The sequence below is a fragment of the Rhodococcus sp. WWJCD1 genome, from assembly GCF_002258735.1.
Classification (GTDB): domain Bacteria; phylum Actinomycetota; class Actinomycetes; order Mycobacteriales; family Mycobacteriaceae; genus Rhodococcoides.
The window spans coordinates 1-115343 of sequence record NZ_NOXY01000012.1; the positions used below are offsets into that span (position 1 = coordinate 1).

At 64.1% G+C, this 115343-nt stretch carries 107 protein-coding genes (1 of these 107 running past the window's edge); 58 read left to right on the plus strand and 49 right to left on the minus strand.

All coding sequences use genetic code 11. The features are described from left to right. Positions 1 to 7 precede the first annotated feature (7 nt). The 3 genes from CH286_RS07690 (at position 8) to lppU (ending at position 3109) form a co-directional block, all read left to right on the plus strand. Complete coding sequence (locus tag CH286_RS07690; protein ID WP_255182628.1) at positions 8 to 856, plus strand: DUF692 domain-containing protein; 849 nt, start codon at positions 8 to 10, stop codon at positions 854 to 856. A gap of 311 nt (positions 857 to 1167) precedes the next feature. After that, the gene (locus tag CH286_RS07695) at positions 1168 to 2400 is read left to right on the plus strand and encodes a molybdopterin-dependent oxidoreductase (RefSeq protein ID WP_094609075.1); all 1233 of its coding nucleotides are present in this window, start codon (positions 1168 to 1170) and stop codon (positions 2398 to 2400) included. Positions 2401 to 2506: 106 nt separating this feature from the next. Then, positions 2507 to 3109, plus strand: coding sequence for an LppU family putative lipoprotein (gene lppU / locus CH286_RS07700; RefSeq protein WP_441347111.1), 603 nt, complete (start codon positions 2507 to 2509; stop codon positions 3107 to 3109). A gap of 9 nt (positions 3110 to 3118) precedes the next feature. Here the strand turns inward: lppU and CH286_RS07705 are convergent, their stop codons facing one another. The 3 genes from CH286_RS07705 to CH286_RS07715 all read right to left on the minus strand — a co-directional run bounded on the left by CH286_RS07705 (position 3119) and on the right by CH286_RS07715 (position 5419). After that, the gene (locus CH286_RS07705; RefSeq protein WP_094608862.1) at positions 3119 to 3880 is read right to left on the minus strand and encodes a class I SAM-dependent methyltransferase; all 762 of its coding nucleotides are present in this window, start codon (positions 3878 to 3880) and stop codon (positions 3119 to 3121) included. 73 nt (positions 3881 to 3953) lie between these two features. Continuing rightward, positions 3954 to 4400 (minus strand): SRPBCC family protein, encoded by a 447-nt coding sequence (locus CH286_RS07710; RefSeq protein ID WP_032378659.1) that lies wholly within the window; start codon positions 4398 to 4400, stop codon positions 3954 to 3956. A gap of 53 nt (positions 4401 to 4453) precedes the next feature. Continuing rightward, a complete protein-coding gene (locus CH286_RS07715; RefSeq protein ID WP_080737225.1) occupies positions 4454 to 5419 on the minus strand; it encodes a D-2-hydroxyacid dehydrogenase in 966 nt (321 codons plus the stop codon). A 114-nt stretch (positions 5420 to 5533) separates the two neighbouring features. Between CH286_RS07715 and CH286_RS07720 the strand changes: the two genes are divergently transcribed. Both CH286_RS07720 and CH286_RS07725 read left to right on the plus strand, forming a co-directional pair. After that, positions 5534 to 5833 carry a GNAT family N-acetyltransferase gene (locus CH286_RS07720; RefSeq protein WP_255182605.1) on the plus strand — a complete coding sequence of 100 codons (300 nt, stop codon included), beginning with the start codon at positions 5534 to 5536 and terminating at the stop codon, positions 5831 to 5833. Positions 5834 to 5843: 10 nt separating this feature from the next. Further along, on the plus strand, positions 5844 to 6404 hold the full coding sequence (locus CH286_RS07725) for a sugar O-acetyltransferase (protein ID WP_094609077.1): 561 nt from the start codon (positions 5844 to 5846) through the stop codon (positions 6402 to 6404). Here the strand turns inward: CH286_RS07725 and CH286_RS07730 are convergent. Further along, entirely contained in the window at positions 6396 to 7949 is a 1554-nt protein-coding gene (locus tag CH286_RS07730) for an ABC transporter permease (protein WP_255182606.1), read from the minus strand. The two genes, CH286_RS07725 and CH286_RS07730, sit on opposite strands and share 9 nt — an antisense overlap. 26 nt (positions 7950 to 7975) lie before the next feature. Further along, positions 7976 to 8704 carry an ABC transporter ATP-binding protein gene (locus tag CH286_RS07735; protein WP_094609078.1) on the minus strand — a complete coding sequence of 243 codons (729 nt, stop codon included), beginning with the start codon at positions 8702 to 8704 and terminating at the stop codon, positions 7976 to 7978. Between the two features lie 106 nt (positions 8705 to 8810). Between CH286_RS07735 and CH286_RS07740 the strand changes: the two genes are divergently transcribed. After that, the gene (locus CH286_RS07740; protein ID WP_094608865.1) at positions 8811 to 9614 is read left to right on the plus strand and encodes an SDR family oxidoreductase; all 804 of its coding nucleotides are present in this window, start codon (positions 8811 to 8813) and stop codon (positions 9612 to 9614) included. A gap of 32 nt (positions 9615 to 9646) precedes the next feature. Further along, the gene (locus tag CH286_RS07745) at positions 9647 to 11212 is read left to right on the plus strand and encodes a Na+/H+ antiporter (RefSeq protein WP_094609079.1); all 1566 of its coding nucleotides are present in this window, start codon (positions 9647 to 9649) and stop codon (positions 11210 to 11212) included. Here the strand turns inward: CH286_RS07745 and CH286_RS07750 are convergent. Together CH286_RS07750 and CH286_RS07755 are read right to left on the minus strand one after the other, a co-directional pair. Continuing rightward, positions 11209 to 11991 carry a pirin family protein gene (locus CH286_RS07750; RefSeq protein WP_094608866.1) on the minus strand — a complete coding sequence of 261 codons (783 nt, stop codon included), beginning with the start codon at positions 11989 to 11991 and terminating at the stop codon, positions 11209 to 11211. The genes CH286_RS07745 and CH286_RS07750 overlap by 4 nt on opposite strands. Before the next feature lie 33 nt (positions 11992 to 12024). Beyond that, positions 12025 to 12543 (minus strand): VOC family protein, encoded by a 519-nt coding sequence (locus CH286_RS07755; RefSeq protein ID WP_094608867.1) that lies wholly within the window; start codon positions 12541 to 12543, stop codon positions 12025 to 12027. Between the two features lie 85 nt (positions 12544 to 12628). Here CH286_RS07755 and CH286_RS07760 point away from each other — a divergent pair, with 85 nt between their 5' ends. The 5 genes from CH286_RS07760 (at position 12629) to CH286_RS07780 (ending at position 15511) form a co-directional block, all read left to right on the plus strand. Continuing rightward, a complete protein-coding gene (locus tag CH286_RS07760) occupies positions 12629 to 13081 on the plus strand; it encodes a MarR family winged helix-turn-helix transcriptional regulator (RefSeq protein ID WP_094608868.1) in 453 nt (150 codons plus the stop codon). Further along, on the plus strand, positions 13078 to 13800 hold the full coding sequence (locus CH286_RS07765; protein WP_094608869.1) for a pirin family protein: 723 nt from the start codon (positions 13078 to 13080) through the stop codon (positions 13798 to 13800). Before CH286_RS07760 ends, CH286_RS07765 begins: the two co-directional genes overlap by 4 nt. 29 nt (positions 13801 to 13829) lie before the next feature. Next, a complete protein-coding gene (locus CH286_RS07770; RefSeq protein WP_037151983.1) occupies positions 13830 to 14639 on the plus strand; it encodes an alpha/beta fold hydrolase in 810 nt (269 codons plus the stop codon). A 63-nt stretch (positions 14640 to 14702) separates the two neighbouring features. Continuing rightward, on the plus strand, positions 14703 to 15290 hold the full coding sequence (locus tag CH286_RS07775; RefSeq protein WP_037151985.1) for a helix-turn-helix domain-containing protein: 588 nt from the start codon (positions 14703 to 14705) through the stop codon (positions 15288 to 15290). A gap of 8 nt (positions 15291 to 15298) precedes the next feature. Next, positions 15299 to 15511, plus strand: coding sequence for a hypothetical protein (locus CH286_RS07780; protein ID WP_032402785.1), 213 nt, complete (start codon positions 15299 to 15301; stop codon positions 15509 to 15511). Positions 15512 to 15521: 10 nt separating this feature from the next. Here the strand turns inward: CH286_RS07780 and CH286_RS07785 are convergent, their stop codons facing one another. The 3 genes from CH286_RS07785 to CH286_RS07795 all read right to left on the minus strand — a co-directional run bounded on the left by CH286_RS07785 (position 15522) and on the right by CH286_RS07795 (position 18223). Beyond that, on the minus strand, positions 15522 to 16007 hold the full coding sequence (locus tag CH286_RS07785; RefSeq protein ID WP_052058522.1) for a GNAT family N-acetyltransferase: 486 nt from the start codon (positions 16005 to 16007) through the stop codon (positions 15522 to 15524). Continuing rightward, a complete protein-coding gene (locus CH286_RS07790) occupies positions 16007 to 16948 on the minus strand; it encodes a DUF808 domain-containing protein (RefSeq protein WP_032402783.1) in 942 nt (313 codons plus the stop codon). The genes CH286_RS07785 and CH286_RS07790 overlap by 1 nt, the downstream gene beginning before the upstream one ends. Positions 16949 to 17059: 111 nt before the next feature. Further along, complete coding sequence (locus CH286_RS07795; RefSeq protein WP_052058523.1) at positions 17060 to 18223, minus strand: NADH:flavin oxidoreductase/NADH oxidase; 1164 nt, start codon at positions 18221 to 18223, stop codon at positions 17060 to 17062. 174 nt (positions 18224 to 18397) lie between these two features. Here CH286_RS07795 and CH286_RS07800 point away from each other — a divergent pair, with 174 nt between their 5' ends. Together CH286_RS07800 and CH286_RS07805 are read left to right on the plus strand one after the other, a co-directional pair. Further along, the gene (locus CH286_RS07800; RefSeq protein ID WP_094608870.1) at positions 18398 to 18805 is read left to right on the plus strand and encodes a hypothetical protein; all 408 of its coding nucleotides are present in this window, start codon (positions 18398 to 18400) and stop codon (positions 18803 to 18805) included. Continuing rightward, complete coding sequence (locus tag CH286_RS07805; protein ID WP_032402782.1) at positions 18802 to 18999, plus strand: helix-turn-helix transcriptional regulator; 198 nt, start codon at positions 18802 to 18804, stop codon at positions 18997 to 18999. Before CH286_RS07800 ends, CH286_RS07805 begins: the two co-directional genes overlap by 4 nt. Positions 19000 to 19001: 2 nt before the next feature. On the opposite strand, the gene CH286_RS07810 is transcribed toward CH286_RS07805, so the two are convergent. From CH286_RS07810 to CH286_RS07835, 6 genes are all read right to left on the minus strand, one after another. Further along, positions 19002 to 19976, minus strand: a complete 975-nt coding sequence (locus tag CH286_RS07810; protein ID WP_094608871.1) for a glycine betaine ABC transporter substrate-binding protein — start codon at positions 19974 to 19976, stop codon at positions 19002 to 19004. Continuing rightward, positions 19973 to 20710 carry an ABC transporter permease gene (locus tag CH286_RS07815; protein ID WP_037151991.1) on the minus strand — a complete coding sequence of 246 codons (738 nt, stop codon included), beginning with the start codon at positions 20708 to 20710 and terminating at the stop codon, positions 19973 to 19975. The genes CH286_RS07810 and CH286_RS07815 overlap by 4 nt, the downstream gene beginning before the upstream one ends. After that, a complete protein-coding gene (locus CH286_RS07820; protein ID WP_032378675.1) occupies positions 20707 to 21915 on the minus strand; it encodes an ABC transporter ATP-binding protein in 1209 nt (402 codons plus the stop codon). The genes CH286_RS07815 and CH286_RS07820 overlap by 4 nt, the downstream gene beginning before the upstream one ends. Further along, positions 21912 to 22556, minus strand: coding sequence for an ABC transporter permease (locus CH286_RS07825; protein ID WP_032378676.1), 645 nt, complete (start codon positions 22554 to 22556; stop codon positions 21912 to 21914). Before CH286_RS07825 ends, CH286_RS07820 begins: the two co-directional genes overlap by 4 nt. A 183-nt stretch (positions 22557 to 22739) precedes the next feature. Beyond that, complete coding sequence (locus tag CH286_RS07830) at positions 22740 to 23966, minus strand: pyridoxal phosphate-dependent aminotransferase (RefSeq protein ID WP_032378677.1); 1227 nt, start codon at positions 23964 to 23966, stop codon at positions 22740 to 22742. Then, positions 23963 to 24904 carry a DMT family transporter gene (locus tag CH286_RS07835; RefSeq protein WP_094608872.1) on the minus strand — a complete coding sequence of 314 codons (942 nt, stop codon included), beginning with the start codon at positions 24902 to 24904 and terminating at the stop codon, positions 23963 to 23965. Before CH286_RS07835 ends, CH286_RS07830 begins: the two co-directional genes overlap by 4 nt. Here CH286_RS07835 and CH286_RS07840 point away from each other — a divergent pair. Further along, positions 24903 to 26297 carry an aminotransferase-like domain-containing protein gene (locus tag CH286_RS07840; protein WP_037151999.1) on the plus strand — a complete coding sequence of 465 codons (1395 nt, stop codon included), beginning with the start codon at positions 24903 to 24905 and terminating at the stop codon, positions 26295 to 26297. The genes CH286_RS07835 and CH286_RS07840 overlap by 2 nt on opposite strands. Here CH286_RS07840 and CH286_RS07845 read toward each other — a convergent pair. Beyond that, on the minus strand, positions 26290 to 26577 hold the full coding sequence (locus tag CH286_RS07845; RefSeq protein WP_037152001.1) for a PLD nuclease N-terminal domain-containing protein: 288 nt from the start codon (positions 26575 to 26577) through the stop codon (positions 26290 to 26292). The genes CH286_RS07840 and CH286_RS07845 overlap by 8 nt on opposite strands. Positions 26578 to 26739: 162 nt before the next feature. Between CH286_RS07845 and CH286_RS07850 the strand changes: the two genes are divergently transcribed. Then, on the plus strand, positions 26740 to 27363 hold the full coding sequence (locus tag CH286_RS07850; protein ID WP_094608873.1) for a luciferase domain-containing protein: 624 nt from the start codon (positions 26740 to 26742) through the stop codon (positions 27361 to 27363). A gap of 38 nt (positions 27364 to 27401) precedes the next feature. Then, positions 27402 to 27863 (plus strand): DUF6194 family protein, encoded by a 462-nt coding sequence (locus CH286_RS07855; RefSeq protein ID WP_094609080.1) that lies wholly within the window; start codon positions 27402 to 27404, stop codon positions 27861 to 27863. Here the strand turns inward: CH286_RS07855 and CH286_RS07860 are convergent, their stop codons facing one another. Genes CH286_RS07860 through CH286_RS07870 form a run of 3 tightly spaced genes read right to left on the minus strand, consistent with a single transcriptional unit; the run spans position 27864 to position 30099 of the window. Next, positions 27864 to 28775 (minus strand): transketolase family protein, encoded by a 912-nt coding sequence (locus tag CH286_RS07860; protein ID WP_094608874.1) that lies wholly within the window; start codon positions 28773 to 28775, stop codon positions 27864 to 27866. A 1-nt stretch (position 28776) separates the two neighbouring features. Beyond that, the gene (locus CH286_RS07865) at positions 28777 to 29457 is read right to left on the minus strand and encodes a thiamine pyrophosphate-dependent enzyme (protein ID WP_094609081.1); all 681 of its coding nucleotides are present in this window, start codon (positions 29455 to 29457) and stop codon (positions 28777 to 28779) included. A gap of 48 nt (positions 29458 to 29505) precedes the next feature. Then, positions 29506 to 30099, minus strand: a complete 594-nt coding sequence (locus CH286_RS07870; protein ID WP_032402774.1) for a TIGR03086 family metal-binding protein — start codon at positions 30097 to 30099, stop codon at positions 29506 to 29508. 103 nt (positions 30100 to 30202) lie between these two features. Between CH286_RS07870 and CH286_RS07875 the strand changes: the two genes are divergently transcribed. The 8 genes from CH286_RS07875 (at position 30203) to CH286_RS07905 (ending at position 34231) form a co-directional block, all read left to right on the plus strand. Beyond that, complete coding sequence (locus tag CH286_RS07875; RefSeq protein WP_032402773.1) at positions 30203 to 31135, plus strand: helix-turn-helix transcriptional regulator; 933 nt, start codon at positions 30203 to 30205, stop codon at positions 31133 to 31135. 98 nt (positions 31136 to 31233) lie between these two features. Beyond that, positions 31234 to 31374: a hypothetical protein gene (locus CH286_RS27815; RefSeq protein ID WP_165712588.1), complete on the plus strand. Its 141-nt coding sequence runs from the start codon at positions 31234 to 31236 to the stop codon at positions 31372 to 31374. Between the two features lies 1 nt (position 31375). Then, the gene (locus CH286_RS07880) at positions 31376 to 31747 is read left to right on the plus strand and encodes a VOC family protein (RefSeq protein ID WP_094608875.1); all 372 of its coding nucleotides are present in this window, start codon (positions 31376 to 31378) and stop codon (positions 31745 to 31747) included. Positions 31748 to 31768: 21 nt separating this feature from the next. Further along, positions 31769 to 32089, plus strand: coding sequence for a hypothetical protein (locus CH286_RS07885; protein WP_094608876.1), 321 nt, complete (start codon positions 31769 to 31771; stop codon positions 32087 to 32089). Between the two features lies 1 nt (position 32090). Then, positions 32091 to 32600, plus strand: coding sequence for a putative immunity protein (locus CH286_RS07890; protein ID WP_217902910.1), 510 nt, complete (start codon positions 32091 to 32093; stop codon positions 32598 to 32600). A gap of 39 nt (positions 32601 to 32639) precedes the next feature. Further along, positions 32640 to 32975 (plus strand): hypothetical protein, encoded by a 336-nt coding sequence (locus CH286_RS07895; RefSeq protein ID WP_094608877.1) that lies wholly within the window; start codon positions 32640 to 32642, stop codon positions 32973 to 32975. Between the two features lie 17 nt (positions 32976 to 32992). Further along, the gene (locus CH286_RS07900; RefSeq protein ID WP_094608878.1) at positions 32993 to 33466 is read left to right on the plus strand and encodes a GNAT family N-acetyltransferase; all 474 of its coding nucleotides are present in this window, start codon (positions 32993 to 32995) and stop codon (positions 33464 to 33466) included. 9 nt (positions 33467 to 33475) lie between these two features. Continuing rightward, a complete protein-coding gene (locus tag CH286_RS07905) occupies positions 33476 to 34231 on the plus strand; it encodes a class I SAM-dependent methyltransferase (RefSeq protein WP_094608879.1) in 756 nt (251 codons plus the stop codon). Between the two features lie 106 nt (positions 34232 to 34337). Here CH286_RS07905 and CH286_RS07910 read toward each other — a convergent pair whose 3' ends face one another. Continuing rightward, complete coding sequence (locus CH286_RS07910; protein WP_441347107.1) at positions 34338 to 35588, minus strand: KasA/KasB family beta-ketoacyl-ACP synthase; 1251 nt, start codon at positions 35586 to 35588, stop codon at positions 34338 to 34340. Between the two features lie 31 nt (positions 35589 to 35619). Here CH286_RS07910 and CH286_RS07915 point away from each other — a divergent pair, with 31 nt between their 5' ends. From CH286_RS07915 to CH286_RS07930, 4 genes are read left to right on the plus strand one after another with little or no spacing between them, the layout of a single operon-like run. Further along, on the plus strand, positions 35620 to 36186 hold the full coding sequence (locus tag CH286_RS07915; RefSeq protein WP_094608881.1) for a TetR family transcriptional regulator: 567 nt from the start codon (positions 35620 to 35622) through the stop codon (positions 36184 to 36186). 57 nt (positions 36187 to 36243) lie between these two features. Further along, entirely contained in the window at positions 36244 to 36729 is a 486-nt protein-coding gene (locus tag CH286_RS07920) for a MerR family transcriptional regulator (RefSeq protein WP_094608882.1), read from the plus strand. Continuing rightward, positions 36710 to 37702: an aldo/keto reductase gene (locus CH286_RS07925; RefSeq protein WP_094608883.1), complete on the plus strand. Its 993-nt coding sequence runs from the start codon at positions 36710 to 36712 to the stop codon at positions 37700 to 37702. Before CH286_RS07920 ends, CH286_RS07925 begins: the two co-directional genes overlap by 20 nt. Before the next feature lies 1 nt (position 37703). Further along, complete coding sequence (locus tag CH286_RS07930; protein ID WP_176458178.1) at positions 37704 to 38198, plus strand: cysteine hydrolase family protein; 495 nt, start codon at positions 37704 to 37706, stop codon at positions 38196 to 38198. 5 nt (positions 38199 to 38203) lie between these two features. Here the strand turns inward: CH286_RS07930 and CH286_RS07935 are convergent, their stop codons facing one another. From CH286_RS07935 to rpsF, 8 genes are all read right to left on the minus strand, one after another. Further along, on the minus strand, positions 38204 to 38461 hold the full coding sequence (locus tag CH286_RS07935) for a DUF3297 family protein (protein ID WP_032378696.1): 258 nt from the start codon (positions 38459 to 38461) through the stop codon (positions 38204 to 38206). A 495-nt stretch (positions 38462 to 38956) separates the two neighbouring features. Beyond that, a complete protein-coding gene (locus CH286_RS07940) occupies positions 38957 to 43432 on the minus strand; it encodes a hypothetical protein (protein WP_094608885.1) in 4476 nt (1491 codons plus the stop codon). 37 nt (positions 43433 to 43469) lie between these two features. Further along, a complete protein-coding gene (dnaB, locus tag CH286_RS07945) occupies positions 43470 to 45644 on the minus strand; it encodes a replicative DNA helicase (RefSeq protein ID WP_094608886.1) in 2175 nt (724 codons plus the stop codon). A gap of 523 nt (positions 45645 to 46167) precedes the next feature. Further along, positions 46168 to 48447 (minus strand): SulP family inorganic anion transporter, encoded by a 2280-nt coding sequence (locus tag CH286_RS07950; protein ID WP_094608887.1) that lies wholly within the window; start codon positions 48445 to 48447, stop codon positions 46168 to 46170. A gap of 228 nt (positions 48448 to 48675) precedes the next feature. Continuing rightward, positions 48676 to 49131 (minus strand): 50S ribosomal protein L9, encoded by a 456-nt coding sequence (rplI, locus tag CH286_RS07955; protein WP_032378698.1) that lies wholly within the window; start codon positions 49129 to 49131, stop codon positions 48676 to 48678. A gap of 15 nt (positions 49132 to 49146) precedes the next feature. Then, entirely contained in the window at positions 49147 to 49389 is a 243-nt protein-coding gene (gene rpsR / locus CH286_RS07960) for a 30S ribosomal protein S18 (protein WP_008711381.1), read from the minus strand. 42 nt (positions 49390 to 49431) lie between these two features. Continuing rightward, positions 49432 to 49983 carry a single-stranded DNA-binding protein gene (locus CH286_RS07965; RefSeq protein ID WP_032378699.1) on the minus strand — a complete coding sequence of 184 codons (552 nt, stop codon included), beginning with the start codon at positions 49981 to 49983 and terminating at the stop codon, positions 49432 to 49434. A 57-nt stretch (positions 49984 to 50040) separates the two neighbouring features. After that, entirely contained in the window at positions 50041 to 50328 is a 288-nt protein-coding gene (gene rpsF / locus CH286_RS07970; RefSeq protein WP_008711385.1) for a 30S ribosomal protein S6, read from the minus strand. 161 nt (positions 50329 to 50489) lie between these two features. Between rpsF and CH286_RS07975 the strand changes: the two genes are divergently transcribed. From CH286_RS07975 to CH286_RS07990, 3 genes are all read left to right on the plus strand, one after another. Next, entirely contained in the window at positions 50490 to 51893 is a 1404-nt protein-coding gene (locus CH286_RS07975; RefSeq protein ID WP_094608888.1) for a glycosyltransferase 87 family protein, read from the plus strand. Positions 51894 to 51914: 21 nt separating this feature from the next. Next, positions 51915 to 52613: a response regulator transcription factor gene (locus CH286_RS07980; protein ID WP_094608889.1), complete on the plus strand. Its 699-nt coding sequence runs from the start codon at positions 51915 to 51917 to the stop codon at positions 52611 to 52613. Between the two features lie 333 nt (positions 52614 to 52946). After that, positions 52947 to 53312, plus strand: coding sequence for a helix-turn-helix transcriptional regulator (locus CH286_RS07990; protein WP_032402762.1), 366 nt, complete (start codon positions 52947 to 52949; stop codon positions 53310 to 53312). Between the two features lie 33 nt (positions 53313 to 53345). On the opposite strand, the gene CH286_RS07995 is transcribed toward CH286_RS07990, so the two are convergent. Both CH286_RS07995 and CH286_RS08000 read right to left on the minus strand, forming a co-directional pair. Then, positions 53346 to 54443 carry a DUF475 domain-containing protein gene (locus CH286_RS07995; RefSeq protein ID WP_037152033.1) on the minus strand — a complete coding sequence of 366 codons (1098 nt, stop codon included), beginning with the start codon at positions 54441 to 54443 and terminating at the stop codon, positions 53346 to 53348. A 127-nt stretch (positions 54444 to 54570) separates the two neighbouring features. Continuing rightward, positions 54571 to 55146 (minus strand): TerD family protein, encoded by a 576-nt coding sequence (locus CH286_RS08000; protein ID WP_027495074.1) that lies wholly within the window; start codon positions 55144 to 55146, stop codon positions 54571 to 54573. A 220-nt stretch (positions 55147 to 55366) separates the two neighbouring features. Here CH286_RS08000 and CH286_RS08005 point away from each other — a divergent pair, with 220 nt between their 5' ends. From CH286_RS08005 to CH286_RS08045, 9 genes are all read left to right on the plus strand, one after another. Next, positions 55367 to 56452, plus strand: coding sequence for a hypothetical protein (locus CH286_RS08005; protein WP_094609084.1), 1086 nt, complete (start codon positions 55367 to 55369; stop codon positions 56450 to 56452). A gap of 23 nt (positions 56453 to 56475) precedes the next feature. After that, positions 56476 to 57624, plus strand: coding sequence for an HpcH/HpaI aldolase/citrate lyase family protein (locus CH286_RS08010; protein ID WP_032402815.1), 1149 nt, complete (start codon positions 56476 to 56478; stop codon positions 57622 to 57624). After that, on the plus strand, positions 57621 to 59954 hold the full coding sequence (locus CH286_RS08015; protein ID WP_094608891.1) for a phosphoribosyltransferase: 2334 nt from the start codon (positions 57621 to 57623) through the stop codon (positions 59952 to 59954). The genes CH286_RS08010 and CH286_RS08015 overlap by 4 nt, the downstream gene beginning before the upstream one ends. Continuing rightward, positions 59951 to 60754: a hypothetical protein gene (locus CH286_RS08020; RefSeq protein WP_037152035.1), complete on the plus strand. Its 804-nt coding sequence runs from the start codon at positions 59951 to 59953 to the stop codon at positions 60752 to 60754. The genes CH286_RS08015 and CH286_RS08020 overlap by 4 nt, the downstream gene beginning before the upstream one ends. A gap of 39 nt (positions 60755 to 60793) precedes the next feature. After that, the gene (locus tag CH286_RS08025; protein WP_094608892.1) at positions 60794 to 62197 is read left to right on the plus strand and encodes a PPE domain-containing protein; all 1404 of its coding nucleotides are present in this window, start codon (positions 60794 to 60796) and stop codon (positions 62195 to 62197) included. A gap of 17 nt (positions 62198 to 62214) precedes the next feature. Beyond that, the gene (locus CH286_RS08030; RefSeq protein WP_176458180.1) at positions 62215 to 62946 is read left to right on the plus strand and encodes an ESX secretion-associated protein EspG; all 732 of its coding nucleotides are present in this window, start codon (positions 62215 to 62217) and stop codon (positions 62944 to 62946) included. A gap of 84 nt (positions 62947 to 63030) precedes the next feature. Next, positions 63031 to 63630 carry a hypothetical protein gene (locus CH286_RS08035; protein ID WP_094608894.1) on the plus strand — a complete coding sequence of 200 codons (600 nt, stop codon included), beginning with the start codon at positions 63031 to 63033 and terminating at the stop codon, positions 63628 to 63630. Further along, on the plus strand, positions 63630 to 63857 hold the full coding sequence (locus CH286_RS08040) for a helix-turn-helix domain-containing protein (protein ID WP_032378705.1): 228 nt from the start codon (positions 63630 to 63632) through the stop codon (positions 63855 to 63857). The genes CH286_RS08035 and CH286_RS08040 overlap by 1 nt, the downstream gene beginning before the upstream one ends. A gap of 84 nt (positions 63858 to 63941) precedes the next feature. Continuing rightward, the gene (locus CH286_RS08045; protein WP_255182607.1) at positions 63942 to 65183 is read left to right on the plus strand and encodes a TerD family protein; all 1242 of its coding nucleotides are present in this window, start codon (positions 63942 to 63944) and stop codon (positions 65181 to 65183) included. Here CH286_RS08045 and CH286_RS08050 read toward each other — a convergent pair. Then, positions 65158 to 66609 (minus strand): glycosyltransferase family 87 protein, encoded by a 1452-nt coding sequence (locus tag CH286_RS08050; RefSeq protein ID WP_094609085.1) that lies wholly within the window; start codon positions 66607 to 66609, stop codon positions 65158 to 65160. The genes CH286_RS08045 and CH286_RS08050 overlap by 26 nt on opposite strands. Positions 66610 to 66722: 113 nt before the next feature. Continuing rightward, positions 66723 to 68810 carry a transglycosylase domain-containing protein gene (locus CH286_RS08055; protein WP_037152039.1) on the minus strand — a complete coding sequence of 696 codons (2088 nt, stop codon included), beginning with the start codon at positions 68808 to 68810 and terminating at the stop codon, positions 66723 to 66725. On the opposite strand from CH286_RS08055, the gene CH286_RS08060 reads away from it, so the two are divergent. Further along, positions 68761 to 69024 (plus strand): hypothetical protein, encoded by a 264-nt coding sequence (locus CH286_RS08060; RefSeq protein ID WP_165430152.1) that lies wholly within the window; start codon positions 68761 to 68763, stop codon positions 69022 to 69024. The two genes, CH286_RS08055 and CH286_RS08060, sit on opposite strands and share 50 nt — an antisense overlap. 542 nt (positions 69025 to 69566) lie before the next feature. Here CH286_RS08060 and CH286_RS08070 read toward each other — a convergent pair. Continuing rightward, positions 69567 to 69998, minus strand: coding sequence for a DUF5318 domain-containing protein (locus CH286_RS08070; RefSeq protein ID WP_170944655.1), 432 nt, complete (start codon positions 69996 to 69998; stop codon positions 69567 to 69569). 100 nt (positions 69999 to 70098) lie between these two features. Here CH286_RS08070 and CH286_RS08075 point away from each other — a divergent pair, with 100 nt between their 5' ends. The 6 genes from CH286_RS08075 to CH286_RS08100 all read left to right on the plus strand — a co-directional run bounded on the left by CH286_RS08075 (position 70099) and on the right by CH286_RS08100 (position 74957). Next, positions 70099 to 70914 (plus strand): DUF1707 SHOCT-like domain-containing protein, encoded by an 816-nt coding sequence (locus tag CH286_RS08075; protein WP_242640240.1) that lies wholly within the window; start codon positions 70099 to 70101, stop codon positions 70912 to 70914. A gap of 25 nt (positions 70915 to 70939) precedes the next feature. After that, complete coding sequence (locus CH286_RS08080; RefSeq protein WP_094608896.1) at positions 70940 to 71779, plus strand: DUF1707 SHOCT-like domain-containing protein; 840 nt, start codon at positions 70940 to 70942, stop codon at positions 71777 to 71779. A gap of 121 nt (positions 71780 to 71900) precedes the next feature. Continuing rightward, on the plus strand, positions 71901 to 72113 hold the full coding sequence (locus CH286_RS08085; RefSeq protein ID WP_141215812.1) for a hypothetical protein: 213 nt from the start codon (positions 71901 to 71903) through the stop codon (positions 72111 to 72113). 12 nt (positions 72114 to 72125) lie between these two features. Then, on the plus strand, positions 72126 to 73124 hold the full coding sequence (locus tag CH286_RS08090; RefSeq protein ID WP_094608898.1) for an ArsR/SmtB family transcription factor: 999 nt from the start codon (positions 72126 to 72128) through the stop codon (positions 73122 to 73124). A gap of 167 nt (positions 73125 to 73291) precedes the next feature. Further along, on the plus strand, positions 73292 to 73882 hold the full coding sequence (locus tag CH286_RS08095; protein ID WP_094608899.1) for a PadR family transcriptional regulator: 591 nt from the start codon (positions 73292 to 73294) through the stop codon (positions 73880 to 73882). After that, the gene (locus tag CH286_RS08100; RefSeq protein WP_032378712.1) at positions 73875 to 74957 is read left to right on the plus strand and encodes an inositol-3-phosphate synthase; all 1083 of its coding nucleotides are present in this window, start codon (positions 73875 to 73877) and stop codon (positions 74955 to 74957) included. Before CH286_RS08095 ends, CH286_RS08100 begins: the two co-directional genes overlap by 8 nt. A gap of 142 nt (positions 74958 to 75099) precedes the next feature. On the opposite strand, the gene CH286_RS08105 is transcribed toward CH286_RS08100, so the two are convergent. Continuing rightward, the gene (locus tag CH286_RS08105; protein ID WP_032402750.1) at positions 75100 to 75450 is read right to left on the minus strand and encodes a nuclear transport factor 2 family protein; all 351 of its coding nucleotides are present in this window, start codon (positions 75448 to 75450) and stop codon (positions 75100 to 75102) included. A gap of 108 nt (positions 75451 to 75558) precedes the next feature. Between CH286_RS08105 and CH286_RS08110 the strand changes: the two genes are divergently transcribed. Together CH286_RS08110 and CH286_RS08115 are read left to right on the plus strand one after the other, a co-directional pair. Further along, a complete protein-coding gene (locus CH286_RS08110) occupies positions 75559 to 75993 on the plus strand; it encodes an MmcQ/YjbR family DNA-binding protein (RefSeq protein ID WP_032402749.1) in 435 nt (144 codons plus the stop codon). Next, the gene (locus CH286_RS08115) at positions 75984 to 76868 is read left to right on the plus strand and encodes a LysR family transcriptional regulator (protein WP_032402748.1); all 885 of its coding nucleotides are present in this window, start codon (positions 75984 to 75986) and stop codon (positions 76866 to 76868) included. Before CH286_RS08110 ends, CH286_RS08115 begins: the two co-directional genes overlap by 10 nt. On the opposite strand, the gene CH286_RS27820 is transcribed toward CH286_RS08115, so the two are convergent. The 4 genes from CH286_RS27820 to CH286_RS08130 are packed head-to-tail and all read right to left on the minus strand — an operon-like array spanning position 76852 to position 80181. Further along, entirely contained in the window at positions 76852 to 77025 is a 174-nt protein-coding gene (locus tag CH286_RS27820; RefSeq protein WP_165430164.1) for a hypothetical protein, read from the minus strand. The two genes, CH286_RS08115 and CH286_RS27820, sit on opposite strands and share 17 nt — an antisense overlap. Beyond that, a complete protein-coding gene (locus tag CH286_RS08120) occupies positions 77022 to 77843 on the minus strand; it encodes a carbohydrate ABC transporter permease (protein WP_094608900.1) in 822 nt (273 codons plus the stop codon). Before CH286_RS08120 ends, CH286_RS27820 begins: the two co-directional genes overlap by 4 nt. Beyond that, entirely contained in the window at positions 77840 to 78886 is a 1047-nt protein-coding gene (locus CH286_RS08125) for a carbohydrate ABC transporter permease (RefSeq protein ID WP_176458182.1), read from the minus strand. The genes CH286_RS08120 and CH286_RS08125 overlap by 4 nt, the downstream gene beginning before the upstream one ends. Before the next feature lie 14 nt (positions 78887 to 78900). After that, positions 78901 to 80181 (minus strand): ABC transporter substrate-binding protein, encoded by a 1281-nt coding sequence (locus CH286_RS08130; RefSeq protein ID WP_032402747.1) that lies wholly within the window; start codon positions 80179 to 80181, stop codon positions 78901 to 78903. 189 nt (positions 80182 to 80370) lie between these two features. On the opposite strand from CH286_RS08130, the gene CH286_RS08135 reads away from it, so the two are divergent. After that, the gene (locus CH286_RS08135) at positions 80371 to 81189 is read left to right on the plus strand and encodes a DUF2786 domain-containing protein (protein WP_094609087.1); all 819 of its coding nucleotides are present in this window, start codon (positions 80371 to 80373) and stop codon (positions 81187 to 81189) included. Here CH286_RS08135 and CH286_RS08140 read toward each other — a convergent pair whose 3' ends face one another. From CH286_RS08140 to CH286_RS08165, 6 genes are all read right to left on the minus strand, one after another. Beyond that, a complete protein-coding gene (locus tag CH286_RS08140; RefSeq protein WP_094609088.1) occupies positions 81190 to 82002 on the minus strand; it encodes a MerR family transcriptional regulator in 813 nt (270 codons plus the stop codon). 265 nt (positions 82003 to 82267) lie between these two features. Continuing rightward, positions 82268 to 83533 (minus strand): MDR family MFS transporter, encoded by a 1266-nt coding sequence (locus CH286_RS08145; protein ID WP_037152052.1) that lies wholly within the window; start codon positions 83531 to 83533, stop codon positions 82268 to 82270. Between the two features lie 10 nt (positions 83534 to 83543). Beyond that, positions 83544 to 85295 carry an ABC transporter permease subunit gene (locus CH286_RS08150; RefSeq protein WP_217902911.1) on the minus strand — a complete coding sequence of 584 codons (1752 nt, stop codon included), beginning with the start codon at positions 85293 to 85295 and terminating at the stop codon, positions 83544 to 83546. Positions 85296 to 85298: 3 nt separating this feature from the next. Continuing rightward, positions 85299 to 86783, minus strand: a complete 1485-nt coding sequence (locus CH286_RS08155; protein WP_255182608.1) for an ABC transporter substrate-binding protein — start codon at positions 86781 to 86783, stop codon at positions 85299 to 85301. 17 nt (positions 86784 to 86800) lie between these two features. Continuing rightward, entirely contained in the window at positions 86801 to 87556 is a 756-nt protein-coding gene (locus CH286_RS08160; protein WP_094608902.1) for an ABC transporter ATP-binding protein, read from the minus strand. 2 nt (positions 87557 to 87558) lie between these two features. Further along, positions 87559 to 88284 carry an ATP-binding cassette domain-containing protein gene (locus tag CH286_RS08165; RefSeq protein WP_176458183.1) on the minus strand — a complete coding sequence of 242 codons (726 nt, stop codon included), beginning with the start codon at positions 88282 to 88284 and terminating at the stop codon, positions 87559 to 87561. Between the two features lie 98 nt (positions 88285 to 88382). Between CH286_RS08165 and CH286_RS08170 the strand changes: the two genes are divergently transcribed. From CH286_RS08170 to CH286_RS08185, 4 genes are all read left to right on the plus strand, one after another. Further along, complete coding sequence (locus CH286_RS08170; protein ID WP_037152056.1) at positions 88383 to 88892, plus strand: TIGR04338 family metallohydrolase; 510 nt, start codon at positions 88383 to 88385, stop codon at positions 88890 to 88892. Between the two features lie 52 nt (positions 88893 to 88944). Beyond that, a complete protein-coding gene (locus tag CH286_RS08175; RefSeq protein WP_032402743.1) occupies positions 88945 to 89709 on the plus strand; it encodes an LLM class F420-dependent oxidoreductase in 765 nt (254 codons plus the stop codon). Positions 89710 to 89795: 86 nt separating this feature from the next. After that, the gene (locus CH286_RS08180) at positions 89796 to 91604 is read left to right on the plus strand and encodes an ABC transporter substrate-binding protein/permease (protein WP_032402742.1); all 1809 of its coding nucleotides are present in this window, start codon (positions 89796 to 89798) and stop codon (positions 91602 to 91604) included. Between the two features lies 1 nt (position 91605). Then, positions 91606 to 92352: an amino acid ABC transporter ATP-binding protein gene (locus tag CH286_RS08185; protein ID WP_094608904.1), complete on the plus strand. Its 747-nt coding sequence runs from the start codon at positions 91606 to 91608 to the stop codon at positions 92350 to 92352. A 10-nt stretch (positions 92353 to 92362) separates the two neighbouring features. Here the strand turns inward: CH286_RS08185 and CH286_RS08190 are convergent, their stop codons facing one another. Genes CH286_RS08190 through CH286_RS08205 form a run of 4 tightly spaced genes read right to left on the minus strand, consistent with a single transcriptional unit; the run spans position 92363 to position 98947 of the window. After that, positions 92363 to 94009 carry a glycosyltransferase family 39 protein gene (locus CH286_RS08190; protein ID WP_094608905.1) on the minus strand — a complete coding sequence of 549 codons (1647 nt, stop codon included), beginning with the start codon at positions 94007 to 94009 and terminating at the stop codon, positions 92363 to 92365. Then, positions 94006 to 95514 (minus strand): glycosyltransferase, encoded by a 1509-nt coding sequence (locus CH286_RS08195; protein ID WP_094609090.1) that lies wholly within the window; start codon positions 95512 to 95514, stop codon positions 94006 to 94008. The genes CH286_RS08190 and CH286_RS08195 overlap by 4 nt, the downstream gene beginning before the upstream one ends. Beyond that, positions 95511 to 97019 carry a hypothetical protein gene (locus CH286_RS08200; protein ID WP_141215813.1) on the minus strand — a complete coding sequence of 503 codons (1509 nt, stop codon included), beginning with the start codon at positions 97017 to 97019 and terminating at the stop codon, positions 95511 to 95513. The genes CH286_RS08195 and CH286_RS08200 overlap by 4 nt, the downstream gene beginning before the upstream one ends. Then, positions 97016 to 98947: a hypothetical protein gene (locus tag CH286_RS08205; protein WP_141215814.1), complete on the minus strand. Its 1932-nt coding sequence runs from the start codon at positions 98945 to 98947 to the stop codon at positions 97016 to 97018. Before CH286_RS08205 ends, CH286_RS08200 begins: the two co-directional genes overlap by 4 nt. Before the next feature lie 394 nt (positions 98948 to 99341). Here CH286_RS08205 and CH286_RS08210 point away from each other — a divergent pair, with 394 nt between their 5' ends. The 3 genes from CH286_RS08210 to CH286_RS08220 form a co-directional block, all read left to right on the plus strand. Further along, positions 99342 to 100394 (plus strand): beta-mannosidase, encoded by a 1053-nt coding sequence (locus tag CH286_RS08210; RefSeq protein ID WP_441347112.1) that lies wholly within the window; start codon positions 99342 to 99344, stop codon positions 100392 to 100394. A gap of 72 nt (positions 100395 to 100466) precedes the next feature. Continuing rightward, entirely contained in the window at positions 100467 to 102518 is a 2052-nt protein-coding gene (locus tag CH286_RS08215) for a PhoX family protein (protein ID WP_094608908.1), read from the plus strand. 308 nt (positions 102519 to 102826) lie between these two features. After that, a protein-coding gene (locus CH286_RS08220; protein ID WP_094608909.1) for a non-ribosomal peptide synthetase crosses the window boundary here: on the plus strand, positions 102827 to 115343 show its 5' portion. 2132 nt of this gene lie beyond the right edge of the window; 12517 of the gene's 14649 nt are visible here — the first part of the coding sequence; it begins with the start codon at positions 102827 to 102829; its stop codon lies beyond the right edge, outside the window.

Here is a 115343-nt window from a genome sequence, read left to right on the forward strand (position 1 = left end):
GGGGTGGGTGCGGCGGGTGACCACCTACTCACTGCCTGTCGGTCTCGGAATCGGCTGGCGCTCCGAGATTTCGGGGATCGTCTCGCAGTTGCCGGGGCTCGCGTTCTGTGAGGTGATCGCCGAATCGATCGGGGATCAAGCACCGGAGCGCCTCACCTCGTTGGGCGTACCCGTTGTCACTCATGGAATCGGTTTGTCTCTGGGCGGTGCGGAGCCGTTGGAGCACAACCGAATAGCGCACTTGGAGCGGGTCGCCTCGCTGCTCGGGTCGCCTATCGTCAGCGAACACATCGCGTTCGTTCGTGCCGATGGCATCGAGGCCGGGCATTTGCTTCCGATGCCGCGGACCCGCGAGGCCTTGACTGTGCTGACTCGAAACATAGCGCGAACGCAGGACGGACTTTCGGTGCCATTGGCAGTGGAAAACATTGCAGCACTGTTCGATTGGCCCGATGACGAGCTGACCGAGGGCGAGTTCCTCAGCGAGCTGGTAGAGCGTACCGGCGTCGACTTGGTGTTGGACATCGCCAACGTCTACGCGAACGCGCGAAACCGACGCCGTGACCCGTGGACCGAACTGGCCCGGCTGCCTCTGGACCGAATTGCGTACTGCCACATCGCCGGTGGCACGGTACGTGATGGCGTCTACCACGACTCGCACACCGCGGCAGTTCCCGAAGAGGTACTCGAGCTGCTCAGAACGTTCACTGCAGCCGGGCACCGCACACCACTCATGCTCGAGCGCGACGGACACTACCCACCCGAAGTGGAGCTGCTGGACGAACTCGACGCGATCGCCGATTCAGCGGGCCTGGAACGAATCACGCCGGACCGGGTGCTGGGTCCGACGGTGTGAGCGAGGACCTGGCTCGCCGTCAGAAGGAGCTCATCCGTGCGCTCGTGGCGGGAGAGCCGCTGCCCCCGGGGTTCGATTCGGCCACCATCGACACCGCTCGAACAGCTCTCCTGCGCAAGCGGGCAGCCGAGATCGCGGCTCGGTACCCGGCTGTGCCGTCGGCGATGGGGGAGAGGTACGACGAGCTCTTTCACCGATGGGCATCCGGCCGTCCGAAAATATCCACGGCCGCAGATGCACAGGCCTTCTACGAGGCAATGAAACAGGCAGGGAAGCTGGGCACGACACATCCGGGACCGCCAGGGCAGCGAATGCCCTACATGGTCGACGCCCGCAATTCCCTCGTGCGCTTTCGCAGTCCGCTGCGCGGCACGTGGTTGACGTCGCTGTTCGGCGCAGTGCTGCTCGTTGCCCTACCGATCGTCATCGTGACCGGTCTACTGTCGTACATCGCGTACGGGCCCCAGTTCGGCCAGGCCAAGCCGGGTGCCGTCGGGTGGTTGCGGTTGCCGTTCTTCGATTGGCCTACGAACCCTGCCTGGCTCTACCAGCTGACGCAGGGTCTGCACGTTGGATTGGGCCTGATCATCGTGCCTCTCGTCATCGCCAAGCTGTGGTCGGTGATGCCCAAGCTCGTCGAACTGCCGCCGGTTCGTTCGCCTGCGCATGCACTCGAACGCCTGTCCCTGCTGGCGCTCGTCGGCGGTCTGCTGTTCGAGATCGTCACCGGTGTACTCAACATCCAGTACGACTACGTCTTCGGCTTCGACTTCTATGCCGCCCACTACTTCGGCGCTTGGGTGTTCATCGCCGGATTCCTCGTCCATCTCGGGCTCAAGGTGCCGCTGATGTGGCGAACCCTGCGGTCCGAGTCGCTGATGGACGTGCTGCGCGCGCGCAACGAGTCCCCCGACCAGGGCCACACGACAACGATGAACCGCCGCGGCGCAATCGGATTGGTCGCTGCTGGAATGGGTTTCGTCGCTGTGCTCACGGTGGGCCAGACGGTCGGAGGCGTTCTCCGCAAGGCCGCGATTCTGCTGCCGCGCGGGCGCTCCTACGGCGACGGCCCCAACGACTTTCAGATCAATCGGACCGCGGAGGCGGCGGGAATCACCGAGGCACAGACCGGAGCCGACTGGCAGTTGACGATCGCAGGCGCAGCCGACGACGCCGTTCCGGTGGTGCTGTCCCGCGGCAGACTGCTGTCGATGCCGCAGCGCACTGCCGAACTTCCCATCGCCTGCGTCGAAGGATGGTCGACGACTCAGACCTGGACCGGCGTCCCGTTGGCCGAACTCGCCGCCCTCGCGGGTGTGTCCGAACCACGATCGGCCGAGGTGACCTCTCTCGAGCAGAACGGTGCCTTCACTCGCGCAGTGCTGCAGGGAAATCAAGTAGCACATACCGACTCGTTGCTGGCATTGAGAGTCAACGGCGTCGATCTCTCGCTCGATCACGGCTATCCCGCGCGGGTGATCGTGCCTGCACTGCCGGGCGTGCACAACACCAAGTGGGTTTCGTCGATCGTGTTCCGTTCGTGACTTTCAAAATCTCCGTGAATAGTAAAGAATATTTTTTCGGTAGCCCGCGGGGTTGCCGACGAAGGAGCACTCCTTCGCCTGGATGAGTCCAGAAGGTCACGCCACGATGCACGCACTGTCCAGAGGGTTCCTCGCCGCGGGTGCAACACTCACGCTGCTCTTCGCCGCAGGCTGCTCGTCGTCCGACTCGGGCAACGCCGTTGCCGCAGACACCACCACCTCGTCCTCGACGTCGGCCGCTGCCAGCACCACCGACGACGTCACCGGCCAGGAGGGCATCGACGCCGGTGGTTCCACCGATATCGATGTCGAGATCGGTCAATGCGTCGAGCTCGGCGGCACGATGACCGCCGCCACCATCGCCAACGCAGAGTGCGGCAGCATGGAATCGAACTACAAGGTCATTGCGAAGGCCGAGCAGAACGAGCAGTGCCCCACCGATGTCAATCAGACGTACTACGAGACTCTCGACGGCGTGGAGCAGGGCGCTCTGTGCCTCGACGTGGATTGGGTCGTCGACGGATGCATGAGCGTTCCCACTGGCGGTATCGACGAGCCCGCACGTGTCGACTGCAGCGACCCCAGCGCGACCGACGTCGAACAGGTCACCGAAATCAAGACAGGTACCGCCGACCCCAACGACTGCCCGGAGGGCGGGTTCGCTTACGAGGCAAGACAGTTCGTCGTGTGCACCACAACGATCTCCTAGCCCTCTCGGTCACTGCAACTGCGCTGTCATCATCTGGGTGACGTAGTGATAATCCAGGTGTCCGTGCTCGGTGATAGCCGTGTGCACCGCGTTCAACACCTCGTCGCGCCGCGTGTCGTCGAGTACCAGATGACTCGAGTACGTCGCGGCCATCGCACAGAATTCGTCCGCCGTGTAGCGCTGGACCCACCTGTACGTCGAGGACGACCAGGGTCCGAAGCCGTCTGCTCGAGGCACGCTCGACTCCGATTGCGCACCGAGAGACCGCGCCAGCAGCGGTGCCGCTTCCGGTTCGGTTGCGTCGTAGGCAGCTCTCACGGCATCCCACGCTGGCCCGTCGAGGTCGCCCGGCATGTTCCACCACAGCCGCAGCGCGCCGCCCGGTACCAACGCGCGGGCCGCCACCGCTACTCCCTGCTCGTGGTTCACCCAATGCCAAGACTGCGCGGCGACGACCACATCGAACGACCGCGGCTCGACTACGCACTGCTCGAATCGCGACACCTGCACCTCGACGTCGAGGTTCTCGGTACGACGTCGAACGACCTCTGCCATGCCCGAATCCGGTTCCACCGCAACCAGGGATGCGCCGAGCTCGGCCAAGGCAACCGTGGCTTTACCGGTACCGGCTCCGGCCTCGAGTACTCGCAGCCTTCCTCCGGACACGATGTCCACGTACAGCTCGGCGGGGTAACCGGGTCGGGCGCGGTCGTAATCCTCCGCAACTCGGCCGAAGGTCAGTCCACGTTCTGGTCGCACATCCTCTGACATGTTAGCCAGAGTACCGACATACGCCTCGGTAGCCAGTGCTAAGACCGGCACTGGACGCTCTGGACAAGTACGTTTACTGACCGGCCGCTTCCAAGCGGCCCCGGAGAGTCGACTCGGTGTGCCGGATTGCCTGACCCACAACGGGTTCCACGACAGCTCCGAGCACCTTACCGGCTATACCGCCGGGCAGGCTGTAGCGGAAGACGACCACCAGTCGGGTTCGGCCGTCACCGGCGTCCTCGAACGACCACGTGGACGAGTTCGACAGCCCCTCGACCGACTCGAGGGTGAGTCGCTCGTTGTGGACCCACTCTGTCACGTGCACAACAGATTTCAGCGCTTTGGGGCCGATCTGCATCGTCGCGTCGTACGTAGCTCCGAGACCGGATGTGATCTCGCTCGTCGGCTCGAACCGTGTGATGCCGAACATCCACTGCGGCACGTTACGAAAATCGTCGAGGTAGGCGAATGCCGCCTCCCGACTGGTCGACGCGATCGCCGAATGATTGATTACCCGCACTCGTGCACCCTAGTACACGCTACGCACTGTTACACACACTTTGCCGGTTCGACCTATCGCTGGACATATCCCGTCTGCTTGTCCACGACGTTGACCAGCGGCGAAGCGTGCAGATATCGCTCCAGATTCTCCTCGAACAGCTGCCACAACCGCTCGGCGAAGTCGTCGGCATCCCCGGCCAGATGGGCGGTCAGGATCACGTTGTCCATGTTCCACAGCGGGCTCGATGCCGGCAGCGGCTCGACCTCGAACACATCGAGCACTGCCCAGCCGATCGTCCCGGAGGCCAGGGCCGCACACAGAGCCTGTTCGTCGACGACCGGACCGCGGGAAATATTGACCAGACCCGCATCGGGACTCATGGCCGCGAGCACCTCGGTACCGACGAGACCACGGGTTCTCTCGGTCAACGGTGTAGCGAGCACGATGACGGCGTATTCGCCTGCATACGAACGTAATTCTTGGACGTGACGAATTCGCGCGAATTCCGCATCCCCCGGGCGTTCGGATGTCCCCGACGCATCGACGCGCATGCCGAGAGCGCCGAGTACCCGGCCGATTTCACGCCCGATCGAGCCCGGTCCGACGACAAGCGCACGTTTGCCGCGAACTCCGGAGCTGACTCGATGCTCCCAGACTCGCTCACGCTGACGGCGAAGTGCCTGGGGCAGCTTCTTCACCGACGCCAGAATTCCTGCTGCGACATATTCGGCTATCGCATGGTCGAGTATGCCTCCCGAGTTGGTCAGCAGCCACGGCCCTTCGCGCAGACCCGGGTCCAACAGTCGATCGACTCCCGCGCTGGACGCATGAATCCACTGCAGGTTGGCGGCATTCGGCCACACGGCCTGCAGATCGACGGCCTCGAACGTGCGAAACAGCAGCACCTCGGCCCAGGAGACCGTATCGGCCAGCTCATCGATCGCGCAGCGCCGGAACTGGACTCCAGCGATCGACGGAAAGGCCTTCCGGTCCGAATCACTCTCGACCACAAGCACGTTCACCACAGGACTCGCCACCTCCGTACGATGGCACGGTGCTCACCGTAGAACTCGCATCCGCCGCCGACGCAGCAACGATACTCGGCCTCCGGCACGCCGCCGAGGACTGGTTGGCTGCCCGGCGCGCTGAGATTGATCTGGGCCGACCCTGCCATCTGGCCGGAGCAGGGCGAATCCGCAGGCTACGTGCACGGACTGGTGATCGACAGAAGTGAGGCCGGAACAGGACTGGGCACGTCGCTGCTCGAGTGGGCATCGCAGCGGACCCGGCAGGAAGGTAGAGCGCTGCTACGTCTGGATTGCGCCGAGACCAACATCGACCTGCGCAGCTACTACCTACGGCAGGGGTTTCGCTACGTCGGTCGGCGCGATTTCGGCGATGGGAATTCGTGGTTCAGCGTCGCGCTGTTCGAAATGTCGACCGGCTTGTAGCGTGACATACATGGGTGAGAATCGGGATCGGATGCTGCGCGGCGAACTCTACCGAGACAGTGATCCCGACTTGGTGGCGTCTCGAATCTCTTGTGGGAAGCTGCTCGACAGATTCAACGCTACCGAGGCAGACCGGACCGAAGAACGGCGTGAACTGCTCGGCGAGCTGCTCGGATCCATCGGAGCGGATTCGTGGATCATGCCCCGATTCCAATGCGACTACGGCACATACATTTCCATAGGCTCGAACACCTTCCTCAATTACGATGCAATCTTGCTGGACTGCGCACCCGTCACCATCGGTAACGACGTCTCGATCGGCCCGCGCGCCCAACTACTGACAGCTCTGCATCCTATGGAAGATCACGAAGCTCGCCGGACACGTTGGGAGAGCGCCCTTCCCATCACCATCGGTAACAACGTCTGGCTCGGCGGCGGCGTCATCGTGTGCCCGGGAGTCACCATCGGCGAGAACTCGGTGATCGGAGCGGGGAGTGTCGTCACCCGCGACGTACCGTCGCAAACCTTTGCTGCGGGTAACCCGTGTCGGGCAATCCGCGCGCTACCGTGACATCACCGCGTTCAGGACTCTGTCGGAGTCACGAACCAACGCGCCGACTGCCATCCGCGCGCCGCACCACATCCCCAGCCAGCCGATCGCTACGGCCACCGGAATCGACAGATACGCCCACGCTCCAGGAAGGAGCAGCGCGAGCAGCAGTACAGGCACGACCGATACCGCCAGGACCACTATCCCGAGTACGAGGAATCCGAATGCGTTGCCGGTGAACGATCCCCGCGTGTTCATCGAAAACGTTTTCGTAGCTTCGGGCACGGGGTAGGCACCGCGTACGGAGTTCACGGCGGTCAGGCCGGCGCTGACTCCGAGCATCGAGATCGTCAATGCGATCGGGATCTCCAGTCGGTCGAGCCCGAGATCGCCGAACACTCGAACCACCACGACCGGCACGATCGCGAAGGGGGCCGCGATCAGCAACCAGGCGATCTGCCGACCACGGACGTCGTCGGGGAGGGCCTGCGGAATCATGACCAGGTGCCACATCGAGCTACCGTCGAGACCGTACGAATTCGATCCCGCACCCATCGCCATGAAGATCACGACCCAGGCACCCCAGGCGGCAGTGAACGGAATCGAATCGGTCACCAACGGGCCGATACCAGCCAGCACCGCGAAGATCAGAACCGACAGCAGCTGACTTCGACGACGCATGTCACCGCGCCAGAGGGACAGCTCTCGGGTCACCACCGCGCCGACCCTCGTCACCCGCCACCCTGTTGCTCCGTCGCGGCCGTCGGCGATCGTCTGCTTACGGGTCGATCCCGACGACGTCGAGACCCGTCCCTCGAAGTGGCGCAGAACCAGTCGCTGCCATGTCCATACCAGTGCGACGTCCAGCAGCAGCAATCCCACAAGTGCGCCGATCGCCAGCAGCCAATTGCCCTCGAGCACCGCGTCGACGCTGGTAACTCCCCAGCTGAACGGAATCGAATGTGCCAGCGTGAGCGGCCATGTCACCTCACCCGACAGCACTCGATCGAGATTGTGGGTGATGGGGAACTGCAGGAAGTACAGGCCTCCGAAGACGGCTCCGAACGCCAACAGTGCGAACTCACGGCTGCGTCGACTCTTGAGCAGCTGCGACATCGCCAACGTCACCACCCTCGACAGCGTCACGAAGAACACCACCGTTGCGGGCCAGGCCACCAGAGCCAACGGCAGTGCTGCGACCGAGCGGGACACAGCGTAGATCGGAATGGACGCGGCCACGATAATCGTCAGTGGAACCACCATGCCGACCACCGACGTGGTCAGCAGCGCACGGGCCAGTCGCGCGGGGTCGACGGACAACAGCTGGAAGTGGCGGGGCTGGATGTTGTCGTCGGAGATGCCCGACAACACCGGGAAGAGCACCCAACTCAAGCCCGTCAGGGTCAGTCCGAGGCTTGCGGTGCCGCCCACCAGTACCTGCGACGCGTCGGTTCGAGCCGCCATCACGCATGCGAGAACCGCGAGGGCCAGCCCCAGCAATCCGAACACGGTCTTGACCACCGCTTGTCCGCCCTTGAACTGCCTGCGGTAGAGCGTGATTCGCATCTGCAGGACAGTGCGGCCGACCGACATCACGAGCGCATCCAGGACAGTCCGTCCGGGTTCTGATCGCGGGTGCCGACGAGGCGAACGAAGGCATCGTCCAGGGTCCCGCCGCCGCGGACCTCGTCGACGGTTCCGGCCGCCACCACTCGGCCTCCGGTGATGACGCCGACGTGTGTGCACAGCTGCTCGACGAGGGCCATGACGTGGCTCGACAGAATCACCGACCCGCCGGAGCGGACGAACTGGACGAGGATGGTTCGAATCGTGGTAGAGGAGATGGGGTCCACAGCTTCGAAAGGCTCGTCCAACACCAGCAATCGGGGCCCGTGCAGCAACGCGGAGGCCAGCCCGATCTTCTTGGTCATTCCCGCGGAGTAGTCGGCGATGACGGTTCCTCCGGCGTCGGTCAGGTCCAATGCGTTCAGCAGCTCGTCTCGACGCTGCGCAATGACGTCTTCCGGCATCGCGCGCAGTCGACCGATGTAGGTCAGGAGCTCGTGGCCGGTGAACTGGGAGGGCAAGGTCAGTCCGTCGGGCAGCACGCCGAGCAGTTCTTTCGCCGCGATCGGATCGGCCCAGACGTCTCGTCCGAATACCAGACTCCGCCCGTACTGCGGCCTCAGCAGCCCCACTGCCATGGACAGCGATGTCGTCTTGCCTGCACCGTTGGGTCCGACCAACCCGAACATCGAACCGGGCGGAACCATCAGCGACAGGTCGTCGACCGCAACCTTGGGGCCGAAGGCCATGCACATGTGCTCGAGCAGCAGGGCGGGAGGATTCGTTTGCACAGGTAACAGACTAACCGGTACGACTACGATCGTCACCCGGTTCGAATGGACCACCCCGTAGCCTGTGAGCATGAATCGCACGGCAGTGGTCACCGGAGCGTCCTCGGGCATCGGACGCGCAGTCGCACAGTTGCTCGTCACTCGGGGATATCGAGTGATCGGCACCTCCCGAAACCCGGATTCGATGACCGACGCGCAACGGGCGGCGGGCGTCGAATATCGAGCCCTCGACCTGACCGACAGCGCGTCGATCGGCACGTTCGTCGCGGAGCTGGGCGCCGTCGACGTTCTGGTCAACAACGCGGGCGAGAGCCAGTCGGGACCGTTCGAGGAGCTGCCGACCGACGCCATCGAACGACTCTTCCAATTGAACGTCTTCGGCGCAGTGACGCTGTCGCAGAACGTCATTCCCGGTATGCGCGAGCGCGGTTACGGCCGCATCGTGATGGTCGGCTCGATGCTGGCCAGCTTCCCCCTCGCCTATCGCTCGTCCTACGCGTCGACGAAAGCAGCGATCAAAGGCTTCTCCGACGCGGCGCGTCTGGAACTCTCTCCCTTCGGCGTGTGGATGACCACCGTCGAGCCGGGATCGATCAACACCGGAATCAGCGAACGCCGTACCAAGTACATCGCCGCGGATTCGGTCCACCGAGACGACTTCCACACAGCGATCTCGTCCCTGGATCGCAAGGAGGGAACCGGCATCTCCGCCGAGGACGTCGCCGAGGTGGTACTGAAGGCCATCGAGGCCGACAAGCCGAAACCCTTGTACGCCAGAGGAAGCAACGCACCGGTCGTGTTTCTGGCGCGGCGGTTGCTGCCGGCGACGTTCATGGAGAAGACGATCGCGAAGATGTTCGGGCTGAAGAGATAGTTTGAACCTCTGACCTGGTGGAATACAGCCGGGTGATAGAAACTTTGGGGCTGGTCCTGGCTGCCACGGGTCTGATCGTCGCTGCACAGGTGATCTCGAAGAAGACGACGCTGCCCGCGGCAGCGTTGTTGACCCTGGCCGGCCTGGCCGTCTCGGCATCGGCGTTGCCCGACATCGTCCTCGACCCCGAGGTCGTTCTGACCCTGGTGATACCGCCGCTGCTCTACAGCGCTGCCCTGAACTCGTCACTGATCGCCATCCGCCGAAACGTGTGGACCATCTTGAGTTTGTCGGTCGCCCTCGTGGTGGCGACCGCTGCCCTCGTGGGCGTCGGTCTGTGGTTGCTCGTTCCGGGTATCACGCTTGCCGCTGGTATGGCGCTCGGTGCCGCCGTGGCACCGCCGGACCCGGTGGCCGCCCTTGCGGTCGGTCGACGCGCCGGCATTCCACCGAAGCTGGTGACCCTCATCGAAGGGGAGGGTTTGCTGAACGACGCCACCGCGCTGACGATGCTGACCGTGGCCATCGCCGCGATCTCGAGCCAGGACATGACGTTCGCTCACGCCGGCGGATTGTTCGTGTTGGCGGCCGTCGGCGGCATCGTCGCCGGATTGGTCGTCGCCCTGCTGATTCGACTGGTACAGCGATACGTTCACGATTCTTTGCTGCTCAACATCGTGTCGCTGGCGACGCCGTTCGTTGCGTACCTGGCGGCCGAAGAGGTTCATGCGTCGGGAGTTCTGGCCGTCGTGGTCGCGGCACTGGTGATCGGGCATCACACTCGCCACGCCATCTCCGGAGCCAGCCGCCTGCAGACCAGCGCGGTGTGGCGGCTGATAGATCTGCTGCTCGAGGGCTTCGTGTTTCTGTTGATCGGCGAGCAGTTGCCCACCGTGGTCGGCGGCCTGTCGGCATACTCGGGGACCACCATCGCCCTCGCAGTCACGGTCACGCTCGCCGGAGTCCTGCTGCTGCGGCCGCTGTGGTTGCTGACCACGGGTCTGTCCGCACGCGAGGCGGTGGTGATGAGCTGGGCCGGCACTCGTGGAGTCATCACCGTCGCGGCCGTGTTCACTTTGCCCCTGACGATCGACTCCGGTGAGCCGTTCGAGAGCCGAGACCTGTTGCTGTTCTGCGCATTTCTGGTCGTGCTGGTGACGGTCGTCGGACAGGGCTTGACGTTCGCTCCGCTGGTGCGAAAGCTGAACGTCGTCGCCGACCCCGCAGCAGAGGCACGTCTGCGAAACGAAGCACGTGAGGGATCGGCCAAAGCTGCACTGTCACAGCTGGATCGCATCGCCGACGAGGAAGAACTCGACGACGAGGGGCGGGAGATACTGCGCCACGAGTTGGAACATCGGATCGACCGGTACCACCGCCGACTCGACCATCTCGACGAGTCCGAAGTGGGCGACTCGGTCATCTCGCCGGAGCAGATCGCCGCGATGAGTACCCGCCGACGCATCCTGGCGGTCGAGCGGGAGGAGTTGCTGTGCTGGCGAGATGCCGGCCGGCTACCGGACAACAGCATGCGTAGCCTCGAGCACGAACTCGACCACGAGGAGCACTCGTTCCGTCCGCACCGAGAGACCGACTAGCCGGCGATTGCGGCGTGCATCTCCCAGACGATCACTTCGGCACCGCTGGCGGTGCTCAGTTTCTGGCCGCCTCCTCCGCTGACGCGCACGGCATCGCCCTCGGCCAGTAGTCCGACGCCCTCGAGCATCGCCTCACCCTCCGCCACGAAGATGTGCACAAACGGCGCGTCGGGTATCTCGACGGGAGCTTGCCCGGCCTGCAAGCGCGCCACGTGCATGGCCGCGTACTTGTTCTTGATGCGAATGGCCGCATGATCGGAATGGTCGGGCATGCCGGACGCGACGGGAACCAAACCGCCGCTGAGCAATTCGCCGTCGATCTCGAGCTGTTCGTAACCCGGGGTGATGCCCTGCTCGTCGGGCACGACCCACATCTGGACGAACCGAACAGGATCGCCGTGCTTGCCCGAATACGAGCCGGCGGTATCACCGAGTCGCCACGAATCGTTCTTCTCCGAGTGCAGAATTCCGGTACCCGCACTCATGCGCTGCGCGAGACCAGGGTAGATGACGCCGGAGTGGCCCATCGAATCCTGGTGCACCAGGGACCCTTGCAGAACCCAGGTGACGATCTCCATGTCGCGGTGCGGGTGGGTGTCGAATCCCATGCCCGGGGTAACGATGTCGTCGTTGTTCACCATGAGGACGCCGTGATGGGTGTTGCCGCGATCGAAGTGGTTGCCGAACGAGAAGGAATGCTTGGAGTCCAGCCAGCCGATCTTCGTCTTGAATCGGTCATCGGCGCGGCGGATGTCGAGTGTGGTTGCTGCAGAGGTCATGTCATTGCCTCGAATCTCGAAGTAGGTGGGTTCTCAGAGAACGTGTGAGCCGTACATCTCACCGAGCGGATCGGCGATGAGTTCCAGCCGCGCACCGTCGGGGTCGCGGAAGTACAGCGAGACGTCACTGTGCTCGATCAACTCGATTCCGGCGTCGGTCAGCTTGGTGCGTAGGTGCTCCCAACGGGTGGGCTCGACGCTGATTGCCACGTGGTGCAGTCCACCCAGAACCTCCGCGTACGGACCGACGTCGAGGCCCGGGAAGTCGAAGAAGGCCAACAGGTTGCTGTTGCCGATGTCGAAGAAGAAGTGAGAAGAGCCCGGGTAGTCGCGGTTCTCGATGAGCTCGGTGAGCGGGAACTCGAGCAGATCCTGGTAGAAGCGCACCGTTGCTTCGACGTCGCTGCTGACCAACGCGGTGTGATGGAGTCCGCGGGCAGACGACGCGGGCCGCTCACCGGCCGGCTTCAGGTACTGCCCACGAATACGTTCTCGCTGCTCTTCGTGTTCCTGCGCTCGGCGTGTCTCTTCGGCAGTCAGTTCGTTGGTCATCGCTCCACCCTCCGGTCAAGTAGTTGCTTCGTCAACTACTGAGAACAGTACACCCGTTAGTTGCGTTGTCAACTAGCATGGAGACATGGATTCACCACGGTGGCTCGATACCGACGAACAGCGGGCCTGGCGCGCGTACCTCGACGCGACGCGGCTGCTGCTTCGCGACCTCGACAATCAACTCACACGCGACTCGGGAATCTCGTTCACCGACTTCGAGCTGCTGGTCGTTCTGTCGGAAGCACCCGACCGTCGCCGACGTATGAGCGAACTGGCAGACGCTGTCACCACGACTCGCAGCGGCGTCACCAGGGCCATCAGCCGACTCGTCGACAACGGCTGGGTCATTCGCGTCAAATGCGACGACGACAAGCGAGGAATGTCCGCCGAGCTCACCGAAGCAGGCATGAACACCCTCACCGCCGCCAGCCCGGGCCACGTCGAGACAGTGCGAGAGAACATGTTCGACCTGGTGGACCCGAACGATCTCGCGGCGCTGACCCGAACTTTCACAGCGATGCGGAACCACGCGTCGTGACCGTGACTCACATACCCGGTGAACAACGCCATCACTGGTGGAACGAGTGGCTCGACTCCAAGCAGTCTTTCCCCGCCACCGGCAACTACGACCTCGCGGCCAACGCGCATGGCCTGCTCATGGTGCACAACGAGGACACGGTGTTTCCGGGTGAAGGCTTCGACTCCCATCAGCACGAGAACATGGAGATCGTCACGTGGGTTCTGGAAGGGACGCTGAAACACACCGACTCCGAGGGTAATTCGGGGATCGTCTACCCAGGCTTGCTTCAACGCATGAGTGCCGGCACCGGCATTCGGCACACCGAACGCAACGCGTCGAGCCTGACCAGCCGAGAGAAGTTGCGCGTCGTACAGATGTGGATTCCACCCGACACCGACGGACGGGTGCCCTCGTACGAGGAGCTTGATGTGCGCGACGAGTTGGCATCCGGCGAGCTGGTGCCGGTGGCGTCCGGGATGCCGGGCCGCGGCGGCGTTCGGATCGGTAACCGCTACGCAACGCTGCATGTCGCTCGACTCGAACCCGGGGAGTCCGTCACCGTTCCCGACGCGCCGTTCGGTCACGTCTTCATGGCCGACGGTTCCGTGGCGTTCGAGGAGGTAGGCGACCTCGCCCAAGGTGACGCGGTTCGACTGACCGGTACCGGCGGACACCGCGTGACAGCATCGACTGCGAGCGAGATCCTGATCTGGGAAATGCACGCCGAGTTCGCCTGACCGAGTTCTTCTGACACGGGAGATTCACCATGCCGACAGTGGTCACCGACGACTCCGTCACTCTGAGCTATATCGACGAGGGCACCGGCCCGGTCGTGGTGCTCATCGCCGGCTTCTGTGCGCCCGCGACCACATGGGCGTTGCAGCAGAAGGCGTTGGTGGCGGCCGGGTATCGCGTGCTGGCTCTCGACCGACGCGGCCATGGGGCATCGGAAGCACCGGCCCACGGCGCATCCATGGAGCGGCACGGGCGCGATGTCGCACACTTCCTGGCAGCGTTGGGCGTCGACGAGGCCGTATTGATTGGCGGGTCGATGGGAGCGAGCACCGTCTGGTCCTACATCTCGCAATTCGGCACCGACCACGTACGGGCTGTCGTGTCGGTGGATCAGACACCGAAGATGGTCAACAGCGCAGACTGGCCGAACGGCTTCTACGGACTTACCGAAGAGAATCGAAAGACATTCTTCGACAACGGAATACCCGACACCGGCCATGGCCGGCCCCAATGGAAGTCCATTCCGTCACTGCTGAGGCTCGTTGTCGCACTACGGACGATGCCGAAGATGGCGTCGCCCGACACCCCACCGATGAAGGCGCTGCTCGCCGATCACGCAGCCCAGGATTGGCGCGCAACCATTGCCGGTACCGACAGACCGTTCCTGATGGTCGCCGCGCGCGACAGTCAGTTCTGGCCTGCTGCACACGCTTCCGAGTCGGTGGAGCTGAATCCGCTCGGTCGATCGGTGGTCTTGGAGAACTGCGGTCACGCCGCGAACATGGACCGGCCGAACGAGTTCGATAGCGCGATGCTGGAGTTCCTCGACTCGATCGCGTGAGTTACGAGTGTCCAGATCCGAAAGAACTATTGCGAAATATTTCTTTCGGGCTATGGTTGGTGCATGAGCCCACCACCACCGCCCCGGACGCCGCGGAAGCTGACGGACATGTCCGAGCTGAAAGCACTGACGCATCCCATTCGGCTGCGCCTGCTCTACGCGTTGCGCGCCAACAAGTCGATGACGGCAACCCAGCTCGGCGATCTGGTGGACGAGTCACCCGCCTCGGTCAGCTATCACCTGCGAAAACTCGCCGAGCACGGGTTCGTGAAGGAGGTCGAGAACGGCTCGGACAAGCGCCAGCGTTGGTGGTCGGAGGCCAACGAGGAGGGCTTCAGCTGGTCCGAGAACGACTTCTCCGATTCGCCCGAGTCCCTGTCGGTTGCCAAGGCGTCCAAGGACTCCTGGTTAGCGCACCAGTGGTCTCGCCTTCGTGACTTCGATCGGACGTCCGAGTCCTGGGGTCCGGAATGGGTGTCGGCGGCGTTCAGCTCCGACGACGTACTGCGGCTCACCGCCGAAGAGACGAAACAGATGGGCACGGAGATGCGTGCCGTCATCGACAAATGGCGTCGACACGGCGAGAACGCGACCTCGGGAGAGCGTGAGCACGTCATGGTTCTGATGCACGGATTCCCCACTACACCATAGGAGTTGGCATGTATCCGTTCGATCCGCACACGTACCTCTTCATGGCCAGGCAGGATCGCGATCGACATCTGCTTCTGGCCGAGCGCCGCAGACTCGCTGCTGCGCAGAAGCGCCTCCGCCGAGACGAACTCCGCGTTCAGAGGGCGTGGGACGAGTTGACGGCATCGCTCGCCGATGTCTCCATGTCCGAGCGACGGGTCCTCGAGCTGGCTCGACGATGACGAAAGCCGTTCAGAAGAGCTGCTTTTCGAGCCACACCTCGGCGTAGGGTTCGCTGTTGAATGCTGGGACGTCGACATAGCCGAGCCGCGAGTACAAGCGGCGGGCCTCGACCAGATCGGCTCGGGTATCGAGTCGGATTCTGCTGCGTCCGGACTCTCGAACAAGATTCTCGATGTACCCGATCAATGATGCGCCGACGCCACCCCTCCGGCCGATCGGATCCACAAAGATTCGCGTCAACTCAGCGACGTCGTCGGATATGAAACGTGCTCCACCACAGCCGATGACGGACTGCTCCGCATACGCCACTACGAACGTGCCCGAATCTCCGGCAAGGTCGTCGCTCGGTTCGTCGACCATGACTCGGAGCACTTCCTCCTCGGACGCCTCTCGGCCGTAGAAGCGCCCGACGATATCGACGTTGTAGCGATACAGGATCTCCGACGCCGGTTCCGACGATGGATGAACGACGGCGAACGTAGCCGGTACCGCCACTACTTCGCGGCAGCCCGCTTGACGAGCGCCTTCGAGATTCCCAGCTGTGCAACCACGATGATGCAACCGACGATCGCACCGATGATCGCCGACGCGAGAGTATTGACGATCCACGCCAACACTCCGCCGATGCCGGCGACGCCCCGCACCGCTTCTTCGCCGTGGTGCACGAGCTCGTAGATGGGGTGGAAGCCGAGCTCGTCGATGCCCACGAGCAAGATGTGTCCGCCGACCCACAACATTGCGGCGGTGCCGACGACCGACAGCACCGACATGACCTTGGGCATGCCCTTGACCAGACCCCGGCCGAACTTCTCGACGAACCCGGTGGAACCGTCGGCCAGTTTCAGACCGATGTCGTCCATCTTGACGATCAACGCAACGACGCCGTAGACGACGATCGTGATGACCACGGCGACGACCGCCAGGATGATCAATCGGCTCCAGAAGCCCTCACCGGCAATGGTGTCCAGCGCGATGACCATGATCTCGGCGGACAGGATCAAGTCGGTCCGCACCGCACCGGAGACAACACTGTCCTCGTCGCGCGGCTCGTCCTCGGCGGCGGCGTGATCGTCACCGTGACCGAACAGAGCGCCCCAGATCTTGTGCGCCGCCTCGTAGCTGAGGTAACAACCGCCGAGCATCAGAATCGGCGTCAACAGCCAAGGCAAGAACTGACTCAACAACAGGGCGATCGGCAGAATGATCAGCAGCTTGTTGCGAAGCGAGCCGACAGCGATGCGCTTGATGATGGGGAGTTCACGTTCGGCCGCGAGACCGCGAACGTACTGCGGCGTCACCGCCGCATCGTCGATCACGACACCGGCCGCTTTGGCCGTCGCCTTCCCGGTCGCCGCACCGACGTCGTCGATGGACGCGGCAGCCAGGCGCGCCAGCGCTGCCACGTCGTCGAGCAGAGCTACGAGTCCGCCGGCCATCACAAACCTCCGCGTCGATACGAGAACACCACTGGGCTCCTCATGATGCGAGCCCTTGGAACCCTACCGTCCACAGATGGTCTGTGATCGCCGTCCGGCCTCCCCTGACTGCTACGCGATCTTGCGCTCCTGCTCGACCTCCACGACCTTCGCCGGCGGCAGTCCGATGCTGGGGTCGTGTCCCCGGAAGTTCTTCAGCCACCAGCTCCAGTCCTCGGGCACCAGTGAGAACGGGTCACCGTGGCCCAGCTCGCGCGCTGCCCACACCGGCCAGTGCGGGTTGGCCAGCGCCGGACGACCGAGCAACACGACGTCGATCTTGCCGTCACGGATCACGGCATCCGCGTTTTCGGGCACCCCCAGATTCCAGCTGCAGGTCACGGGGATATCCAGCTCGCGCTTGACACGCGCAGCCCGCTCGACCATGAACCCCATGTCACCGAAAGGCGGGTCCACCATGTCGTCGGTATTGAAGCCCAGGCTCACATCGGCCATGTCCAGGCCGTGTTCCTTCATCCATCCGATGGCGATCATGGATTCGTCGAACTGAACCCCGTCGGGGTGGTGGTCGTCCGAGCCCAACCGCATGGTGAGGGGGTACTTCTCCGGCCACACCTCACGCACCGCGTCGAGCGCCTCCAGGTGGAACCGTGCCCGGTTCTCCAGGCTTCCGCCGTACTGGTCGGTGCGCTGGTTCGCCAGTGGGGAGAAGAAGCTTGCCCCGAGATAGCCATGCGCGTAGTGCATCTCCAGCCATTCGTAGCCGGCTTCCGCAGCACGGACAGCTGCGTCGGCGTAGCTCTGGTGGATCGCCTTGATCTCGGGCACGGTGAGTTCGTGGACGGGGAACGAGTGGTCGCCGCCGTAGGGAATCGCCGACGGTGCAACACACTCCCAGCCGTCGGGATGGTCTGCCGGGAGCTGATGTCCGCCCTGCCACGGTGGGACCTCGCTGCCCTTGCGTCCGGTGTGACCCAGCTGAATGGCCGGGACCGATCCCATGTCCTTGATCATCGCCGTCACGCGTGCGTGACCCTCGATCTGGTCGTCGTCGTAGATCCCGGCGCAGCCAGGAGTCGTGCGACCGTCCGGCGTGATCGCAACTTGTTCCGGAAACACCATCCCGAATCCGCCTGCCGCGCGCGCACCGAGATACATCAGGTGAAAGTCGTTCATCTTCCCGTCGACGGAGCGATACATCGTCATCGGCGACATGGCGATTCGGTTTCGAAGCGTCACGCCTTTGAGCGTGAACGGGCTGAAGAGATCCGGCATGACAGTGGTCCTTTCCTTCGGTACCACTACCTCATCACCTGGCACGTTTCGACTGACTACACCGATGCTGCACGTCGGTGACAGTTTTCTCACCGTCTCGCTTACCTGAGTGTGAGGCCCGATGTATGGTTTCCTATACGTATAGCGAACTATACCTACGATCGGAGCATTCAGGTGACACTCAAATGGATATCGGTCGCCGCTGTCGGCCTCGCCACTGCCTCGGCGACGGCATTACTGGCCTGGCTGGTCTCGCCCGCCGCCCCAGGAGTCGCGGCGGTGGTGTTCGGATTCACCGCGCTACCGTTCGGGGCGATGCTGGGCTGGATACTGATCATTGCACCGGTCACTGCCGACCAGACTTACACTTCGGGTGACAGCATCGAAAGCCATTGGACCACGGCGGCGTCCTGCGGCACCGCCACCGATCTTGTGACCGTCCTCGGCCTGACTCTGGCGGTGGTGGCCATTACCCGCGTCGATCCCCCGGCAACTCTGCTGCTGACGGGTCTGTTGCTGGCTGCGTTCGCATCGTTCACCGGCCGGTATGCGTTCGCGCGCTACCGAGCCCTGTCCGAATGAGGAACGACGTTCGACGGCGTCGCACCGAGAAGGGTTGGTCTCAAAGCGAACTGGCCGAACGGATCGACGTCACCCGCCTGACGATCATCTCCATCGAGAAGGAGCGATTCGACCCGAGCCTGCCCGTCGCCTTTCGCCTCGCCGCGGCTTTCGACTGCACCATCGAGCAGCTCTTCGAGCCGGATCCGAGCTGAGGTCAGTCCACGAGCCCCTCGCTCTGCAGCCACTCGTATGCGACGTCCGACGGATCCTCGCCTTCGATATCGACCCGCCCGTTCAGCTCCTGCATCAGGTCGTCGGTCAAACGCCCCGACACCACCGCCAGCAGATCGGCGATCTCGGGATGCTGCTCCAGCACCGCATTGCGTACCACAGCGGTGCCGCTGTACGGCAGGAAGAATGCGCGATCATCCTGCAGCACGGTCAGATTCAGGTTCTTTATCCGACCGTCGGTGGTATAAACCATACCGAAATTGCAGGGTGAACTGTCTGCGGTCGACGTGTACACGACACCGGCGTCCATGCGGGTGACGTTACTGGACGGCACCCCACCCGGCGCGTTCAGTCCGATCCCGTACGTGTCGAGCATCGGGCCGAAACCGTCCGAACGAGAGAAGAATTCGTCATCGACGCAGAATGTTCGGTCGGCTTCCGGGAGCTTCGCGACATCGGACAGAGTGGCGACGCCGAGTCGCTCGGAGGTGGCGGCAGATGCCGCGAACGCGTACGTGTCGTTGAAGTTGGCCGGAGGTAGCCAGTCGAGGTCGTGCTCACTCTTCTCGATGTCACGAACGCGCTCCCACAACTCCTGCGGATCGCTGATCGTCTCGGTCTGGCTGTGATAATTGACCCAGCCGGTGCCGGTGTACTCCCACAGGATGTCTGCGTCGCCGTTGAGCTGCGCCTGTCTCGACGACGCCGACCCCGGCGCACCGGTCAAGTCGGTCACCTTCGCGCCCGCGGCGGCAAGGTATGTGGCCGTTATCTTCCCGAGGAGCACGCCCTCGGTGAAACTCTTGCTCGTCACCACCAGAGACGCGCCGTCGAGCGGCCTCGCACCGTCCGTAAGCGTGGTGCTCTCGAACGTTCCCGACGAGCTCACCAGACCGCAGCTAGCCAACGAGCCGGCGAGCGCCACAGCTCCAGCGGCGGCGAACAGACGGCGAATCATGCCACTCCTCTTGGGGTCGCGAACAATTCGACCACACGGCCGAGCCAGTCGATGATCAGTGCCAGCAGTGCAACGAGAACGGCACCGGAGATGAGCAACTTCGGCAAGAAGAGCGTTGTGCCCGTCGTGATGAGCGTGCCGAGGCTGGACGCCCCGATGAACGTGCTCAACGTGGCGGTTCCGACCAGGATGACCAGCGCGGTGCGCACGCCGTTGAGGATCACCGGCACCGCCAGGGGAAGTTCCACCTGCACCAGGGTGCGAATCCCGGAGAACCCGATGCCGCGGGCCGCCTCGATCGTTCGCTGATCGACCTGCTGTATCCCGACGATCGTGTTCTGAAGGATCGGCAGAATTGCGTAGACGACCAAACCCACTACAGCGGTTCGGAATCCGGTTCCGAGCCACATCGTCAGCAGCACGATCAGACCGACTGCCGGAGCGGCCTGACCGATGTTGGCGAAGTTGACGGCCACCGGCCGAAGGTTCTTCGCTCTGTCCCGAGTGAGCAAAATGCCCAACGGTATTGCGATGACGACGACGATCACCGTGGCCGTCAACGTCAGAACGATGTGATCGACGATAGTGGTCTTCAGGTTGTCCCAGCCGAGCGATGCTTGTTCGGTGGTGGTCAGTGTCGTCGATCGATACCACAGGATGTAGCCGAGTCCGAGTACCACGATGACGATCGGCTCGAACCATACATCCAACGGGGCACGGCGCAGTCGATTCATGTTGCTGCGCCTTCGGTATGGGCCGAGTACGTGACGTGGCCGTCGCCGGATCGAGCGTCCGAGAGCTGCCCCCGGATGACGGCCATGACGGTGGCAATCGTCAATGCGCCGGTCACGGCACCTCGGCCGTCGGTGACGAGTACGCCGCCCTGACTGGCGGCCAACATCGAATCGAGAGCGTCGTTGAGCGTCGACGACGGTGCGACGGTGGGCAATCGCTCGTCGACGTAGTCGGTGATGCGGTCCTTGGTGGCCACTTCGTCGAGAGACGGCCATGCTCGGGGGCGGCCGTGTTCGTCGATGACGACGATCCAGGTGGCACCCTGCGCCCGTGCGCGCGCGATGACCTCCTGCGAATTGTCGCCGACTTTCGCGGTCACTACCGAATCATGTTCCACGTCTTTGACCCTGGACAGTGTCAGGTGCGCCAGAGTGGCTCCGGAGCCGATGAATTCCTCGACGAACGGACTGGCCGGCTTGGCCAGGATTTCTTCCGGAGTCGCGTACTGCTCGATGTGACCACCCTCGGACAGAATCAATACCTTGTCGCCCAACTTCGTCGCTTCCTCGAAGTCGTGAGTGACGATGACGATCGTCTTCGCGAGCTCGTGCTGGATGGCAATGAGGCTGTCCTGCAGTCGAACCCTGGTGATCGGGTCCACTGCGCCGAAGGGCTCGTCCATCAACAGAACCGGCGGATCGGCAGCGAGCGCTCTCGCTACACCCACACGCTGTTGCTGCCCGCCCGACATGTCCTTGGGTAGGCGATCGCGGAAGTCGGAGACGTCGAGCCCGACCAGATCGAGCAGGTAGTCGGTTCTCTCCTCGATCTTCTTCGCGTCCCAACCCAGGACGCGCGGAATGGCTCCGACGTTCTTGGCGACCGACCAGTGCGGGAAGAGTCCGCCGGACTGGATGACGTACCCGATGGACTGACGAAGCTTGTCCGGATCCTCGCCGGTCACGTCACGGTCACCGATGAAGATACGGCCCTCGGTCGGTTCGATCAGCCGGTTGATCATCTTGAGCGTCGTCGTCTTACCGCAGCCGGACGGTCCCACGAACGCCACGATATGGCCGGCCTCGATCTCGAGGTCGATCTTCTGCACTGCCGGCTTGTTCTGACCCTTGTACTGCTTGACCACACCGTCGAGGCGAATGGAGGCACCGGTGACCGTCGGTCCGCCGGTCGTGTTGTCCGTCATGACAATCCCTTCGAGATGGTGAGGCGCCCGAGGAGGACGAGCAGGGCGTCGAACACCAGGGCGATGACGACGATGAGGACTGTTCCGGTCACTGCCATCTCGACGGAATTGGTCCCGCCCAGTCTCGACAGGCCGTTGAAGATGAGCGAACCGAGGCCGGGTCCGAGCACGTACGCGACGATGGCCGCGACGCCGACAACCATCTGCGTCGAGACGCGAATGCCGGTGAGAATGACCGGCCATGCCATGGGCAGCGAGACGGACACGAGGATGCGGCTGCGCGAGAAACCGATTCCCTTCGCCGACTCGATCACGGTGTCGGGGACGCCGCGCAGTCCGACGATGGCGTTACCGATCACGGGCATGGCCGCGAAGAACGCGAGCATGATGAACGAGGGCACTACCCCGAGGCCGAACGGCACGATGAGCAACGCGAGCAACGCCAAAGACGGAATCGTCAGCGCTACTCGGCTGGTCGTCAGCGTCAACGCCGAGAACAGCGGAAGACGATGGACTGCGATTGCGATGAGCACAGCCACGACCGTGCCCACCAGAACCGTCTGAAACGCCAGCGACGCATGTTGATAGGTCAGAAACGCGAGGGATTCACCCCGCCCCTGCAGATAACCCCATAGATCCACGAATTCCCTCTCGCCCGGCAGATCGGACGACGAGCGTAACCCGCATTTCCCGGGCCGAGTCGGGAAATATCACCGGCCCACCGGGCACCAAAGGCCGTGTAGGACATCGATCAGGGGCTTTATCTGCATGAACGACCCCGTGCACTACCCGGCACGGAATTAAAATCAGCTCGAGCAGAAGTCCTACTGCGAATACGAGCTGAGAAAATTGCCGAGACGTTCGAGCGCAGTGGCGAGATCGTCGACGTTGGGCAGAGTGACGAGTCGGAAGTGATCGGGCACATCCCAATTGAAGGCACGGCCGTGACTGACGAGAATTTTCTCCGACTCGAGGAGGTCGAGTACGAACTTCTCGTCGTCGACGATCCCGAAGCGGTCCGTGTCGAGTTTCGGGAACATGTACAGCGCACCCGCTGCTTGCACGCAGCTGATTCCGTCGATCGAGTTGAGCATGCGATGCGCGAGGTCACGTTGCGCGGTCAGCCGCCCGGCCGGAAGAAGGAGATCTTCGATCGACTGCCTGCCGCCGAGCGCAGTCTGTATTGCGTGCTGTGCCGGTACGTTTGCGCACATCCGCATGTTGGACAACAGGGTGATGCCCTCGATGAAACTCGCCGCACGTCGACGCGGCCCGGTTACCGCCAACCATCCGGCCCGAAATCCACACACCCGGTATGCCTTCGAGAGACCCGAATACGTCAAGCACAGAACATCTTTGCCGGTCAGAGTGGCGAGATTCGTCATCTCTGCACCGTCGTAGACGATCTTCTCGTAAATCTCGTCGGCGAGCAGTATCAGATCGTGCTCACGCGCCAGTTCGACGAACCGCTGGAGTGCCTCGCGCGGATACACCGCCCCCGTCGGGTTGTTCGGGTTGATCACCACGATCGCGCGGGTGCGGGGCGTGATCTTGGCTTCGAGATCCTCGAAGTCCGGGGCCCAGTCCTGACTCTCGTCGGCCAGGTAGTGGACGGGTGTGCCACCGGCGAGCGCCACCGATCCCGTCCACAGCGGGTAATCGGGCGACGGAATCAGAATCTCGTCCTCCGGGTTGCACAGAGCCTGCATCGTCATCGTGATCAGCTCGGAGACCCCGTTGCCGAGGTAGACGTTGCCGACGTCGAGATCCAGATCGGTCAATCCCTTGGTCTGGTAGTACTGCACCACCGCGGTGCGGGCGGAGAACAGGCCTCTGGAATCCGAGTAGCCCTGTGCCGTGGGCAGATTTCGGATCATGGCCATCATGATCTCGTCCGGTGCCTCGAACCCGAAGGGCGCAGGATTGCCGACGTTGAGGCGCAGGATGGTGTGTCCCTGCTCCTCGAGCTCCTCGGTCTTGTCCAGAATGCGTCCACGAATGTCGTAGCGAACATTCTCGAGCTTGCGCGCCTGATCGATCGATTTCGTCATTCCGAAAGTTCCTCCTGTCGAACGGACGGCGACATCCGGGTCCGGACCGCCACTGTTGCACATGCGATGACCGCCGCTCCACCCCCGACCACCGGCCACGTCAACCCCTCGCGCAGGATGATCGCGGCCCAGCAGATGGTGAGCACCGGTTGGATCAGCTGAATCTGGCTCACGCTCGACATGGGGCCGATGGCCAGGCCCCGATACCAGGCGAAGAACCCGAGGTACATGCTCACCACCGCCAGGTAGGCGAACGATGCCCACTCGGGTGCACCTGCTGTCGACGGCTGCTCCCACCACGAGAAAGCGGCCAACGCACCGGTCACCGGAACGCTCACCACCAGAGCCCACGAGACCGTCTGCCAGGCCCCGAGTTCGCGGGCCAGCAAGCCCCCTTCGGCGTAGCCCACCGCCGCTGCGACAACCGCCCCGAGGAGCAACAGGTCCGACCACCCGAGCCCGGCCGGCCGGCCGGCCCGAACGGCCGCAAATCCGATCGCGACGGCAGCGCCCACGGCGGCGACCAGCCAGAACATCGGCCGGACTCGTTGTCGTTCTCGTACCACCGCGACAACGGCGGTGGCCGCCGGGAGCAGTGCGATGACGACGGCGCTGTGACCGGCGGATGCCGTGGTGAGGGCATACGAGGTGAGTACCGGAAAGCCGATGACGACACCGGCCGCGATCACGGCCAGCCGACCCCACTGTCCACCCTGGGGGAGCCGTTGTCTCGTCGCTGCCAGCGCAACTGTCGCCAATGCGGCGGCGAACACGGCGCGCCCGGTACCGACGAAGAGCGGTGACAGGCCTCCGGTGACGGCGATGCGAGTGAGCGGAACGGTGAACGAGAATGCAGTGACGCCTGCCAAGCCCCACAACAATCCGGCGCGCGATAGCGGGCTCGCACCGGAACGAGTAGCGCTACTATGCTGTGTCATGTCCGACGATAGCAGTTCACGGATTGTGGACGCATTGAAGCAGTGGATCGCGACCGCGCCCCCCGAGGCGAAGCTGCCGTCCACCCGCTCCCTGGTGGCCCAGCATTCGGCCAGTCCGGTCACGGTGCAGAAGGCGCTGCGCACCCTCACCGCGCAAGGCGTCATCGAAAGCCGCCCTGGTGTCGGCACATTCGTCAGAACCGTACGTACGGCGCGGCCCAACGACTACGGGTGGCAGACGGCGGCACTGGGAGCGCCGGGCAACCGACTGCAACTTCCGGCCGCCCTACAGTCCACGTCGAGCGATGTGATCGCACTGCATTCGGGCTATCCGGCTCGGGAGCTGTTGCCGGAGAGACTCGTTCACGCTGCATTCACTCGCGCATCCCGCACCGACGCGGTGATAGCTCGGCCCCCGACCGCCGGACTGCCCGAATTGCGGGCGTGGTTCGCAGCGGAGTTGGGGGCCTCCACGCCGCTGGGCGTCACTCCGCCGTCGGCGAGCGATGTCGTCATCATTCCCGGCAGCCAGACCGGCCTCAGTACCGCATTCCGGGCGCTCGTCGGCGCAGGCCGTCCGCTACTGATGGAATCGCCGACGTATTGGGGCGCGATTCTCGCTGCCACCCAGGCGGGCGTTCGCGTGGTACCGGTCCCCAGCGGAGTGCACGGTCCTGACCCCGATGCTCTGGCACAGGCGTTCGCGCGCACCGGCTCTCGGGCGTTCTATGCCCAACCCACGTTTGCCAGCCCGACCGGAGCCCATTGGTCGCCTGCGCTCGGCGAGCAGGTTCTCGACACTGTGCGACGGCACGGCGCATTCCTGATCGAGGACGACTCGGCCCACGATTTCGGCATCACTGCCGAGCCGAATCCATTGGCGGCACGGGACGACGCCGGGCATGTGGTGTACCTACGATCGCTAACCAAGACGGTGTCGCCGTCGGTTCGATTGGCAGGCTTGATCGCTCGCGGCCCCGCACACGAGCGAATCCTCGCAGACACCGGTGCCGAGTCGATGTACGTCAGCGGGATACTGCAAACAGTCGCGCTGGACGTGGTGACGCAACCCGCCTGGCGTACCCATCTCCGGCATCTGCGCACACAATTGGCCTCTCGACGGGACTTGTTGGCGAACAGCCTGATCGAGTTCGCACCTCGCGGCCATCTCGATGCTGTGCCGCGCGGTGGGCTCAATCTGTGGATGCGCCTGCGCGACGACGTCGATCTGGAACAGATTGTGCAGCAATGCAAATCCGCCGGTGTCATCGTCGGGGCCGGAAGCGATTACTTTCCGGCCGAACCCACCGGCAAGTACCTTCGACTCAACTATGCCGGCCCCAACCCCGGCGAGTTCCCCGATGCTGCGCGCACGATCGGTTCCATCATCTGAGGCTGTGGGAAACATCCACGGCGAAGGTCGACTTGCGACCCCACACGAACCAGACCAGGGGACCGAGGAAGGGAAACGCCAGTACGACGAAGATCCACACTGCCCGCCCGGCGACGGTGTAGTTGGGGGAACGCATGATGCTGATGAGCGCGGCGATGAACAAGAACACCGCACCGAACGTCAGCACCAGAGCGATCACCAGGCCCAGGGTTCCCAATCCCACACCGAGCACCTGCTCGGTGGTCGACGGTTGCTGAGAAAGAAATGTTGCGACCTGCATGATGGTCCCTTCGCATTCGATGTTTCGTTGACCTGACCAACGCTACGAGTCGGTATTCGTCTGCACATCGGTCTGTGCGGGTATCTCGCTGTACATCCGACGATGTACGCGGCCCTGACGAACACCAACCAGCTGGATCGACCCAGCAGCTAGATTGACCCGGTGAAGAAGGTCAAGAACGACTACACCGCGTGGATGGAACTGGGGCCGGGAGGACTTCCCGCCAATGTCGGTGGCTGGCTGATCACCACCGCACTGAGACCATTTGCGCGACGCGACGCACTTCGTGTCGACGGTACATCCGGTACCGGTATGCACTGGCAGCTCGAACGTCGCCCTGGACCACGGCCGACGATCGCGCCGTACCCGATTCCCCATCGCCAGCTCAACGATCGGGGTACCAGTGCTCTGATCGCGCGGCTGATTGCTGCCGTCACCGCCGAGGCGTCGTCGGATGGACCGTTTCATCTGGAGCGCAGTCGATTCGAGCGTAGAGGGGAGGCGCTCTATCTATCCGATCTCCGTTCTGCTTCGCCCTGGATCTCCCGAACCAAAGGCGAAATCGTGCACGTACACGAGACCGAAGGTTCGTTGCACGTCGTACTGCAACCGGACGATGCGCAGACCGTCATATCCGCGGGGTGGGGTGAACTGCACCCGCTGGCAGGACGCCCCGTGTTCGGACTACCCGAGACTTACGTCTTCCTGTACGCACCGAGAGATTCCGACGACGCCGATCGAATCGAATCGATCATCCATCGCGCGACAGCGACTTCGACGAGGTGACTCTGGGCAAGAGCGGCCGAACATGTGACCATCGATTCATGACACTCGACGACATCGTCAATCTGGTCGGCAGCTTCGACGGCACGTTGGCGCAGCGGCCTCGGGAGGGTGATGGGACTCCGGAACTCGCATGGGGCGACGTGTTCTTCTACTACTCGCCGGACGGGACTGTTCCGACGTCCACCCAGCCGTTCGCAACCATCGTGACGAAGAACTATCCCGGTGACGAGTTGTCTCGGCTGGACCGGCCCGACGCGTTCCGTGTCAATGTCGTTGCGGGAAAGCCGGAATTCGAGCGACTACTGGGAGTGCACCCACGCGAAGCAGCTCACGCACCCCAGGCCGACACCGACGACACCCTTGCCGCCCACCCTCACTACGGCACTGCGGGCTGGTTGTCGGTGGTCAACCCGTCTTCGCGGACCGAATCCCAGATCGGGGAACTCCTCGAGTCTGCTCACAGCGTCGCCAAGGCCAGGTACGAGCGCCGCCAACACTGATCACTCGAAGAAGTCGTCCATCGACCGGGACAGCCCCTCGATGTCGAGGCTGTTGGCTCGGTCGTGTTGGGCCACCGTTCCGTACTTCCTACGCTCTCCAGGCTCCACACCGATCCCCAGCACTCGATGCCGTATGTCCGCCACCGCTCGATCGATATGCGGCACAGAGGTTCCCGCAAGATAGGGCTCGACGATCATGACGTCCGGCGCTATCAGCGTCTCTCGGAGAGTTGTACCGTCGAACGGCCTTATCGTCGAGGTGTGCAGCACGGTGACGTCACGTCCACGGGCCGCGGCCAGGACCCGGTCCGTCATCGGACCGACCGAGATCACAGTGCCGCAATTACCCTGTTGCAGAACGGCCATCGAACCTCCGGGTCGACCGTACGAATGATCGTTCGAGACACCGTCGAGCCTGATGTAGACGCGATCGTCGGATGCAGCCGCACCGCGCAGCATCCATTCGACCTCGTCGACGTGCCCGGGCACGTGCACCGTCCACCCGTCCAGGGTGTCGAGTAGTGCGACATCGCGTTGGCCGAAGTGCGTCTCACCGCCCTGTGGCCACCCGTAGGAGCCGCCCGAGCTGACCAGGATCGCGCCGACATCCTGATGTCCCAGATCGAGTTTCACATGCTCGAAGGGCCGCTCGATCAGAAACGGTGGGAAAGTGTGCACGATCGGACGCAAGCCCGCGAGCGCCATACCGCCCGCGACACCGATCATCGCCTGCTCTCGAATACCCACGTTGACCACCCGCGATCGGATGTCAGGAGTGAGGTGCGGCTCGAGATAGGCAACACCGACCTCGGCCAACACCAACACGATTCGCTCGTCCTGCGCCAACAGCTCCGGCACCAGACGGTAGAGGTGTTCGCGCTGATCCGCGGTCCTGTTCAGCGTCGACGTCATTTCAGTTCTCCTTCTTCTCCACGTGGGCGACCACCACGTGGGGCCGGTCGCCGTGATCGATGCGAAACGCCTGCTGGAGCGCACTGTGGTCTCGGCCGTCTACGTCGGATGTTGACCACCCCTCGACAGCGAAGCGCGAGGCGATGCCACCTGGCCAACCCAGGCCGGCCGAATCGTTGTCGATCACCACAGTGGTCAGGTTTCCCAGCTGCGATCGCCCGGCGAATTGGATGGCCTCCATGTTGCTGCCCTCGTCGAGCTCGGCGTCACCGATCAGTACGAACACCCGGGCCTCGCTCCGCTGGATCTGCAGCGCCACAGCAGTTCCGGCTGCCAGCGCCAGACCATGACCGAGTGACCCCGATCCGATGTCCACCCCGGGAATCAGCGTGCGGTCCGGATGATTGCCGAGCGGTGAGTGGTAGCTGCCGAACGACGCGAGCTCGGTCGGCGAGAGGAACCCCCGCGCGGCGAGCACCGCGTAATACGCCATCGGGCCGTGTCCCTTGGAGAGGTAGAACCTGTCGCGATCGGGGTCATCCGGTTTGGCCGCGTCGAGACGAAGAATGTCGGAGTACAGCACCCACAGCACGTCCAACGTGGATGTGGAGCTCGCACCGTGCTTTTCGTCGCCGGTCATCAGCGTCATCAGTTTGGGCAACTCGTCGAAGGTCATCTGCATGAGACCCACCCTGCAACCTCGAGTGCACTCGAGGTCAAGGGCATCGTGCTACACCCAACCGTCCGACGACCGGCCCGCGAAGTTCGCCAGGCGTTCCAACGGCCCTGCCTCAGAACGGGGTTCCACGATGGGCCCGAAGGGGACTCCCGGAACCCGACTCTCCGCCGGAAGCAGTGCTCGAAGTTCCACGGCTACCGGATCGATGAGCGCAGGGTCGGCATGGGCCGGTTGCCCCGTCGCAACAGCAAGATCCCATCCGTGCACCAGTAACTCCCGCGAATAGCCCCAGACAGCCGATCGCCCTGGGACTTCACCCCACGGAACGACGACAGGGGCGTCGAGTGCCGCGTCGTCGGCCCAGGCCGCGCGCGCCTGCTCCACCAGAGTGTCGAACGATGCGGCGTCGTGGTCAGGAGAGAACGGCGAAACCGAGTCCGGGCTACCCAGTTCGGCGATCGCGATCAACCTGGCCACCGTCGCGACGAGGTGACCGGCCAGAGTCCGGACATCGAACTCGTCGCATGGGGTGGGAAGGTCCAGTTGGTCGGCGCGCACCCCTGCGAGCAGGCCGCTCACCCAAGCAGCGGAGGTGAAGTACACCTCGCGCGGGTCAGTCTGCTGTGTGGTCTCGATGGTGTCCATTGTTGAGCCTTCCGTTCCGCGGCCGCCTGGTGTGGCCTGCTGAGTAGAAGTAAATCGACTGAACATGACATCTTCTGTCATGTTTCGGTGAGAGACTTTTCGAGTGCGCGCAGACCGGCTGTTGTCCATCGTCATGCTGCTCCAACACCGGGGCAGGCTGAATGCTGCCGACATCGCCGCCCAGCTCGAAGTGTCCACGCGCACCGTATTGCGCGACATAGAAGCGTTGTCCTCTGCGGGCATACCGGTCTACACCGATCGCGGTCGCGGTGGTGGCATCAGTCTGCTGCCTGGCTATCGGACCGAGCTGACCGGTCTGACGGCCGCCGAGGCGACGGCATTGCTCGCTTCCGGCGCGGGACGCGTCGCCACCCCGGCGTTCGCGAGCGCGATGCGCAAGGTTGTCGCCGCGATACCCGACGCCCACCGAGCGGCGGCAAGCACTGCGTCACAACGAATCCTGGTACGGCCCGACGGTTTCGCGTTTCCCCACGAATCCGAGGTCCATCTACCGGAATTGCAGCGAGCCGTCATCGACGGTGTGCGGATACGGATGTCGTACCGCAACCGCGGCGGCGAGTTGTCCGACCGAACCCTGGACCCAGTAGGGCTCGTCTACGCCGGCGAGCATTGGTACCTGCTCGCCGCCCGAGAGGGAAACGAACGTGTCTATCGAGTATCGCGCATCGATACCCTGACCGTCCTCGACGAGGCCGCCCATCGCAGCGCCGCCGTGGATCTGGAGGCGGCATTCACGGCGCATCGGACATCCTTTCGCGCAAGTTTGGCTCACATCGAAGTCACCTGCCTCGTAGAGGGCTCGGCATGGATCTCGTTGACCAAGAACGTCGTTCGAGTGATCAGCGATCAAGTGCAGGACGACGGACGACGCCTCGCAGTCATCGAGTTCTCCGGGCACAATCACGCTGTGGGAGCCCTTTGGCAGTGCGCGCCTGCCGTAACAGTGCTGCAGCCGAGCTCAATTCGAGACGAACTGGCTCAACGCGCGACGGCAACAGCGCAGTTGTATCGCTGAAATTTCGGAGACGAGAGTGTATGACCAAGTCATTACCATTGCGAATAGCCTGGTGCTTTCGTAGGGTGGACGCGACTCCGAACATTCAGGACGGCGCTATGGCTTTCAATCCACCCCGAACCTGGTTCGGTCCGAAACGGTACGGCTGGGGAATCAGCCCGCACACGTGGGAGGGCTGGCTGCTCCTAGCCATCTTCGTGATCGTCGTCGTCACGCTGGGAGCCACCGTATTCTCGTGACATGTCGCGCCCACGCCTCGACGTAGCAGGGATATCCATCGACTGCCCCGAGCCGGGGGAGCTCGCTCGCTTCTACCTCGCGCTTCTGGGCGGAACGTTGTTGTGGCAGAACACGTCGAGCTCGGGGATTCGCACGCAGTCTGGCCTCAACATCGTTGCGCAGAAGGTGGCGAACTACATCCCGCCCACGTGGCCGTCGGCGTCCATCGTGCACTTCGATCTCGCGGCGGGAGTGAGCCTCGGCGAATCCGTCGCTTATGCAGTCGAATGTGGGGCAACAGAAGCAGCGCAGCAGCCCGACCCGCGATGGCGAGTTCTCCTCGACCCCGCCGGCCACCCCTTCTGCATCACCATGGAGGTGTACGACGGTTGACGAGGGCAATAGCCTGAGACGGTGCGCAATCTCGTCATCCTCCTGCTCCTGTTCGGATTCGTCATCGGATTGGTTCCACTGGGCTGGTACCTGATCGATGATTGGACCACCAACCTGGACGACGTCGTCTATCAAGGTTCGTACGAGCCCCTCGAGGGCGTGACGATGAGCCGCAGCTATTCCACCGATTTGGATAGGCGTCTCAACTACGATCCATTGATCCTTCGCTCTGCGTGGCTGTATCTTGTCCCGGTGGCGACCGGAGCTCTCGGCGCGCTGACCGGATTGGTTCTCGGACGATTCGGATTCATGTTGAACCGCAACCGGACCCGCGCGGCCTGAGGTGGGCGAACCCACAGAAGTGGAGCTGAGTCTCGACGACATTCGACGAGTGACGGCCTTCGCAGCGGCCTGTGCCCGACGCGCATTGCCGATCTACGAGCTGGCCCGCCCCAACGATTCGCGTCCAGGCTTGGCAATCGACGGTGCTGAGGCGTTTTTCGAGTCCGGCGAGCGAACTGGAGCGCTACGCAAGCTCGCCTGGGACGCGCACAAGGCCGCCCGCGAGGTGCCGGCATCTGCGGCCACGGACGCCGCACTGTCCGCAATGCACGCCGCCGGTGCCGCATTTCTCCATCCGTTGTACAGCCCCCATCAGGTCAAGCACATTCTCGGTTCTGCCGTGCATCTGATGCTGACGGACTCCAATGCTGTTGCAGAACAGATGGAATGGATCCAAGATCGAGCCAACCCGACCGTGCGTTCGGTCTTGCGCCGCTTTCCAGCACCGGCCACCGGGCGCACGAGTTTCGGCACACTTCTCACTCAACTCGATGCCGAATTGCGACGCTGACGCGTTGTCGGGATCGAACGGCAGTGACAGCATGGAGGCATGAACGATCGTCAACGTCGTTGGACCCGGTACCTGCTCGGCATCTGGCTGGCCTTGCTCGTATTTTCAGCGATCGCCGATATCGTGTCCGAACCGTCGATGTGGAACTGGTCGAAGCTGGTAGTGCTGGCGGTAGCGGCCCGGTGGCTCTGGTACCGGCACGGACGGTCCTGGCTCGCGCCCAACAAGATTGATCCAGAGGCCGTCCCAGCCGAGGATGTCGACGCGGTGGTCGCAGAATCCGGCAGAACCGTCGAAGCCATTCGTTCGCTGCGTGAAATGCATCCCGGTCTCGGTTTGCTCGATGCCAAAAAGCTTGTTCAACCAGAAAATTGACACCTCGAGGAGTCGATATGTCCGGCACACGTGACGTCAGAGATTCCGACGGGCTCTTCGAGGCCGCGAACCTGTTGGTCGATTTCAATCGCGAGTACGACGACCCGGCACCCGAGCCCGAATGGCTTGCGGCCCATTTGAACAGGCTGGTCACATCCGGTGACACCAGCGTGCTGACATTCGGGACCCCCGCGATCGGTGTTGCGGTTCTTCGATTCCGGACCGGAACGTGGAGCGCCGACATCGAGGCCTATCTCGCAGAGTTCTACATTCAGCCAGTCCATCGTGGGAAAGGCTACGGCACAACCTTTCTCGACGACGTCATCGAGCACGCACGCGGCAGGGGCGCCACCTACATGGACCTCAACACCTCGGAAGACGACGAGGCAGCGCGCCACGTCTACGAGAAGCGCGGCTTCGACTGCCACGAAGGACGCGGCGATGGACCCAAGGCTCTCTATTACGAGCTCGAGCTCGAATCGGACGGGTAACGTGACCTCATGGTTAGCCGAGATAACAGCTCGACGTCGTTCGGGACCGCCGCCGAGGTGTACGAATCTGCTCGTCCCGAATACCCGTCGGACGCAGTCGCGTGGATGTTGGAGCCCACCCTCGCGTCCGATCGTCGTCCACGTGTCGCCGACGTCGGTGCCGGCACGGGCAAGCTCACGCGAAGCATCGTTGCCGCTGGCTGCGACGCCTTTGCCGTCGACCCTGATACCGCCATGCTCGACGCTCTGCGGATCGCGGTACCGGGTGTCCCGACCCTGGTCGGTACTGCCGAGTCCCTCCCGATAGACGACGAGAGTCTCGATGGAGTGCTGCTCGGACAGGCCTGGCACTGGGTCGATCCGGTGGCCGCGTCACGCGAGATCGGACGGGTCCTGCGTCCCGGCGGCGCACTGGGTCTGATCTGGAACATTCGCGACGAGTCACAGCCCTGGGTTCGACGCCTCAACTCCGTGGTCTCGCGCGGCGGAGCGATGGCCATGTTCGACGACGGTCCGCCGCCGATAGCGGAGCCCTTCGATCGTCTCGAAGAGCGCCGATGGGCGTGGTCTCGCACGGTGAACCGACCGCTGCTGACCGACCTGGTTCGATCGCGCAGTTTCTACATCACCGCGACGGCCGATGAGCGCAACGGCATAGATCGGAACCTTGCCACCTTGTTCGACGAATTGGGTCTGCAGGGGTCGGCGACGATCGACCTGCCGTATGTGACCAGAGCTTTCCGCTCTACGACGCCGAACCGATGACATCTGAAATCGATTCGTTCGCAGTCGAATCAGGCGATCCGATCGTGGGGATCGGCGCACTACTCGTCTTTGACGTGTGGGTAACGCTGCGGCCCGCGACTCGGAATCAGTAACGCCCGAACGCGAGGGCGACGTTGTGCCCGCCGAATCCGACCGAAGTGCTCAACGCATAGTCGATCTTCTGGCGGCGCCTCGAACGAACGACATCGAGATCGATTGCAGGGTCCTGATTGTCGAGGTTCAGCGTGGGCGGCACCAACGCATCACGGATCGACAGCATGGTGAGAATTGCTTCCAGTGCGCCGACTGCGCCGATGGAATGCCCGAGCGCGGACTTCGGCGCGTATACGGAGGCATTTCCCACGACAGCGGCGATAGCCTTGGCCTCCGACAGGTCACCTATCGGAGTCGCCGTGGCATGCGCGTTGACGTGGTCGACATCTTGCGTGCTCAAACCCGCTGCGTCGATGGCCTTTCTCATCGCCTTGCGAATTCCCCGACCCTCCGGATCCGGTGCCACGATATGGAACCCGTCCGAGGTAATTCCGGCACCGAGGAGGCGGCCGTGAATACGCGCGCCGCGAGCCAGTGCATGCTGCTCCGACTCGACGATCAACAGTGCTCCGGCCTCCCCGAACACGAATCCGTCCCGATCACGATCGAACGGCCTCGACGCGCGAGCCGGTTCGTCGTTGCGCGTGCTCATGGCACGCATCATCGAAAAACTCGCTATCGGTACGGCATCGATATGCCCCTCGACGCCGCCCGCGACGACGACATCTGCTTCGCCGGTTGCAATCAACCGCCACGCATGAGCCAGGGCTTCCGACCCAGAGGAGCACGCCGATACCGGCGTGAACACCCCAGCACGGGCTCCCACCTCGAGTCCGATGTGAGCTGCAGGACCGTTCGGCATGACCATGGGCACCGACATCGGCGACACCTTTCGGTAGCCACCCGTCCTCATTGCGTCGACGGCACCGATCAGAGCGTCGCCGCCGCCCAATCCTGTGCCCACTGCCACGGCGAGACGATCCGTGTCCATATCGTCCAGCCCTGCATCACTCCAGAGTCGCCGTCCGAGCACAACCGCCAGCTGTTCGACGAAAGACAGTCTACGCTGTTCCACACGGGTCAGATGGTCGGATAGTGCCATCCGTAGGACGCCTCCGATGCGAACCGGCAGGTCGTAATCCGAGACAAACGCGCTCTCGAGGGGGCCGATCCCGCTCCGACCGTCGAGCAGTCGCTCCCAGGTGGTGTCGGCGTCGTCCGCCAGTGCCGTCGTCGCAACGTACCCGGTGATGACGGCGTTGCGCGGAGTTTGTGTAGCGATCGGTTCACTCATACTCAACATCAGTACATGTAGCGACCGGTACAGTCAAGTGATGGCCCGTCCTCTCGATCACGACAAACGAGTCGAACTGCTCGGCCGTGTGGTCGAGTACATCGGCACCCATGGACTAGACGACTTGACGCTTCGCCCGCTCGCAGCCGAACTCGGTACCAGTTCCCGAATGCTCATCTACTACTTCGATTCTCGTGAGAACCTGATCGTGCAGGCGCTGACAAGTCAACGGCCGGCATTCGACGAGATGTTCGGCGACGTCCGCGATTCGAAGCAGCTCGAGGAACGATTGCACCAACTGTGGACGGCGATGACCGACGGTACCGATGCGGTCAGCTCACGAATCCTGATGCAGGTCATCGGAATTGCGTCCATCAAATCCGGTGTTCTCGCGGAATTCGCACGTGCCAGCGTGCGCGCACTCACCGACGCCTTGGCCGCCGCGATGGCCCGTTGTGGGATGGAGTCCACAACGGCGATCATCCAGGCAACAAACGTCGGTGCGGGATTCCGAGGGCTACTTCTCGATCGCTTCACCACGGGGGATTCCGAACGCACCGACGCGGCCGCCGCCATGCTCTTTCACGGGCACGCCAGACTGGTGTGAGCCCATGGCCGATTTCGGCTTGCGTTGGAGTGCACTCGAAGACGTAGCGTCTGGCCCATGACCGCAACACCGCATTCACCGGCCACCACCGACACCGAGCCCGTGAGTATCGGGATTGCCGAGATGGCCGAGTCCTCGGGGCTGACGCAGGACACGTTGCGTTGGTACGAGCGGGAGGGCCTGATACCCGAGATCCCACGCACGCCGATGGGTAGGCGCGCGTTCAGCCCGAGACTGGTCGCACTCGTGCAACTTCTGGTTCGTCTTCGGTCGACCGGGATGCCCACGGCCGATATGCGTCGATTCGTGGTTCTGGTGAATCTGGGTGCGTCCACACATCAGGAACGGATCGACATTCTGAGCGCGCACCGGGTCCGGGTCGACGAGAAGCAACGTCGTCTCGCCGAAGCACGGTCTGCGCTGGAAACGAAAATCTCGCACTACGAGGACCTGATCGCAGGGGGTCTCGACTGCGATGGTCTCGCGGTCGTCCACCCATCAACTAACGAGCACAGGAGCATTCATGTCGATTTCCACTCGTAACGTCCCGGCACTCGGACGCAATGTCGGTGCCATCGGCCTCGGCTGCATGGGTATCAGCTGGGCCTACACCGGTGCCGATACCTCCTCGGACACTGCCGGTGCACCCATCCTGGCGCACGCACTCGCGTCGGGTATCGACTTCTTCGACACCAGCGACGCCTACGCTGCCGGACACAACGAGAGGGTCGTCGGCCGCGCTCTGGCCGGGACGAACGCTGTGATCGCCACGAAAGCCGGCCTGATCGGGAACGCCGACGGCGGCGCGCCTGTTCTGACGCGAAACGGTACGCCGAAGCACCTCGCGCAGGCCTGCGACTCGAGCCTGCGGAACCTCGGTGTGGACACCATCGATCTGTACTACCTCCACCGCGTCGACGACCAGGTGCCGATCGAGGACTCCTGGGGAGCACTGTCCCAATTGGTGGCGGCGGGAAAGGTGCGCGCCCTGGGGCTCAGCGAGGTCACCGTCGAGCAGGCACAGGTGGCCCACAGCATTCATCCGGTCGCTGCAGTGCAGTCCGAACTATCCCTGTGGACTCGAAACGCACTGGGGCAGGGCACTACCCACGACGGTGAGCCTGCGGGAAACATCGTCGAGTGGACGGGTGAGAACGACGCGGTGTTCGTGCCGTTCTCGCCTCTGGGTCGAGGGTTCCTCACCGGTTCACTCGACACCTCCGCACTTCCGGCGACCGACATGCGGTTGGCACTTCCCCGATTTTCCAGAGATGCGGCCGAACAGAACCGATCGATCGTCGAGGTGGTGTCGGCTGTTGCATCGAGGCACGACTCCACCCCTGCCGCTGTGGCATTGGCGTGGGTACTCGCCCAGGGCACCCATGTAATTCCCATTCCCGGCACCACCAACATCGAGCATTTCGACGCCAACCTCGCGGCACTGGCGCTTCAGCTCACCGCCGAGGATCTCACCGCGCTCGACGATGCCCCCGCTGCAGTCGGAACACGTTACTGACATGCCGCGAACGGCATTGTTGGAGATCGACTTTCAGCCCTGGATCATCGAGCTCGGACACGATCCCGACGCAACGGCTCGCGCCGAATCGGTCCGTGCAGCCCAGCGCGCTACAGGTGCACTGGTGGTGTGCACTCGCTATCTGAGCCGGGATGCAGCCGATCCGATGCGCTCCGACGCGGACGGTGACGGTGCCCGCTTCCACCCGTCGATGACGCCTCGGCCAGGAGACCTCATCGCCACGAAGTTCGACCGCGACATCTGGTCCAACCCCGATCTGAACGCCCAGCTGAGACTCGTCGGGGTGGAACACGTGGTGATCACCGGATACCTGACGGATTTCGGGGTTCGGATCGCCGCAGAACGCGCATGCTCACTGGGCTATCGAGTGACGGTCCACTCCGCTGCCTGCGCGGGATCGACCGAAGCCGAGCATCAGTCAGCCCTCGAATCGATGGTGGTGGCCGGTGCCACCGTCGACTGGGCCCCGGGCTAAGCCCGCTATTGTGCGTCGCGGAAGTACGGTTCGACAGTGCCCTTGAGCTTGACGAGCATGGGATTTCCGTAGCGATCCTTGGCGGTAGGGACTTCTACACGCACCCAACCCTCGGTCACGTTGTATTCGCGAACACTGGTCTTCTCGACGCCATTGAAGCGAATACCCACGTCCCGGCGAAGAACCTCTTCGTTGTAGAAGGGGCTCCGCGGATCGATCGCGAGGTGATTCGGTGGAACGTCTGTGTTCTGATCCTCGGGCATGATTACTTTCGTCGATTGCTGCGTTAAGTGCTTGGGCTGATTCTCGAAGAGAATACTTGACCCGGCAGACTCGGGGAGCCTTGGTAGCTGTAACCGTCCCGACCGATACGTGCCGAATAGCGCTGGACCACCGCCGTTGGCCCTGGTTCCGCGCCATGTCCACGAATCTGGACAGCATCGCCAGCTTCGACTCAGCGCTCCGACTGCACCGGATCGATTGCCGAAGCGCGGATCTCGGAGCGTGTACCGAGGGGTGACCCACGGTAGCGCAGACAGCCCTGGCCTCCGGCTAGTCATCTATCGAAGTCAACATGGCGTGAGCCTTAACGTGGTCGACATGCCAAGCGCTCAAACCCGTTGTGCCGATGGCGTTTCTATCGTCTTCCGAATTCCTGCCCCTCTGGATCGGAGGCCACGATACGAAGCACGTCCCAGGCAATGCCCGCGCCCAGCAGCCGGCTGTGAATATGCGCACCGTTAGCAGTGGCGTGCTGTTTAGTTGCGCACCGCTCCGTCAATTGCTCTATCGACTCCGTAAACACCGAGTTCGAGCATGCGATCAAGGATATCCAGCAGCGCCTCGATGCGCCGTGGGTCGCGAGTCTGTGCCAACCCACGGATCACAAGCTCCGAGATGTAATGAGCATCCCCGGCAGCACCGGTCGCGAGGTCAGCGACGTCTTCGCCGTGGATATTCAGAAATTGATGTGCAGCGAGGTCGACGAGGTCATCGACCTTGTCCGGCGCTTCCTGCAGCGTGATGAGCAACTGTGGGGTTGCGTGTACGTAACTTGGTGAGGCGATCAAGTCAGACAGGAATTCGGCGTAAGGGCGCAGATCGTTTCCACGCAGATGACCGGCGAGACTGCCAACGCTGTTACGGACGTCATCGTCCTCGTCATGCATCAGGTGGCGCAGGGTGGACAACACGAGTTCCGAATCGGCGGATTGATCAATCCTTGCCGCACAGACCTCAGCCAGGCCGCCCCGAACTTCCACATCGCCGGCCAGAGCTTGCTCCATCAGGGCTGCACGCCCCCATTGCATCGCGGCGAATGCCGCCATACGTCCCGCTGCCCTTCGGACCTCGGTATCTGTTGAGCTGAGCATGCGATCGATGATTGGATCGATCAATTCTGGATTGGCATTTCCGATGTACATCATCAGATCGTCCATTTTGTCTGAGGCAAGCAGCAGATCGTCAGCGTCAATGAGGCGTTCGAAGGCTGTGTAGGCCGCTGGCCGTGCGTGCCGTAGGCAGGCAGCGATGGTGTGGGCGACGCATGCGCGAACACTCAGTACCGAATCGTTCGCCAGTTGCGTGAGGTGCGGAGCCACGAGTTTCGTGCGCGTGCCGTCAGGGTCGTGGACCAGGAGGTCGCCGAGCGACTCGGCCAGGCTTCCTCGTGACGTGTTGTAACCGTTCTGGAACAAGTCACGCCCGGGTTGATGGTCGTCTTGGCGTACGAAGACGGGCGAGTTGTTGACGGGGTCAGGAGCGTGCAGCGCCCGATCGAGGACCATCTCAACGATGTCAAGGGGTGTCTCGTCGTAGACGTGGCGGACCGCCCAACCAAGCCAACGGTCGCAGTCGTTGAAACCGAGGCTCATGACATGTCGAATCGCGTCGAATACGGCATGACGTGCCTCCCCTGGAATAGAGGCTTCTCCGAAGCCCCACAGGATCGCGCTGGGGTAGGCCTTATTCGTCTCGGGCGTCAACTGCATGGCCAATTCAGCGAACCGAAGCGGATCTTCAGCCGTTCGTGCCTTCAGCTGCTGCGACAACTCGTGAGCACCGCCTACCTCGCTGCCGACCTGACGGTCGTCGTTGTCGTGCTTCGCCATGGCCTGCAGCCACTGTGCATTGCTCATCTTGCCTGTGGCTGGACCACCGATCGGAGAACCGACCGTGTAAGTGATGATGCCGGTCGGTGGCTCGGGCAAATCGCGGCCGAACTTGCGCTGGTACTCCTGCAGCCGTCGAAGCCCAAACGGTGTTAACCGTCCGGGGTCGAGCGCTGTGAGGAATTCGAAGGCGGTGTCTCCGAACCACTGGAGCCTGTGGTGGAGGTCGGAAGATTGGTATGTCGCGGGAAGGTCGCGGAAGTACTCCTCAAGTTGCAAGTGGACCTCATCGCTGATGTGCGGCGCGATGGCCTCGACTACCTCGCGCGAAAGCCAGTGGACATTGGATAGGTAGCCCGCTTGCAGGCGGTTGCCCCCTTGGAGAATCAGGTCGGCTGCCCACCGGGCAAAGGTCACGGCCCCGGCAATGAGGGCGCGATACAACAACGACTGCGCCGCGTCGTATTCGCTAGCAGCCAGGCGCTGCAGCATCGATTTGACGGTATGCGGCGACCTTTGCGCCCACACTCCGAGGGCGTTGGCCGAGCCGTTGTACAACGCGTCATCGACTTTGCGATACCCCCGCTCCGTTGGGAATCTCAAGCAGAAGTGCCGGTCACGAAGAAGATCCTGCTCGTGGCGGTCGTAGGATGTCGCCTTCATGACCTCCAACAGGTGTGGCACGAACGCCTCGGCGAATGCTTGCGGCTCTGCTTTGCACGCTGCCTCGATCATCTGATTGACGCCGTACTGACGAATGCCAAGAAGGGCTACTTTGCCGTCGCCGCCGAGCGTCAGAGCTGAAGGACTGTCCACGAAGCAGGCCTTGAGCATCTCGATTGCCCAGAGTGGCTTGTGTTCCACAAGCTCATGTGCCGAGAACCAGAAGTTCTGAGCGGCTGGATTGATTCTGCCGGCACGGACTGCGTCTAGCAACAATTCGAACAGTTGCCGGTGATGGTGCAGCTCGGTGCGCTGAGTCACCGAAAGTAGCCACGCCACGTAGTCGGGTGACTGGTTGCGTTCCTTCAGAAGCTCAGTCACCTCGTCGCCATGCTCGGTGCCGGCGTTGCCCAACCAATGGACACCTCTGGCGCATAGTGCTGCGTTGTCGCTGTCGAGCCACTTTTCGATGTGCCCCTGGGCGTAGAAGGGGCCGAACCAAGTAGGCCGCGCGAGCTGAAGCAACAACCGTTTCGTGAGCGTCGATTCCCTGCCAGCAAGGCGCAGCACAAGATCAACATCCTCGGGCGTCGGAGAGCCGACGTTCGCGAAGACGGCCGCGACCGTCTCCTTGATGTGGAAGCGAACATGCGCGCTGAGCAGGACCGCCTCGACCTCAGTCCGGAACCGATCGGGATCTCGCTCACGGAGAAGCTCGAGGACCTGCCGCACCTGCGCGCGTCGGAACAGTTCTTGCTCCTGGGCGCACAGGAAATCGACCATCGACTGCTGCCGTGACAGCCATTGGCGGGCGAATGTGAAATCGAAGAGCGTCTCGTGAAAGAAAGAAACCCGGCCATCTTCGATCGCGATGACCTGTTCGGAGGCGAGGACTCGGGCGTGTTTGATGAAGTCGCCAGGATCGAGGATTTCGACGGGGACGGACAACGCCTGGTTGTCGCTTGCGGTGTTGGCGATCCGAGCCAGCACGTCGTTATACAACGTTCCGGGCCTTCGCTGCTCAGAAGCCTGTTCTTTGCGCTGCCAGAATGCTTCGAAGAGCGATCCTCTGGAGGTGAAGTTCAGGGCAGCTGGCTGGTCGGCGATCGTCTCGAGCAGGACGAGGTTGAGCGGCGACCTGAGGAGTGCACGTTGAGTCGCGGTGAGTAAGTCGGGATCGAGACCCATGACTGAGACAGCGTCCGCCGCCGCTTCGTCTGACAGCGGCTCGACGGTCAGGCGCTCGACTTCGCTCCGCGCGACGAGTTTGCGGATGCGGTGGTCGTTCTCCACGTCGAACAGTCGGCACGCCAAGATGACGCGCACCCCGTCAATAGTCGTTGCTTCTTGAATGAGATCGGCAATGACGTCGAAACGCTCCGACAGGCGCCCTGACGCTAGCGATACGGCGTCGAGTTGGTCGATTATCAGGAAGGCGTCACGCCCGTCTGCTGCTTGCCGCAGCGCCGCGACCGGCGAGGTCGAGAGGCCAAGATGACTGCCCAGTTCCACTGTCGAACCGAAGGCACCACGGCGGTCGAGCCGGAACGCCAATACCTCGGCGTCCTGCGTCTCGAACTCCCGGGCAGCCTGGTAAAGCACACAACTCTTTCCACCACCGCCCGCCCCAACTACAAGTGCGACGCGGGTCGTAGACATCAGGTCGACGAGATTGCGAGCTTCGTGCCTCTCGATCGGCGGCGAAAGCAGTTCACGCTCGATCGTGCCCCGCCAGCTCCGGGTTGCTGCCAACACCTGCTCATGGGATGTTTGCCGTGCGATGGAATCGCGAGGTGTGATGCCGTCGCGAGCAAGCGCGTCGAGCAGTCCGCGACGGGTCATTCGCGTACGCAGATTGTCGAGCAACACGGCACCAATAGCAACCGCCGTTAAATTGCCCGTCGCACCTTCCAAGCTCATTTCGGCGAGCGTGGCGTTGGTTTTGATCAGCTGCTCTTCGACTTCGATCTCGATCCACAGCCCCCGCAGGGTTTGCCAAGCCCTGTCAACGCTTCCGAAGACATTCGCCGCGGTCAGCTCATCGAAGGTTGGTCTCATCTCGCGCGTGAGTTGATGCGCGACGAACTGCGTAACGTCAGCCGATTGCCGCGACAGGCCTGCCATGACGCGAAGTGCCCCGCTTGGCGTCATCGAGCTGAAGTGGAACTCACGCCCATCGGCAACATGACGAGCAGCCGCCGCCAAAACTCCCCGACCCCTAAGGGCTGCGACGGTCCAGTGATCGGTGATGTTGTTCTGGCGCTTCACCTGGGTCACCGAGATATTGCCGTGCTCGTTGACGTAGGTGAACTCCGAGCCGTCAGCCAATTTCGGGTCGATCTCTTCCAGCGTGAGACTGCGGCGCTCGTCTTGGATGCAGAACAAAGCATGACGGATGGCCCAGGCCAACTCGTACTTATTACCTAGCTTGTCCGCGACACCACCAGTCGAGCCCGCCATTCGAGGCGTTGCCGGATTCCGTGGCGCGGGCAAGTGACTAGCCCCGCGCCATATCCACGAATCTTGACAGGTGAAGCTGGTGTGCGACAGTGATTGTCGCGGTCGGACCGTTACGGTGCTTGCCGAGAATCAAGTCGGCCTCACCGCCGCGTGGGTCGTCGCGCTCGATCGCGTCCGGGCGGTGCAGCAGAATCACCATGTCGGCGTCCTGCTCCAGTGAGCCGGACTCGCGAAGGTCGGACACCATCGGCTTCTTGTCGGTTCGCTGCTCCGGGCCACGGTTGAGCTGGCAGACGGCGACCACCGGGCATTCGAGTTCCTTTGCCAACAGCTTGAGCTGACGCGAGAAGTCCGAGACCTCCTGCTGACGGGATTCGACCTTCTTGCCCGACGACATCAGCTGAAGGTAGTCCACCACAATGAGTTTGAGGCCGTTGCGCTGCTTGAGGCGACGGGCCTTGGCGCGGATCTCCATCATCGTCAGGTTCGGAGAATCGTCGACGAACAGCGGTGCTTCGCTGATCTCACTCATGCGCCGGGCCAGCTTGGTCCAGTCGTCGTCGGTCATCTTTCCCGAACGCATGTCACCGAGCTTGATCTTCGCCTCGGCGGACAACAGTCGCATGACGATCTCGGTACGACTCATCTCCAGAGAGAAAATGACGCTGGGCATGCCGTGCTTGATCGAGCACGAACGCATGAAATCCATTGACAGCGTTGAATTGTGGGCCGGAATCATCGACTCGCTGGCGAGATACAGATGATCTGCGTTGTCGACCTCCACACAGCGAACCGGAACGGAGTCGACTCGGCGAACGTCGACGATGAACCGCGAACCCGATCGCACAATGGATCCCGCAGCGCGACGTTCCTTGTGCAGCAACTGTTTACGCGCCACACCAAATACAACCTCGTCCGTCACGACCGACGAGCCTGTCCACACGAGACCGAGCCCCACGACCAACTCGTCCAGGCCGCCGAAAGGAGCCACATCGATGGAGCCATCCGATGCGACCGAACCCGCAGTGTCGAGAATGCCAGCAAGCAACTCTCGTCGTTGTCGCTCCGAGGCCCGCAGGTAGAGATGCGGGACTGTATCGAACTCCGCCTCCACTCGCGCTGCGATATCGGCGTCCGCTGCCGGCACCCCACCACCGAGCGCCACGCCCGCAACATAGGGCGGAACGGGGAGGTCGGCATCCGGTAGCTGGATGGCCGCAGAGTTCCGAACGGAATGGTCGCCTGTCGCCAGAATGTGCTCGGTAGTGCGTACGCCAGGGACACCCTCACTCTCGGTCAACCACTGGTGCTCCGCGTCGGCGACGATGACTGTGCCGTCGGAGAATTCGACTTCGTAGCACGGTCGATCGAGCATGACGTCCGTGGCCGCCACGACACGCGTCGGCATGCCATGGGCGTCGATGAGGCGGTCACCCACGGCCACCTCGCCCATGGTGGTCCAGCCGTCGGGCGTCGGAAGCGGCGTGTCGAGAGCGAGCGCCTTACCCACGCCAGGCCTCGCCGCCACGATGATCATCTGACCAGGGTGCAGGCCGTTGGTGATTTCGTCGAGTTCGGCGAATCCTGTTGGTACACCGAGGGATATACCGCCACGGCTGGCGATGGAGTCGATTTCGTCCATCGTGGGCTGAAGCAGCTCTTCGAGGGGCAGGAAGTCCTCGGAGGTGCGGCGTTCGGTGACCTCGTACACCTCGGCCTGCGCGCGGTCGACGACCTCGGCCACGTCCTGGCCATCGGCTCCGGCGTAGCCGAACTGCACGATGCGGGTGCCGGCCTGCACGAGGCGGCGCAGAATCGACTTCTCGGCGACGATCTCGGCGTAGTACCCGGCGTTGGCCGCCGTCGGCGTCGTCTGGGTCAGCGTGATCAGGTACGGCGGACCGCCGATGCGCTTGAGCTCCCCGCGTCGATCCAGCTCGGCCGAGACGGTCACCGGGTCGGCGGGCTCGCCGCGGCTGTAGAGATCGAGAATCGCGTCGTAGACGTTCTGGTGGGCCGGCCGATAGAAATCACCCGGCCGAAGCACCTCGAGCACATCGGCAATGGCGTCCTTGCTCAGCAACATCCCGCCCAGGACGGACTGCTCGGCGGCCATGTCCTGCGGGGGTTGGCGACCGAAATCCTCACCGGGGCCCTCGCTGGAGGAGGAGCCGGAGTAGTCGGACTGTCCTCGATCGTCCACAACTGCCACGCGAACCGGCCGTCCTCTCCCCAATAGTCGTCAACACCACCGAATACCACCCGGCCGTGCGCTCCAGCAAGTTCTACCCCCGGGCACCGACAGGTACTGATCGACACCGGATTCACGCCGTCTCGTCGCCTTTGCGCGGCATCGAGAGAGACGCTGCACGGACGTTAAGCGCTATCGGCAGTAGTCACAACACAGCCTGTGCATGAAGCTGTGGACGAAATGTGGATGAGCTCGAACAACGGTGTTGACCACCTGGGGATAACCTGGGTATAACTTTCACAGTTTCGACGGTTCAGCCTGGTCGAAGGGTGTACATAAAGTTTTCTTCCTGTGCATTGATTCTGGATCGGCGTGTCGTCCGAATTGACAGCTCGGGCGTGTTGAGTAAATGCCAGGTGAACCCCAGGGTGAACTAGGTCACATGGGCTGGGAATGATCACAGAAACAAACCATCAGCCCGTTTCAGCAGAAGGGGCCCGATTCCAGGCTTGGAATCGGGCCCCTCTTCGCCGCTGATCAGATGTCAGACATGGCTCTTCTGTGGGCAGTCGGCCGGATCCAGCACCGTGACCTCCTTGGTGCCGATTCGGAGCACCCGGGCGGTCGGAATGTCGAAGAACAGTCCGGTGATGTGCAGGCGTCCCTCGGCGTTGGCGCGGCCGACCACGCGGTGACGAGTGAGCGTCTGCAACTGCACGGCCACGTTCACCATGGCGAGTTGATCCGCTTCGCCGAAACCGAGCTCTGCGGCCTGACGACCCACCACGTGCCCGCTGCGGTACGCGTCCAAGCTCGCCACCGCGTGACCCAGCCATTCCGCCACGGACTCGTCGGCGGCATTCTCCGGCCCACTCAGCACCGCTTTCATGGCACCGCAGCCCGAGTGTCCACACACCACCACCGACGAGGTGCCCAGCTGATCCACACCGAACGCCAGCGCGGCCTCCACCGAGCAATCCTGACCCTTCGCGGGAACGAGGTTGCCCATGTTCCGGACCGTGAACAGATCACCCGGCCCGCTACTGGTGATCGTGTTCGGCATGACGCGCGAATCCACACAGCAGAGAAAGAGCGTGTCCGGATCCTGGCTGTCGGTCAACCCCTCGAGGTGGGGACGGATGTTGGGTGCATGGGTGCGGTGGTATTCGGCCACTCCGCTCATCACAGCCCGTAGCGCTACAGGCGAATCCTCCTGCGCATCATCGCTCTTGAGCTGCCAGGCGCGCCACGGAGCCAACGAACTGCGTACCGTCGCGGACCCACGCTTGGGTGGACCCTCGGCGGCGGCAGCCATCGACGCCGTACCCACTTCCTCGACTTTCGCTGTGCCACCGCCGAGTTCGTGCTGACGCACCCACTCGTTCAACGCGTCGTGGACGGCGTGGTCCAGGAAGTCGACACCCAAGCGCACGGTGACGTCTGTTCCCGCAGGGACGGTGGACAGCACGTGCGTCAGTCTCGGGAGCGCGAGAAAGCTCAACGAACCCTCGATGGTGACGCGCCAGGTACCGTCGACCGTTTCCTCCGCGCGGACGTTGGCCCACACCACACGACGCAGCACCAGAATGATCGACAGAGCCAATCCGATGAGCACGCCTTCGAGCAGATTCAGTGCCACCACTCCGACGACCGTCACCGCATAGACTGCGATGTCACCGGTCTTGTTCGCAATCTTGATGTCCGCCAACTTGATCAGCTGCACACCGATCATCACCAACAGACCCGCGAGTGCAGCGAACGGGACCAGCTCGACGATCGAGATGAACAGCACCGAGAAGATCAAGATCCACACGCCGTGCAGAATCGCCGACGCTCGAGACTTGGCACCGACCTTGACGTTCGTGGCACTGCGCACGATGACGCCGGTGATCGGCAGACCGCCGATGGCACCCGAGGCCATGTTGCCCGCGCCCTGTGCCATCAATTCTCGGTCGAAGTTGGTGCGCTCACCACTGTGCATCTTGTCGACGGCAACCGCGGAGAGCAGGCTCTCGACGCTGGCGATCAGCGCAATGGTGATGACGCCGGTGACAAACGCGCTCCACTGCCCGTCGGGCATGATCGGGAAGCTCAGCGATTCGATCAGGTTGCCCGGCAATTCGATTCGCTCGACGTCCAGGGAGAAGAAGATCGAGACCGCAGTGGCAGTGACCACTGCGACCAGTGCGGCGGGAACCTTGGCGACCTTCGCCAACACGCTGGACAGCTCGGCCAACCGCGGCCAGGCGAACATGAGCACGACAACGATTCCACCGACGATGATCGACGGCCATTGACCGTTCGCGACGGACGTGGGAATTGCGAGGATATTCTGCACGGCCGAGCTCTCGGACTCACCGCCGAGGAGGACGTGAATCTGCTGCAGCGCAATGGTTATGCCGATTCCGGCGAGCATGGCATGAACCACCACCGGCGAGATCGCCAGAGCGCTACGCGCAATTCGGCTCATTCCCAACAGGATCTGCACAGCACCGGCAAGAACCGTGATAGCGCACGTTATGCCCCAGCCGAATTGGTTGACCAACTCGGCAACCACCACCGTCAGACCCGCGGCGGGACCGCTGACCTGCAATGGTGATCCACCGAGGATGCCCGCGAGAATGCCGCCGACCACTGCGGCGATGAGACCGGCCATGATCGGGGCGCCGGAGGCGACGGCGATACCGATCGAAAGTGGCACTGCCACAAGGAAAACGACCAAGGAGGCCGGGAGATCGTACTTCATTATCGACCCGATCCGAGACGGTGGCTCGGATCGGGTCTTCGGGCTGGGTTCTGAGTCGTGCTCTGCTGTCGTTGTCACGGCAGGTCCTCCGGGCGTCTAGGCGTCAGGTCGGTCGATCGTGTTCCGGCGTCGAATGTCGCCCCCACGTAAAGGCTACGCAAACCTTGGCTAAAGATGTCATCGAGAGAGATGCTTCACAAATTGGAACCCATTGCGACAGTTGATCTTTGTGAGAAGACACGAAAAAGCCCCGCGAACCGTGGTTCGCGGGGCTTTTCTGCAGCCGTACTGGGCCGAAAGCCGAAATCAGCTTCCGACGACCTCCAGCTTGAACTTGGCGGTCACGTCGGGGTGCAGGTTCACGACGATGTCGTGCTTGCCCGTGCTCTTGACGTGTGCCTTCGGCAGATCGATGCTGCGCTTGTCGACAACCGGGCCACCGGCAGCCTTGAGCGCGGAAGCGACGTCCGACGCGGTGACCGAGCCGAACAGCTTGCCCGAGTCGCCCGCGGTCTTGACGGACAGCGTGACGGCCTCGAGGCCTTCGATGGCCTGCTTGAGCTCGTTGGCATGCTCGAGTCCGCGGACGGCACGAGCTTCCTGAGCGCGGCGAATGCCGTCGACCTGCTTCTGAGCTCCACGGGTGGCCTGAATGGCCAGTCCGCGGGGCAGCAGGAAGTTACGACCGTAGCCGTCCTTGACCTCTACGGTGTCGCCAGGCGCACCGAGGTTGTCCACATCAGCGGTGAGGATCAGTTTCATACCAATCGCCCCTTTCTATCGAGCCGTCGCGGCGTAAGGCAGCAGTGCTACCTCACGCGAGTTCTTCACGGCAACGGCCACGTCACGCTGATGCTGGACGCAGTTGCCGGTGACACGGCGAGCACGGATCTTTCCGCGATCGCTGACGTACTTACGCAGCAACGTCGTGTCCTTGTAATCGATCGACGCGTTCTTCTCCTTGCAGAAGGAACACGCTTTCTTCTTGAGCACCTTGTCGCGCAATGGCGGTTTGGGCATGGGTCTTTCTCCGTTACATCTGGTTGTTCTCGATCGAAGGATCTAGAACGGTGGCTCTTCGTCTCCGCCACGTCCGCCGAAGGAGCCCGATGCCGCTGGAGCACTGCCCCAGGGATCGTCTCCGCCGGAACCGGAATTGGACGAGGAGTTCGAGCGGCCGCCGCTCGATCCGCCGGAGGAACCGGAGCCGGAGCCGGAGTTGAAGCCGCCTCCGCCGCCACCTCCACCGCGGTTGGCCTTGTTGACCTTTGCGGTGGCGTAGCGGAGTGAAGGTCCGATCTCGTCGACTTCGAGCTCGACGACTGTCCGCTTCTCACCCTCACGCGTTTCGTACGAACGCTGCCGCAACCGTCCGCTCACGATCACTCGCGAGCCTCGGGTCAAGCTCTCGGCAACGTTTTCCGCTGCCTCGCGCCAGATGTTGCAGCGCATGAAGAGCGCGTCGCCGTCTTTCCATTCGTTCGTCTGACGATCGAATGTGCGCGGCGTGGATGCAACCGTGAAGTTGGCAACCGCCGCACCGGCGGGGGTGAATCGAAGTTCTGGATCAGCCGTCAAGTTTCCGATGACGGTGATGACGGTCTCGCCTGCCATGGTTCCTCTTTCAGTAGTAAGCGTTGTAGATGCCAGCCTAGAGGCGGGCAACGACAATTACTTGCCCTGTCGCAGGACCTTCGTACGCAACACGGACTCGTTGAGTCCGAGCTGACGATCCAGCTCGCTGACGGTGGCAGGCTCGGCGTTGAGGTTCACAACGGCGTAGATGCCCTCGGCGTGCTTGAGGATTTCGTAGGCCAGACGACGCTTGCCCCACACATCGACCTTGTCGACGGTGCCGCCATCCTTGCGAACGACGTTGAGGAACGTATCGAGCGACGGAGCGACAGTGCGCTCGTCCAGATTGGGGTCGAGAATGACCATCAATTCGTAATGACGCATAAGACCTCATCACCTCCTGTGGACTAGTGAAAACGGCCACGGACTATCCGTGGCAGGAGGGTCGTTGCGTCAGCAACCCCTCGAAGATACACGACAGGGCGCTGACCTGCTAATTCCTGCTGGGCGTACGGGCCGACGTTCGGGCGTCATAGTCTTGCGTCATGCGATCCGGGGTCCGCGCCAATCCGATGACGGTCGTCGTGGTCGTCACGATGGCTGCACTCGGACTGATTCTCGGATATCTCAACAAGGCCCGCTGCGCGGTCGCGCCGTTCGACGCATCGGGTCGCAGCACGATGTTCGACGCGATCAAGGATTCCTCGGTCTGCTACTCGGACATTCAGTTTCTCTGGCTCGGTCGCGATATCGACAACCACATCTTCCCGTACATCCACGGGGCCATCACCAGCGACGGAATCCTCACCGGAGGAACGGTGGAGTACCCCGTTCTCAGCGGCCTGCTGATGTGGCTGGGTGCCATTCCCGCGCATACCGACGCGCAGTTTCTGCTGACGTCGGCCTTGATTCTCGCGCCCTTCGGTCTGGTCACCGCGTGGATGCTCGGCAGGATGGCCGGCTGGTCGGCACTGCTGTGGTCGATCGGCCCGCCGCTGGTGATGTACGCCTTCCACAACTGGGAACTGCCCGTCGTCGCCGCCGCCGTCGGCGCGGTCTTCGTCATGACGTTGCCGATGCCACTGCGACGGCGAGCTGTTCTCGCGTCGGTGCTGTTGGCTATCGGCTTCTGCCTCAAGCTCTATCCCGGTGCATTCGTGCTGCCACTGATTGCGTACGTGGTCACCAGGGGAGTCGATGGGCGCGAGTCCGCCGACACAGTCAAAGGCCGCTGGGACATCCGCGGCGGTCTGACGGTCGCCGGCGCCGCGATCGGCACCGTGATCGCAGTGAATCTGCCGTTCGCAGTGTTGGGCTACGAGGGGTGGCGCGCGTCGTTCACGTTCCAGTCGCTCCGGCAGGCGGACCTGACGACCAACTCCATCTGGTACTGGGGATTGCGCCACTTCTACATCAGCGACCAGATGACTCCCGATGCCTACGCCGAGGCCGAGGCGTCTTTCCAGGACGTGGTGGACGTCGCGTCGCCGCTACTGGTGTTCGTCGCCTTCGCTCTCGCGCTGTGGCTGGGCTGGCGTCGCGCAAAGGTGGACGGTACCTATCCGTGGGTCGCGGTCAGTGGATCGATGCTGTGCGGATTCATGCTGCTGCACAAGGTGCACTCGCCGCAGTACACGCTGTGGCTGCTGCCGTTCCTGGTTCTGCTTCGGGTTCCGTGGGGACTCGTCGGCGCGTATCTGCTCGTCGATCTGTCGATGGGAATCGGCGTCTTCAAGTATTTCGCTGCGCTCGCCTCGGGTGCCGACGCCGAGAACGAGGAGTTTTTCGTCCTCGTCGGGGTATGGGGCCGAGCACTGCTGTTGGTGGTGTTCTTCGTGCTGTTCATCCGGGCTCGGATGCGCGTCCCTTTCCCGGGCGAAACCGACCAGCCGTCTGTAATATCCCCCCGACCAGCAACGATATCGCTGACGACATCACCGGGGCAGTAGTACCTAGGGCGGGGCGGGGACATGACACAGGTGTCGAATTCTCAGGGGGACGCGAGCGAGCAGGGGGCCGACGTACGACGCGTCGGTCTGGTCGAGGACCACGAATCGGTGGCTCTCGGCCTTCAGGCGATGCTTGCGGACGAACCCGACCTCGAATTGGTGTCCATCGCCGCCACCGTGGGCGAACTGCTCGAACAGCGGCAGACACTCGATCTGGTGGTTCTCGACCTTCGGCTGGGTGACGGTTCGTCCCCTCGCTCGAACGTGGAGCAACTGCACGCCGCCGGTGCCCGCGTACTGGTCTACACCGGTGCCGAGAACGCATTTCTGGTGCGCTCGGCTGCCCGCGCCGGCGTACTGGGTGTGGTGCGAAAGTCGGCGCCCGCGGCCGCGATCGTCTCGGCGATCAGGCGCGCCGCGAGCGGCGGTCAGGTGGTCACGACGGATTGGGCCGCCGCAATCGACGGTGATCCGCAGCTACCCGATGTCGGTCTCAGTCCCCGCCAGCGCGAGGTACTCGCGCTGTATGCGTCGGGGGAGAAGGCGGCCCGAGTAGCCAGTCTCGCCGGACTGTCCGAGCAGACGGTCAACGACTACCTCGTCCGCATTCGGAACAAGTACGCCGAGGCCGGGCGTCCGGCACCGACCAAAACCGACCTGTACAAGCGAGCGGTCGAAGACGGTTGGTTGCCGATGCCCGAATTACCTTCACGGGATTGATGCCGGCTGTGGTTCATCCCACAATTTCGGAGCGGGTGAGCATCGCCGTTTCCACTGCCCTTCGGGGTGCGGAGGGAGGAGTGGTGACCGCTCGAATCCTGCCTCCCGGGCGCGGGAGGATCGCGTCCATACTGGTCAGCGACTCGCGAAAGGGTGCGCGAATCGAGATCGACGCCGATGGACGCGAGTCTGTCGTACTGCCGTGAGACGCTGCCGCGACGGTTGACCTTTCAATGCCCCTGAAAATCAGGGCAGAAAACCTGAGCATTACCTGTGAGAATCGTCCACATTGGTTTAGTCGGTCTCAACCACTTCGGCGTCCGGGAGATTTTGATGTCTGCACTGCTCGAACCCTTGCCCTCCACGAACGACTCGGCAGTCCCGACGACGCGAGGTACACGGGGTCCCATCAGCCTGGTTCCGCCGGCGATGCAGATACACCCCGTCCCGGTGCCTGCGAGCCCGTTCCCGCCGCGGCCCGACCTCACCGGCCGTGAGATCGAGGTGCTTCTCTGCTGGATCCGACACGACTCGAAGACCGAGGTTGCGAAAGCTCTGTTTCTCTCGCTCGGCACCGTCAACACCCACCTCACCCGCATCCGGGCCAAGTACACCTCGGTCGGACGACCGGCCCCGACCAAGGCAGGCCTGGTGGCACGGGCCCTCCAGGACGGACTGGTGGATATCTCGGAGCTGTGACCCGGCGTATCCGGACCACAGCGGACCCGCAGATCAGACGCTGACCGAGGTCTCCACGCCTTCCTTCTCGAGGCGCTTGTTGCGTCGGATACTGCTCAGCAGAGCAGCTCCGATGAACAAGATGCCGACGAAGCCGGTGATCAGCTCGTTGATGTGTATGCCGATGGACACCAGCAGAATGACCGACAACGCGCCGATCGCCCAGTGTGCGCCGTGCTCCAGGTACACGTAGTCGGACAACGTGCCCTTGCGCACGAGGAACACCGTGATCGAGCGGACGAACATCGCGCCGATGAAGCCGAGGCCGAGCGCAATGATGATCGGGTCCGCAGTGATGGCGAAGGCACCGATGACGCCGTCGAACGAGAACGAGGCGTCGAGCACTTCGAGGTAAAGGAACAGGAAGAAGCCGGCCTTACCCGTCGCCTTTGCCAGTTCGCTGGGTCCACCCGACGACTCTTCGCCCTCTTCTTCGACGTGGAACAGCTCGCCGAGACCGTTCACCGCGATGTATGTGATCATGCCGAGCACGCCGGAGACCATGACTGTGGAGATCTTGTCGTCGTCGGCGAGGAATTCAGCGCTCAGGACCAATAGCAGGCCCGCGACGACAACAGAGAGCTGATCGAGGCGACCGATTCGGGCGAGCGGCTTCTCCAACCAGCTCAGCCAGGTGATCTCGCGATCCTCGAAAATGAAGCCGAGGAAGAGCATCAGCAGGAACATTCCGCCGAACGCTGCGATCTGCGGGTGCGCGTCGGTGAGCAACGTTTCGTAGCTGGGTCGGCCGTCGTCGAAGTACGCCGCGTCGTTCGGCGGCGGGTTCAGCGCGAGGTCGATCGCGGCCACCGGACCGAGACCGGAGGCAGCCCAGACGATGACCAACGGGAAGAGCAGCCGCATACCGAACACGGCGATGACGATGCCGATGGTGAGGAAGATCTTCTGCCAGAACTCACTCATCCGTCGCAGCACGGTGGCGTTGATGACGGCGTTGTCGAAGGACAGGGACACCTCGAGCACGCCGAGAATGAGGACGAGGATCATCGCCTCGATCCCGCCGTAGAGGAAAGCCACGATGACGGAGACGATGGTGACCGCGATCGACCATCCGAAGATCTTCACAACCACAGGCGTGGCCCTTCTGGCTAGGAGCGGAGCCGGCAGGAGCGACCGGTCGGGGCAGACAAATACGGAAAAACCCCCGCCCATCATGAACGATGAAGCGGGGGTATCCCCAATCTTGGGAGAGTCTTGACTAGACGTTTACTCCGAAGTCACGGGCGATGCCTGCGAGGCCGGATGCGTAGCCCTGACCGACTGCGCGGAACTTCCACTCCGCGCCGTTGCGGTACAGCTCACCGAAGACCATGGCGGTCTCGGTGGAGGCATCCTCGCTGAGGTCGTAGCGAGCGAGCTCGGAGTTGTCGGCCTGGTTGATGACGCGGATGAAAGCGTTGCGCACCTGACCGAACGACTGCGAGCGCGCGTCCGCATCGTAGATCGACACGGGAAAGGTGATGGTCTCGATCTCCGGCGGCACAGCGGCGAGATCGACCTTGATCTGCTCGTCGTCTCCGTCGCCCTCACCCGTGGTGTTGTCTCCGGTGTGTTCGATGGAGCCGTCGGGAGACTTCAAGTTGTTGAAGAACACGAAGTGTCCGTCGCTGAGGGCCTTCTTCGTCGAGTTCAGCGCGATGGCGCTGGCATCGAGATCGAAGTCGGTACCGGTCGTCGTGCGGATGTCCCACCCGAGTCCGACCACGACTGCCGTGAGGTTCGGAGCTGCTTTGGTGAGCGAGACATTGCCACCCTTGCTGAGGCTGACGCCCATGGAGAGGTCCTTTCGCAAATGGTTTCCCGTTACGGGTACAACCGTAGTGGGAATGTCCGGTTCTTGGACGTACTCCGCCAACGACTGCGACATCGCCAGGGTTCCCGTCAGTACTATCGAGCAGGTGACAAGTCGCTGGCCTGGGGTGTTCCGCAGAGGAGCAGAATCCGACGCCTCCGCGCGCCGATCCCAGGACAACGCCGTCGCCGCCTTCCTCGATATGGACAAGCGTCAGTCCATTGCGTCGGCAGGCGTCGAGGCCTCCACCGCCTTGCGCCCCGAGGACAGACTCGCAGCCCGATGGGCCGACACCGAGAAGCAGTGCTTCGACGCCGGGGCCGCCTACCTCACCGCAACCGATCAATTCGACGGAATCACCACGGCTGCTGCCAGATCGGCCTTCGACAACGCGACCCGACTACTGCACGATGCCAGCGCGGCGGTCGACCGGTTCTACGACGCCCATCGCGGCACCCTCGAGCAGGCCTCCGCTCAGTTTGCGGCCACGCCGCGCCTGGTGCACGACGCACTGACCGAGGCCGATGTCGCCCGCGCCACCGTCGACGAGCAGTACGCCGGGTACCCGTCACTGCGTCTGGCTTGGCGCGAACTCGATTCGGCAACAACGCAATTGCAGAGCAATCAGCGCGATCCTCTGCGCGCACGCGAGCACGCTGCCCAGGTGCGCGAACGAGCCGCAGCTCTACGCGCGGCAGTGGAGTCGGCCCCCGGACGACTTCAGGAGGCCAGGACCGCACTGTCCTCGGTACGCACTCGAATCGAAGCCGTCCGAACGCGATCGGAGGGCATCGCCCCGGCCTTCTCGAGCCTGCTTCGCGAGTTCAATGCCAAGAGCTCGGCTGATCTTTCGCGCAACGAACGGTCGAGTGCGCGACACATCGAGCAGGCTGACGAGGATCTGCGCGCGGCGCGTTCGGCGCTCGACGCAGGCAATCCCGAGCAGTCGCTGGATCTGGTGACCCAGGCGCGCCAACACCTGAGCGATGCCGAACATCTGGTCGACGCGGTGACCGACCGAGTTCGTCTGCTGCGCGCGGTGAAGGCCGACCCGAAAGAGACCGAGAACAAAGTGCGGTTCAAACTTCGTGACGCTCAACAACTCGCGATCAATCGTGGCCTGGTTGCCGAATGGGGCTCGGTGTTGGATGCTCAGCTCGCCCGGATCGACAGGGCGAGCACAGCGCTGACGGGTACCCATCCCGACTACTGGTCATATCTGCAGGATCTGGATACCATTTCGGACTTCATCGCAGGCGTGATCGAACGCATGCGCAGCTCGCACTGATCACATTCACACGAAGGACAGTGGTGCAACACTTTCGCCATCTCGACGCAGACACCCGTGCACGAGTGTTCTTCCGGCAGCCGGAAGACATCGAGACGAGCGACGGAAACGACGTCGTGGCAACAGCTCTCGGAGCCACGCTGTACATCCCGGCAACACGCCCCGACCTGACCGCGACGGTGAACAAACGCACCGACGAGGGCGTGCGGTCCATCGTCATCGATCTCGAAGACGCTGTCGCGGATCATGATCTGGAAGAAGCTTTGGCCAACGCCATCCGAACTCTGAACGAACTCTCGGGGTCGAGTTCGCTCGTGTTCGTCCGGGCGCGCACTCCCGAGCACATCCGAACCATCTGCGCCGGCCTCACCCAGGGCGCGGGCGGGCTCGCCGGATTCGTCGTGCCGAAGTTCACTGCCGCACGCGGAGCCGAGTTCCTCGACGAGATCGTCGCGGCCTCGCGGTTGCACGGCACCCGCCTGTTCGCGATGCCCGTCCTCGAATCGCCGGAGGTGGTACACCGCGAGACCAGAGACGCAGAACTCGTTGCCATCCGTGAGCTACTCGGGACCTACCGCGAGACGGTGCTGGCCGTGCGCATCGGAGCCACCGACATGTGCGGCACCTTCGGCATCCGACGCGACCGCGACCTGACGATCTACGACGTCCGCGTCGTCGCCGACGTCATCAGTGCGATCGTCAACCACCTGGGCCGCTACGACGGGTCCGGCTACGTCATCACCGGCCCGGTGTGGGAGTACTTCGCAGACCACGAACGCATGTTCCGTCCGTTGCTACGTCAGACGCCCTTCGTCGACCAGGACGCCGTCCGCTTCCGCCAGCAACTGGTCAGCAGCGACCTCGACGCGCTCCTGCGCGAGGTTGCTCTCGACCGGGCCAACGGCATCCAGGGCAAGACCGTCATTCATCCGTCGCACGTCCCCGCCGTTCATGCGTTGTCCGCGGTGACGCACGAGGAGTACCACGATGCACTCGACATCCTCTCGTCCGACCAGGGTGGCGTGCAGGCGTCCGGCTACCGGAACAAGATGAACGAACTGGGCCCACACCGCAATTGGGCGAAGCAAACTGTACTGCGCGCCAAGGCGTTCGGTGTCACCAACGAAGGAATCACGTTCGTGGACCTACTGACCGCGCTGGCACAACGATGAACCAGAATCCGGCCGACGGCATCGCCCTGACCGATACCGGCTCGTCGTCGTCCTGGGCTGCCACACAGTTGGTTCGACCCGGTCTGCGGCGCAACCCACGACGTGCCCACTTGCTGGTCTCGACCGTGCTCGGCAAGCACATCCCCGTCGATCCCGACGTCGTCGTCTCGGCCGGCGAGGAACTGGCGGCTCTCGTCGCCGCTGCCGCGGACGGGTCCGATGTCGATGTGCTCGGGTTCGCCGAAACTGCAACGGGATTGGGGCACACCGTCGCAACTGCCCTGGGCGCACGCTGCTACCTGCATTCGACTCGGCGCTCTGTTCCCGGGATGACCGTGCACGGTGAGTTCGAGGAGGGGCATTCGCACGCCACCGACCACCTGCTGATGCCGACGTCGCCCGATCTTCTCGACGGCGAGCTGCCGTTGATTCTGGTGGACGACGAGATCTCGACCGGAGCGACGGCGCTGGATGCGTTGCGGCAGATTCATTCCTCGGCCGGACGCAGGCACTACGTCATCGCATCCCTGGTCGACATGCGTACCGCCGAGCATCTCGCTGCAGCCTCGGCGGTGGCTACCGAGCTCGGCATCCGGATCGACAACGTGAGCCTCGCTCAGGGATCGGTGGAGCTCGCCCCTGGATTGGTGGAGACGGTGCTTGCCCTCCCCGATCCAGTATTCAATCCCGTTGCTGCACAGCCCGGTTCGGTCCACCGGGTGGACGCGCAGTGGCCGGCGACACTTCCCGACGGCGGACGGCACGGGTTTCTGCGATCCGACGCGGCTGGTTTCGACATCGCGATCGACGCACTTGCGGCCACCGTCGATGCTGCGTTGGCCGACTCGACGGCGGTGGTGGTGATCGGCCACGAGGAGCTGATGTACCTGCCTCTACGGCTGGCGGCCACCCTTCAGAAACGGGGACACACCGCGCTGTTCCAGACCACCACCCGATCGCCTGCATACGTGGTGGACGTACCCGGCTACCCACTGCGGCGCGGCTTCGAGTTCACCGCCCCCGAGGACGAATCGGCTCTGCGTTACCTCTACAACGCATCTGCACCGCACGACGCGACGTTGATACTGGTTGCCGACGCCCCCGCAGACACGGATGCCCTGGCGGCCGCGGCCGAGACTCTGGCCGCGTCGGGCGCCGACGTCGTACTCGTCGTCCTCACGGGTGCAGACCCGATGGCGCTCGAGGTCGCTCGGCGGGCCCGACCGCTTCGAGGACCCGAATTCGGTTCGTACGCAGCAGAAGAAGTCACCTGGCTGCTCAAGGACCTCTCGTCGGTCTCGTTGGAAGCCGAAGTCAACGAGCGCGAGAAGGCGATTCAGGCCGGCACGGCACATTACGCAGAGTCGCTCCCGGTCGAATACCAGCCGGATCTCGCCTACCGTGAACTGTTCGAGAAGGTGTTGCAGGAGAGCGCATCACGACTGGCCATCGCGGTCGGTACCGTCACCGAGGTCGTCCTGGCCGAGCGCGGCCACGACATTGCCCTCGCATCACTCGCTCGCGCGGGCACACCCGTCGGAATCCTGATGCGTCGCTGGGCATTCGCTGCTCACGGCATCGAGATTCCGCACTACGCCGTCTCGATCGTGCGCGATCGAGGTATCGACGCCGTGGCGCTGCGATACCTCGCCGACCACCACGACTCGCGCTCGGTGGTGTTCGTCGACGGCTGGACGGGCAAGGGTGCGATCGCCCGCGAGCTCACCGCCGCACTCCGCGACTTTCCCGGAGCCGAGTTCGACGACGACCTTGCCGTGCTCGCCGATCCGGGCAACTGTGCACGCACCTACGGCACCCGCGACGACTTCCTCATCGCCTCGGCCTGCTTGAACTCGACTGTCTCGGGGCTGGTTTCACGGACCGTGCTCAACGACGAACTGATTCGGCCCGGCGACTTCCATGGAGCGAAGTACTACGCCGATCTAGCGCCCGACGACGTCTCACGCCACTTGCTCGACACCGTCGCTGCGCGTTTCGACGACGTCCGGGACGAGGTCGATGCCTCGGTGGCAACAGTGCTCGGCTCCGACCGAACACCCAACTGGTCCGGCTGGGCGTCGGTGGAAAAAGTACGTGCGGAGTACGGGATCTCACACGTCAATTTCGTCAAACCCGGCGTCGGCGAAACCACCAGGGTGCTGCTGCGCCGCGTTCCATGGCGAGTGCTGGTGCGCGACGCCGATGCGCCGGAGCACGAACACATCCGGATGCTCGCTGCGGCCCGGGGAGTCCCAGTGGACGTCGTCCCCGACCTCGCCTATTCGTGCATGGGACTGATCAAGAACGTCTCCACCGAGGACGCGTCGTGAGTGCTCTGGTTGCCGTGGACCTCGACCGCACGATGATCTTCTCCGAGGGGGCACTCGGGGTTCCACTGGACGACGCTTTCGAATGCGTAGAGGTGTACGAGGGAAAACCGTTGTCGTACATGAGCGCTCGGTCCATCTCACTGCTGCGCGAGTTGAGCGAGAGTGTTGTGGTCGTGCCGACCACGACTCGCACCATCGAGCAGTTCCGCCGGATCGCACTCCCGGGAGCCCCGTGGAGGTACGCCATCACCAGCAACGGCGGCAACATTCTCGCCGACGGCGAGCCGGACATGCACTGGCGCAACGGGTTCGAGTTGGATCTGGTCGGAATCGGTGCCGAGTTGAGATCGCGGGTGTCCGAGGATTGGGTACTGAAGTACCGCGAGGCAGATGGCCTGTTCTGCTATCTCGTCGTAGACACGACGGCTGTACCGGAGGACTTCGTCGCAGAGTGGTCGCAGTGGTGCGCCGCGCGGGACTGGAACGTCTCGCAGCAGGGGCGCAAGATCTACACGATGCCCAACGCGGTGTGCAAGAGCTCCGCGGTGGCCGAGGTTCGTTCCAGGCTGATTCAGGACGGCACCCTCGACGCCGATGCTCGAGTCTTCGCCGCCGGTGACGGCGCACTCGACGCCGAGATGCTCATCGCTGCCGACGCCGCGATCCGTCCGCGGCACGGCGAACTGGAGCTGCTCGGTTTCACCCGCCCCGGGCTGACGGTCACCGATTCTTCCGGCGTCCGGGCCAGCGAGGAGATTCTCGAGTGGCTACGGAACCGAACTGCCGTGCGCCGCGTCTAACTGGTCGTCGGGGGGACAGACGTAGGGCAAGGGGTGGGTATGGCGGATCCGTATGCAGAACTCCAACAGCAGGTGCAGGCCATCATCGATCATGGGCCTGCTGCCGGCTTCGGTCCTGAGGCCGTCAATTCGCTCATCGAGAACACGTTCTCGAAGAAGAACGGTTCTTACGGATACGCGGGCGAGTACGAACCGAACGAGGTCGTGGTCACCGAGCCGTTCGACGTGATGAAGCACGCGGAGATCGTGCAGAAGGTCAACACGCTCGCCGCGGAGTCGATATCGACGTCGTCGCAGAACTGGAACGACCTGGCCGCCGCGGCCACCGAAGGATCCGACAGCTTCCGGAACGGGATCGAAGGCGCGATGAGTTCCGGCTGGTCGGGGCCCACCTCCGCGGCCGTGCGGGGTGGGATCGGCGACTACACGTCCTCGGCCACAGCACTGTCCACCGCCATGACCATGATCAGCAACAAACTGCTGGAGGCACACGCAGGATTCACCCAGACCAGGGCTGCCGTACCTCCGATCGTCGACATCGGCGTCGGCGCGAGCATGCTCGAGTCGTCGTTTCCGAGCGGACTGCCGTTCGCCGATTCCATCAAGGAAATAGCGCGCCTGCACGACGAGCAAGAAGAGCAGGCACGCCAGGTCATGCGGTCGGTCTACGTGCCGGGGGTCCTGCAATCCGACGCCCAGGTTCCGGTGCTACCTGCGGCACACGACCCCGTCGCCGACGGTGGCGGTGGCGGTTCGACCGCAGGCTGGGGACTCGGCGGGAGCGGCGGCGGATCCACCTCGGGTGTCGGTACGGGATCCGCGGGTACAGCCGACCCGGCTGCAGCTCGGACACAACCTGGTGGCGCGGACCCTGCCGATGCCGGGCAACCAGGGATGGGATCGGGCCAGCCCGGATCCGGGCAAGCGGGATCGCTGCCGCCGGCCGACAGTGCCGGCGAGACGCGTGCCGCATCTGCTTCCGGACCCGGGTCTGCCGGCGGCGCAGGTTCTGCCGGCGGCACCGGCTCTGGGGGTGGCGCTGGTTCGGGGGCCAGCGCTGGTTCCGGCAGCGGCTACGGCGGCTCTGGTTACAGCGGCTCTGGTTACAGCGGCGGCTCGGGTTATGCCGGTGGATCGGGTGGCGGTTCTAGCTCGGGATACGGCGGCTCCGGTTATGGCGGCTCCGTTCTCGGCTCGCCGATCGGCGGCACCGGGACCACCGGCGGCGGACCGGGCGGTAGCGGATCGGGCAGCGCAGCAGCGGCCGGACGTGCAGGGGCGCACGGCACACCGGGAATGGGCGGCATGGGGGCAGGAGGCGCGAGAGGAGCCGGCGACAACGACACCGATCATGCGACTCCCGGCTACCTGGTCGACGTCGGCAACGGTAGTGAACTGATCGGTGAGCTGCCTCTGGTCGCACCACCGGTACTCGGCGGCTGAGGATGACGAGCTGGACCATGAACGGCATCGATTTCATGATGCTCTGCAGTCGATTCGGACGAGACCGACTGCCGTACCCCCTGGCTGTCACCGTCGACGTCGACACCGAGGACCGGTACCAACTTCTGCGGCGGGAGGCCTCGGCGAGAATCGATGCCGTTCTGGACGACAACCTCGGGGCGGCTCTTCGCACCCTCGTCGACCCGGTTGTTCGCATCGAATGTCGCGGTGACACACGCGATCCTCGCTACGGAACCATCCGTGCCCACGCGGCGGTGCGCCACGATGTTGCCGCGGTGCTCACCCAGCAGCCGGGACCCGACGCCACTTCGGGCGGTGCCGTCACGATCTCGTTGACCAGCCCTGCCCAGGCACCTGCCCGTGTTCTCGCATCCTTTCCAGCCAATGCGGCGGGCCGACGACCGACCACGCGACTCGAACGATCCACCGCCACAGCAACAACGACTGGGAGGCATCTGTCCACCGCGACCCGAGGGGCCACCGCGGACGAGCAGTTCCGGACCTTCTTCCACCGCCCTCGGTCCGCGGCCGGTGAAGTCATCGTCGCGCGCGGTAGGACGTACGACAACCGACGCGACACCGACGCAGTCGCGTTCTTCTGGATGGACTTCGAGCGGGACGGCCGATACATCGTCTACTCCGAGGACACCATCGACATCCTGCCGGCCGATACCGCCGGCATGGCCTCGGAGATCGGTCACCACATGGCGGTCGCGCTGCGGCGGTAATGCCGGCCACCCCTTGACACCCTATCGATAAGCGATAGATTATCGATATTCGTTGTTATCGACTATCGATATGGAGGCGGCGAGATGGCATACGGACTCGGCTCGGCACGAACCAACAAATGGACGATGGTGTTCTACGCGGCGGTGGCCGTGGGATGGTCCGGATGGAAGGTATGGAAATACCACTCCGCGGACTACGTCCTCGCGAGGTTGGAACTGCGGCCCGGCACTGCGCCCGCCGAACTGTTCGGTGGCCAGTTACAGCCGGGCAACGCGATCGAGCTCAGCGTGCCGAGATCCGACATCGTCCGACTGCTGGGATTCATCGACGTCATGCGGTACGGGTCGATCGTCATCGGAATGGTGATCATTCTGGTGGGCCTGCTGTTCGTCTACCGCTTCTGCGATCGCGTGATAGTCGGTGACCCGTTCACCAACGCCACCCGCACCGATGTGGCTGTGATCGGTGTCTGCATCGCCGTGTATCCCGCAATCACCGGATTCATGAACCTGCTGAGCACCAACTCGGTAATCGGAGCACTGGAGCTCTCCGACATCGTGAACTCGTCGATCTCGGCCGTCGGCCTGTACACAGCCGTCGTTGTCGCCGTGTTCCTGCAGTTCGTCTATGCCACGATCACCCAGGGCACCAAGCTCGCTCGCGATGCCGAAGGCCTGGTCTGATGGCGGAGGAGTTCGTCGACCATCTGGTCGTCTGCCATCTGGGCGAGATCCTCGACGCCCGCGGCATGACGCTCGCCGAGCTCTCGCGTCTGGCCGGAGTCAGCGTCGTCAATCTCTCGGTGCTCAAGAACGACCGAGCCAAGGCCATCCGATTCTCGACCCTCACCGCGGTGTGCCGGGTGCTCGGCTGCACACCGGGCGACCTGTTCACCCTGCGCCAGATCTGACGCCCGCTCGGCCACAGCAGTCGGACAAATCGAACAAGTACATTGGATGACGGTAACCAGCACTTCGAGAGAGAGTCCATCACATTGTCTGCTCCGGCCGGTCAACCGTTGTCCAAGGGTCAGAACGGCCCCCTCACCGTCGGTGACGTCGTCGTCTCCATCGCGTTGGCCGTGCCCGCGGACCTGTCTGCACTACTGGTCACCGACGCCGGGAAGGTTCGGACGGACGCAGACTTCGTGTTCTTCAACCAGCCCACCGGCCCCGGCGTACGCCTCGAGCCCGGCCAGGGCGGTCCGGCCCGGCTGGCAGTCTCGCTCGCCGCAGTTCCCACAGACATCGAACAGATCCGCGCGGTCATCACCCTCGACGACGCGTCGAGCAACTTCGGTCGATCCACCGCTCCCGTCGCGCGGGTCAGCGACACGGCCGGAAACGTGTTGTACGAGTACACCATCGACGGGTTGAGCTCGGAGTCGATCGTGATCGCACTCGAGATCTACCGTCGCCAGGGCAGCTGGAAGGTGCGAGCCGTCGGGCAGGGTTACGCGGGCGGATTCGCCGCATTGGTGACCGACCACGGTGTGTCCGTCGACGACGCCCCTGCTCCGGCACCGACGCCTCCTCCCGCTCCTGCCACTCCACCGCCTCCCGCAACTCCACCGCCTCCCGCTGCCCCGCCGGCACCTCCCGCCGCACCGGTTCGCACCGAGGCACCGGAAGTCAGCCTCACCAAGGCCAAGCCCGTCAGCCTCACCAAGGGCCAGAAGGTCACTCTCCGCAAAGACGGCGGCGTCGCCTTGACGGTCATTCGCATGGGCCTGGGCTGGGATCCGGTCACCACTCCCAAGAAGGGCGGCCTCTTCGGCGGCGGCGGCCGCGCCGCGAACATCGACCTGGACGCGTCCGCGATCATGCTCGCGGACCGCAACGTCAACGACGTCGTCTACTACGGCCAGCTCAAAGCCAAGGACGGCTCGATCGTGCACCAGGGCGACAACCTCACCGGTGAGGGCGAGGGGGACGACGAGGTGATCGTGGTCGACCTGACGAAAGTGCCCCAGCACGTCACCGGCATCGTCTTCACCGTCACGTCGTACCGCGGTCAGACGTTCGAGCAGGTAGCCAACGCATTCTGCCGCCTGGTGGACAACACGACCAACACCGAGCTGGCGCGGTTCACCCTGCAGGGCGGCATGCCGTTCACCGGCTTGGTGATGGCCAAGGTGTATCGCCAGGGCAGTGAATGGAAACTACAGGCCATCGGTGACGGCATTCAGGCCAAGCACGCCGGTGAAGCCGTCAAACAGCTCGGCCGCTATATGTGACCTTGCGGGCAGTAGTCGTCCGATCTGCAGCGCCGTCGAGAACGCCACCGAGCGGGTCGACGGTGCTGCCGTTTCGAATGAGGTCTTCGGACGGCCGGTAGATCTGTCGAATGATCAACGCGCACAACCCGATCACGGCGACATCGCGCACCACGACAGCTGCGGTGAACCACTGTTCGGGCACGCCCTTGTTCTCCACGCCCAGGTAGTAGTACATCCGCGGAAACCAGACGAACGCGTCGATTGTCATCCACACCAACAGTATTCGGCGATGCGGTAGTGCCAGTACGGCCAGTGGAACCAGCCACAGCGAATACTGCGGGCTCCACACCTTGTTGGTGAGCAGGAAGCCGGCCACCACCAGGAACACCAACTGCGCGAGCCGCGGCCGCACCGGGGCCGTAGTACCGATGTAGGCGATCACCGCACACACGATGGCGAACAACACCAGCGTCACGGCATTGAGGATCAAGGGCTTGGCGCCTGCGTACAGCGGACCGTCGAAACCGGGCCAGCCGGTGAACGAGGTGACCACGTTGTACAGCGAATCCGGATCGGCCCCGCGCTCGGAGTTGAGCCGGAAGAACTCGTACCATCCCGACGGATACAGCAGTGCGAGAGGAAGATTGACGGCGAGCCAGGCTCCGATCGCGGCGCCGGCGGTCAGGCCCCACTCGCGCATCCGTCCGGTGCGCCAGCACAGCACCAACAGCGGACCGAGGAACAACAGGGGATAGAGCTTGGTGGCACCGCCGAGTCCGATCAGCACACCGGCGAGAACCGGCCGCTTCTTGGCCCATGCCAACAGACCGGTGAGCGCGAAAGCCGCTGCCAGAGCGTCGAAATTGGTGAAGCCGTGCACGATCACCAGCGGCGACGCAGCCACCAGGGCCGCGTCCCAGATTCGCCGTCCGGCGGCTATTGCCGTGGCCCATACGGTCACCAGCCAGGCGACGGCCAGCCCCAGGGCAACCACGTTGAAATACACGACGACGGGCAGGGCCTGGGGAAGGAAACTCAGCGAGTTCCACACCTTCCCGACGACCATCGAGCCGTACTGGTACAGCCCCGCGAGCACCGGGTACTCCATGTACCGAACCTGGGTCGAGCCGTCGGCCTTGGTTTCTTCCCAGGACTTCTTGTACGGGAACGCACCCTGGTCGAGTCGCTCGGCACCGTAGAGCGGCACGGTGTCCGAGTAGCACATCGCCACGTACTGCCGGCTGCCACTCCAATCCAGTCCGAGCTCACCGCCCGGGCCCACCGGAGCCTGCTGAATGCACGCGGCTTTCGCGAACCAACCGAAGCACAGAAAGACCACCGCCAGCAGCAGGATCACCCGCAATGCGGTGAACCACCGTTGCCGTCCGATCACCGCGTGTCGTCCGACCGGACCGCCGATGACCGAGGACAGTTCCCCGGTCATCGGATCGGTCCGACTGGGTAGATCTCGGCCCGCTGCGCTCGCCGAGTCGAGGCGACCGGGGCTCGCCAATGCTCGACCCTTGCGGTCGGGTTCGGTCGTCACCGGTGGGGTCGCTACTGCCCGGGTGTAGCCGGTTCGGGCGCTGCCGGTGCTGGTGCCGGCTCAGCCGGTGCCAATCCGGGCAGCGGGATCGTCACGCCGGGCAGAATTTCGACCTGCCGTGGAGTGATGACGACCGGCGGGGAGATTTCCGTAGGAATCGGCAATGTCACCTGCGGCGGAGCGGACGGTGCCGCCGTGGTGGTCGGAGCGGGTGCCGAGTACTGCGGGACGCCTGCCTGACCGGCGATGGCCTCGGGCGTCGGGAACGTCTCGTTCGAGGTGCCCTCCAGCGTCCCGTCCATCGTCGCCTTCCAGATGTCCGACGGTATGCCCGATCCGTAGATCGGACCGCCGTAACTGTTCTCGAGCGGCAGGCCCTGTTCGGTACCGACCCACACCGCCGTCGACAGCGACGGGGTGTAGCCGACCATCCACGCGTCCTTGTTCTGACCGGTGTCGCCGAGCTGCGCGGTACCGGTCTTGGCTGCCGACTGACGACCGCCTGCGAGGTTGTGGCCGTTGGAGTATCCGGCGATCGGACGCATCGCCGAGGTCACGTTGTCAGCGACCGCCGCCGAGACCACCTGCTGGCCCGCCTCGGGTGCGCGGTCGAGCAACACCGTGCCGTCGGCCGTGACGACCTTCTGTACGAAGTGCGGGGTGTGGTACACCCCGGACGCCGCGAGTGTCGCATAGGCCGAGGCCATATCGAGGACCCGAGATTGGTACTGGCCGAGCACGATTCCGTAGTTCGGGCCCGCGTTGTCGGGCTCGGTCAACGTGGGGCCGACGCCCTCGATCTCCTGCGGGATACCGAGTTTGTGAGCCATGTCCGCGATGGCCTGCGGGCCGTTGTCCATGCCGAGCATCATGCGGTAGAAGCTCGTGTTGAGCGACCGCTTGAGGGCCTCGGCGATGGTGCAGGTTCCGCAGGATTCGCCCTCGACGTTGCTGATCTGGATGCCGTTGACGTCGAGCGAGGAGCTGTCGTACATCTTCGACAGCGGAATGCCCTGGTCCAGGGCAGCGGCGAGGCCGAACACCTTGAACGAGGAGCCGGTCTGCAGGCCCGATTGCGCGAAGTCGAATCCGCGCCCGTCCGCGCCGCCGTAGTACGAACGGACCGCGCCGCTGCGCGGATCGATCGACACCGACGCCGTCCGCAATTCCGACGGCTCGCCTTCGAGGTTGTTGTCCACGGCCTCGACCGCAGCTGCCTGCGCCTTCGGATCGATCGTCGTGGTGATCTGCAGACCCTCGGTGTTGAGGTCCTGCTCACTGACCCCGGCAGCGGACAACTCGCGCAGCACCTGGGCCTTGATCAGTCCGTTGGGACCCGCATCGTCCGCATCGCCGGAGTCCACCTGGGAGCTGGGGATCCACGGCGGATACTGCATCGCGGCGCGCTGGGTCGCGTCGAGCTGGCCCTGCGACACCATGCCGTCGAGCACGTAGTTCCAGCGCGCCTGAGCACCCGTGGGGTTGAACTCGGGATCCAGACCCGAGGGCTGCTGGATCGTCGCCGCCAGCACGGCACCTTCTTCGACCGAGAGCTGATCGACGGACTTACCGAAATACGCCGTCGACGCGGCTGCGATGCCGTACGCGCCACGACCGAAGTAGATGGTGTTCAGATAGGCCGCGAGAATGTCGTCCTTGGACCACTGCCGTGCCATCTTGGAGGAGATGACCAGCTCGCGCATCTTGCGCGTCAGCGTCCGATCGTTACCGACCAAGGCGTTCTTCACGTACTGCTGGGTGATCGTGGAACCGCCGCCTGCGCTGTCGCGTCCGAGCACGTTGTCCCGCAGAGCTCGGCCGAATCCGGTCACCGAGAATCCGGGGTTGGAGTAGAAATCGCGGTCCTCGGCCGAGAGCACGGCGTTGCGTACGTGCTCCGGGATCTGGTCGATCGTCACATCGGTCCGGTTGCCCTCGGGGGGCACCACCTTGCCGATCACGCTCGTGCCGTCGGACGCAAAGACAGTGGCGACCTGGTTGGTTCTGAGGTCACCGGGACGCGGGACGTCGACCAGCGTGTACGCCACCATGAACGCCAAAATCGGCACTATCAGACCCAAGGCGATCAGCGCGTACATCGTGCGCCGAACAACCCGCCACTTGGACTTCTTCTTCGTTTTCGCGGCGGGACCTCTTTCGGGCGGCTCGGGCGGTTCGCTGCCCGAGGAGCTGACTGATGGATCGTTCGGTTCGTGTGGCGGCGGGACGGATCCCGATCGGGTCACTCCGGCCGCAGCGGCTGCCGGCCCTGCTGCGGAGCGCGCAGCGGGCGTGACCGGTGGCTCCCCATAGCGGCGCTCACCGGGGGGCCGACCCTGGGGCGGTAAGGGACGCTGGCCTGACGCTGGTCCCGGACGCTGCCCGGGCGGAGGCATCGGAGGCCGGCCCTGAGGCGGCATCGGCCGCTGACCGGGCGGAGGACCGGGACGCTGCCCGGGCGGCGGCATCGGAGGCCGGCCCTGAGGCGGCATCGGACGCTGTCCCGGGGGAGGTCCGGGACGCTGTCCCGGGGGAGGTCCGGGACGCTGTCCCGGGGGAGGTCCGGGTCGCTGACCGGGGGGAGGAATAGGTGGCCGACCCTGCGGCGGCATCGGCCGCTGACCGGGGCCAGGCATGGGACGCTGCCCGGGCGGCGGTACCGGGCGACGTCCGGGCGGATCGGAATGCCTGCTGCCGCGCGGGGGCCCCGGCACGTCGGGACGCCGTCCGGAGTCGCTGCGGCCAGGTTCGTTGTTACCGGGGTTGTTGTCGTAGGGGGAACTCACGTACAGATCTCCAGTAATTTCGGCGGCCGCGTCGACTTCTCGCGAAAAGGCATCAGCCGAGCGATTGTGTCACTCACTCGCGGTACGACGGTTCGGTTGGCGGGAACCCGATCGCGGACGACGGGGTTGCTTGGGTGCGGGGACGGCCCCGAGGACATAGGACTGGACGAGGTGGTTCCAGCTGCAGGAGCGGCACACCTCGACCACGTGGACCGAGAATTCCTCCTGGGTCGCAGCGAGCCGAACGAGTTCGTCGGCCGTTCGCGCCGACCCGGACAGCGCACCGAGCTTCTCACCGAAAACCCAGGACACCAAGGTGAGCTGCTCTTTGCGGCAGATGGGGCACACCACATCGCTACCGCGTCCGTGGAACTTGGCAGCGCGGAGCAGGTACGGATCCGCGTCGCAGACCGCCGCGACACCCGTCCTACCGGAGTAGACCTCGGCCAGCAGCGACCGACGCTGAAGGGCGTAGTCCACCACCTGTCGCTGAAGTCGCACGAGGACCAGAGTACGTGCGCCCCCTCCGATGGGGACCTGCGAACCCCCGCCTCGGCGACGAGCGGCTCCCGTTTCGGGCCCGAGAAACTATGCTCCACCTGTGCCGACGCGACTGCCGCCCACCACAAGGGCGCGTGATGTGGATCGCTCCAATACCTGCGCCACATTGGACGAGGCGCTCGCCGACGGCCAGCTGTCCGATTTCGAGCACGCGGCAAGAATCGACTTGGCCAAAGAAGCCGAGACGATCGCCGATCTGCACACCCTCATAGAGGACCTGCAGAACGACACCGACTTGCAGCCGATGGCCGATCCCATCGAGCTCAAGCATCCGATCGCGACGGCAAAGGGCTCCCGACTGGGCTTCATGACCGTCGCGGTGCCTGCAGTTGCCGCGCTGGTGGCGCTCACCTTCGGTATTCGCGCCTGCTCGAGCACCGAGGACCCGGCCTCGAGTCTCGGGACGGCGGGGTACAAGAATCCTGCAGTCGTCGCAGCCATCGTCGATGCCCTGCAACAGAAGATCGGCACGTCGGTGGTCGACCGCCTCGGCCTGTACGACGACTACGCCGTCATCGCGGCACCCGCACCCGGGCTGCCACAGAAGCAAGTCAGTTACACCTATCGCGACGGCGTCATCGACGACTACGACGACAATTTCTCGAGCACGCGCGACTTCGACGAACCTCAGATCGACCTGGCGACGATCGATCTGACCACAACCGCGGGGATCATCGCCGGTGCCTCCGAGAGCCTGAACATGTCACGCATCGACAGCTACAGCGTCAGCTTCTACGGCAGCGACAACGGGCCCGAGATCTACGTCTCGGCCGAGAACACCGACAAGGAGAGCGGCAACCTCGCATTCGATCCCGCGGGCAACTTCCTGCGTGTGACTCCGTTTTCGTTCGGCTGATCACTCCCGAGAGGAAGCCCGCAACATGGACCGACGACCCGACTTTCGCGCTCGCGAAATAGACCGCGCGCTGACCGCCACCGTCCTGGATACCGCATACGCCGACGGCCAACTCACGTTCGACGAGCACCGCCTGCGCAGCGAACGGGCGCGGGTAGCCGTCACCCTGCGCGACCTTCGACGCCTGGTCTCCGACCTGCAAATCGAGATCGACCTTCCCGAACCGGCTCCGCGAACCGTCGAACCGAAAAACCGGCTACTCCTCGCACTCGGCTCGGTCGTCGTCGTCGCTGTCACACTGGTGGTTTTCCTGACGACCAGGAACGGCGAAGAACCGGTACCGGCTTCGGCCGTCGTCGCGTCCACGACAACGAGCAGAGTCGTCCCTACCGTGACGATGGACCTGCCGGTGGACGTCATCCCGATCGTTGCCCGTCCCTTCGTGTTCGACACCACAGCGGGACTGGACGATTTCAGAGAACGATACGTAGAGCGTTTCGGTAGCTCGCAGGTTCTCGAGGTGTTCATCCAGCTGAACAACAACCGTGCCGATGTCTATCGCCCGACGGCGGAGGGCCGGCGCGAGCGAGTGTTCGTCGCCGGAGGTTTCGAGGTGGGTCTCGATACCGAGGCTCCCGATACCGACGACGCCACCTTCGATTGGGCCACAATCGATTCTGCGGTTCTGGCGGGTCTCGTTGCGGGAGCACCCGACGCCGTGGCAGTACCGAACTCGGTCGTCGAGTACATCATGATCACCGAAACCCGCGGCAACCAACGCATCTCGATCAGCACCAGCAACGAAGACGCCCAGGGCGGACGCGTCGAGGCGGACTTCGCGGGCAACATCGTCTCGGTCAGATAGGACGTTGCAGGTCCTGGCCTTCGACTGGAAACTACCGTCGCTTCCTCCCGAGACTTCCGACGATGTAGGTACCCTCTAAATCGTTTCCCTGCCCGTCACCCTTGGGCGTTCAGTGAACGGCATGAACACGTTCCGAATGTTCCACCACCTGACCGCCGACCCACCCGCCGCGCTCGTCTACACACGGATCGCGGACTTGCACGACGCGGCGCGGGCGGAGCAGATCGACCCGATCGCGCGTCGCCCGCGGCTTCTGACCCGCCTGGTCGACGCCGTACTTCGGTCGAGGCCCGACCACCGCCCGCTCTTGCGGCATCGCGCGACGTCGGTCTAGCGTCGCAGCACGATGATCACCTATCGGCTCGGCGTCGACGATCTGGCTCGCGTGCGGCTGGCGTACTCGGCGATGACCGAAACGGCATTGAGTTTGTGGGCGCTGGTGCTGGGGCCGCAGGGCAGGTTTCATCTGACGGACTGGCATGAGCAAGCGCGGAATGCTGAAGCGCACTACGACGCCGAACTGGTGCGCGCACTCGTATCCCCCTCCGGAGCACGGATTCCTGACTTCATCACACCGCTGCCCACCGACAAACGACTCGGTCTCGAGGAGGAGTGCGAGCTGATCGCGACGTCCGATCCGACTGTCGTCGCACACGACCTCATGACTGTGTTCGAGGGTCGTCCGCCGCCGGCGGCGCTGGCCGGAGTCTTCGATGACCCGCAGGGCGCAGCGCAGGTCGTTGCCGACGCCCTCTACGACTACCACCGCGCAGCAATCGCTCCATACTGGTCGGCGATCAACCGAGTCCTGGAGTCGGACATCATCTTTCGCGGCAGAGAGTTCGCGCAGCGAGGTACAACGGGGTTGTTCGACGGGCTCGGTAGCTCTATTCGGTTGCTGGACAACGGACTGCTGGAAGTGCACTTGACGACCTCGTCCGTCGGCGACGGGTCACCTGACGACCGAGGACTGGTGCTCACCCCGTCGGTTTTCACCAAGAACGTGACGGCAATCTGGAACCAAGCGTCACCCGGCCACTCGTGGCTGTCGTATCCGGCCCGCGGACAGGGAACGATGATCGGGGAGTACACCCCACTCGACCGAGGTCCTGCACTCGCGGCGTTGGTCGGAAGCGCGAAGGCCGAGCTGCTGCTCGCGCTTGCCGAGCCCGCATCCACCTCCCAGCTCGCGCACCGGTTCTCCGTCACGCCGAGCGCCGTCTCACAGAATCTTCGGGTGTTGCGCGACAACGGACTGATCGAGGGCTCTCGACACGGCCGGTCGGTGTTGTACCGGCTCACGCCGCTCGGAACACAGATGGCGGCACTGCATCGAGACGATTGATAACCCACCTGCCCGCTTCATCGCTCGATTCGACCTCACAACAGCGTCTCGGCACGACAAAACCGGACACCGGCTTGTCATCCAATGTATCGGCGCGATACATTCTTCGATAGTGCAGTCAATCGCATCGCCATGTTGTGTCGTTGGAATCGAGAAGGGGGAGTTGCATGCTCGAGCTCGCAATTCTCGGCTTGCTTCTCGAATCACCCATGCACGGCTACGAGCTCCGCAAGCGGCTCACTGGCCTACTCGGAGCTTTTCGAGCATTTTCGTACGGATCGCTGTACCCGGCACTCCGTCGACTTCAAACCGACGGTCTCATCGCCGAGGACGCCGGTCCCGATTTGCTCGTGAAACGACGAGCAAAACGGGTGTACGTGCTCACCCCACTCGGCAGGGAACGCTTTGCCGAACTGGTGGCCGACACCGGACCGCAGAACTACACCGACGACGGATTCGGCGTACATCTGGCCTTCTTCAGCCGGACCCCGGCGGAAGCTCGGGTCCGAATTCTCGAAGGCAGACGTCGCCAGGTCGAGGAGCGCCGAGAAGGCCTCCGCGACGCAGTGGCCAAGGCGAACGGGACTCTCGACCGCTACACCCGGCAGCTACACCAGCTCGGTCTCGAATCGAGCGAACGCGAGGTGCGCTGGCTCAACGAAGTCATCGCGGCCGAGCAGGCCGGCCCCAACCCAGCACCGTCCCACTCAGCACCGAACCGGACAGTCAAGACAGAAGGAGAACCCGACCATGGGTGAGAACAACAACGCAATCCGCGTGGCCATTGTGGGTGTGGGCAACTGCGCCTCATCCCTGGTCCAGGGTGTCGAGTACTACAAGGACGCAGACGAGAACGCCACCGTTCCCGGCCTGATGCACGTGATGTTCGGCAAGTACCACGTCCGCGACGTCGAGTTCGTCGCCGCGTTCGACGTGGACGCCAAGAAGGTCGGCTTCGACCTCTCCGAGGCCATCTTCGCCAGCGAGAACAACACCATCAAGATCGCCGACGTGCCCCCGAGCACCGTCAGCGTCCAGCGCGGCCCGACCCTCGACGGCATCGGCAAGTACTACTCCGAGACCATCGAGATCTCCGACGCCGAGCCCGTCGACGTTGCTCAGGCCCTTCGTGACGCCAAGGTGGACGTGCTCGTGTCCTACCTGCCCGTCGGATCCGAAGAAGCCGACAAGTTCTACGCACAGGCATCCATCGACGCAGGCGTCGCCTTCGTCAACGCACTGCCCGTCTTCATCGCCAGCGATCCGGTCTGGGCCAAGAAGTTCGAGGACGCAGGCGTCCCCATCGTCGGCGACGACATCAAGAGCCAGGTCGGTGCCACCATCACCCACCGCGTCATGGCGAAGCTGTTCGAGGACCGCGGCGTGCAGCTCGACCGCACCATGCAGCTCAACGTCGGCGGCAACATGGACTTCCTCAACATGCTCGAGCGCACCCGCCTCGAGTCGAAGAAGATCTCCAAGACCCAGGCTGTGACGTCGAACCTCCAGAAGGAGTTCAACGCCAAGGACGTCCACATCGGACCGTCGGACCACGTCGGCTGGCTCGACGACCGCAAGTGGGCCTACGTCCGCCTCGAAGGCCGCGCCTTCGGTGACGTTCCCCTCAACCTCGAGTACAAGCTCGAAGTCTGGGACTCGCCCAACTCCGCCGGCGTCATCATCGATGCTGTCCGCGCCGCCAAGATCGCCAAGGACCGCGGCATCGGTGGACCGGTCATCCCGGCTTCCGCATACCTGATGAAGAGCCCGCCGAAGCAGCTGGCCGACGACGTCGCCCGCGAGCAGCTCGAAGCGTTCATCATCGACGCATAAGTGCCTGCGGCAGTGGTGTGACCGAGTGCCCCCAGCGGCACTCGTCCGCACCACCACGCAGAACGCCCGCCGGTCCACTAGATGTGACATTGAGCCCCGAAAGGGCCACCAAATGTCACATCGAGTGCCGGCGGGCGTTCGCTTATCCCGCGGCGATGATGTCGCGCGGATCGAATGTCACCTTGATTTCCATGATTTTGCCGTTCTCGATTCGCTGCCAGTTCGCGGTCGCGGCCGGCGGTGCGATCGACGTGTGCAGGTCGAACCACGTCAGTACGTTCGGGCCATCCACGAAGACGTGCGCGATGTCGATATCGGTCACGATCTGCGACATTCCCTTCAATCCAGCCACACATTCGGCACCGCTGGCCGCTGTGCCGAGTGGCCCACGAAACGTTGCGTTCTCGTGCAGGATTGTCGCCAGGGTGTCGAAATCTTTGCCCTTCCAGGCCTCGAAGTAGGTCGCAGCAATTTCTTCGGGTGTTGGTGTCATGACTTCGAGTCTCGAACGAGCTGAGTCAGAAGTCCAACAGTTGGTTCCGATAATCCCTAGAAGTTCTACTCATAGCCGCAGCTACACAACACGCGCTATCGTTCTCGAGTGGCCATCGATCCCACCTCCCAGCATCCGGTCCTCGAACGCGTCCGGACACTGGCGTTCGCCTACCCCGAGGTGACAGAGAAGATTTCCCACGGCAGGCCGACGTTCCGTACAGCCACGGTGTTCGCCTACTTCGGCGGTGGCGTCAAAGGTGGTGACCAGTTCGATCTGTCGATTCTGGTCAAATGCGAGAGCGCCGAGGAGCAGCGGGCCTGCGAGCTCGAACCGCGCTACTTCCATCCCGCCTACCTCGGTCCATCAGGATGGGTGGGATTTGACCTGAGCAGTGACCGCAACGGCAAGGCCGATGACGACGTCTGGGCCGAAGCCGCCGAACTGATCGACTGCAGCTACCGCGTCACCGCACCGAAGCGCACTGTGGCGAGGCTCGACGCCGGCGAGGGTCCGAATCTTGGAGTCCAGCAATGGAACTGAGACAACTCGAATACTTCGTGGCCGTCGCAGAGGAAGCGAACTTCACCCGAGCCGCGGCCCGCGTGCATATCAGCCAGTCGGGGGTCAGCGCTCAGATCCGTTCGCTCGAACGAGAACTCGGTGCCGAGTTGATCGACAGGTCCGGCGGCACAGCCACGTTGACGACGGCCGGCAAGGCTGCTTTGACGCAGGCTCGCGCCACATTGGCCGCAGCCGGATCCGTCAAACAGTCCGTCGACGACGTGACCGGGCTACTGCGCGGCTCACTGAGCATCGGTATGGTCACCGCTTGCACCGTTCCACAACTGTTCGACGCGTTGGCGCGCTTCCACGCGGCTCATCCCGGCGTCGAACTTGCACTACGCGAGGACAATTCGGACCGCCTGGTGGCCGCTGTTCGCGCGGGAGATATGGATCTCGCGCTGGTAGGTGTCGCCGCCCGCAGCCCCGACGGGCTCGAATCGATGGTCGTGATCGACGAGCGGATCGTCGCAGCCGTTCCGGCGGAGCATCCACTGGCGGCGCAGAAGGAAGCGACACTCGCCGAGGTGTGCGAGTACCCGGTCGTCGCCTTACCATCGGGTACCGGCATTCGTGCGGTGTTCGACAGGGACTGCTATGGAGTAGGTCTGACTCCGTCGATCACATTGCAGGCCAGCGCACCTGACGCGGTGGCCGACCTCGCAGCCCGCGGTCTGGGGGTGGGGATCCTCAGCCGATCGATGGCGGAGTTCTACGGCGACAAGCTCGTCGCAGTCGAGCTGACCGACTCACACACCGCCGCCATGCTGGCCCTGGTGTGGCGCAGTGCGATGAGTCCTGCACTGACCGAACTGGTGTCCGTGGCGACGGCGAGTTTCAGCGAATCCTCTTGACGACGAACCACAGTGCGACAAGCAGACCGAGCAACGTCACGGACGGTAGTACGCCGGGATTTCCTCCGATGATCCCTGCGACGGCGAAACCGAGAGCTACCAGCGCGAAGAACCCGAGAATGCCTGCCAACAACTGTAGATGGTCCTGCGCCGTCACGACTTGACGCCGCCCGCCGTCAGTCCGGAGATGATCCGGCGCTGGAACAGCAGCACCATGATCACCAATGGAATCGCAACGATGGTGCCCGCGGCCATGATCGCGGCATACGGCACCACCAGCGGATCGTTGCCGGTGAACCGCGCGATGGCCACGGTCACCGGTTCGGTCTTGTCACTCGAGAGCTGACTGGCCAGCAGGTACTCGTTGACTGCTGCGATGAACGCGAGGATCGCGGTGGTGAACAAGGCAGGTGCGGCAAGTGGGAGCATCACCAGGTGGAATGCCTGGAAACGTCCGGCACCGTCGATCCGCGCGGCTTCTTCGAGTTCCCAGGGCAATTCGGCGAAGAACGCCGCCAGCGTATAGATCGTCAACGGCAGGACGAACGAGATGTTGGGGATGACCATCGCCTGGTAACTGCCGATCCATCCGATGTTGGTGAAGAACTGGAACAGCGGGGTCACCAATGCGACGACGGGGAACATCGACGCACCCAGGATGATACCCGTCACCACGTACTTGAAGCGAAAGTCGATGCGGGAGAGCGCGTATGCCGTGAAGATGCCGATGACCAACGCGATCAGCGTGGTCGCGCCGCCCACGATCAGACTGTTGCCCACCGCACGCAAGAAATTGTTGCCGTTCGCCGTCGACAACGCGTTCTCGAAATTTTCCCACGTGACATGGGTCGGCCAGGGCGTCGTGTCGAAGGTGTAGCGCGGGTCGCGGAATGCGGTGACGACCATCCAATAGAACGGCGCCAGTCCCCACACGAGAATGACGACGACACCGAGATAGATGCGAGCCTGCTTCATCGGCCGGGCCCCTTACGCTGATTGTCCTGAGTGGCAACGGCATTGGCACCGAGAAACTTCACCAGGATGAACGCCACGACGAATATCATGATGAACGAGATGGTCGACAACGACGCCGCGCTGTTGAATCCCTGCCGGATCTGATCCACCACCAGGATCGAGATGGTTCGTGTGGCGGGGTTGCCCTCGGTGAGGATGGCGGGCAAGTCGTACATACGCAGCGCGTCCATCGTGCGGAACAGAATCGCGACCATCAATGCGGGCTTGACCAACGGCAGCGTGATCTTGGTGAAACGCTGCCACGCCGATGCCCCGTCGACGCGAGCAGCCTCGTAGACGTCGGCGGGAATCATCTGCAACCCGGCCAGAATCAACAGCGCCATGAACGGCGTCGTCTTCCACACGTCGGCGATTATGACCGCAAAACGAGCGGGCCACGCGTCGCCGGTCCACAGAATGTTCGTTCCCAGAATGCGATTGGCGATGCCGTCGTACGCGAAGATGAAGTACCAGAGCTTGGCCGTGACCGCCGTGGGGATAGCCCAGGGGATCAGGATTGCCGCGCGCAGCAAAGCGCGGCCGGCGAAGGTCTTGCCCATGATGACGGCCATCCCGAAGCCGATCACCACTTCGATGGACACGGTCACCACCGTGAAGAACGCCGTGTTTCCGACCGCACCCCAGAACTGAGAACCGAGGGTCCCCGGCGGGCAGGGCACCAACGTGCCCGACGCCGAGGTGCACTGCTGCAGAATCCAATGCGTGTAGTTGTCGAAGCCGGCAGAACCACCGGTGACAAACATGCCGGTAGCGGGATCGAGACCTGGATCCTTGGAGAAGGACATCACCAGAGCTCGGATCACCGGGTAGACGATGACGATCGCAAGGATCACCATCGTCGGTGCGATCAACAGCCAAGCCCGGCCCTGCGTCAGGCCGAAGCGCTTGTTCTTGGACCGCACATGCCGACCGCGGCCGGGGGACGAGCCCCCGGCCGCGGTGGTTGCGGCGGCCCCACTGGTCACACCAGCAGGTACAGCCATTGGTTCTCCCGAAATCAGTTGGCGCCGGCGGTTTCGATACCGGCCTGCATGTCCGTGATCGCCTGGTCCACGCTCTTCTCACCCTTGATGGCGGCAGAAACGTTGTCCTGCACGGCCTTCGAGACGGCCGGGTAGAACGGGGTGACGGGGCGCGGAACTGCATTCTCGATGGATGCCTTCAACGCGGGAAGGTACGGCATCGCGGCGATCAGCGCGGGATCGTCGTACAGCGACGAGAGCACGGGCGGCAAAGCACCCTCGGCGATGATGCGCTGTGCCTTCTCGCCCTGCATGAATCGCAGGAAGTCAGCCGCAGTGGCCTTGTTCTCGGAGTACGCGCTGATCGCGGCGTTGTATCCGCCGAGCGTCGAGGTGCCCACTCCGGTGACTCCGGGAAGCGGTGCGACCGCGTACTTGCCGACCACAGCCGAACCTTCTTCTGCGGCGGTGCCGTAGACGTACGGCCAGTTGCGCAGGAACAGCGTCTTTCCGTCCTGGAACGCCTGCTGGCTATCGGACTCCTTGAAGGTGGTGTCCTGGGCCGGGATGACGCCGGTCTCGAACGCGGTGACCAGAGTCTGCAGTCCGGCCTTGGCTTCCGGGCTGTTGACGGTGGGGGTCTTGCCGTCTTCGGCCACGATCGATCCGCCGTGCGCGTTGATGATCTCCGACGCGTTGGCCGTCAGACCCTCGTAGGGGGCGAATTGCCCGGCGTAGCAATCGATGTTGTTGTCGCGGGCGACCTGGCAGTCCTCGGTGAGCTCGGCCCAGGTGGTGGGTGCCTCGGGGAGCAGATCACTGCGGTAGTAGAGCAGTCCGCCGTTGGTGTTCTTCGGAGCGGCGTACTGCTTGCCGTTGTAGGTGGCACTCGCGACGGTCGCGGGCAGAACGCCTGCGTTGTCGAGTGCGAATTCGCCCTCGAGCGGCACGAGCCAGCCCTTGGCCGCGAACTCGGCGGTCCAGACGACGTCGAGTGCCATGACGTCGTAGTCGCTCTGCTGCGCCTGGAGCTGCTGAACGAAGTCGTCGTGAGCCTGATCGGCGTCGGCGGACTGTTCCTTGAAGGTGACCTGCTCGTCGGGGTGGCTGGAGTTCCACTCCGAGACGATCTGCTGGACGACACCGGTCTCGGTGGTGTCCTGGCCCTCTACATAGGTGATAGGTCCACGGCCGTCGGCGTTTTCGGATGCAGCACCCGAATCGCCGCTCGAACCGCTGTCGCTCGAACATCCGGTGAGCGTCAGCAGCGTGGCTGCCGTTGCAACCACCGCCACCTTCGTGATCAAAGACGCCATGTGTTCTCTCCACTTACTTCTACGCGGTGGTATGCGCCCGGAGATCGGCATGCAGAATCGTGCAGTGATGCTCCCCCGACACATATGTCGATGGGTACTGTGGCACACAACTCACCGCGTGGTGGTCATTATCGCGTTCCTGAATCGGTCAACCCGGACGTGTCGGAGGTGCCCGGTACCCTTTCGCTCATGAGTTCGGACAAGATGCTGACGCGAATCGGCGGATTGCTGCGCCAGGCGGAGTCCACCGACAACCCCCACGAGGCCGAGGCCTTCATGGAGGCTGCTCAGCGTTTGGCCACGTCGGCGTCGGTGGATCTGGCCGTGGCGCGTTCACACAGCGCATCCCGCGAACGGCAGGCGACGCCTACCCAGAAGGTCATACCCATCGGTGAACCGGGCAAGCGTGGGCTCAAGACCTACGTTCAACTGTTCGTCGCCATCGCCCATGCAAACGACGTCCAATGCGATGTGTCCAGATCGTCGACGCAGGTGTTCGCCTACGGCTTCGACTCCGACATCGAGACCACCGAGGCCCTGTACTCCTCGCTGCTGATCCAGATGGTTCGAGCGTCGGACGCGTACATCAAATCCGGGGCCTACAAATCCGAGACGGCCATTCGTACCGTCACCGAGATCAAGAATCGTCGACGCTACACCCGTCGCGAGGAAGTGCCCGTCGCTGCCGTGACGGCACGGTTGAACTTCCAGACCGCGTTCGCCGCTCGAATCGGTCAGCGACTCGGCGAGGTGAAGAAAGACACCGAGGCCAAAGCTATCGCTCAGGAACAGCAGGGTGCCGGTACCGCATTGGTGTTGCGCAACAAGGAGGTCGAGCTACGCGACTACTATCGGCAGACCTCGACTGCACGAGGACACTGGCGGGGCCAGAGCGCGAACGCCGGGTACTCCGAGGGTGCCCGCAAGGCCGGAGATCGAGCGGGACGAAACGCGAAGATCGGTGCGCATGCCGAACTCGACGGCGCAAGCCGACAGCTGGGTCGCTGATCAAGGCGCGGTCGACGTCGCCGTGAACACCGGCCATCCGATTTCGGTGCGCCACAACGTCGAGTTATCGGTATCGCGCGGACCGACGACGTAGACCTCGCGTACCGGTCCCGCGATGGCGAGGCCATTGGTCTCGACGTACACCCCGAGCGCGCCGTACGTGACGTCGATGTCGTCGTGCGGTCCGTGGTGGATCGTCACGGCAAGTTCTTTGGGATGCAACGTCATCGGCCGAATTCTGTTCAGAGACGGTGCATCCGATGTTGGGACATACACGGTCATCACCCCGCGACCTTCGGTGAACAGCTCGTTGTCGTAGAGCCCGCCCGGAGGTCCGGTGACGTCGGAGACGGTTGCGTCGATCTCGGCCATCGCCTCGGAGTACCACACCAGCGCCTCGGATGCGTCGACCACCTCGGAAACTGCTGCCAACGAACACCTCTCGGTGAGGATGCGCCGAACCTCGATAGTCGGCGGGGTCGGATCCAACAACCGGCGCAGTGCCGTCACCGCTGATCGGGTGTCGTCCAACTGCCGCTCGAGCCGAGTGAGGTGCTCGGTGATCAACCGGGCCCGGGCGTCGGGATCCGGTGTGGTGACGATCGCCCGTACCTCACGCTCGGGCATCTGCATGCTGCGGAACCGACTGATGATCTGCGCCGTTGCGACCTGATGCGTGTCGTAGTACCGATAACCGGAGAAATCGTCGACAGACGCAGGTTCGAGCAGCCCCGACTCGTGATAGCGGCGCAGCGTCTTGACCGACAGGTGCGTGATCCGAGAGAACTCGCCGATCGTCAGCAATCCGTTCATGTCCATATTCTGACCCCTCCCCCTGGGGGAGAGTGGACTCTCCCTGTCTGGGAGGGGTGCTGGGTTCGTGACCGAATCACAGATCATCGGCCGCTACTTCGAGCTCGCGGCATCGGCGGACTCGGGTGTGGCCGGTCGTTCGGCGAACGCGCGCGCGTTCGCCAGGTGCGCGCAGATTTGCATCGAATCGGAAGCGAACTCGCTCGCGTATGACCAACGCGCGCGCGTTTGCGGGAATGGGGAAGCGGGCGATGGGGGCTGCGGGTCAGTCGAGACGAGCGAGCACCACGCGAAGGCCGACGACACTGGCGATGGGGAACAGCGCAGCGACCAGCCATGGGATGGCTGCACCCCAGCCGGTGTCGGGGGAGGCGTCGATCACCGCACCGAGCGCGATCGATCCGACCAGGACTCCGATGCCACCGAGTGAGGCCATGAAGCCGTAGTACGAGCCCAGTCGACGTTCGGCGGCCATGCGCGGCACCAGGTCCCGGGCCTGGGGCATGGCAATCATCTGGCCCAGAGCGAGAAGCAACACGAACAGTGCCGCCGGGATCAGACCGATCCATCCGTGCAGTTCGAGCGGCGCGGCAACAGCGACGAGAACGAAAGACGCTGCCATGACGGCGAATCCGATCGGCAGCGTGAGTCGCGGTGCCGTACTCGCGACGCGTCGGGTGATCGGCATCTGCGCCGACACCACGAGTACCGCCGAGATCGCGAAGAACCACCCCAGTACCGTCTGCGATCCCCACGCCCGCTCCACCTCGAGGGGCAGCAGTAGATACAGCTGGTTGTAGGCCACCAGTTGCGCGCTCATCGCCACCGCGAACAGCACAAAAGTTCTGTTGCGCACCACATCGGTCCAGCCCGAGAGCCACGGATCGTCGCGGTGTTCGCCGGGCTCACGTGGCAACCATCGGATGTGTGCGGCAATGACGAGAACAAAAATACCTGCGGCGACGAGGCACGCGACCCGAAAGTCGACCAACAGCAACAATGATCCGACAAGTGGGCCAGTGAACGAGCCGATCTGGCTGCACACCGACATGAGCGCGAACGTCTCCACCCGAGTGACGGAGCCACTGCGCTCACTCTTGCCCGCCTCGATTGCAACCGCGGATTCGACTGCGGGAGAGAACAATGCGGCAGCAAATCCGATCGATACCGTAGCGATCAGCACCGCCGGCAGCGAATCGGCGAACGCGAGGCCCACGAAGCCCGCCACCCGCAATACACAGCCGACGAGAACGACCGGTTTGATGCCCCATCGATCGGCGAGGGTGCCACCGACGAAGAAGAGTCCTTGCTGCGAAAAAGTTCTGATTCCGAGCACAACTCCGACGAGCGCCGCCCCGAGTCCCAGATCGGACGTCAGATGCACCGAGAGATACGGCAACACCATGAAAAAGCCTATGTTGAAGGTCATCTGGGTGAGTACGAGAAGTCGGACGGTGGGGGTGGCCCGCCGTAGATCGACGAGAAACGACCACCGCCATCGCGTCGGCGACTTGTCGGTCCCCGTGCTCATGTACTCGCGCTCATGTACTGCGCCCTCCTGCATCGACTTTCTCGACGACGCTACCGGTCGACCTCACTCGACCCGACGTGGCCGCCGCGAGAGATACAGCGAGAACGGCGAGGGCGATCAACGACGCCAGCGGAGCTGCCGCCACCCACGGTGCTCGCTCGACCGCTGCGACGCCGTCGGACAGGATCAACCCCCAGTCCGCCGTCGGCGGTTGCGGTCCGAGACCGAGAAATCCGAGTGCGGCCAGGGCCAGAGCGACTCCGGGCAGACGAATCATGGCGTGCCGCAGCACTACCGGAACCACAGCGGGGACGACGGACCCGAGCAGAATTCTTCCGTTGCCTGCCCCGAGCGTGGGCAGGATGGAGATGTACGGCCGAGCGCGGGTTTCCTCGACGAGCGCGGCGGTGTGCGCCGCAAGCGGAGCCCACGTGACGATCAGGACCGCGACGGCCGCCCCGCCTGCGCTCGGACCCCAGATCGCCGCGATCAGAATTCCGGTGACCACCGGCGGTGCCGCGTTGGTCACCTCGACCAGGCCCCTCGACGCGCGCGGAATGAGACCCAACAGCACACCGACCACCAGCGCCGCGAGCGTGACCGCCAGTGAGAGTCCGATCGACCGCAGTGCGCCGTCGGCGACCCGGGCCAACAGATCTCGCCCGGACGCGTCCGTTCCGAACGGGTAGGCAAGGGATGGAGCCGCGAACTTCTCCTTCGTCGTCGCCTGGCCGTTGCGTGGGAGCCCGGCAAGCACCATGACCAACAGGACCGACGCGGCACCGATCGGCGCCAACCACCGACGCGGTGACGGATGGAAAACACCGGACGGGATGGGCATCGCCTTCTCGTGCAAAGCGCTGCCGAGGAGCAACCGTCGGGCAAGTTCTGCAGCGATACCAAGGGCAGCGCTGACCGCCAGCAGAAGCAGAATGTCGATCTGCAGGGCAGGAAGGTCCTGAGACTGCGCATCACCGAGGGTGGCACGACCCAATCCCGGTATGGCGAAAACCTTTTCGACGGCCACCGCTCCGCCCGTCATGGCGACCATGACAAGACCGATCTGCGACGTAATACTCGGAAGCGCGCGGCGCAGCACCGCGCCGGCGATCTGCCGCCGAGAGAACCCGGCGACCGTCCACGTGATGACCCATCCCTCCGTGAAGGTGACGGCCACCGCGTCGGCGAGGAGGCGACCGATCAAGCCACCTGCTGGAAGGCCCAGTGCCAGTGCGGGTAACACCGCATACTCCGGTCCGTTCCACCCATACGCCGGGAACGACAACCACACTGCTCCGACGACCACAAGTACCGAGGCGAGCAGGAACTCGGGCAGGGACGTCAGGGCAGCGGCGACGCTTCCGCCGGTACGTTTCGGCGTGTCGCGCAGACCCGCCCGCATGCTGGGCACGACGACGAGGGCCGCCGTGACGGCTGCGACGACCATTGCGAACGCCATCAGAGTCAGCGAGACGGACAGCGCCTCGAGCGCGCCGGGCAGGACGGGTTTGCCGGTGTTCCAGGATGTTCCGGGGTCTCCCGACGCGATGCCGGTGAGCCAGTTCCAGAACATTCGGAGCGGGCCGGCGTCGAGGCCGAGGTCGCGGCGAATGGCGGCCAGGGCCTCCGGTGTTGCCTCCTGCTCGGCAGAGCGTGCCCGCAGAATGCTCAGTGCGGGATCTCGGTCGGACAACCACGGCAGCATACCGACGAGAAGTACGACGCCCGCCACCGAGAGCAGCCGTGAGACAGTCGTTCTCACTGCCTACTCGAAGGCGGTCTGGTTGGTGATCAACGTGCGCTCGCGTGGATCGCGGGCGACTCCGGTCACGTTCTCGGATTCGCCCTGAATGACGCGTTCGTGCAGCAGCGGCACCGCGGCGTCCTTCTCGAGGATCAGCTTCTCGGCCTCGAGAATGGCGGTGCGGCGCTCGTCGCCGGGATCGGTGGCTGCGGCGTCGGCGAGCGCGGCGTCGACCTGCGGGTCGCAGAACTGCGAGATGTTGAACGATCCCTCACAAGCGAAGTCGGAATACATGTACGCGGCCGGGTCGCCGGAGTCGAGCACGGTGGCGCGGGAAAGAATGAAGGCGTCGAATGCACCGGCGAGAGCATCGGTTTCGATGAACTGATACTCCCGCACGACCTGTTCGACGACGAAGCCCTTGGCTTCGAGCTCCTGCTGCAGCAGCACCGCGACCTCGGGGAGTTCGGCCCGATCGGTGAAGGTCGCAAGGGTGATCTTCTTCTCTGCGGCGTCGCCGGCGGGGGTCTGCGTACGCGCCGGACGGTCGGCGGCCCACGGCAGAGCCGGGCCGAGCAGTCCGTTCGCGGCGTCGGCGCGGCCCTCGTACACCTGGTCGACCAGACGGTCGCGGTCGATCGACTCCCGTGCGGCTGCGCGCATGGCCGGGTCGGCGAAGACCCCGGACACGGTGTTCAGGTACAGCGTGTTGGTGCGCGGCATGGGAACCTCGTGCACGAGAGCCTGGTCTACGTTGGAGGCCTGCGACACCGGAATTGCCTCCACCACATCGGCTGTGCCGTTGCGCAGCGCGGCGGCGCGGGCCGTTCCGTCCGGAACGAAGTCGACGTCGATGCCCGAGACCTTCGCCGGCTCACCCCAGTAGTTCTCGTAACGGTCGAGAGTTGCTGTCGACGTGCCGTTCACGGCCTTCAACACGAAGGGCCCGGTGCCGGTTCCGATCGGATCGCTGCTGCCCGTCGAGTAGGCCTCGGGTGCCAGGATGGCCAACTGCGGGCTCGACAGTCGTTGCGGCACGAGTGGATCGACGTTGTCGGTCGTCACGGCCACGGTGTCTTCGTCGGTCGCGGTGACCGTCATCTCGACTCCGTCGAGGATGCGCGGCTTGGGTGCCGACTGCGTTGCGGCGGTCAGTGCAGTCACGACGGCCGCCGCATCGAGCGCAGCGCCGTTGTGGAACGTGACGTCGGGCCTGATGTCGAAGTTCCAGGTGCGGTCGTCGACGCGGTTCCACGCGGTCGCCAGACCTGGCTCGGCCTCACCCAGATCGTCGAGAACGATCAGCGTTTCCGCTGTGGACCAGCGCGAGAGCTTGAAGGCGTCGTCGCTGAACTGGGACAATCCTGAACGCGGCGGCTGCAGCATCGCGACGCGCACGCGACCCTCGCCGTCGTCGGAGGAGGTGGAACCGGCGGAAAAGCATCCGGTGAGCGTCAGCGTGCCCACTGCTGCGAGGGCGCCGATGCGGAACATGTTGCTGGTCAAGATAACTCCTGGTGTTCTTACGGGAGCCGGGGGACGGCGTCGATCAGGTCTCTGGTGTGTCGGTGCTGGGGTTGGGTCAGAACGGTTCGTACAGTGCCTGTTTCGACGATGCGGCCGGCGTGCATCACCGAGACGTCGGTGCACAGCCGCGCCACGGCCGACAGGTCGTGGCTGACGATCAGCAACGCGCCCGGTAGGCCGGCCAGGACGTCGAGCACCTGCTCTCGTAGGTCGGGGTCGAGACCACTGACGGGTTCGTCCGCCATCAAGTACTGCGGCGCGCAGGCCACCGCTCGTGCGATGGCGACGCGTTGCTTCTGTCCACCCGACAGCTCGGCCGGCCGGCGAGCGAGGAACCGCGCATCGAGTCCTACGGCCGACAACGCGTTGCTCGCCGTGGCGCGGTGATCGCCCTCGACGCGGAGCAGGCGTAGCGGCGTGGCAACCAGGTCGAGGACGCTGCGGCGCGGGTCGAGACTGGTCGCCGGGTCCTGCGGGATGTACTGCACGCGACGGCGGAACCACCGCAACGTCCGTGCCGGTCCGGGTCGAACAGGCTGCCCATCGAGAACGATCTTTCCGCCAGTCGGTGCATCGACGGCGAGCAGTAGACGCAGCAACGTCGTTTTACCGGAGCCGGATTCGCCGACCACCGCAATACGGGCGGTCGGTGATACCGCGAACGAGACCGCATCCACGGCGGTGTGGGACGTGCCGTTTCGGTCGAACTGCCTCGTGACCGCCGTGGCCACCACACCGGCAGGCTCGTCCATTCTCACGACGCAACCAGCTGACGGAACGGATCGGCTGCCCTCGCCACGTCGATCATCTGCCGCGTCGATGCCGACTGCGGATTCTTCAGTACGTCTGCAGTGGAACCGGATTCGACGATCCGGCCGGAATCGAGGATCAGCACGTGATCGCACACTTGCGCGGCCACGGCGATATCGTGGGTAATCAGCAGCAGCGAGGGGACCTCTCGCACAGCGTGCAGAACGCGTGCCTGGCTCACCACGTCGAGCGCGGTCGTCGGTTCGTCGGCGATCACCAGCGAGCTCTGTCGCGCCAATGCCACTGCGATACAGACTCGTTGACGCTGGCCGCCCGACAGTTCGAGCGGGTGTGAAGCCAGAATGCGTGCGGTGTCGCGCAAACCCACTCGTTCCAGCAGGGCGGCAGCGTCGCGAGTGCGCAACTGCCCGCCGACGGTGACCATCGGATTGAGCGCGGTCGCGGAATCCTGGAACACCATTCCCGGACGCGCCGAATGGGGCCGCCGCGGCGTCGGAACGCCTGCGACGTCGTGGCCGTCGACCACAACGCGACCGGAGCACGTGAGGCCCGGCGGCAAACATCCGACCAGAGCAGACGCGATGGAGGACTTGCCCGAACCCGAGGCGCCGAGCAAGCCCAGGCGTCGACCGGCAGGTATCTCGAACGAGACGCCGTCGACGATGCGAGTGCGTCCGACGTCGATGCAGAGGTCGTCGACGACAATCACGGAATCTCCTGAACGCTGGAACTGGGAACGACTTCGACAATCGTTGTCGATAAAGACACTAGGCGAGGCGAGCGGGCGATACAAATTAGGCTGACCGGGTGAGCAGGGCGAGGGACACGCAGCGGTCCGCGGTGTACGACGCCGAACAGTTGGTGCGCACCATGTTCGATCGCGCCGAGGAGCGTGACATTCGCGTTGTGCAGGTGATGGGCTCGCAGATCACGCTGCCGATCGAGCGCAAGTTCGCGTCGCTGAAATCGGTGCAGACATACATCGACGCGGTCCTGGCACTGGATTGGGTCGCAGCCACGTGGCCCGACGCCGGTCGTGTGATCACCGTCCGAGCTCGGTCGGGCTCGGGTGCCGCGCACTACGAACCGGACACGGCCACCATCGCCGTTCCCTTGCATCACGGCAACAGAGCGTGGGCGTTGCGAGAACTGGTGGTTCTGCACGAGCTTGCGCACCACTTCGCAGACGAGGACGAGCAGCAACACGGAGGCGCATTCGTCGATCGCTACATCACCCTCGTCAGCGAGATCGTCGGCTCCGAGGCCGGGTTCGTACTGCGGGCGATGATGGCCGAGAGCGGCGTCCGCATCGGCTAGGCGTATTCGGGTGCATCATGGGAGACGCAGCCCACACGACGAGGAGACCCCCATGACCGTCAAGATCGGTGTTCAGCTTCAGCCCCAGCACGCTCCCGACTACCAACTCATTCGCGACGCCGTGTTGCGGTCGGAGGATGCGGGCGTCGACATCATCTTCAACTGGGATCACTTCTACCCGTTGTACGGCGATCTCGACGGTGCTCATTTCGAGTGCTGGACGATGCTGGGCGCCTGGGCCGAGCAGACGTCGAACGTCGAAATCGGTGCCCTCGTCACCGGCGGTGGCTACCGAAACCCCGACCTGCTGGCCGACATGGCGCGCACCGTCGACCACATCAGCGGCGGCCGCTTGATCCTCGGCATCGGTGCCGGCTGGAACGAGAAGGACTACGACAACTTCGGCTACGAGTTCGGCACGGCCGGTTCGCGTCTGGCATTGCTGAAAGAGAGCCTGGCCAGAATCCGTCACCGCCTGGACGTCGGCAACCCGGCACCCACCCGCGACATCCCGATCCTCATCGGCGGCGGCGGTGAGAAGAAGACGCTGAAGATGGTGGCCGAGTACGCGCACATCTGGCACAGCTTCGCGGACCTCGAGGCGTTGAAGCGCAAGTCGGAGATCCTCGCCGAGCACGGCACGACCGTCGGGCGCGACGTCTCGGGCATCACTCGATCGGTCTCGTGGCCGGGCGCGGACACCGCTCAGGACTTCGTCGACGCCGGAGCAACGCTGTTCACCGTGGGTACCGGAGGCCCCGAATACGACCTCACGGAGCTCGGCGATGCCATCGCGTGGCGGGACTCGCACAAGTAGAGACACGTCACTGCAGTTCGTTGAGCGAAACCCTTGCGCGACGCCCGTTTGGGTGAGTGGGCCCTGGTCCGCTTAGGGTTTTGTCCATGGTTGCCGTACGCGCTTCACGCGCGCTCGTGGTTCTCGTTCTCGGACTGTTGATGGCACTCACGCTCGCTGCGTGTGGCACGTCGTCCTCCGACGATCAGGCGGCTGCAGGTCCCACCGACCTGTGTGCCCCTCCCGGTGTCGACAGCGCGTCGTCGACGCCGACGAACTTCGATGCCGCGGCCGCTGCCGCGACGGAGGACAAGTACACGACAGCGAACGTCACTCCGCTGGACCGGATCGACACGGGCTCCCTCGGATTGGCGACGCCGGGCGTCCTCACTGTCGGCACGTTGTCCGACGCCCCGCCCAGCATCTGCTTGGACTCGGCCGGCGAGTACACCGGCTACGACAACGAACTGTTGAAGGCCGTCGCTGCGAAGCTCGGCCTGCAGATCAACTTCTCGGGCACCGAGTTCTCGGGCCTGCTCGCGCAGGTTGCCGGCCGCCGCTTCGACGTCGGGTCGTCCTCGATCACGACAACGGACGAGCGCCGGAACACCGTCGGGTTCACCAACGGCTACGACTTCGGCTACTTCTCCCTCGTTGCGAAGGCCGGCGGCCCGATCACCAGGTTCGAGGACCTCAACCCGGGCACCAGGATCGGCGTGGTGCAGGGCACCGTGCAGGACGACTACGTGGTGAACACGCTCGGCCTCGATCCGGTGAAGTTCCCCGATTACAACACCGCCTACGCCAATCTCAAGACCGGCCAGATCGACGCATGGGTCGCCCCGTCACAGCAGGCGGAGGGCTTGGTCAAGCCCGAGGACGGCACCGCGATCACGCAGAACACGTTCTCGCTGAACAACTTCGTCGGCTGGGCCGTCGCCCGCGACAATCAACCGCTGATCGACGCCCTGAACTCCGGGCTCGACGCGGTGATCGCCGACGGTACCTGGGCCACCCTCTACTCCGACTGGGTCCCGCGCGAATTGCCCGACGGCTTCAAGCCCGGTAGCAAGGCCGCCCCACAGCCGGAGCTACCCGACTTCGCGGCCATCGCAGCTCAGAACGATGCGAACGCTCCCGAAGCCGTTGCCGTGCAACCCAAATCCACGCTGGCGCAGCTGGGGGATACGTTCTTCGATTGGTCGCTGTACAAGTCGGCCATCCCCGACCTGTTCAAGGTCGGTCTGCCGAACACGCTGATTCTGGCGTTGGCGTCGGGCATCATCGGTACGGTCCTGGGCATGCTGCTGGCCTTGGCGGGCCTCTCGCGCACGCGTTGGCTGCGCTGGCCTGCACGGGTCTACACCGACATCTTCCGCGGACTGCCCGCGGTGGTCATCATTCTGATCATCGGACTCGGTATCGGACCGGTGGTGCAGGGTCTGACGGGCGGCAACCCGTATTGGCTCGGCGCAGCGGCACTGTCTCTGCTCGCCGCGGCGTACATCGGCGAAATCTTCCGATCCGGTATCCAGAGCGTCGAGGCCGGTCAGATGGAAGCCGCACGGGCACTGGGGTTCAGCCGTCGTCGTTCGATGAACCTCGTGGTCGTCCCGCAGGGTGTCAGACGCGTCCTGCCGGCTCTGATGAATCAGTTCATCTCGCTGATCAAGGACTCGTCGCTGATCTACTTCCTCGGGTTGCTCGCCACCCAGCGTGAGCTGTTCGCCGTCGGTCGAGATCTCAACGCGCAGACCGGAAACCTGTCTCCGCTCGTCGCGGCCGGATTGTTCTACCTGGTGCTGACCGTGCCGCTCACCCATCTCGTGAACTACATCGACAAGCGATTGCGCACCGGTAAGGCCGAGCAGACGCTCGATCCGGTGGAGCAGGCCGTCGTCGTGGAAAGAGGCTGACATGACTTCTGTTTCGCCCGTAGGCAGTGTTTCATTGCAAGGCAGGGATATTCACCTGTCGTTCGGCACCAACAAGGTGCTGCGCGGGGTGAGCATCGACGTCCCGGCCGGCACGACCACGACGGTCATCGGCCCGTCCGGGTCGGGCAAATCCACGCTGCTGCGTGCCCTCAACCGACTCCACGAGCCGGAGCAGGGCGACATTCTGCTCGACGGCAAGTCGGTTCTGAAGGACGATCCCGACAAGCTGCGCCAGCGTATCGGCATGGTGTTCCAGCAGTTCAACCTGTTCCCGCACAAGAGTGTTGCCGACAACATTGCGCTCGGCCCACAGAAGTTGCTCGGCCTGTCCAAGGAGGCTGCCCGCGCGGCGGCGATGGATCAACTCGAACTGGTGGGACTGACCGACAAGGCGGACTCGCGTCCGGGCAATCTCTCGGGCGGCCAACAGCAGCGCGTTGCCATTGCCCGCGCTCTGGCAATGAAGCCGGAGGTCATGTTCTTCGACGAGGCCACCTCCGCTCTCGATCCCGAGTTGGTCAAGGGAGTGCTGGCATTGATGGCCGACCTCGCCGAGGGCGGCATGACCATGGTGGTGGTGACCCACGAGATGGGCTTCGCGCGCTCGGTGTCCAACAAGGTGCTGTTCATGGATCACGGCAGTGCCGTCGAAACCGGAACGCCGGAGCAGTTGTTCGACGATCCGCACACCGATCGACTGAAGACGTTCCTGTCGCAGGTTCTGTAGCGAGCCGTCGTCAGCTCGGTACCCGGTACAGACGCCAATCCGGTTGATCTGCTCCGTCGTTCGGCACTTCGAGAACCAGTGGATACAGATCGGCACCATTGTCGTAGATCGTGGGATAACGCCGGTTGACGGCATCGGATACTCCGCGACCCTCGTTGGGCACCGTCAACAGGTAGCGCACGCCCGCGGATTCCGGGTCGTTCAGGGTCTCGGTGAAGTCCAGATCGGACGGAACCACGAACTGCTTCGGATGCTGCGAGGCCGCCAGAACAGCGAATCCGTAGACGGTGTCGACGAGGATCGAACCCTCGGGTAGGCCCTGGTTGTCGAGGTAGGACGCCAGTCGACGTTCGGTGGAGAAGGAATCGATGATTCGTCGCGCCGCCATCGCCTGGGGATCGTCGGCCGAAGGATCCTCGTCGAAGAGGCGGCCGAGGGCGTACTGCTGGCTGGACAACGTCGGCTGCAGCATCGCCCATCCCGTCACCGGAAGCGCGAGTGCGCAGAGCAATACGACGGCAGACGTGGCGGCAGAACGGAGGGGCACGAGCACGGGGCGGTGCCTACGGAAGGCGCCCGCTCGCCGCGTCGGCTGGTCTCCGGCAGCCGGAAACAGTTGCACCACAACGACGGCAGCCAGCGGAACAGCACAGATGAAGAACCTCAGGAACCCGAACGTCGAGCCGGTGATGTAGCTCGCGGCCTGGAACCCGAGCACACCGCCGAAAAGCAGGGGTGCGACCACGAATTCGAGGTCTCGTCGACGCACAGCCAGCCCCACCGCGAACGGCAGCGCCACCAACAACGTCGGTCCCAACGCGACGTCGGCACCGAGCGAGAACAGGCTGGTACTGAGAAGGTCACCGCTGGAGCCACCGGACTGCGTCAGAATCGCAGCATTTCCGTAGCTCGAAGACAGCTGGGCGAGCGCCTCACCGGTGATCAGCCAGCTCGTGGTGATCCAGACCAGGAACGCCGCTGTACCGGGACCTGCGACGAGCACAGCGTCGAGAATCGCTCTGCGCCGCATCTCTTTCCAGTACGGACGTCCCTTCCGAAGCACGGTGACGACTGCCACCAGAATCGCGGCGAAAGCTATCGGGACGACGCCCTCGTAGCGGGCCAGGAACGCGAGCGCCAAGGCGACGCCTGCCAGCAGAAGATCGTGGACGTCGTCGGTGTTCACCCACCGAATCAATCGCCGTACGGCCCAGCAGAGGAAGAACAGGAAGCCTGCCTCGCTCATGCCGTTGGCACCGTAGAAGACGATCATCGGGTTGATCGCGAAGACGACGGTGATCAGGAGGCGGTGACGACCGGGCAGTCCGCGGTCTCGACAGATTCCGTGCATCATCACCACTGCACCGGCCATGAACACTGCCGATACCGCGATGCCCGAGATGTTCCACCGCGTGATCGCGGGCCACCACGACGCGAAAGCGACCACGGGCAACTGTGCCAGGGCTGTCAACGGCGTGAAGATGAAACCGATCGCCGACACGTGCGGGTCACGGCTGAGCAGCACTGCTTGCGCGGCCGAGGTCCGCGACAACGCGTCCCCGAGCAGGTAGCCGAAGTGCAGGCTCAGTGTCAGTCCCACCGCAAGGTAGCCCGCCAGCGCGCTGCCGAAGACGGTCCACGGAGTGCGCCGATTCACGTGGTCTTCACTTCGTCGGCTGCAGGGTCCGCGGCGGGCCCGGACAGGCCGTGGAACGTCTTCTCCCAGTAGGAGGGATTGCGGACCAACTGCCAACAGCCCTTGATGGACGCCACACTCATCATCACCCAGTACAGGGGCATCGTCAGGCTCGGCACGAGCAAGTAGGCGTTGTCGCTCTCTCGGCTCGCGATCAGGTACATGTAGATCGTGGCGATGTTGCCCACCACCAGAGACAGCAACGAGAAGTAGTAGATGTACGGCGGAAAGAGCTCGGCAACCAACGCGGGTTGGCCGAGAATCCATGCCGCCGTGGTGAACCAGAAAACCATGTTGATGCACGCGGTGATCGGAGTTCCCGCGAGCAACAACGTGAATCGGTAGGTGCCGACGGGCCCGAGGGCACGAACCGTCGCGACCGGTCTGCGCATGTGCACCAACCACGTCTGCAGATAGCCCTTGTACCAACGGGAGCGCTGGCGGACCCAGTTGATCGGATCGCTGTTGGCCTCTTCGAGGGTGGTCGAGTCCAGTACGGCCGTCGAGTAGCCCGAGGCCGCGATGCGGACGCCGAGATCTGCGTCCTCGGTGACGTTGAAGCCGTCCCAGGCCCCCACTTCGTCGATGACATCGCGTCGAAGATGATTGGAGGTTCCGCCGAGGGGGATCGGCGACGTGCTGGCCATCAGACCCGGCAGCAGGTACCCGAACCACAGTGCATAGTCCGCAGTGAACCAACCGGTCAGCAGGTTCTGAGATCCGTTGTGGAACGCCAGCTTTGCCTGAACGCACGCCACGGTGTCGGGCAGCCGCTCGAAAGCCGCGACGACGCGACGCAGCTGCAGTCTCTCGGGCAGATCCTCGGCATCGAAGATCGTCACGATGGTCCCGGTGGCGAAATGCAATCCGTAGTTGCATGCTTTCGGCTTGGTGCGAGGGTCGCCTGCGGGCACCAGAACCACGTCCACGAGATCGCTGACGCCGCTGCGCGCGGCCGCCTCGATGGTCACCTCGTCGTCCTCCTCGAGCAACAACAGAACCTGCAGCTTCTCGGCGGGATAGTCGAGGCCGGTCATCGCCGCGATGAGGTCACCCACCACCTCCGGCTCGTCGTACGCCGGAACCAGAATGGTGTAGTACGGCAACCGATCATCGGGCACGGCCCTGGCCTCATCGTCGGTCACCGTGACGATCGCCGACGCGTCCAGACCACGCGCGAACAGCAGTAGACGGTCGATCATCGCGAGCAGGTACCCGATGGTGCAGACGACCGTGACAGCGAGCAGTGTCCCGACCGGGGCGATCACTCCACAGGCGAGCAGGAGCAGCAAAGCCCCGATCGCCGCGTACTTCTGCCAGGGAACGAAAGCAATTGCCGCAGAAGCCAACGGATTTCGATCGGCCAGCCCGTTGATCGCGTCGTCCAGTGCGCTTGCTCGGAACTCCGCGGTTTCCGTTCCGACGCGCGGGGGAGTCGGCCGCTTCCCCTGGGGAGTCGGGGTCATTGCGGCGCACCGTTCGCCGGGGTCCACTGTTGGCGAACCAACCCGGTACCGAAGGTGGTGAGCAGGTCTCGGTCCTTGTACTCCGGATCATCGTCGATGGATATGGCATTTCCGCGCAGGAACGTACCGACGGCCGTCCCGAGGTTCGACGCCATAGACGGCATCGGCTGCGGGAACACCGCATCCTCGTCGTGGTTGTCGACGCTGATGATGGTCACGCGCTGAATCACATCGCCTCGCTCCCAATGGAAGACCAGCTTGGTCCAGGTGAGCAACAGAGCGTCGCTGACGGCGGTGTACAGCGAACCCGTCACCCCGCGACCGAGATCGATCGTCAGCGGATGGCTCGTTCGGGTGTTGGACAGCCGGTAGAGAGTGCTTTCCGGATACACGGCCAGACTCGCCCGATTCGTGGTCGACAACACATCCACCACCACCGTCCTCGGCCGGGCCCGCAGATCCCACGCGGAGTTACCCTCGTCGGCGCGCATCGTCTGCCGAGTCAGAGTCGACCGTGTTCCGAAAAACGCACGTACCCAATCGAACTCCTGCACATCGATCTCGCTGAAACCGGCCGGCGGAACCAAGGGAACCGATGCCGCACCGGGTGGTCCTGCCACCGACGCCATGTCCGGACGGCTGGGTAGGGGAATGAGGGCAAGAACGACCGCCGCCGCAATCGCGACGATCTTCGAGCTCGGCGACCATTTCGCCGTGGGCAACCCGATGCTGCGCGGACGACGCGCCTCGAACCGGCCGCGGCGGGCAATGCCGTAGAAGACGAGTCCCATGACCACCGCTGCACCCACGGTGGGAACGAGCTGCAACCAGACGATGTCGATTCCCGGCCACAGCGTCAGCATCAGAGCGGCGACCACGGACCCTGACGCGACGGTGCACCCGAAGCCCAGCCATCCACGGCGCCTCGTTCGCCCGACCGCGATCGCACCAGCGACGCCGGCTACCAACACCATCACCAGTGCATACGCGAATCGGCCGCCGTCCAGCGCGACTGCGACCAGCCGGTAGCCCAGCGGACTCAACGCCAGCAGCAAGAGCCACACCGACCAGAAGCGACCGACCGGCCGGAGTCCGAATATCAGGATCGCGCCACCGAAGACGAAGGCAAGCGCCGCCAAGACATCCAAGTGGGCCAGTTCGTACTGGTCTGCGTACCGGGGTAACCAGAGAGCTTTGATGGCGATGGAGACCAGCAACGCCAGGCCGCCGACGATGTTGTCGGTCTGACGGTCGTGGATCGGCAGCTCGTCGGCTCTGCGCCGCGCCACACCCTGAGCCGCAACCGCGGCCAGCAGCGGCAGCACGAAGACATACGCGGTGATGGCGCCGTCGGCTGCCTCCTGAGCAAGCCGCACCCAGGTGGAGAAGAACGCCACCACCACACAGACGAACAGGACAGACCAACGAAAAACCAGAACGTCGACCGGGCTGCGGGACAACCTGAACCGCGTGAAGGGCCCCGGCAGCTCGGCGTCCACGCTCATTGCGGGCCGCTGTGTCGACTCGGCTCGGTCGTCGACCGGCGCGCTCGACGTGTGACGACCAGAGCGACCACTCCGGCGACGGCAAGTACGGCCAGACCGACTCCCACGATCAGCACAGTCGTTCGGTCGGAGGGGGCGTCGGACGTGGCAGCAGGCTCGTCCCTACCGGACAGTGCCGCGCTCGACAGTGACATCGGTTCGGTGTTCTGCGCAGCGAATACGATGTCGCCGTCCAGTGCGTACCACCGAGCGGGATCGGCATCGAGCCAGGACAGCATGGCGTCGAATTCGTTCGGCGTCGAGTTCCAGGAGCCGACCAGGACCGCGCTGTCCTGAACCGACGTGACCTGCACCGTCGCGAATGGCCGATCGGTATCGATCGTCAGTTCGGTCGGACCGCCGGCGGAGTCCGGGTTCGCGATCCGGAATGTCGTCTCGTCGATCGAGGACAGCGGAAGCGTTACCGTGTCCGGCAGATCCGACGCCGGTGCGATCACGAGTGCGGGGCCACTACCGTCGAGTGCCTGATCCATCGACACGACCTCCGGCACGAGCGGCAGACTCGACAGACGCTGCAGTCCGGTTGCCATCGTGACCGCTCGGACGACTCCCACATAGGACTCGTCGGCGAGCGCGATCTCGAACTTCGGCATCAGCGCCTGCGGCATCGATCGCATTCCCAGCGGGGCCGGCGTCGAGGAATCGGACGACCGCACCAGACTCGAACCATCCACGGTCACACTCGTATCGGCCGCAGCGGAGCAACCACCGCTGCCGGTGGTCAGCGGATGGTCGACGGCAATGTCGAGTGTCTCGACGCGGGACAGTGCCGAATCGGGAATGTCGATCCATCGATCGAGCCGACCGGTGTCGTCGGCCTCCCACACTGCGAGCGGTGAACCGTTCACCGTGGCCCGCACCGATCCTGCGCCCGGCGTGTAGCTGCCGATCAGGTGCACGGACATGTTCGATGCAGACCGGCCGAGCCGCGTCTGATCGATCGCGATGGATGCGGTCGCTGTGGCACCGCCCGAACCGGTCACCGTGCCGATCCCGAGATCGTCGAGCGTGATCGATTCTGGTGCCAGTTGCGCCTTCGGGGCGGATGGTCCTGCCAGAGCAGAGGTGGCCACCGCAATCTCGGAAAGATCGCTGGTGATCAGGCGGGCCTGATCGCTCAGATCCGACCCGGTACCGGTGAGGTACATGCGCGGCGGGGCCTGCTCGAGAGGATAGATCAGCTCGGCACCGGCGTCGGAGTTCTTCGCCAGGACCACCGACCTCTCGAGCGGACCGTCCGGCTCAGCTCCTTGCAGCTCGTTGTCCGGCCGCACGACGACCTGAACCGGCTGCGATCCGTAGCGATGGACTATCGATGTCGCCACAACTGTTGCTGCGGTGATCATGTCGCGATCCGGATCGGACGGAACGAACACCGTGAGCTTGCGCAGCAGGGCAGGCAGAAATTCCGCGACAGTGCCCGGCACAGCGAATTGCCCTGCGTAGTCGACGGACGCGTCGATGAGCCGGACCGCGTCCGAAGCCGGATCCGGGCAGTACCGATCGTCGGGGATCAAGGAGGGGATCAGGTCGAGCGCGATCACCCCGTCGACCGTCTGTGCTGCGGCGAGAGGAATCGATACCGGGGTTGTCGGTGCCGCGTTGTCGAGGGTGATGCGGGCGATCGGCCGGCCGGCCGATTCGACGTCGACCCATCCACGGTCGAGCCAGGCCGGTGTGGTCAGCACACCGCTGAGGGTCGACGGCACCGAGCCCACGGGGGACGGCACTGTCAGCCGAGTGCGCTCTCCGGTCGGATCGACGGTGGTGGATCGCCCCAGGCCCAATTCGGCGAACGTGAATCGGTTGGCTTCCTGATCAGCCGGTTGCGCCGACGCCACCGCGCCCGGAATCAGCAGAGGAATCACGGTGAGAACTATTGCGGAAGCAACGCGAACGATTCGCATAGGAATTGGTCCAGCTTTCGATGAAAGAAACGTAAAGACCATGAGGGTATCGCGCATTATCGTTTTCGGACGCCCCGGAGGATAAATGAGTCGGTATCCCTGCGTCTCGATTACCTGAGAGAAACCGACTGGGAGACATGATAATTGACGAGTATCAGCTATTTCGTCCACTCGATCCGAATGAGACGCACTCGACCCGAAAAATCCAGGGGAGGCGGTAACCGTCACCGGCGGCGCGCCTTTGCCGACAGTCGGCGAATTCGTAATTCGGTAGCAGCCGTCTAACATTACGCCGATGCGGATCGTCTCGATGCTTTCACGGTGCGCACTCGGCACCGCAATGGTGCTGTCGCTCATGCTGAGTGCCGACGCGGCCGACGCCGCAGCAGCCCCCGACCCCGGTGCCAGAGTCACAGCGAGCGCCGACGGTCTCGCACTCGACGGGAATCCCTGGTGGCCGACCGGATTCAACGCCTACCAGCTTGCGACCGATTGGTCGGTCAACGCGGGCTGCGGAGCGATGGTCGACCTGGACGGCTACTTCAGCGCATTGCCTCCGCATTCCCTGACGCGATTCGACGCATTCCAGGCCCTGGCAATCAACCGATTCACCGGCACTCTCGACTTTCGTCCCATGGACGCGGTCTTCGCTGCGGCCGAGGCACACGGTCAGCTGCTCGTACCCGTTCTCTCGCCTCAGGACGGGGCCTGTGAAGGAAACGTGTTCAAGGGCAAGCAATGGTACGTCGACGGTTGGACGACGCCACCTACCGTCCCCGGCACAACCGCCGTGACCAGCTTCCAGCAATGGATGCTCACCGCCGTGAATCGGTGGAAGGATTCACCCGCGCTGGCGGCCTGGGAACTGGTCGGTGAGCCGGAGACCAGCTCGTGCACCGACGCGGCATGCTCCTGGACCACCCGAACCTGCACCGCCGACGCAGCCCAGGTTCTGCGATCCTTCTTCGACACCGCGGGGCAGCAGGTGCGCTCGATCGATGCCCGCACACTGATCACCGCCGGTCTCACCGGCGGCGGGCAGTGCGGAAGCCAAGGTGACGAGTACGAGTACCTCGCCCAGTCGCCCTTCGTCGATGTGTTGCAGTATCACGATTACGGCGCCGACGGCGTGCCGTTGCCCGGAGATCAGTGGAACGGGTTGCAGCGGCGCATCACTCAGACCGACTCGGTCGGCAAGCCGCTGTTGGTGGGCGAGATCGGCCAACTTGCCGGTTCGTGTGGCGACATCGGGGCTCGCGCAACCAGTATCGCCACCAAGATCGCCGGTCAACGCGCCGCAGGAACTGCGGGTGCGCTGCTGTGGGCCTTCGTACCGGACCCACGAGCCACCGAGTGCAGCTACGACATCGGCCCGAACGATCCGTTGTGGCAGACGATCGGGTCTTAGGGCAGCCTCGTTCGCCCCAACTTCACCTGAACGTTCCTTTACTTTCGCTTTTGGGTGACAGCGTGCCGTGACATGAAGCCACTACCCTTGTTCGCCGTTCACGACGGAAGCTCCAAGCGCTCATCATTGACGTGCAAGTACAAGTGCGGTGATGCGTGCTTCCACGAGATTCCCAATACGTCGAAGGGCGAGTACTTCGGCGACATCGTCAAGACCGCGATGTCCCGACGTGGCGTCATCAAGGGTGGAGCGATGGCAGTGCTCGCCGTGGGCGCGGGCAGTGCTCTGGCCGCGTGTTCCACCGACGAGCCGGCGGCTACCGGCAGTTCCCACACCACAGGCTCCGGCACCCCACCGGTCGATGGCGTGGATTTTGTTGCGGTGGAACCGAACACCGAGGACGCCGTAGTGGTACCCGAGGGTTACGAGCAGGGCATCGTCATCCGCTGGGGTGACGCGGTCGTGGCAGGCGCACCGGCGTTCGACTTCGACAACCAGACGGCCGCCGCGCAGGAGAAGCAGTTCGGCTTCAACAACGACTTCGCCGGTCTACTGGCGATCGAGGGCACACCGAACGCGCACCTGCTGGTGGTCAACCACGAGTACAGCACCGAGCCCGCGATGTTCAAGGGCTACGACGCCGAGAACCCCACCCGAGAGCAGTTCGACGTCGCCCTTGCCGCACACGGACTTTCGGTGGTGCAGGTGCAGGGCGAGTCCGGCACCGGCAAGCTCACCCCGGCAATGGGGCAGTACAACCGCCGCATCACCGGCACCACCGAATTCGTCGTCACCGGCCCCGCCGCGGGCAGCAACTTCCTCAAGACGAGCGTCGACCCCACCGGCACCAAGGTGTTCGGCACGTTCAACAACTGCTCGGGCGGCCTGACACCGTGGGGAACCGTGCTCTCCGGCGAGGAGAACTTCAACCAGTACTTCGGCAATGCCGAGTCGGTCACCGATCCCGTTGTAGCGCAGCGTCTCTCGCGTTACGGCGTCGAGGGTGCCGCGAGCGACCGCAAGTGGGAGCGCTTCGACAAGCGCTTCGACCTGGCGCAGGAGCCGAACGAGGTGAACCGCTTCGGGTACATCGTCGAGGTGAATCCCTGGGACCCGCAGTCGACTCCCATCAAGCACACCGCGCTCGGCCGCTTCAAGCACGAGGCCGCGACGATCCACGTCACCGATGACGGCACCGTGGTGGCCTACAGCGGCGACGACGAGCGCTTCGACTACATGTACAAGTTCGTCTCCAGCCGAAAGATGATGCCCGGCACCGGCCAGGCCGCGATGCGCAACAACCTGACGCTGCTCGACGCGGGCACGCTGTACGTAGCCACCCTCACCGGCGATACTCCCGACGAGATCGACGGATCCGGCACCCTGCCGTCCAACGGTGAATTCCGTGGCACCGGTACGTGGATCCCGCTGCTCGAAACCGGCGAGGACGGCCGCGGCACATCCCTCGTCGACGGTATGTCGGCCGAGGAGGTCGCGGTGTTCACCCGTCAGGCAGGCGACAAGGTGGGCGCAACCAAGATGGACCGTCCCGAGGACTTCGAGCCCAACCCGGTGACGGGCAAGGTCTACGTTGCGCTGACGAACAACTCCAACCGCGGCACCGAAGGCAAAGCTGCGGCCGACGAGGCCAACCCCCGCAACACCAACAAGAACGGTCAGGTACTCGAGCTCGACGACGACCACGCGGGCACGTCCTTCACCTGGAATCTCCTGTTGGTCTGCGGTGACCCCAACGAGGCCGACACCTACTTCGGCGGCTTCGACAAGAGCCAGGTCAGCCCCATCTCGTGCCCCGACAACCTCGCGTTCGACGCCAAGGGCAACCTGTGGGTCTCCACCGACGGCAATGCCCTCGACTCCAACGACGGCCTGTTCGCCGTCGTGCTCGACGGCGAACGTCGCGGCGAGACTCGGCAGTTCCTGACGGTTCCCGCCGGCGGCGAGACCTGCGGTCCGATCGTCACCGACGAGCGTGTCATGGTGTGTGTGCAGCACCCCGGCGAGAGCGACGACGCCACCGCCGACGCGCCGATTTCGCATTGGCCCGACGGCGGCGACACCCAACCGCGGCCGTCCGTCGTCGCAGTCTGGAAATCGGCTTAGCCGTACCTGTTTCGCCTGAACCGGGACACTTATAGTCGGCAAAAGTCGGCTGTAAGTGCCTTTCGGCGTTGTTAGGTGTCATCGAATGCCCGGCGGCGATTCTGTCAATTCACAAGGTCTACGACGATGCGCCGAAGATGGTTGACCCGCTGGTAACGGATGTGTAAACCTACGTCGATAGGCCGGTAGCTGGAACTCCATTCGGGCTGTGCGCGCAATGGAGGACGTTTCGGGGCAACGTCGATTTCCTTTCATCGCACGACGGCGTGCCGGTAACTGCTCCCTTATGTGCGCGAAGAGGCGAGTCATTGGAATCCGTTGATTCACTGACGATTCGGGAAGAAGAACTGGATCGGACGTCCATAGAGGACACCCACCCTTTTCCTCTCACCGCCGCCCAACGCGGTTTATGGTTTGCTCAACATTTGTTGAGTAATGTTCCGATCACCATCGCCAATTACCTCGATATTCGCGGTGCCGTCGATCTCGATCTGATGCGTTATGCCTGCCGCCGCACGGCGCGAGAGTTCGGAGTCGGTTCTCTGCGTTTGCTCGAAAAGGACGGAGAACCCCACCAATACATCGACGTCGAGCAAGGCGACGATTCGGAGACAGTGGATTTCCGCCAGGAATCCGATCCGGAGAATGCGGCGCGCGAGTGGATGCGTACCTCGTACGGCACCGCTGTCGATCTGACGAACGGTCGCTTGATCAAGGGCGCGATGCTCCGCATCTCCGACGACCGCACGTTCTGGTACTCCCACGTCCATCACATCGTGCTCGACGGTTACGGCGCCGTTCAGTTCATGCGACGCGTCGCGTCGATCTACACCGACGTCAGCGAGGGCCGCGAGCCCGCACCGTCCCGGGCGGGCTCGCTCGGAGAGGTCTACGCCGCCGAGGCGCAGTATCGGCAGTCCCCCCGCTTCGCCAAGGATCGTCGGTACTGGCAGAGCAAGACGACCGATCTGCCCCCGCCGCCGTCCATCACCGGCACTCTCGCCCCGCCCGCGGCCAGGGCACACGTGCGCGGCGGGTACCTACCGGAGACGATCGAGCGGGTACTGGACAGCGCCGCGAACCGACTCGACTCCGCCTTCGCTCCGCTCGCCATCGCCGCCGTGGCGACCTTTCTGGCTCGCATGACCGACACCGACGACGTGGTGCTGAGCCTGCCGGTTGCCGGCCGCACGACGGCCCTGCTGCGACGCTCCGGTGGCATGGTCTCCAACGTCTTGCCCGTCCGGGTACGCATCGGCCCGCAGTGCACGCTGTCGGCGTTGGTCGAAGACGTGCAGTTGGAACTGACCGGTGCGCTGCGACACCAGCGCTATCGAGCCGAGGACATCCGCCGCGACGCAGGCGCAGCCAGTGAGACTCGCGGATTCTTCGGCCCGGCGATCAACATCATGGCTTACGAGACCGAGGTGACATTCGGCCCGCTCACCGGCGAGTTCAACGTGCTCTCCACCGGACCGGTGGAGGATCTCTCGATCAACATCTACCCGGCGTCGGACGGAACACGCTCCCGTTTGGAGTTCGAGGGCAACCCCAACATCTACGGCGCCGAACAGTTCGCGGACCTGCATCGTCGCTTCCTGACATTGTTCGAGCGCTTCCTCACTGCCGACTCCGACACACCGATTCTCGAACTCGATGTGCTCGACGCCGCCGAGCGATCGACCCTCGTCCCGCTCGTCGGACCCGATGCAGTTGTGCCCGCGCTCTTTCCGGACCTGCTGCGCCGCGGCGTGGACGCTGCGGCCGACAACATCGCAGTCGAGTTCGGTGCCGAAAAGCTGACCTATCGCGAACTCGACGAACGGGCCAACGCGATCGCACGTGCCCTGATCGCGCGCGGAGCCGGGCCGGGCACCGGGGTCGCCGTAGCACTACCTCGCGGGATCGCCTCCATCGTCGCGCTGTGGGCCGTCGCTGCGTCCGGTGCCACGTTCGTTCCGATCGATCCCGGCTACCCTCCCGAGCGCATCACCCACATGCTCGTCGACTCCGCGGTAACGATCGGGATCAGCGAACACGCGCTCTCACAGCAGCTTCCGCAGCAAGTGAGCTGGCTCGACCTCGATGACGAAGACTTTCGATTGGAATGCGCGGGCAGATCGACTGCGCCGATCACCGACGCGCATCGACGCGCGCCCCTCCTCGAAGACCACGCCGCGTACATGATCTACACCTCCGGCTCCACCGGCACTCCGAAAGGCGTTCTGGTCACCCACGCCGGCTTGGCGACATTCGCCTCGGACGCCAGACCAGAACTGCGCGTGGATACCTCGTCACGACTGCTGCGCTTCTCGTCGTCCAGTTTCGACGCGTCCCTGTTCGAGATGATCCAGGCGTTCAGTGCGGGAGCAACGATGATCGTCGCTCCGCCCACCGTGATCGGCGGTGTAGAACTGACTCATTTCCTTCGTGACCATCGCGTCACCCACATCATCTGCGCACCCGCGCTGCTCACCACAGTCGACGCCACCGAGCTCGACGACCTCGACGCCGTTGTCGTCGGCGGGGACGTGATGCCGCCGGACCTGGTCGATCGGTTCGGCACGAAAGTAATGCTGTTCAACAGCTACGGACCCACCGAGACCACCATCGTCGTGACGATGACACAGCCGCAGACCGATCCGCGCGCCATCACGATCGGCCGTCCCGTCCAGGGCTCACACGCAGTCGTGCTGGATCGCCGGCTGCAGCCCGTGCCGCCGGGATCGGCGGGAGAGCTCTACCTCGGCGGCCCCGGCATCGCCCGCGGCTACCACCACAGAACCGGGCTGTCGGCCGCGCGCTTCGTTGCCGACCCCTTCGGACACGGACGGCGTCTCTACCGCACCGGAGACATCGTGCGGTGGACCGGTCCGCTGGACTCCGCCGAGCTCGAGTTCGTCGGCCGCAGCGACTTCCAGGTTCAGATCCACGGCCAACGCGTCGAACTCGGCGAAATCGACACCGTCCTCTCGCAGTTCGAGGCCGTCGACTTCGCGGTGTCGGTGGTGCACCGTCGCGGCGAGGCATCGATCCTGGTGTCGTACGTCAAACCTGCAGACGCTCTCGATCACGCGGCGTTGCGTGCCTTCGCTTCTCGATCCCTGCCCACGCACATGGTGCCCGGGGTGTTCGTCGAACTCGACGCCATCCCCCTGACCCCGACCGGCAAAGTAGACCGATCCGCGCTCCCGCCACCCACCTTCGACTCCGACACCACGGCCTACCGCGCCCCGTCGACCCCGGCCGAGAAAATTCTTGCCGACGCCATGGCCGTTGTGTTGCAGCGCGACTCGGTGGGTGTGGACGAATCGTTCTTCGCACTCGGCGGAGACAGCATCGTCGCCATCCAGCTGGTGGCTCGCGTGAAGTCGCTCGGAGTGGTGATCACTGCTCGTGACGTCTTCGAGCGTCGTACCGTCGCCGGGTTGGCCGAGGTTGCAACGGACGTAGCGCATCAGATGACGCTCGACGAGCTGCCGGGCGGCGGCGTCGGCGATATGCCGTTGACCCCCATCATGAATCAGACGGTTCGGTCGCTGACCCGGGCCGACGGCATGGACGCGTTCCACCAGACCGTGGTACTCACCGCGCCTGCAGATCTCGAACTGGACGGTCTACGCCGGACCGTTGCCGCGATACTCGACCATCACGACGCACTGCGCTCGATGCTGACCGACGACGGCCTGACGATCCGGCCGACCGGCAGTGTGGATCTCGATACTGTCGTCACCCGCGTGTCCACCACCAGCAGGCCGGGTAGTCGCGAGTTCACCTCTGTGCTGGTCGAATCCGCTCGGGTGTTCGCTGCGCGCCTGCGACCGCGTGCGGGCGTCGTGCTGCAGGTGGTCTGGGTGGCACCCGACACCGGCCACCCCGAGATCATCGACACCCACGGCATCGGACGCATCATCGTCATCGCGCATCACCTGGTGATCGATGGCGTGTCGTGGCGCATTCTGGTTCCCGACCTGGCCGCAGCGTGGCATCAGGTGCAGTCGAAGGCCGCGGTGCAGCTGCAACCGGTGGCCACCTCGATGCGCCGGTGGGCCCATGGGTTGAGTGACGTCGCTACGCAGGTACAGGCGGAATTGGCTAGCTGGACAGCGCTTCTCGACGGTCCGCACGATCTCATCGGTCGACGTCCACTCGATCCTTCGATCGACGTCGGTGCCACCCGCGATCAGGTCTCGGTAGAGCTCACCGCAGAGGTCACCGAGGCACTGATCGGGCCGCTCACACGCGCCTACCGCGGCACCGTCGACGATGTCCTTCTCACCGCCCTGGCGCTGGCCGTCTGGCCCGAACGTCCATCGTCGTTCCTCGTCTCGGTCGAAAGTCACGGTCGTGACGAGGATCTGGTACCCGGAGCCGATCTGTCTCGAACGGTCGGCTGGTTCACCTCCACCCATCCGGTACGCCTGTGCCTGGACGGTATCGATGCCGAGCGTGTCCTGGCCGGTGACGTGTCGGCCTCCGATGCCGTCAAGCGCATCAAGGAGCAGATCCGCGCGATACCGGGTGCGGGTTCGGGATTCGGCTTGCTGCGGTACCTGAACGACGACACCAGCGCCGTCCTCGCCGAAAGCCCCTCTCCGCAGATCGGTTTCAACTATCTGGGGCGCATCGCCACCGACATTCCCGACGCCTTGCGCGGGCGGGGTTGGATCCCGGACGCGTCGATGGACATCGGGTCGGGGAGTGGTGATCGGCTGCCGGTCACGGTCGCACTCGACATCAATGCGGTGGTCGTCGACGGTCGGTTGCAGGCCACGTTCGCGTTCCCCCGTGGGGTGCTCGACCGCGCGGAGGTCGACAGGTTGGCCGATCGATGGACGGCAGCGCTTGCCCGCCTGGCCGAGCACGCATCCGCACCGGATGCGGGTGGACAGACCCCGAGCGATGTGTCGCTGGTGAATGTCGATCAGAATCAGATAGATCGATGGGAGGGCGCTTACGGCGAACTCGACGACATCTGGCCACTCGCCCCACTTCAGCACGGACTGATGTTCCACTCCGAGCTCACCCGCGGGCACGTCGACGTCTACACCGCCCAGCTGGTGTTCGAGCTCGGCGGCGAGATCGACGGGGCACGACTGCAGCGCGCCGCACGCAGACTGCTCGCCCGCCACGACAGCCTGCGCACGGCCTTCGTTCGTGACAACCGGGGAACCGCGGCGGCGCTGGTCCTCACCGATCCCGAACTACCCTGGCGCACAATCGATGCCGAGGCCACCGAAGTGCCCACCATTGCCCACGCCGAACGCACCGCGCGATTCGACCTGGACGCACCACCGTTGCTGCGGTTCGTACTGGTCAACACCGAGGACGGCGCGTCCCTCGTGGTCACCAACCACCACATCCTCTTCGACGGCTGGTCGATGCCGATCTTCGTCAAGGAACTGCTGGTGCTCTATGCCGCCGACGGTCCCATTCCGATTCCGGCCAGGACGTACCGGGACTACGTGAAGTGGCTCGACGAGCGCGATCACACCGGCGCACTGGACAAGTGGGCCGATGCCTTGGCGGGGGTCGAAGAACCGTCACTGCTCGCTCCCGGCCACGGAGCGAACCATGAAATACCCGCCGAGCTGGCGGTGCCCCTCGATGACGCCTCCGTGATTGCCCTCGAAGCCGCGGCTCGGGACCTCTCGGTCACCGTCAACACCGTCGTGCAGGCAGCGTGGGCTCTGGTGCTCGCCGCCGAGCTCGGGCGCGACGACGTCGTGTTCGGGGCGACCGTCTCGGGTAGGCCCGCCGATCTGACCGGCGTCGAGGACACCCTCGGGCTGTTCATCAACACCCTCCCGGTCCGGGTTCGTGTGCACCGAGACGACACCGTCGCAGCACTGCTCACCCGAGTACAGGCTCAGAGCGTGGAGCTGCTGGACAGTCATCACGTGGGGCTGCCCGAGGTCCGCTCGCGAGTGGGTGCAGGCGCCGGATTCGACACGCTGACGGTCTTCGAGTCCTACCCAGTGGACCATTCGGCACTCGATCGAGACACCGACATCGCCGGGCTTCGGGTGCGTGACCTACGCGTCACCGATGCCACCCACTACCCTTTGACGCTGATCACCGTCCTCGAGCCGACGGTGCGCATGACGCTGAAATACGCTGCAGGAAACATCGATCCTTCTCGTGCGGCGTCGATCGTCGAGCGCTTCCGCCGTGCCCTCAACGGACTCACCGGCGATCCACAGCGCCCCGTGGCGCAACTCGACCTGCTGTCCGAGCACGAGCATGCGCGTCGAGCAGCCTGGAATCGCACCGAGCACCCGGTGGCCGCGCTCACCCTCGTCGACCTGCTCACTGCCGCGGCCGACGAACACGCTGCCGAGACCGCAGCGGTGTTCGAGGGGAAGAGCCTGACCTACGCGAACTTATGGGCCCGGGTGCGGTGCCTGGCTCGCTACCTACGCAGTATCGGAATCGGACCCGACGACGTAGTGGGTGTGGCGATGGCGCGCTCGCTCGACCAGCTCGTCGCGGTCCACGCTGTCGTGGCCGCCGGCGGTGCCTACCTGCCCGTCGACCCGTCGATGCCGCGTACCCGCATCGAGCACCTGATCACCACCGCGTCACCATCGCTGATTCTCGGTGCACTGGTGGATGTTCCGGTCGACGTGGTCGACCTCGATTCACTGGATCTGAGCGACTTCGGCACCGCGCCCCTCGATCCGCTGCCCGAGCTGTTGCCTGACCACGCTGCCTACGTTCTGTTCACCTCCGGATCGACAGGAAAGCCCAAGGGCGTCACGGTCTCCCACCGCGCGATCGTCAACCGGCTGCTGTGGATGCAGCACGAGTATCCGCTGATGCCCCACGACGTCGTGCTGCACAAAACTCCGGCCACGTTCGATGTCTCGGTATGGGAATTGTTCTGGCCGCTTCTCGTCGGTGCCACGACGGTCATCGCCGAACCCGAAGGCCATCGCGACCCGATGTATCTGTCGGGTCTGATACGCGAACACAGCGTCACAACAACACATTTCGTACCCTCCATGCTGGAGTTGTTTCTCACGTACGGCACCCCCGAGCAGTGCACCTCCCTGCGGCAGGTGTTCGCCAGCGGTGAGGCGTTGCCCCGGGCCATCGTCGACCGGTACCACAGGGCGATCGACGCCGAGCTGCACAATCTCTACGGACCGACCGAGGCCGCCGTCGATGTCACCTACCATCGCACCCGAGCCGGCGAACGAGGCCCTGTCACGATCGGCGCACCGGTCTGGAACACCACTGTCCACGTTCTGAATTCGTTGTTGAAACCCGTGCCTGTGGGCGTCACCGGCGAGCTCTATCTGGGCGGAGTACAGCTGGCCCGCGGTTACGCCGCGCGGCCGGATCTGACGGCCGCCCGCTTCGTCGCCGCGGACTCGGGACGCCGGCTGTACCGCACCGGCGACCTCGTGCGGTGGTCCGAGGACGGATCTCTGCAGTATCTGGGCCGCAACGACTTCCAAGTCAAGCTCCGTGGCCAGCGTCTCGAACTCGGCGAGGTCGAATCGGCCCTGCTCGCAGTCGACGGTGTGCATTCGGCCGTTGCCGTCGTGCGCTCGGACCGCCTCGTCGCGTACATCGTGGGCACCGCGGACACCGACGCCGTGACGGCGCACGCGGCACGCACCCTCCCCGAATACATGGTGCCGTCGACCATCGTCGTGCTCGACGCGATGCCGCTCGGCATCACCGGAAAGCTCGACCGCACCGCACTTCCGGACACACCGGTGTCGTCCGAGAGTGTCGTGGCACCGTCTGGAGAGTCCGAAGAGGCGGTGGCACAGATCTTTTCCGACGTGCTCGACACCGAGCGCGTGAGCGTCACCCGGTCGTGGTTCGCCCTCGGTGGCGATTCGCTCACCGCCACCCAGGTGATCGCGCGGATCAATGCGGAACTCGACTCCGACCTGGGCGTCCGAGACCTGTTCGAGGCCCCGACCGTCCGTTTGCTGGCGACCCGTCTGGGCCGTGGCGTCGGCAGCCACGGCATCGTCGTCGGACCTCGACCGGACCGGATTCCGCTGTCGCCGGCCCAGCACCGGATGTGGCTGCTCAACCGATTCGATCCGTCGTCCGGGGCTTACAACATCGCGGCCGCCTTCCGCGTCATCGGCGCCCTCGACGTCGACGCACTGCGCACCGGTCTGGTCGACGTCGTCGGACGCCACGAGATTCTGCGTACCGTCTACCCCGACGGCCCGAACGGGCCCCAACAGGTCGTCACCTCGCAGTACCCGGACGTCACCGTCGCCCGGACCACCGAGCCGCTGCTCGACGGAGCCCTGTACGCAGTTGCAGCTCGAGGATTCGACGTGACCGTTGCTCCGCCGCTGCGCGTGGCGGTACTCGAAGTGTCGCCCGAGGACCACGTACTCGTCGTGGTAGCGCACCACATCGCCGCCGACGGGTGGTCGATGAACCCACTGGCTCGCGATGTCATGATCGCCTACGGATCCCGTGCCGCCGGCCACGCGCCGCAATGGACGCCGCTGCCGGTGCAGTACTCCGATTACGCACTGTGGACACTGGGCCGTCTCGGTGCCGAGGACGATCCCGATTCGGTTGCATCCCAACAGATCCGATACTGGACTGCCGCACTGGAGGGTGTGCCCGAGCGACTCGCGTTGCCGACCGATCGGCCCCACCCCCCGGTCGCGTCCCATCGCGGGGGCCGACTGTCGATCGATCTGGAACCGGGCACCGTCGCGGCAATGACCTCGATGGCCCAACTCACCGGAACGACACGATTCATGATCGCGCACGCGGCACTCGCCGTGGCACTCGCCCGCATTTCGGGTGCCCGCGATATCACCATCGGCACTCCGGTGGCCGGCCGCGGGCAACGCGAACTGGACGACCTCGTCGGAATGTTCGTCGGAACTCTGGTGTTGCGCTCACAGATCGAGCCGTCCGACACGTTCACCGACGTCCTGGGCGCGGTGCGCGAGCGTGATCTCGACGCCTACGCCAACGCCGACATCCCCTTCGAGCGACTGGTCGAGATCCTCCAACCCCCACGTTCGACGGCGTATCACCCGCTGTTCCAGGTGATGCTGTCGATCGAGGATGCGTCGCCGCCGGCGGTGGAGCTGCCGAACCTGTCGGTTCGCCCCCTCGATACCGCGCACGTGGCGGCCAAGTTCGACCTGCACGTCACCGTCTCGTTTTCGTCGGACGCAGCCTTCTGGTCGTCACCTGAGACCGCATCGATCGAGTTCGTTTATGCCACAGATATATTCGATGCCGATACCGTTGCCGGGATAGCCGAGCGGTATCGCACGATCCTCACGACGGCGCTCGCGGATCCCGATCTCCCGGTCGGAGACATTCCGGTTCTCTTCGCCGACGAGCCAGCGCGGCTGCAGGGCGCGCCCGCGCTGGCTCATCGCACCCTGCCGGATCTGCTGGCGGGGGCAGTCATGAGTGCAGGCGGCAGCGCTCTCGCCCTCGAAGCAGGCGGAGTCCGGTGGACCTACTCCGAGCTCGACGACGCGGCGACCGTACTGGCGCGCAGGCTGATTCGACGAGGCGTCGGACCGGAGCAGTACGTGGCAGTCGCACTGCGTCGCGGACTTTCCTCGATACTCGCAACCTGGGCCGTAGCCAAGACCGGCGCCGCGTTCGTTCCGATCGACCCCACCTACCCAGCGGAGCGCCTCGCGTACATGCTCGCAGATTCCGCTGTGGTACTGGGGATCACGGACGATCGGCATCTCGGATCTCTGCCGAACGGACCCACCTGGATGTCCATCGACGATGTGGCCGACGTCGACTCGGACTGCACGCCGGTGGGCGACCTGGACCGAACCGAGATGCTCCGATCGGATCATCCCGCCTACATGATCTACACCTCGGGCACCACCGGGCAACCGAAGGGGGTCGTCGTCTCGCACCGGGGACTGGTGAATCTGGTGGCCGACCTGGTAGATCGCTTCGAGCTCGACAACTCCTCACGCACTCTGCATTTCGCATCACCGAGTTTCGATGCCTCGGTGCTGGAACTGTTGTTGGCCGTCGGCGCGGGATCGGCGATGGTGATCGCCGACGCCGACGTCCTCGGTGGGGTCGAACTCGCTGCAACGTTGCAACGCGTCACCCACGCCTTCGTGACCCCCGCAGCATTGGCCACCGTCGACCCGTCCGATGTTCCGGCGACAACCACGATCGTCGTCGGCGGCGAGGCCTGCCCACCGACTCTCGCCGACGCGTGGTCCGCGCGCCTGCGGATGTTCAACGGGTACGGACCCACCGAAACCACCATCTTCGCCACGATCGACGGACCGCTCGAGCCAGGGGCACCAGTGTCGATCGGGAGCCCGGTTCGGGGCGTCGAGTCGGTGATTCTCGACGACCGCCTGCATCCGGTGCCCACCGGAACCATCGGGGAGCTCTACCTCACCGGAGACGGCCTGGCACGCGGCTACCACCGCCGATTCGGTCTCACAGCAACACGTTTCGTCGCCGACCACCGCGGCCGGAGAATGTATCGCACCGGCGACCTCGTTCGTCGTCAAAAAATCCGGTACGAGTACATCGGACGACGCGACGCTCAGGTGAAGGTACGCGGATTCCGGATCGAACTCGGCGAGATCGACGCGGTACTGGCCACCTACGACGGCGTCGCACAGTCGGTGAGTGCCGTGATCGGTTCGCAGGTGGTCGGATACGTCGTCCCCGCGGTCGGTCGGGTGCTGGACCCCGAGCTGATTCGACAACACTCGCGCCGCTTCCTGCCCACTCACATGGTGCCGCAGGCGATCATGATTCTGGAGGCTCTGCCGCGGACGGGCCCGGGCAAGATCGACCGGGCGGCACTGCCGGCACCGACTGTCTCGACACGGGTCTTCGTCGAGCCCGCAACTGCCACCGAACGCATCGTCGCCGACGCCTTCGCCGTGGTCCTCGATGGGCCATCCGTCGGTGCCGGGGACGACTTCTTCGCCCTTGGCGGTACGTCGCTCTCGGCCACCCGGGTGATCGCGCACATCAACGACGCCGCGGGCACTGCGCTCCCGGTCCGCGCGCTGTTCGAGTCGACGACGGTACGGTCGATGGCCGTGGCGGTCGACTCCGCCGAGCGTTCCGCGTTGCCGCGTCTGGTCGTCGGTCCGCGACCGTCGGTCATCCCACTGTCGTTCGCGCAGATGCGCATGTGGTTGCTCAACCGATTCGATCCGACGTCGGCGGCGTACAACATCGCCTTCGCGGTGCGAATGGACGGCACCGTCGATCATGAGGCGTTGCAACTCGCCGTCGGGGATGTGCTGGACCGACACGAGTCGTTGCGAACCTACTTCCCGGTGGTCGACGGCGATCCCGCACAGGTGATCACCCGGAACGTGGCACTCGACCTGTGCCCGGTCGACGTCGACGACAGCGAGGTGCTGGCCCGAGTGGCGGCAGTGATCGGCCGCGGATTCGACGTCACCGACGGTGTGCCGTTGCGCGGTGCGTTGCTGCGGACCGGGCCGAGCGCGCACGTCCTCGTCCTCGTCGTGCACCACATCAGCGCCGACGGTCTGTCGATGACTCCCTTGGCACGCGATGTCGCACTGGCCTACGGGGCGCGGTCCCACGGCACTCCACCGCAGTGGTCTCCACTTCCGGTGCAGTATGCCGACTTCGCGGTGTGGCAGCGACAGATATTGGGCAACGCCGAGGATCCTACTTCGGTTCTGGCACAACAGATTCGATACTGGACGCAGGCATTGGTCGACCTGCCAGCCGTGCTCGAACTTCCGACCGACCGACCCCGGCCGGCGGTGGCATCCAAACGTGGACGCGCCGTGCAATTCTCGTTCTCCGAGCAGACCACCGCGGACGTGCGCTCACTCGCCAGGTCGACCGGCTCCTCGGTCTTCATGGTGCTGCACGCGGCGTACGGTGCGCTGTTGGCCCGGCTGACCGGAAGCACCGACATCCCCGTCGGCACACCCGTGTCGGGCCGCGGATCGGGGGCACTGGACGACGTTGTCGGCATGTTCGTCAACACCCTCGTGTTGCGCCTCGACGTCGATCCGAGTCGATCGTTCACCGAACTCGTTGCGCAGACCCGCACCGTCGATCTGGCCGCGATGGAAAACTCCGACGTTCCGTTCGACCGAGTGGTCGAGGCAGTGGCACCGGCTCGCTCGACCGCGCATTCCCCGCTGTTCCAGGCCTTGATCGCACTGGAGACCGAGCGGCCGAGTGACATGCAGCTGCCCGGGCTCGAGATCACGCCGTTCCCGTACGAATCGGAGGCCACTCGCTTCGATCTGGCGTTGACCGTCACCGATTCCGACCGGCTGGGCGGATCGCTGCGCTACGCAACCGATCTGTTCGACGAGCCCACTGCTGTCCGATTCGTGGACGAGTTCACCGCTCTGCTCGACGCGGCACTGGCCGATCCGTCGGCACCGATCGGAGATCTCGCCCCGTGCCAGGACGCCGTGCTCATCGGCGCGGTGGACGCCCCGGCCCGCACCCTCGGTCAACTGATCGACGATGCCGTGGCTGCCCGACCCGACGCAGTTGCCCTGCGCTGGAACGGGATCGACTACATGTACCGCCAGGCGGACGCGTACGCGAATCGGTTGGCTCGCGTTCTGCTGGGGTACGGGGTCGGTCCCGAGACCGTGGTGGCCGTCGCCCTCCCTCGATCGGCGGAATCGGTTCTGTGCACCTGGGCCGTCACGCGAACCGGTGCGGCGTACCTACCGGTCGATCCCGCCTATCCTGCTGAGCGCATCGCCCACATGATCGCCGATTCCGGTGCCGTGCTCGGGTTGACGTCGTCGACGGCCCGACGCGGCCTGCCGTCGGAGGTGCCGTGGGTGGAACTCG

What these genes read in the sequence shown, in the direction of transcription:
- CH286_RS07895 (WP_094608877.1), top strand. Translation starts at nt 32,640, where the DNA reads ATGAACGATCGTCAACGTCGTTGGACCCGGTACCTGCTCGGCATCTGG.
- CH286_RS08030 (WP_176458180.1), top strand. Translation starts at nt 62,215, where the DNA reads ATGAACGGCATCGATTTCATGATGCTCTGCAGTCGATTCGGACGAGAC.
- CH286_RS08095 (WP_094608899.1), top strand. Translation starts at nt 73,292, where the DNA reads ATGCTCGAGCTCGCAATTCTCGGCTTGCTTCTCGAATCACCCATGCAC.
- CH286_RS08125 (WP_176458182.1), bottom strand. Translation starts at nt 78,886, where the DNA reads ATGGCTGTACCTGCTGGTGTGACCAGTGGGGCCGCCGCAACCACCGCG.
- CH286_RS07865 (WP_094609081.1), bottom strand. Translation starts at nt 29,457, where the DNA reads ATGCAGATGACCTTCGACGAGTTGCCCAAACTGATGACGCTGATGACC.
- CH286_RS08000 (WP_027495074.1), bottom strand. Translation starts at nt 55,146, where the DNA reads ATGGGCGTCAGCCTCAGCAAGGGTGGCAATGTCTCGCTCACCAAAGCA.
- CH286_RS08025 (WP_094608892.1), top strand. Translation starts at nt 60,794, where the DNA reads ATGGCGGATCCGTATGCAGAACTCCAACAGCAGGTGCAGGCCATCATC.
- CH286_RS07905 (WP_094608879.1), top strand. Translation starts at nt 33,476, where the DNA reads ATGGTTAGCCGAGATAACAGCTCGACGTCGTTCGGGACCGCCGCCGAG.
- CH286_RS08135 (WP_094609087.1), top strand. Translation starts at nt 80,371, where the DNA reads ATGAGTTCGGACAAGATGCTGACGCGAATCGGCGGATTGCTGCGCCAG.
- CH286_RS07940 (WP_094608885.1), bottom strand. Translation starts at nt 43,432, where the DNA reads ATGGCGGGCTCGACTGGTGGTGTCGCGGACAAGCTAGGTAATAAGTAC.
- CH286_RS08115 (WP_032402748.1), top strand. Translation starts at nt 75,984, where the DNA reads ATGGAACTGAGACAACTCGAATACTTCGTGGCCGTCGCAGAGGAAGCG.
- CH286_RS08195 (WP_094609090.1), bottom strand. Translation starts at nt 95,514, where the DNA reads ATGACCCCGACTCCCCAGGGGAAGCGGCCGACTCCCCCGCGCGTCGGA.
- CH286_RS07730 (WP_255182606.1), bottom strand. Translation starts at nt 7,949, where the DNA reads ATGCGAATCACGCTCTACCGCAGGCAGTTCAAGGGCGGACAAGCGGTG.
- CH286_RS07965 (WP_032378699.1), bottom strand. Translation starts at nt 49,983, where the DNA reads ATGGCAGGCGAGACCGTCATCACCGTCATCGGAAACTTGACGGCTGAT.
- CH286_RS07990 (WP_032402762.1), top strand. Translation starts at nt 52,947, where the DNA reads ATGTCTGCACTGCTCGAACCCTTGCCCTCCACGAACGACTCGGCAGTC.
- rplI (WP_032378698.1), bottom strand. Translation starts at nt 49,131, where the DNA reads ATGAAACTGATCCTCACCGCTGATGTGGACAACCTCGGTGCGCCTGGC.
- CH286_RS08085 (WP_141215812.1), top strand. Translation starts at nt 71,901, where the DNA reads ATGAACACGTTCCGAATGTTCCACCACCTGACCGCCGACCCACCCGCC.
- CH286_RS08200 (WP_141215813.1), bottom strand. Translation starts at nt 97,019, where the DNA reads ATGAGCGTGGACGCCGAGCTGCCGGGGCCCTTCACGCGGTTCAGGTTG.
- CH286_RS07930 (WP_176458178.1), top strand. Translation starts at nt 37,704, where the DNA reads ATGCCGCGAACGGCATTGTTGGAGATCGACTTTCAGCCCTGGATCATC.
- CH286_RS08040 (WP_032378705.1), top strand. Translation starts at nt 63,630, where the DNA reads ATGGCGGAGGAGTTCGTCGACCATCTGGTCGTCTGCCATCTGGGCGAG.
- CH286_RS07775 (WP_037151985.1), top strand. Translation starts at nt 14,703, where the DNA reads ATGAGCCCACCACCACCGCCCCGGACGCCGCGGAAGCTGACGGACATG.
- CH286_RS08005 (WP_094609084.1), top strand. Translation starts at nt 55,367, where the DNA reads ATGGACAAGCGTCAGTCCATTGCGTCGGCAGGCGTCGAGGCCTCCACC.
- CH286_RS07695 (WP_094609075.1), top strand. Translation starts at nt 1,168, where the DNA reads ATGCCCTACATGGTCGACGCCCGCAATTCCCTCGTGCGCTTTCGCAGT.
- CH286_RS08090 (WP_094608898.1), top strand. Translation starts at nt 72,126, where the DNA reads ATGATCACCTATCGGCTCGGCGTCGACGATCTGGCTCGCGTGCGGCTG.
- CH286_RS07830 (WP_032378677.1), bottom strand. Translation starts at nt 23,966, where the DNA reads ATGACGAAATCGATCGATCAGGCGCGCAAGCTCGAGAATGTTCGCTAC.
- CH286_RS07925 (WP_094608883.1), top strand. Translation starts at nt 36,710, where the DNA reads ATGTCGATTTCCACTCGTAACGTCCCGGCACTCGGACGCAATGTCGGT.
- CH286_RS08175 (WP_032402743.1), top strand. Translation starts at nt 88,945, where the DNA reads ATGACCGTCAAGATCGGTGTTCAGCTTCAGCCCCAGCACGCTCCCGAC.
- CH286_RS07770 (WP_037151983.1), top strand. Translation starts at nt 13,830, where the DNA reads ATGCCGACAGTGGTCACCGACGACTCCGTCACTCTGAGCTATATCGAC.
- CH286_RS07880 (WP_094608875.1), top strand. Translation starts at nt 31,376, where the DNA reads ATGTCGCGCCCACGCCTCGACGTAGCAGGGATATCCATCGACTGCCCC.
- CH286_RS08015 (WP_094608891.1), top strand. Translation starts at nt 57,621, where the DNA reads ATGAACCAGAATCCGGCCGACGGCATCGCCCTGACCGATACCGGCTCG.
- CH286_RS07750 (WP_094608866.1), bottom strand. Translation starts at nt 11,991, where the DNA reads ATGACCTCTGCAGCAACCACACTCGACATCCGCCGCGCCGATGACCGA.
- CH286_RS08120 (WP_094608900.1), bottom strand. Translation starts at nt 77,843, where the DNA reads ATGAAGCAGGCTCGCATCTATCTCGGTGTCGTCGTCATTCTCGTGTGG.
- CH286_RS08185 (WP_094608904.1), top strand. Translation starts at nt 91,606, where the DNA reads ATGACTTCTGTTTCGCCCGTAGGCAGTGTTTCATTGCAAGGCAGGGAT.
- CH286_RS07835 (WP_094608872.1), bottom strand. Translation starts at nt 24,904, where the DNA reads ATGACACAGCATAGTAGCGCTACTCGTTCCGGTGCGAGCCCGCTATCG.
- CH286_RS07705 (WP_094608862.1), bottom strand. Translation starts at nt 3,880, where the DNA reads ATGTCAGAGGATGTGCGACCAGAACGTGGACTGACCTTCGGCCGAGTT.
- CH286_RS07860 (WP_094608874.1), bottom strand. Translation starts at nt 28,775, where the DNA reads ATGACGTCGACGCTGAACAGGACCGCGGATCAGCGCGAACACCTCTAC.
- CH286_RS07840 (WP_037151999.1), top strand. Translation starts at nt 24,903, where the DNA reads ATGTCCGACGATAGCAGTTCACGGATTGTGGACGCATTGAAGCAGTGG.
- CH286_RS08145 (WP_037152052.1), bottom strand. Translation starts at nt 83,533, where the DNA reads ATGAGCACGGGGACCGACAAGTCGCCGACGCGATGGCGGTGGTCGTTT.
- CH286_RS07845 (WP_037152001.1), bottom strand. Translation starts at nt 26,577, where the DNA reads ATGCAGGTCGCAACATTTCTTTCTCAGCAACCGTCGACCACCGAGCAG.
- CH286_RS07805 (WP_032402782.1), top strand. Translation starts at nt 18,802, where the DNA reads ATGAGGAACGACGTTCGACGGCGTCGCACCGAGAAGGGTTGGTCTCAA.
- CH286_RS08180 (WP_032402742.1), top strand. Translation starts at nt 89,796, where the DNA reads ATGGTTGCCGTACGCGCTTCACGCGCGCTCGTGGTTCTCGTTCTCGGA.
- CH286_RS08215 (WP_094608908.1), top strand. Translation starts at nt 100,467, where the DNA reads ATGAAGCCACTACCCTTGTTCGCCGTTCACGACGGAAGCTCCAAGCGC.
- CH286_RS07855 (WP_094609080.1), top strand. Translation starts at nt 27,402, where the DNA reads ATGACACTCGACGACATCGTCAATCTGGTCGGCAGCTTCGACGGCACG.
- lppU (WP_441347111.1), top strand. Translation starts at nt 2,507, where the DNA reads ATGCACGCACTGTCCAGAGGGTTCCTCGCCGCGGGTGCAACACTCACG.
- CH286_RS08080 (WP_094608896.1), top strand. Translation starts at nt 70,940, where the DNA reads ATGGACCGACGACCCGACTTTCGCGCTCGCGAAATAGACCGCGCGCTG.
- rpsF (WP_008711385.1), bottom strand. Translation starts at nt 50,328, where the DNA reads ATGCGTCATTACGAATTGATGGTCATTCTCGACCCCAATCTGGACGAG.
- CH286_RS07755 (WP_094608867.1), bottom strand. Translation starts at nt 12,543, where the DNA reads ATGACCAACGAACTGACTGCCGAAGAGACACGCCGAGCGCAGGAACAC.
- CH286_RS07910 (WP_441347107.1), bottom strand. Translation starts at nt 35,588, where the DNA reads ATGTTGAGTATGAGTGAACCGATCGCTACACAAACTCCGCGCAACGCC.
- CH286_RS07980 (WP_094608889.1), top strand. Translation starts at nt 51,915, where the DNA reads ATGACACAGGTGTCGAATTCTCAGGGGGACGCGAGCGAGCAGGGGGCC.
- CH286_RS07815 (WP_037151991.1), bottom strand. Translation starts at nt 20,710, where the DNA reads ATGAATCGACTGCGCCGTGCCCCGTTGGATGTATGGTTCGAGCCGATC.
- CH286_RS08160 (WP_094608902.1), bottom strand. Translation starts at nt 87,556, where the DNA reads ATGGACGAGCCTGCCGGTGTGGTGGCCACGGCGGTCACGAGGCAGTTC.
- CH286_RS07920 (WP_094608882.1), top strand. Translation starts at nt 36,244, where the DNA reads ATGACCGCAACACCGCATTCACCGGCCACCACCGACACCGAGCCCGTG.
- CH286_RS08105 (WP_032402750.1), bottom strand. Translation starts at nt 75,450, where the DNA reads ATGACACCAACACCCGAAGAAATTGCTGCGACCTACTTCGAGGCCTGG.
- CH286_RS07725 (WP_094609077.1), top strand. Translation starts at nt 5,844, where the DNA reads ATGGGTGAGAATCGGGATCGGATGCTGCGCGGCGAACTCTACCGAGAC.
- rpsR (WP_008711381.1), bottom strand. Translation starts at nt 49,389, where the DNA reads ATGCCCAAACCGCCATTGCGCGACAAGGTGCTCAAGAAGAAAGCGTGT.
- CH286_RS08210 (WP_441347112.1), top strand. Translation starts at nt 99,342, where the DNA reads ATGCTGAGTGCCGACGCGGCCGACGCCGCAGCAGCCCCCGACCCCGGT.
- CH286_RS27815 (WP_165712588.1), top strand. Translation starts at nt 31,234, where the DNA reads ATGGCTTTCAATCCACCCCGAACCTGGTTCGGTCCGAAACGGTACGGC.
- CH286_RS07975 (WP_094608888.1), top strand. Translation starts at nt 50,490, where the DNA reads ATGCGATCCGGGGTCCGCGCCAATCCGATGACGGTCGTCGTGGTCGTC.
- CH286_RS07915 (WP_094608881.1), top strand. Translation starts at nt 35,620, where the DNA reads ATGGCCCGTCCTCTCGATCACGACAAACGAGTCGAACTGCTCGGCCGT.
- CH286_RS07900 (WP_094608878.1), top strand. Translation starts at nt 32,993, where the DNA reads ATGTCCGGCACACGTGACGTCAGAGATTCCGACGGGCTCTTCGAGGCC.
- CH286_RS07760 (WP_094608868.1), top strand. Translation starts at nt 12,629, where the DNA reads ATGGATTCACCACGGTGGCTCGATACCGACGAACAGCGGGCCTGGCGC.
- CH286_RS07735 (WP_094609078.1), bottom strand. Translation starts at nt 8,704, where the DNA reads ATGTGCATGGCCTTCGGCCCCAAGGTTGCGGTCGACGACCTGTCGCTG.
- CH286_RS07780 (WP_032402785.1), top strand. Translation starts at nt 15,299, where the DNA reads ATGTATCCGTTCGATCCGCACACGTACCTCTTCATGGCCAGGCAGGAT.
- CH286_RS07810 (WP_094608871.1), bottom strand. Translation starts at nt 19,976, where the DNA reads ATGATTCGCCGTCTGTTCGCCGCCGCTGGAGCTGTGGCGCTCGCCGGC.
- CH286_RS08100 (WP_032378712.1), top strand. Translation starts at nt 73,875, where the DNA reads ATGGGTGAGAACAACAACGCAATCCGCGTGGCCATTGTGGGTGTGGGC.
- CH286_RS08140 (WP_094609088.1), bottom strand. Translation starts at nt 82,002, where the DNA reads ATGAACGGATTGCTGACGATCGGCGAGTTCTCTCGGATCACGCACCTG.
- CH286_RS07790 (WP_032402783.1), bottom strand. Translation starts at nt 16,948, where the DNA reads ATGGCCGGCGGACTCGTAGCTCTGCTCGACGACGTGGCAGCGCTGGCG.
- CH286_RS07795 (WP_052058523.1), bottom strand. Translation starts at nt 18,223, where the DNA reads ATGCCGGATCTCTTCAGCCCGTTCACGCTCAAAGGCGTGACGCTTCGA.
- CH286_RS07820 (WP_032378675.1), bottom strand. Translation starts at nt 21,915, where the DNA reads ATGACGGACAACACGACCGGCGGACCGACGGTCACCGGTGCCTCCATT.
- CH286_RS08130 (WP_032402747.1), bottom strand. Translation starts at nt 80,181, where the DNA reads ATGGCGTCTTTGATCACGAAGGTGGCGGTGGTTGCAACGGCAGCCACG.
- CH286_RS08050 (WP_094609085.1), bottom strand. Translation starts at nt 66,609, where the DNA reads ATGACCGGGGAACTGTCCTCGGTCATCGGCGGTCCGGTCGGACGACAC.
- CH286_RS07740 (WP_094608865.1), top strand. Translation starts at nt 8,811, where the DNA reads ATGAATCGCACGGCAGTGGTCACCGGAGCGTCCTCGGGCATCGGACGC.
- CH286_RS08035 (WP_094608894.1), top strand. Translation starts at nt 63,031, where the DNA reads ATGGCATACGGACTCGGCTCGGCACGAACCAACAAATGGACGATGGTG.
- CH286_RS07870 (WP_032402774.1), bottom strand. Translation starts at nt 30,099, where the DNA reads ATGGACACCATCGAGACCACACAGCAGACTGACCCGCGCGAGGTGTAC.
- CH286_RS07935 (WP_032378696.1), bottom strand. Translation starts at nt 38,461, where the DNA reads ATGCCCGAGGATCAGAACACAGACGTTCCACCGAATCACCTCGCGATC.
- CH286_RS08055 (WP_037152039.1), bottom strand. Translation starts at nt 68,810, where the DNA reads ATGTACGCGCTGATCGCCTTGGGTCTGATAGTGCCGATTTTGGCGTTC.
- CH286_RS08060 (WP_165430152.1), top strand. Translation starts at nt 68,761, where the DNA reads ATGAACGCCAAAATCGGCACTATCAGACCCAAGGCGATCAGCGCGTAC.